At 56.4% G+C, this 115343-nt stretch carries 106 protein-coding genes (2 of these 106 running past the window's edge); 68 read left to right on the forward strand and 38 right to left on the reverse strand.

Features of this window, described 5'->3' with window-relative positions:
- The 3 genes in view from aceB to aceK are tightly spaced (at most 50 nt apart) and all read left to right on the forward strand, a layout consistent with a single transcriptional unit that may run on beyond the window.
- Positions 1–975, forward strand: partial view of a malate synthase A gene (gene aceB, locus G0034_RS01095; protein ID WP_014882084.1) — the 3' portion only. The gene continues 627 nt to the left of window position 1, outside the view; only the last 975 of its 1602 coding nucleotides appear in the window; its start codon lies beyond the left edge, outside the window; it ends in the stop codon at positions 973–975.
- 31 nt (positions 976–1006) lie between these two features.
- Positions 1007–2311, forward strand: coding sequence for an isocitrate lyase (gene aceA / locus G0034_RS01100; RefSeq protein ID WP_014882085.1), 1305 nt, complete (start codon positions 1007–1009; stop codon positions 2309–2311).
- Positions 2312–2361: 50 nt separating this feature from the next.
- Positions 2362–4125 carry a bifunctional isocitrate dehydrogenase kinase/phosphatase gene (gene aceK, locus G0034_RS01105; RefSeq protein ID WP_014882086.1) on the forward strand — a complete coding sequence of 588 codons (1764 nt, stop codon included), beginning with the start codon at positions 2362–2364 and terminating at the stop codon, positions 4123–4125.
- Here the strand turns inward: aceK and iclR are convergent.
- Positions 4079–4906: a glyoxylate bypass operon transcriptional repressor IclR gene (gene iclR / locus G0034_RS01110; protein ID WP_074165096.1), complete on the reverse strand. Its 828-nt coding sequence runs from the start codon at positions 4904–4906 to the stop codon at positions 4079–4081. The genes aceK and iclR overlap by 47 nt on opposite strands.
- A 193-nt stretch (positions 4907–5099) precedes the next feature.
- On the opposite strand from iclR, the gene metH reads away from it, so the two are divergent.
- The 5 genes from metH (at position 5100) to rluF (ending at position 12164) form a co-directional block, all read left to right on the forward strand.
- Positions 5100–8783 carry a methionine synthase gene (gene metH, locus G0034_RS01115; RefSeq protein ID WP_179120429.1) on the forward strand — a complete coding sequence of 1228 codons (3684 nt, stop codon included), beginning with the start codon at positions 5100–5102 and terminating at the stop codon, positions 8781–8783.
- Positions 8784–8899: 116 nt separating this feature from the next.
- Positions 8900–10531: a Na/Pi cotransporter family protein gene (locus tag G0034_RS01120; protein WP_014882089.1), complete on the forward strand. Its 1632-nt coding sequence runs from the start codon at positions 8900–8902 to the stop codon at positions 10529–10531.
- 95 nt (positions 10532–10626) lie between these two features.
- The gene (locus G0034_RS01125; protein ID WP_014830260.1) at positions 10627–10920 is read left to right on the forward strand and encodes a type II toxin-antitoxin system CcdA family antitoxin; all 294 of its coding nucleotides are present in this window, start codon (positions 10627–10629) and stop codon (positions 10918–10920) included.
- Positions 10920–11237, forward strand: coding sequence for a CcdB family protein (locus G0034_RS01130; RefSeq protein ID WP_029740630.1), 318 nt, complete (start codon positions 10920–10922; stop codon positions 11235–11237). Before G0034_RS01125 ends, G0034_RS01130 begins: the two co-directional genes overlap by 1 nt.
- A 54-nt stretch (positions 11238–11291) precedes the next feature.
- Complete coding sequence (rluF, locus tag G0034_RS01135; RefSeq protein WP_045268803.1) at positions 11292–12164, forward strand: 23S rRNA pseudouridine(2604) synthase RluF; 873 nt, start codon at positions 11292–11294, stop codon at positions 12162–12164.
- Here rluF and G0034_RS01140 read toward each other — a convergent pair whose 3' ends face one another.
- The 3 genes from G0034_RS01140 to lysC all read right to left on the reverse strand — a co-directional run bounded on the left by G0034_RS01140 (position 12165) and on the right by lysC (position 14866).
- Complete coding sequence (locus G0034_RS01140; RefSeq protein WP_014882093.1) at positions 12165–12437, reverse strand: YjbD family protein; 273 nt, start codon at positions 12435–12437, stop codon at positions 12165–12167.
- A 41-nt stretch (positions 12438–12478) separates the two neighbouring features.
- Positions 12479–13423, reverse strand: a complete 945-nt coding sequence (gene panS, locus G0034_RS01145; protein ID WP_045135510.1) for a ketopantoate/pantoate/pantothenate transporter PanS — start codon at positions 13421–13423, stop codon at positions 12479–12481.
- Between the two features lie 93 nt (positions 13424–13516).
- Positions 13517–14866 carry a lysine-sensitive aspartokinase 3 gene (gene lysC / locus G0034_RS01150; protein WP_023331779.1) on the reverse strand — a complete coding sequence of 450 codons (1350 nt, stop codon included), beginning with the start codon at positions 14864–14866 and terminating at the stop codon, positions 13517–13519.
- 373 nt (positions 14867–15239) lie between these two features.
- Here lysC and pgi point away from each other — a divergent pair, with 373 nt between their 5' ends.
- The 6 genes from pgi (at position 15240) to psiE (ending at position 21620) form a co-directional block, all read left to right on the forward strand.
- Positions 15240–16889: a glucose-6-phosphate isomerase gene (pgi, locus tag G0034_RS01155; RefSeq protein WP_014882096.1), complete on the forward strand. Its 1650-nt coding sequence runs from the start codon at positions 15240–15242 to the stop codon at positions 16887–16889.
- A 367-nt stretch (positions 16890–17256) separates the two neighbouring features.
- Entirely contained in the window at positions 17257–17499 is a 243-nt protein-coding gene (gene yjbE / locus G0034_RS01160) for an exopolysaccharide production protein YjbE (RefSeq protein ID WP_003860341.1), read from the forward strand.
- 63 nt (positions 17500–17562) lie between these two features.
- Positions 17563–18201 carry a YjbF family lipoprotein gene (locus G0034_RS01165; protein WP_232952426.1) on the forward strand — a complete coding sequence of 213 codons (639 nt, stop codon included), beginning with the start codon at positions 17563–17565 and terminating at the stop codon, positions 18199–18201.
- Positions 18198–18938 carry a capsule biosynthesis GfcC family protein gene (locus G0034_RS01170; RefSeq protein WP_014882098.1) on the forward strand — a complete coding sequence of 247 codons (741 nt, stop codon included), beginning with the start codon at positions 18198–18200 and terminating at the stop codon, positions 18936–18938. The genes G0034_RS01165 and G0034_RS01170 overlap by 4 nt, the downstream gene beginning before the upstream one ends.
- Positions 18935–21031 (forward strand): YjbH domain-containing protein, encoded by a 2097-nt coding sequence (locus tag G0034_RS01175; RefSeq protein WP_014882099.1) that lies wholly within the window; start codon positions 18935–18937, stop codon positions 21029–21031. Before G0034_RS01170 ends, G0034_RS01175 begins: the two co-directional genes overlap by 4 nt.
- Before the next feature lie 178 nt (positions 21032–21209).
- Positions 21210–21620, forward strand: coding sequence for a phosphate-starvation-inducible protein PsiE (gene psiE / locus G0034_RS01180; protein WP_000202963.1), 411 nt, complete (start codon positions 21210–21212; stop codon positions 21618–21620).
- Between the two features lie 96 nt (positions 21621–21716).
- On the opposite strand, the gene malG is transcribed toward psiE, so the two are convergent.
- From malG to malE, 3 genes are all read right to left on the reverse strand, one after another.
- Positions 21717–22607 carry a maltose ABC transporter permease MalG gene (gene malG / locus G0034_RS01185; protein ID WP_003860332.1) on the reverse strand — a complete coding sequence of 297 codons (891 nt, stop codon included), beginning with the start codon at positions 22605–22607 and terminating at the stop codon, positions 21717–21719.
- 14 nt (positions 22608–22621) lie between these two features.
- Positions 22622–24166, reverse strand: coding sequence for a maltose ABC transporter permease MalF (gene malF, locus G0034_RS01190; RefSeq protein ID WP_014882101.1), 1545 nt, complete (start codon positions 24164–24166; stop codon positions 22622–22624).
- A 120-nt stretch (positions 24167–24286) separates the two neighbouring features.
- Entirely contained in the window at positions 24287–25477 is a 1191-nt protein-coding gene (malE, locus tag G0034_RS01195) for a maltose/maltodextrin ABC transporter substrate-binding protein MalE (RefSeq protein WP_023331781.1), read from the reverse strand.
- 369 nt (positions 25478–25846) lie between these two features.
- On the opposite strand from malE, the gene malK reads away from it, so the two are divergent.
- From malK to ubiA, 5 genes are all read left to right on the forward strand, one after another.
- Complete coding sequence (gene malK / locus G0034_RS01200) at positions 25847–26956, forward strand: maltose/maltodextrin ABC transporter ATP-binding protein MalK (protein WP_023331782.1); 1110 nt, start codon at positions 25847–25849, stop codon at positions 26954–26956.
- 71 nt (positions 26957–27027) lie between these two features.
- Positions 27028–28338, forward strand: a complete 1311-nt coding sequence (locus G0034_RS01205; protein WP_014882103.1) for a maltoporin — start codon at positions 27028–27030, stop codon at positions 28336–28338.
- Between the two features lie 115 nt (positions 28339–28453).
- Complete coding sequence (gene malM / locus G0034_RS01210) at positions 28454–29398, forward strand: maltose operon protein MalM (RefSeq protein WP_014882104.1); 945 nt, start codon at positions 28454–28456, stop codon at positions 29396–29398.
- A gap of 180 nt (positions 29399–29578) precedes the next feature.
- Positions 29579–30076, forward strand: coding sequence for a chorismate lyase (gene ubiC, locus G0034_RS01215; protein WP_014882105.1), 498 nt, complete (start codon positions 29579–29581; stop codon positions 30074–30076).
- 12 nt (positions 30077–30088) lie between these two features.
- A complete protein-coding gene (gene ubiA, locus G0034_RS01220; RefSeq protein WP_014882106.1) occupies positions 30089–30958 on the forward strand; it encodes a 4-hydroxybenzoate octaprenyltransferase in 870 nt (289 codons plus the stop codon).
- 88 nt (positions 30959–31046) lie between these two features.
- Here ubiA and zntA read toward each other — a convergent pair whose 3' ends face one another.
- Positions 31047–33218, reverse strand: coding sequence for a Zn(II)/Cd(II)/Pb(II) translocating P-type ATPase ZntA (zntA, locus tag G0034_RS01225; RefSeq protein WP_179120431.1), 2172 nt, complete (start codon positions 33216–33218; stop codon positions 31047–31049).
- 76 nt (positions 33219–33294) lie between these two features.
- Positions 33295–33921: a lysoplasmalogenase gene (locus tag G0034_RS01230; protein ID WP_014882108.1), complete on the reverse strand. Its 627-nt coding sequence runs from the start codon at positions 33919–33921 to the stop codon at positions 33295–33297.
- 129 nt (positions 33922–34050) lie between these two features.
- Between G0034_RS01230 and G0034_RS01235 the strand changes: the two genes are divergently transcribed.
- Positions 34051–34407, forward strand: coding sequence for a DUF2500 domain-containing protein (locus G0034_RS01235; RefSeq protein ID WP_014882109.1), 357 nt, complete (start codon positions 34051–34053; stop codon positions 34405–34407).
- Positions 34408–34467: 60 nt separating this feature from the next.
- On the opposite strand, the gene G0034_RS01240 is transcribed toward G0034_RS01235, so the two are convergent.
- Positions 34468–34749, reverse strand: coding sequence for a DUF1145 family protein (locus G0034_RS01240; protein ID WP_014882110.1), 282 nt, complete (start codon positions 34747–34749; stop codon positions 34468–34470).
- Positions 34733–35335, reverse strand: a complete 603-nt coding sequence (gene rsmD / locus G0034_RS01245) for a 16S rRNA (guanine(966)-N(2))-methyltransferase (protein ID WP_045268810.1) — start codon at positions 35333–35335, stop codon at positions 34733–34735. The genes G0034_RS01240 and rsmD overlap by 17 nt, the downstream gene beginning before the upstream one ends.
- A gap of 127 nt (positions 35336–35462) precedes the next feature.
- Between rsmD and ftsY the strand changes: the two genes are divergently transcribed.
- The 6 genes from ftsY to livJ all read left to right on the forward strand — a co-directional run bounded on the left by ftsY (position 35463) and on the right by livJ (position 42453).
- Positions 35463–36929 (forward strand): signal recognition particle-docking protein FtsY, encoded by a 1467-nt coding sequence (gene ftsY / locus G0034_RS01250; protein WP_047027904.1) that lies wholly within the window; start codon positions 35463–35465, stop codon positions 36927–36929.
- A gap of 2 nt (positions 36930–36931) precedes the next feature.
- On the forward strand, positions 36932–37603 hold the full coding sequence (ftsE, locus tag G0034_RS01255) for a cell division ATP-binding protein FtsE (protein WP_014882113.1): 672 nt from the start codon (positions 36932–36934) through the stop codon (positions 37601–37603).
- Positions 37590–38645: a permease-like cell division protein FtsX gene (gene ftsX / locus G0034_RS01260; protein WP_014882114.1), complete on the forward strand. Its 1056-nt coding sequence runs from the start codon at positions 37590–37592 to the stop codon at positions 38643–38645. Before ftsE ends, ftsX begins: the two co-directional genes overlap by 14 nt.
- A gap of 251 nt (positions 38646–38896) precedes the next feature.
- The gene (gene rpoH / locus G0034_RS01265; RefSeq protein ID WP_014882115.1) at positions 38897–39754 is read left to right on the forward strand and encodes an RNA polymerase sigma factor RpoH; all 858 of its coding nucleotides are present in this window, start codon (positions 38897–38899) and stop codon (positions 39752–39754) included.
- A gap of 136 nt (positions 39755–39890) precedes the next feature.
- The gene (locus G0034_RS01270) at positions 39891–41156 is read left to right on the forward strand and encodes a 4-aminobutyrate--2-oxoglutarate transaminase (protein ID WP_179120432.1); all 1266 of its coding nucleotides are present in this window, start codon (positions 39891–39893) and stop codon (positions 41154–41156) included.
- A 196-nt stretch (positions 41157–41352) separates the two neighbouring features.
- On the forward strand, positions 41353–42453 hold the full coding sequence (livJ, locus tag G0034_RS01275) for a branched chain amino acid ABC transporter substrate-binding protein LivJ (RefSeq protein WP_014882117.1): 1101 nt from the start codon (positions 41353–41355) through the stop codon (positions 42451–42453).
- Positions 42454–42630: 177 nt separating this feature from the next.
- Here livJ and panM read toward each other — a convergent pair whose 3' ends face one another.
- Positions 42631–43014: an aspartate 1-decarboxylase autocleavage activator PanM gene (gene panM, locus G0034_RS01280; protein WP_014882118.1), complete on the reverse strand. Its 384-nt coding sequence runs from the start codon at positions 43012–43014 to the stop codon at positions 42631–42633.
- A 424-nt stretch (positions 43015–43438) separates the two neighbouring features.
- Here panM and livK point away from each other — a divergent pair, with 424 nt between their 5' ends.
- The 10 genes from livK (at position 43439) to ugpQ (ending at position 53509) form a co-directional block, all read left to right on the forward strand.
- Positions 43439–44548 (forward strand): high-affinity branched-chain amino acid ABC transporter substrate-binding protein LivK, encoded by a 1110-nt coding sequence (gene livK, locus G0034_RS01285; RefSeq protein WP_014882120.1) that lies wholly within the window; start codon positions 43439–43441, stop codon positions 44546–44548.
- 46 nt (positions 44549–44594) lie between these two features.
- Entirely contained in the window at positions 44595–45521 is a 927-nt protein-coding gene (gene livH / locus G0034_RS01290; protein WP_014882121.1) for a high-affinity branched-chain amino acid ABC transporter permease LivH, read from the forward strand.
- On the forward strand, positions 45518–46795 hold the full coding sequence (livM, locus tag G0034_RS01295) for a branched chain amino acid ABC transporter permease LivM (RefSeq protein ID WP_023331790.1): 1278 nt from the start codon (positions 45518–45520) through the stop codon (positions 46793–46795). The genes livH and livM overlap by 4 nt, the downstream gene beginning before the upstream one ends.
- Positions 46792–47559, forward strand: coding sequence for a high-affinity branched-chain amino acid ABC transporter ATP-binding protein LivG (livG, locus tag G0034_RS01300; protein ID WP_014882123.1), 768 nt, complete (start codon positions 46792–46794; stop codon positions 47557–47559). Before livM ends, livG begins: the two co-directional genes overlap by 4 nt.
- 1 nt (position 47560) lies before the next feature.
- On the forward strand, positions 47561–48274 hold the full coding sequence (gene livF, locus G0034_RS01305) for a high-affinity branched-chain amino acid ABC transporter ATP-binding protein LivF (RefSeq protein WP_006812273.1): 714 nt from the start codon (positions 47561–47563) through the stop codon (positions 48272–48274).
- A gap of 267 nt (positions 48275–48541) precedes the next feature.
- Positions 48542–49858: a sn-glycerol-3-phosphate ABC transporter substrate-binding protein UgpB gene (gene ugpB, locus G0034_RS01310; RefSeq protein WP_045135387.1), complete on the forward strand. Its 1317-nt coding sequence runs from the start codon at positions 48542–48544 to the stop codon at positions 49856–49858.
- A 106-nt stretch (positions 49859–49964) separates the two neighbouring features.
- Positions 49965–50852 carry a sn-glycerol-3-phosphate ABC transporter permease UgpA gene (gene ugpA / locus G0034_RS01315; RefSeq protein ID WP_023331792.1) on the forward strand — a complete coding sequence of 296 codons (888 nt, stop codon included), beginning with the start codon at positions 49965–49967 and terminating at the stop codon, positions 50850–50852.
- Complete coding sequence (ugpE, locus tag G0034_RS01320) at positions 50849–51694, forward strand: sn-glycerol-3-phosphate ABC transporter permease UgpE (protein WP_023331793.1); 846 nt, start codon at positions 50849–50851, stop codon at positions 51692–51694. The genes ugpA and ugpE overlap by 4 nt, the downstream gene beginning before the upstream one ends.
- A gap of 1 nt (position 51695) precedes the next feature.
- A complete protein-coding gene (locus G0034_RS01325; RefSeq protein WP_014882127.1) occupies positions 51696–52766 on the forward strand; it encodes a sn-glycerol-3-phosphate import ATP-binding protein UgpC in 1071 nt (356 codons plus the stop codon).
- Positions 52763–53509 carry a glycerophosphodiester phosphodiesterase gene (gene ugpQ / locus G0034_RS01330; RefSeq protein WP_179120433.1) on the forward strand — a complete coding sequence of 249 codons (747 nt, stop codon included), beginning with the start codon at positions 52763–52765 and terminating at the stop codon, positions 53507–53509. Before G0034_RS01325 ends, ugpQ begins: the two co-directional genes overlap by 4 nt.
- Here ugpQ and G0034_RS01335 read toward each other — a convergent pair.
- Positions 53493–53870 (reverse strand): DUF2756 family protein, encoded by a 378-nt coding sequence (locus G0034_RS01335; RefSeq protein WP_023331795.1) that lies wholly within the window; start codon positions 53868–53870, stop codon positions 53493–53495. The genes ugpQ and G0034_RS01335 overlap by 17 nt on opposite strands.
- Before the next feature lie 123 nt (positions 53871–53993).
- Here G0034_RS01335 and ggt point away from each other — a divergent pair, with 123 nt between their 5' ends.
- Entirely contained in the window at positions 53994–55739 is a 1746-nt protein-coding gene (ggt, locus tag G0034_RS01340) for a gamma-glutamyltransferase (RefSeq protein ID WP_023331796.1), read from the forward strand.
- Between the two features lie 87 nt (positions 55740–55826).
- On the opposite strand, the gene yhhY is transcribed toward ggt, so the two are convergent.
- On the reverse strand, positions 55827–56315 hold the full coding sequence (gene yhhY / locus G0034_RS01345; protein WP_014882131.1) for an N-acetyltransferase: 489 nt from the start codon (positions 56313–56315) through the stop codon (positions 55827–55829).
- Between the two features lie 256 nt (positions 56316–56571).
- Here yhhY and G0034_RS01350 point away from each other — a divergent pair, with 256 nt between their 5' ends.
- The 5 genes from G0034_RS01350 to gntU all read left to right on the forward strand — a co-directional run bounded on the left by G0034_RS01350 (position 56572) and on the right by gntU (position 61513).
- Positions 56572–57609, forward strand: coding sequence for an oxidoreductase (locus G0034_RS01350; RefSeq protein ID WP_179120434.1), 1038 nt, complete (start codon positions 56572–56574; stop codon positions 57607–57609).
- 123 nt (positions 57610–57732) lie between these two features.
- Positions 57733–58428, forward strand: a complete 696-nt coding sequence (locus G0034_RS01355) for a pirin family protein (RefSeq protein WP_000639796.1) — start codon at positions 57733–57735, stop codon at positions 58426–58428.
- 91 nt (positions 58429–58519) lie between these two features.
- Positions 58520–59515: a gluconate operon transcriptional repressor GntR gene (gntR, locus tag G0034_RS01360; protein WP_014882133.1), complete on the forward strand. Its 996-nt coding sequence runs from the start codon at positions 58520–58522 to the stop codon at positions 59513–59515.
- 126 nt (positions 59516–59641) lie between these two features.
- Positions 59642–60169, forward strand: a complete 528-nt coding sequence (gene gntK, locus G0034_RS01365; RefSeq protein WP_014882134.1) for a gluconokinase — start codon at positions 59642–59644, stop codon at positions 60167–60169.
- A 3-nt stretch (positions 60170–60172) separates the two neighbouring features.
- Positions 60173–61513 (forward strand): gluconate transporter, encoded by a 1341-nt coding sequence (gntU, locus tag G0034_RS01370; protein WP_179120435.1) that lies wholly within the window; start codon positions 60173–60175, stop codon positions 61511–61513.
- A gap of 126 nt (positions 61514–61639) precedes the next feature.
- Here gntU and plsB read toward each other — a convergent pair whose 3' ends face one another.
- Positions 61640–64060 carry a glycerol-3-phosphate 1-O-acyltransferase PlsB gene (gene plsB / locus G0034_RS01375; protein ID WP_179120436.1) on the reverse strand — a complete coding sequence of 807 codons (2421 nt, stop codon included), beginning with the start codon at positions 64058–64060 and terminating at the stop codon, positions 61640–61642.
- A 154-nt stretch (positions 64061–64214) separates the two neighbouring features.
- Here plsB and G0034_RS01380 point away from each other — a divergent pair, with 154 nt between their 5' ends.
- From G0034_RS01380 to G0034_RS01395, 4 genes are all read left to right on the forward strand, one after another.
- A complete protein-coding gene (locus G0034_RS01380) occupies positions 64215–64583 on the forward strand; it encodes a diacylglycerol kinase (protein ID WP_014882136.1) in 369 nt (122 codons plus the stop codon).
- 108 nt (positions 64584–64691) lie between these two features.
- The gene (gene lexA / locus G0034_RS01385; RefSeq protein ID WP_014882137.1) at positions 64692–65300 is read left to right on the forward strand and encodes a transcriptional repressor LexA; all 609 of its coding nucleotides are present in this window, start codon (positions 64692–64694) and stop codon (positions 65298–65300) included.
- A gap of 63 nt (positions 65301–65363) precedes the next feature.
- Positions 65364–66701, forward strand: a complete 1338-nt coding sequence (dinF, locus tag G0034_RS01390) for an MATE family efflux transporter DinF (protein ID WP_014882138.1) — start codon at positions 65364–65366, stop codon at positions 66699–66701.
- Between the two features lie 120 nt (positions 66702–66821).
- Positions 66822–67031 carry a CsbD family protein gene (locus G0034_RS01395; RefSeq protein WP_014882139.1) on the forward strand — a complete coding sequence of 70 codons (210 nt, stop codon included), beginning with the start codon at positions 66822–66824 and terminating at the stop codon, positions 67029–67031.
- Positions 67032–67080: 49 nt separating this feature from the next.
- On the opposite strand, the gene zur is transcribed toward G0034_RS01395, so the two are convergent.
- Positions 67081–67599, reverse strand: coding sequence for a zinc uptake transcriptional repressor Zur (gene zur / locus G0034_RS01400; protein ID WP_179120437.1), 519 nt, complete (start codon positions 67597–67599; stop codon positions 67081–67083).
- A gap of 115 nt (positions 67600–67714) precedes the next feature.
- On the opposite strand from zur, the gene G0034_RS01405 reads away from it, so the two are divergent.
- From G0034_RS01405 to pspG, 4 genes are all read left to right on the forward strand, one after another.
- Complete coding sequence (locus G0034_RS01405) at positions 67715–68203, forward strand: cupin domain-containing protein (RefSeq protein WP_014882141.1); 489 nt, start codon at positions 67715–67717, stop codon at positions 68201–68203.
- Between the two features lie 223 nt (positions 68204–68426).
- Entirely contained in the window at positions 68427–69686 is a 1260-nt protein-coding gene (locus G0034_RS01410) for a conjugal transfer protein TraF (RefSeq protein ID WP_176602214.1), read from the forward strand.
- 82 nt (positions 69687–69768) lie between these two features.
- Positions 69769–70764 (forward strand): tRNA dihydrouridine(20/20a) synthase DusA, encoded by a 996-nt coding sequence (dusA, locus tag G0034_RS01415; protein ID WP_014882143.1) that lies wholly within the window; start codon positions 69769–69771, stop codon positions 70762–70764.
- 136 nt (positions 70765–70900) lie between these two features.
- Positions 70901–71143, forward strand: coding sequence for an envelope stress response protein PspG (pspG, locus tag G0034_RS01420; RefSeq protein ID WP_045268817.1), 243 nt, complete (start codon positions 70901–70903; stop codon positions 71141–71143).
- A gap of 185 nt (positions 71144–71328) precedes the next feature.
- Here the strand turns inward: pspG and G0034_RS01425 are convergent, their stop codons facing one another.
- Complete coding sequence (locus tag G0034_RS01425; protein ID WP_014882145.1) at positions 71329–72312, reverse strand: quinone oxidoreductase; 984 nt, start codon at positions 72310–72312, stop codon at positions 71329–71331.
- A gap of 66 nt (positions 72313–72378) precedes the next feature.
- On the opposite strand from G0034_RS01425, the gene dnaB reads away from it, so the two are divergent.
- From dnaB to G0034_RS01455, 6 genes are all read left to right on the forward strand, one after another.
- Positions 72379–73791 carry a replicative DNA helicase gene (gene dnaB, locus G0034_RS01430; protein ID WP_008503375.1) on the forward strand — a complete coding sequence of 471 codons (1413 nt, stop codon included), beginning with the start codon at positions 72379–72381 and terminating at the stop codon, positions 73789–73791.
- Between the two features lie 16 nt (positions 73792–73807).
- The gene (gene alr / locus G0034_RS01435) at positions 73808–74887 is read left to right on the forward strand and encodes an alanine racemase (RefSeq protein ID WP_032637743.1); all 1080 of its coding nucleotides are present in this window, start codon (positions 73808–73810) and stop codon (positions 74885–74887) included.
- A gap of 119 nt (positions 74888–75006) precedes the next feature.
- Entirely contained in the window at positions 75007–76200 is a 1194-nt protein-coding gene (tyrB, locus tag G0034_RS01440; RefSeq protein ID WP_014882147.1) for an aromatic amino acid transaminase, read from the forward strand.
- Between the two features lie 308 nt (positions 76201–76508).
- A complete protein-coding gene (aphA, locus tag G0034_RS01445; RefSeq protein WP_014882148.1) occupies positions 76509–77222 on the forward strand; it encodes an acid phosphatase AphA in 714 nt (237 codons plus the stop codon).
- Positions 77223–77335: 113 nt separating this feature from the next.
- Positions 77336–77752: a secondary thiamine-phosphate synthase enzyme YjbQ gene (locus G0034_RS01450; RefSeq protein ID WP_032637741.1), complete on the forward strand. Its 417-nt coding sequence runs from the start codon at positions 77336–77338 to the stop codon at positions 77750–77752.
- A 2-nt stretch (positions 77753–77754) separates the two neighbouring features.
- Positions 77755–78108, forward strand: a complete 354-nt coding sequence (locus G0034_RS01455; RefSeq protein WP_014882150.1) for an MmcQ/YjbR family DNA-binding protein — start codon at positions 77755–77757, stop codon at positions 78106–78108.
- A gap of 2 nt (positions 78109–78110) precedes the next feature.
- On the opposite strand, the gene uvrA is transcribed toward G0034_RS01455, so the two are convergent.
- The gene (uvrA, locus tag G0034_RS01460) at positions 78111–80933 is read right to left on the reverse strand and encodes an excinuclease ABC subunit UvrA (RefSeq protein ID WP_179120438.1); all 2823 of its coding nucleotides are present in this window, start codon (positions 80931–80933) and stop codon (positions 78111–78113) included.
- A 251-nt stretch (positions 80934–81184) separates the two neighbouring features.
- On the opposite strand from uvrA, the gene ssb1 reads away from it, so the two are divergent.
- Positions 81185–81712 (forward strand): single-stranded DNA-binding protein SSB1, encoded by a 528-nt coding sequence (gene ssb1, locus G0034_RS01465; protein WP_014882152.1) that lies wholly within the window; start codon positions 81185–81187, stop codon positions 81710–81712.
- 59 nt (positions 81713–81771) lie between these two features.
- Here the strand turns inward: ssb1 and G0034_RS01470 are convergent, their stop codons facing one another.
- Positions 81772–82053, reverse strand: coding sequence for a YjcB family protein (locus G0034_RS01470; RefSeq protein ID WP_014882153.1), 282 nt, complete (start codon positions 82051–82053; stop codon positions 81772–81774).
- A gap of 526 nt (positions 82054–82579) precedes the next feature.
- Between G0034_RS01470 and pdeC the strand changes: the two genes are divergently transcribed.
- Entirely contained in the window at positions 82580–84145 is a 1566-nt protein-coding gene (pdeC, locus tag G0034_RS01475) for a cyclic di-3',5'-guanosine monophosphate phosphodiesterase PdeC (RefSeq protein ID WP_023336605.1), read from the forward strand.
- Between the two features lie 6 nt (positions 84146–84151).
- Here the strand turns inward: pdeC and soxS are convergent, their stop codons facing one another.
- Positions 84152–84478: a superoxide response transcriptional regulator SoxS gene (soxS, locus tag G0034_RS01480; RefSeq protein WP_008503387.1), complete on the reverse strand. Its 327-nt coding sequence runs from the start codon at positions 84476–84478 to the stop codon at positions 84152–84154.
- A 98-nt stretch (positions 84479–84576) separates the two neighbouring features.
- On the opposite strand from soxS, the gene soxR reads away from it, so the two are divergent.
- The 4 genes from soxR to G0034_RS01500 all read left to right on the forward strand — a co-directional run bounded on the left by soxR (position 84577) and on the right by G0034_RS01500 (position 89530).
- Positions 84577–85035, forward strand: coding sequence for a redox-sensitive transcriptional activator SoxR (gene soxR / locus G0034_RS01485; protein ID WP_014882155.1), 459 nt, complete (start codon positions 84577–84579; stop codon positions 85033–85035).
- A gap of 381 nt (positions 85036–85416) precedes the next feature.
- Entirely contained in the window at positions 85417–86088 is a 672-nt protein-coding gene (locus tag G0034_RS01490) for a glutathione S-transferase family protein (RefSeq protein ID WP_179120439.1), read from the forward strand.
- A 295-nt stretch (positions 86089–86383) separates the two neighbouring features.
- Positions 86384–87733, forward strand: coding sequence for a guanine/hypoxanthine transporter GhxP (ghxP, locus tag G0034_RS01495; protein ID WP_014882157.1), 1350 nt, complete (start codon positions 86384–86386; stop codon positions 87731–87733).
- Positions 87734–87883: 150 nt separating this feature from the next.
- A complete protein-coding gene (locus tag G0034_RS01500) occupies positions 87884–89530 on the forward strand; it encodes a Na+/H+ antiporter (protein WP_014882158.1) in 1647 nt (548 codons plus the stop codon).
- A gap of 79 nt (positions 89531–89609) precedes the next feature.
- On the opposite strand, the gene G0034_RS01505 is transcribed toward G0034_RS01500, so the two are convergent.
- The gene (locus tag G0034_RS01505; protein ID WP_014882159.1) at positions 89610–90497 is read right to left on the reverse strand and encodes a LysR family transcriptional regulator; all 888 of its coding nucleotides are present in this window, start codon (positions 90495–90497) and stop codon (positions 89610–89612) included.
- A gap of 102 nt (positions 90498–90599) precedes the next feature.
- Between G0034_RS01505 and G0034_RS01510 the strand changes: the two genes are divergently transcribed.
- The gene (locus tag G0034_RS01510; protein WP_014882160.1) at positions 90600–91010 is read left to right on the forward strand and encodes a CidA/LrgA family protein; all 411 of its coding nucleotides are present in this window, start codon (positions 90600–90602) and stop codon (positions 91008–91010) included.
- Positions 91003–91692 carry an LrgB family protein gene (locus G0034_RS01515; RefSeq protein ID WP_014882161.1) on the forward strand — a complete coding sequence of 230 codons (690 nt, stop codon included), beginning with the start codon at positions 91003–91005 and terminating at the stop codon, positions 91690–91692. Before G0034_RS01510 ends, G0034_RS01515 begins: the two co-directional genes overlap by 8 nt.
- Positions 91693–91724: 32 nt before the next feature.
- Here the strand turns inward: G0034_RS01515 and actP are convergent, their stop codons facing one another.
- The 3 genes from actP to acs all read right to left on the reverse strand — a co-directional run bounded on the left by actP (position 91725) and on the right by acs (position 95781).
- Positions 91725–93374 carry a cation/acetate symporter ActP gene (gene actP / locus G0034_RS01520; RefSeq protein ID WP_014882162.1) on the reverse strand — a complete coding sequence of 550 codons (1650 nt, stop codon included), beginning with the start codon at positions 93372–93374 and terminating at the stop codon, positions 91725–91727.
- Positions 93371–93685: a DUF485 domain-containing protein gene (locus G0034_RS01525; protein ID WP_014882163.1), complete on the reverse strand. Its 315-nt coding sequence runs from the start codon at positions 93683–93685 to the stop codon at positions 93371–93373. Before G0034_RS01525 ends, actP begins: the two co-directional genes overlap by 4 nt.
- 137 nt (positions 93686–93822) lie before the next feature.
- Positions 93823–95781: an acetate--CoA ligase gene (acs, locus tag G0034_RS01530; RefSeq protein WP_179120440.1), complete on the reverse strand. Its 1959-nt coding sequence runs from the start codon at positions 95779–95781 to the stop codon at positions 93823–93825.
- 423 nt (positions 95782–96204) lie between these two features.
- Between acs and gltP the strand changes: the two genes are divergently transcribed.
- On the forward strand, positions 96205–97518 hold the full coding sequence (gltP, locus tag G0034_RS01535; RefSeq protein WP_014882165.1) for a glutamate/aspartate:proton symporter GltP: 1314 nt from the start codon (positions 96205–96207) through the stop codon (positions 97516–97518).
- 80 nt (positions 97519–97598) lie between these two features.
- Here the strand turns inward: gltP and G0034_RS01540 are convergent, their stop codons facing one another.
- Entirely contained in the window at positions 97599–98273 is a 675-nt protein-coding gene (locus G0034_RS01540; RefSeq protein ID WP_023331811.1) for a tetratricopeptide repeat protein, read from the reverse strand.
- A 106-nt stretch (positions 98274–98379) separates the two neighbouring features.
- Positions 98380–100527 carry a formate dehydrogenase subunit alpha gene (gene fdhF / locus G0034_RS01545; RefSeq protein WP_078309985.1) on the reverse strand — a complete coding sequence of 716 codons (2148 nt, stop codon included), beginning with the start codon at positions 100525–100527 and terminating at the stop codon, positions 98380–98382.
- A gap of 257 nt (positions 100528–100784) precedes the next feature.
- Between fdhF and G0034_RS01550 the strand changes: the two genes are divergently transcribed.
- Positions 100785–101516 carry a response regulator gene (locus G0034_RS01550; protein WP_014882168.1) on the forward strand — a complete coding sequence of 244 codons (732 nt, stop codon included), beginning with the start codon at positions 100785–100787 and terminating at the stop codon, positions 101514–101516.
- 3 nt (positions 101517–101519) lie between these two features.
- On the opposite strand, the gene lpxO is transcribed toward G0034_RS01550, so the two are convergent.
- The 4 genes from lpxO to G0034_RS01570 all read right to left on the reverse strand — a co-directional run bounded on the left by lpxO (position 101520) and on the right by G0034_RS01570 (position 106148).
- Positions 101520–102428: a lipid A hydroxylase LpxO gene (gene lpxO / locus G0034_RS01555; protein ID WP_014882169.1), complete on the reverse strand. Its 909-nt coding sequence runs from the start codon at positions 102426–102428 to the stop codon at positions 101520–101522.
- A gap of 233 nt (positions 102429–102661) precedes the next feature.
- Positions 102662–103603, reverse strand: a complete 942-nt coding sequence (locus tag G0034_RS01560; protein ID WP_014882170.1) for an ABC transporter substrate-binding protein — start codon at positions 103601–103603, stop codon at positions 102662–102664.
- A 32-nt stretch (positions 103604–103635) separates the two neighbouring features.
- Entirely contained in the window at positions 103636–104631 is a 996-nt protein-coding gene (locus tag G0034_RS01565; RefSeq protein WP_014882171.1) for an ABC transporter permease subunit, read from the reverse strand.
- 2 nt (positions 104632–104633) lie between these two features.
- Positions 104634–106148 (reverse strand): sugar ABC transporter ATP-binding protein, encoded by a 1515-nt coding sequence (locus G0034_RS01570; protein WP_014882172.1) that lies wholly within the window; start codon positions 106146–106148, stop codon positions 104634–104636.
- A gap of 181 nt (positions 106149–106329) precedes the next feature.
- Here G0034_RS01570 and G0034_RS01575 point away from each other — a divergent pair, with 181 nt between their 5' ends.
- Complete coding sequence (locus G0034_RS01575) at positions 106330–108609, forward strand: hybrid sensor histidine kinase/response regulator (protein WP_050863260.1); 2280 nt, start codon at positions 106330–106332, stop codon at positions 108607–108609.
- Positions 108610–108678: 69 nt separating this feature from the next.
- Complete coding sequence (gene yjdP / locus G0034_RS01580; protein WP_014882174.1) at positions 108679–108999, forward strand: DDRRRQL repeat protein YjdP; 321 nt, start codon at positions 108679–108681, stop codon at positions 108997–108999.
- 47 nt (positions 109000–109046) lie between these two features.
- On the opposite strand, the gene phnP is transcribed toward yjdP, so the two are convergent.
- The 8 genes from phnP to G0034_RS01620 all read right to left on the reverse strand — a co-directional run.
- Positions 109047–109805, reverse strand: coding sequence for a phosphonate metabolism protein PhnP (gene phnP, locus G0034_RS01585; protein WP_179120441.1), 759 nt, complete (start codon positions 109803–109805; stop codon positions 109047–109049).
- A 9-nt stretch (positions 109806–109814) separates the two neighbouring features.
- Entirely contained in the window at positions 109815–110249 is a 435-nt protein-coding gene (gene phnO, locus G0034_RS01590) for an aminoalkylphosphonate N-acetyltransferase (RefSeq protein WP_063944075.1), read from the reverse strand.
- Positions 110242–110793 (reverse strand): ribose 1,5-bisphosphokinase, encoded by a 552-nt coding sequence (phnN, locus tag G0034_RS01595; protein WP_063944073.1) that lies wholly within the window; start codon positions 110791–110793, stop codon positions 110242–110244. The genes phnO and phnN overlap by 8 nt, the downstream gene beginning before the upstream one ends.
- A complete protein-coding gene (gene phnM, locus G0034_RS01600) occupies positions 110790–111926 on the reverse strand; it encodes an alpha-D-ribose 1-methylphosphonate 5-triphosphate diphosphatase (RefSeq protein WP_014882178.1) in 1137 nt (378 codons plus the stop codon). The genes phnN and phnM overlap by 4 nt, the downstream gene beginning before the upstream one ends.
- Entirely contained in the window at positions 111923–112603 is a 681-nt protein-coding gene (gene phnL / locus G0034_RS01605) for a phosphonate C-P lyase system protein PhnL (RefSeq protein WP_045268835.1), read from the reverse strand. The genes phnM and phnL overlap by 4 nt, the downstream gene beginning before the upstream one ends.
- A 106-nt stretch (positions 112604–112709) precedes the next feature.
- On the reverse strand, positions 112710–113465 hold the full coding sequence (phnK, locus tag G0034_RS01610) for a phosphonate C-P lyase system protein PhnK (protein ID WP_014882180.1): 756 nt from the start codon (positions 113463–113465) through the stop codon (positions 112710–112712).
- The gene (gene phnJ, locus G0034_RS01615) at positions 113462–114307 is read right to left on the reverse strand and encodes an alpha-D-ribose 1-methylphosphonate 5-phosphate C-P-lyase PhnJ (protein WP_063667355.1); all 846 of its coding nucleotides are present in this window, start codon (positions 114305–114307) and stop codon (positions 113462–113464) included. Before phnJ ends, phnK begins: the two co-directional genes overlap by 4 nt.
- A protein-coding gene (locus G0034_RS01620; RefSeq protein WP_023331819.1) for a carbon-phosphorus lyase complex subunit crosses the window boundary here: on the reverse strand, positions 114300–115343 show its 3' portion. Its footprint extends 21 nt past the window's final position; only the last 1044 of its 1065 coding nucleotides appear in the window; its start codon lies off the right edge, out of view; its stop codon occupies positions 114300–114302. The genes phnJ and G0034_RS01620 overlap by 8 nt, the downstream gene beginning before the upstream one ends.

The following is a 115343-nucleotide window of genomic DNA, read 5'->3' on the forward strand; positions in this document are numbered from 1 at the left end:
TATTTCTATCTGCCAAAAACGCAGGCCTGGCAGGAAGCGGCGTGGTGGAGTGACGTGTTCAGTTATGCAGAAGATCGTTTCAACCTGCCACGTGGCACCATCAAAGCCACCCTGTTGATTGAAACGCTGCCTGCGGTTTTCCAGATGAACGAAATTCTGCATGCCCTGCGTGACCACATCGTCGGCCTGAACTGTGGGCGTTGGGACTATATCTTCAGCTATATCAAAACCCTGAAAAATTATCCCGATCGTGTACTGCCCGATCGTCAGGTCGTCACTATGGATAAGCCGTTCCTGAGCGCCTACTCGCGCCTGCTGATCAAAACCTGCCACAAGCGCGGTGCCTTTGCGATGGGCGGCATGGCGGCATTTATTCCGAGCAAAGACGCGGAGCGTAACAATCAGGTGCTCAACAAAGTGAAGGCCGATAAAGAGCTTGAAGCGCGTAACGGTCATGACGGAACGTGGATCGCCCATCCGGGCCTCGCAGATACGGCAATGGAAGTCTTTAACCGCGTACTCGGTGACAATAAAAATCAGCTCTTTGTTACGCGCGAAGAGGATGCGCCAACGGCTGAAGAACAGCTGCTGGCACCGTGTGCAGGTGAACGTACGGAAGAGGGCATGCGCGCCAACATTCGCGTTGCGGTGCAGTACATCGAAGCCTGGATCTCCGGCAACGGCTGCGTGCCGATCTACGGCCTGATGGAAGATGCCGCCACGGCGGAAATCTCCCGCACCTCTATCTGGCAATGGATCCATCATCAAAAAACGCTCAGCAACGGCAAGCCGGTGACCAAAGCCCTGTTCCGCCAGATGCTGGCCGAAGAAATGCGGGTGATCCAGGACGAGTTGGGCGAACACCGCTTCAGCAGCGGACGTTTTGACGATGCTGCACGCCTGATGGAACAAATCACCACCTCTGATGACTTAATCGACTTCCTGACCCTGCCGGGCTACCGCTTCCTGGCGTAACTCACCACATAACAATATGGAGCATCTGCACATGAAAACCCGTACCCAACAAATCGAAGAACTGAAGAAAGAATGGACACAACCGCGCTGGGAAGGCATTCGTCGTCCGTACAGCGCGGAAGAAGTGGTGAAATTACGCGGCTCGGTCAATCCGGAATGCACGCTGGCGCAAAATGGCGCGGCGAAAATGTGGAAGCTGCTGCACGGTGGTTCCAAAAAGGGTTATATCAATAGCCTCGGGGCGTTGACCGGCGGTCAGGCACTGCAGCAGGCGAAGGCCGGTATTGAGGCTGTCTATCTTTCCGGCTGGCAGGTTGCGGCGGATGCCAACCTGGCATCCAGTATGTATCCGGATCAGTCCCTCTATCCGGCGAACTCCGTGCCGTCGGTGGTTGATCGAATCAACAACACCTTCCGCCGTGCGGATCAGATCCAGTGGGCGGCAGGCATCGAACCCAACGATCCGCGCTTTATTGACTACTTCCTGCCGATCGTCGCGGATGCGGAAGCGGGTTTCGGCGGCGTGCTGAACGCGTTCGAGCTGATGAAATCAATGATTGAGGCCGGTGCAGCGGCCGTTCACTTCGAAGATCAGCTGGCATCGGTGAAGAAGTGCGGACACATGGGCGGTAAGGTGCTGGTTCCGACCCAGGAAGCGATTCAGAAGCTGGTTGCCGCGCGTCTGGCGGCAGACGTGCTCGGCGTGCCGACGCTGGTCATTGCCCGTACCGATGCGGATGCGGCTGACCTGATCACCTCTGACTGCGATCCGTACGACAGCGAGTTCATCACCGGTGAGCGCACCAGTGAAGGGTTCTATCGTACCCATGCAGGCATCGAACAGGCGATCAGCCGTGGCCTGGCGTATGCCCCTTACGCCGACCTGGTCTGGTGTGAAACCTCCACGCCGGATCTGGCGCTGGCAAAACGTTTTGCCGATGCCATTCATGCGAAATATCCGGGCAAACTGCTGGCCTATAACTGCTCGCCGTCCTTCAACTGGCAGAAGAATCTGGATGATAAAACCATCGCCAGCTTCCAGCAGCAGCTTTCTGACATGGGCTACAAGTACCAGTTCATTACCCTGGCGGGTATCCACAGCATGTGGTTCAACATGTTTGACCTTGCACATGCTTATGCGCAGGGTGAAGGCATGAAGCACTACGTCGAGAAGGTTCAGCAGCCAGAATTCGCCGCCGGAAAAGAGGGTTATACCTTTGTTTCTCACCAGCAGGAAGTGGGTACGGGCTACTTCGACAACGTGACCACCATCATTCAGGGCGGTGCCTCCTCCGTCACCGCCTTAACGGGATCAACCGAAGAAGCACAGTTCTAATCGTTTCCCCCTCTCCCCCTCGGGGAGAGGGTTGGGGTGAGGGGGAATATATGTCGCGTGGCCTGGAATTACTGATTGCTCAAACTATTTTGCAGGGCTTCGATGCCCAGTATGGTCGTTTTCTTGAAGTGACATCCGGTGCGCAACAGCGCTTCGAACATGCGGACTGGCATGCGGTTCAGCAGGCCATGAAGCAGCGTATTCACCTTTATGACCACCACGTGGGTCTGGTGGTGGAGCAGTTGCGCTGTATTACCGATGGTAAAAGCCCGGATGCGGACTTTTTACTGCGCGTGAAAGAGCACTACACCCATTTATTACCTGACTACCCGCGCTTCGAGATTGCGGAGAGCTTTTTCAACTCCGTCTATTGCCGGTTATTTGACCACCGCTCATTATCTCCTGAGCGGTTATTTATCTTCAGCTCTCAGCCTGAACGACGATTTCGTGCTATCCCACGTCCGCTGGCGAAAGATTTCTTCCCGGAACGCGGGTGGGAGAAGCTTTTGCACCGTGTGCTAACCGATTTGCCGCTGCGTTTGCCCTGGGAGAATAAAACCCGGGATATAGGTTATATCCACACCCACCTGCGCGAAACCTTCGGCGAGGCGTTGCTCGGCCGCAGCCACTTGCAGGTTGCCAACGAGCTTTTCTATCGCAATAAAGCCGCCTGGCTGGTAGGAAAACTGGTCACGCCATCGGCCATCGTACCGTTTCTGCTCCCCATCCATCGCACAGATGACGGGGAACTGTTTGTCGATACCTGCCTGACCACCAGCGCCGAGGCCAGCATTGTATTTGGCTTCGCCCGCTCCTATTTCATGGTGTACGCACCGTTGCCTGCCGCGCTGGTGGAATGGCTGCGGGAGATCCTGCCGGGCAAAACCACCGCCGAGCTGTATATGGCGATTGGCTGTCAGAAGCACGCTAAAACGGAAAGCTATCGGGAATACCTGCGTTATGTCACCACCGCAGATGAACAGTTTATCGAAGCACCTGGCATTCGCGGCATGGTGATGCTGGTGTTTACGCTTCCGGGGTTCGACCGCGTATTTAAGGTCATTAAAGACCGGTTCGCGCCGCAGAAAGAGATGACCGCCGCGCACGTCCGCGCCTGCTATCAGCTGGTCAAAGAGCATGACCGTGTCGGACGTATGGCGGATACTCAGGAATTCGAAAACTTTGTGCTGGATAAGCAACAGATCGACCCGGCGCTGATGGCGCTTTTGCTCAAGGAAGCATCCGGGAAAATCACCGATCTTGGCGACAAAATCGTGATTAGCCATCTTTACATCGAGCGCCGCATGGTGCCGCTGAACATCTGGCTGGAGCAGTCCGAGGGTCAGGCGCTGCGCGATGCTATAGAAGAATACGGTAACGCGATTCGCCAGCTTGCCGCGGCCAATATTTTTCCGGGCGATATGCTGTTTAAAAACTTCGGCGTCACGCGCCACGGGCGAGTGGTGTTTTATGATTACGACGAGATTTGCTACATGACCGAAGTGAATTTCCGTGATATCCCGCCGCCCCGTTACCCGGAAGATGAACTGTCTGGTGAACCGTGGTACAGCGTTTCGCCGGGCGATGTCTTTCCCGAAGAGTTTCGCCACTGGCTGTGCGCCGATCCGCGCATCGGGCCGCTATTTGAAGAGATGCACGCCGACCTTTTTCGTGCCAGCTACTGGCGTGGGCTGCAAACGCGGATCAAAAACGGGCATGTGGAAGATGTGTACGCTTACCGCCGCAAGCAGCGGTTTTGCATCCGGTTTAACGAATCCCACCATACGCCAGCGTCACCTCTTTCGCCGCCTTAATCACCAGCGCACCTAACTCGGTAACGCGGTCGTCGGTCATGCGCGAAATCGGCCCGGAGATAGAGATGGCGGCAAACGGCTCGCGGTGCTCGTCAAAGATACAGGCCGCGATACAGCGCAGACCCAAAGCATGTTCTTCATCATCAAATGAATAGCCACGCTTGCGGGTTAACGCCAGATCCTCTTTCAGATGCACCGGCGAAACCAGCGTGGCATGGGTATAGGCGTGCAGCCCTTTACGATGCAGCAGCCCTGTCACCTGCTCTTCGCTGAGCTGAGACAGAAACGCTTTTCCTGCCCCGGACGCATGCATCGGCAGCTTACCGCCAATCGGCGCGGACATACGCATCAGCTGCGTGCACTGCACCTGATCGATAATGATTGCCTGATGATCGCTCTGGTCAAGCACCGCCAGGTTTACCGTCTCGCCGGAATCTTCCATCAGCTTGCGCAGAATCGGATGCACAATCGCCAGCAGATTGCGGCTTTGCAGGAAGCTGCTGCCAACGATAAAGGCATGTGCGCCCACCGCCCAGTGTCCCAGCTCGCCGACCTGGCGGACAAAGCCCAGCTGCTGCATAGTGGTCAGCAGGCGGTGCGTGGTGGAGTTCGGCAGGCCAGCCTGCTGGGCCAGCTCCGTCAGGGCCACGCTGCTGTGCGACTCGGCTATCCACTCCAGCAGCTTCAGACCGCGCGTGAGCGATTGAACCTGTCCGCTCGGTTGTGCAGCGGGGGTGGCAGCAGGTTTTCTGCCGCGTTTGGCGGGAACGGTCGCGACCATGACGATCTCCTTTTTCTGTATCGTGGAAATCATTTTCGTTTTATTTGGTGATTTTGCAACCGTTATCCTGACTGATCGGAGGAGTGATGGTGAACATGTCTCATGTTACCGCTGTGTGACTTTTCCACCCTGTGAGATTGTGCCAGTATGGAACGCAGCCTTTTGGCCTTGTTGAGCGTTGTCGGGAGCAAGTGTGAGCAGCAAAGTAGAGCAACTGCGTGCGCAGTTAAATGAACGAATTCTGGTGCTGGACGGCGGCATGGGCACGATGATCCAGGGCTATCGTCTGAGTGAAGACGATTTCCGCGGCGAACGCTTCGCTGACTGGCCTTGCGATCTGAAAGGTAACAACGACCTGCTGGTGCTCAGCAAGCCGTCCGTCATTAAGGGTATCCACAATGCCTACTTCGAGGCAGGGGCAGATATCGTTGAAACCAACACCTTTAACTCGACAACCATCGCCATGGCGGATTACCAGATGGAATCCCTGTCGGCGGAGATCAACTTTGAGGCGGCTAAACTGGCTCGTGCCTGCGCAGATGAATGGACTGCCCGCACGCCGGACAAACCGCGCTACGTTGCCGGGGTGCTTGGCCCAACCAACCGCACCGCATCAATCTCACCGGACGTCAACGACCCGGCATTTCGTAATATCACCTTTGACCAGCTGGTCGCTGCCTACCGTGAATCGACCAAAGCGCTGGTGGAAGGCGGTTCCGACCTGATCCTGATTGAAACGGTTTTCGACACCCTCAACGCCAAAGCCGCGATTTACGCGGTGAAAGAGGAGTTCGAGGCACTGGGCGTTGACCTGCCGATCATGATTTCCGGCACCATTACCGACGCCTCCGGCCGTACCCTGTCCGGCCAGACCACCGAAGCGTTTTATAACTCCCTGCGCCACGCGGAAGCGCTCTCCTTTGGCCTGAACTGTGCTCTGGGGCCAGATGAACTGCGCCAGTACGTGCAGGAGTTATCGCGCATCGCAGAATGCTATGTCACCACGCACCCGAACGCCGGTCTGCCCAATGCCTTTGGTGAATACGATCTGGATGCCGACACCATGGCGGCGCAAATCCGCGAGTGGGCTGAATCTGGCTTCCTGAACATTGTTGGCGGCTGCTGCGGCACCACGCCGGAACACATTGCCGCCATGAGCAACGCCGTGGCCGGGCTGCCGCCGCGTAAGCTGCCTGAGCTTCCCGTTGCCTGTCGTCTTTCTGGTCTCGAGCCGTTGACCATTGGCGACGACAGCCTGTTTGTGAACGTGGGGGAGCGGACTAACGTCACTGGTTCCGCGAAGTTCAAGCGCCTGATTAAAGAAGAGAAGTACAGCGAAGCGCTGGACGTCGCCCGCCAGCAGGTGGAAAGCGGCGCGCAGATTATTGATATCAACATGGACGAGGGGATGCTCGACGCCGAAGCGGCGATGGTGCGTTTCCTCAACCTGATTGCCGGCGAGCCGGACATTGCCCGCGTGCCGATCATGATCGACTCCTCCAAATGGGAAGTCATCGAAAAAGGGCTGAAGTGCATTCAGGGTAAAGGCATCGTCAACTCTATCTCGATGAAAGAGGGCGTTGATATCTTTATCCACCACGCGAAGATGGTCCGCCGCTACGGTGCTGCCGTGGTGGTCATGGCCTTCGACGAAGTGGGCCAGGCGGATACCCGCGAGCGTAAAATTGAGATATGCCGGCGCGCGTACAAGATTTTGACCGAAGAGGTGGGTTTCCCGCCGGAAGACATCATCTTTGACCCGAACATTTTCGCCGTCGCGACCGGGATTGAAGAGCATAACAACTATGCCCAGGACTTTATCGGCGCATGTGAAGACATTAAACGTGAATTGCCGCATGCGTTAATCTCCGGCGGCGTGTCGAACGTGTCGTTCTCGTTCCGCGGCAACGACCCGGTGCGTGAAGCGATCCACGCCGTGTTCCTCTACTACGCCATCCGCAACGGGATGGACATGGGGATCGTAAACGCCGGCCAGCTGGCGATTTACGATGACCTCCCTGCCGAGCTTCGCGACGCGGTAGAAGATGTTATCCTTAACCGTCGCGACGACGCCACCGAGCGCATGCTGGACCTCGCGGAGAAATACCGCGGCAGCAAAACGGATGAATCGGCCAACGTTCAGCAGGCCGAGTGGCGTTCCTGGGACGTGAAAAAGCGTCTGGAATATTCGCTGGTGAAAGGCATCACCGAGTTTATTGAGCAGGACACCGAAGAAGCGCGCCAGCAGGCAGCTCGCCCGATTGAGGTGATCGAAGGCCCGCTGATGGACGGCATGAACGTGGTCGGCGATTTGTTCGGCGAGGGAAAAATGTTCCTGCCGCAGGTGGTGAAATCTGCCCGCGTGATGAAGCAGGCCGTGGCCTATCTGGAGCCGTTTATCGAGGCCAGCAAAGAGAAAGGCTCCAGCAACGGCAAGATGGTCATCGCCACCGTGAAGGGCGACGTGCACGACATCGGCAAGAATATCGTCGGCGTGGTGCTGCAGTGCAATAACTACGAAATTATCGACCTCGGGGTAATGGTCCCGGCGGATAAAATCCTCAAAACCGCGCGTGAGGTGAATGCCGACCTGATTGGCCTTTCCGGGCTGATCACGCCGTCGCTGGACGAGATGGTCAACGTGGCGAAAGAGATGGAGCGTCAGGGCTTCACTATTCCGTTATTGATTGGCGGGGCAACCACGTCGAAAGCGCATACGGCGGTGAAAATCGAACAGAACTACAGCGGCCCGACGGTCTATGTGCAGAACGCCTCGCGCACCGTAGGCGTGGTGTCCGCGCTGCTCTCCGACACTCAGCGCGATGACTTCGTGGCGCGCACCCGCAAAGAGTACGAAACCGTCCGCATCCAGCACGGTCGTAAGAAACCGCGCACGCCGCCGGTTTCACTTCAGGCGGCGCGCGATAACGATCTGGCGTTTGACTGGTCGAGTTATACCCCGCCGGTTGCGCATCGTCTGGGCGTGCAGGACGTCACCGCCAGCATCGAAACGCTGCGTAACTACATCGACTGGACGCCGTTCTTCATGACATGGTCGCTGGCGGGCAAATATCCGCGCATCCTCGAGGATGAGGTGGTAGGTGAAGAGGCGAAGCGGTTGTTTAAAGATGCCAATGACATGCTCGACAAGCTGAGTGCAGAGAAATCCCTCAATCCGCGCGGCGTGGTGGGGCTGTTCCCGGCGAACCGCGTGGGTGACGATGTGGAAATCTACCGCGATGAAACCCGCACGCATGTGCTGACCGTGAGCCATCACCTGCGTCAGCAAACGGAGAAAGTGGGCTTCGCCAACTACTGTCTGGCGGATTTCGTCGCACCGAAACTGAGTGGCAAAGCCGACTATATCGGCGCCTTTGCGGTAACCGGCGGCCTGGAAGAAGATACGCTGGCGGAGGCATACGAAGCGCAGCATGATGATTACAACAAAATCATGGTCAAAGCGATTGCCGACCGCCTGGCGGAAGCCTTCGCTGAGTATCTGCATGAGCGCGTACGTAAGGTGTACTGGGGCTACGCGGCCAATGAAAACCTCAGCAACGAGGAGCTGATCCGCGAAAACTACCAGGGCATTCGCCCGGCGCCGGGCTATCCGGCCTGCCCGGAGCACACCGAAAAAGGCACCATCTGGAAACTTCTCGATGTTGAGGCCCATACGGGGATGAAACTCACCGAGTCGTTTGCCATGTGGCCAGGTGCCTCTGTTTCCGGCTGGTATTTCAGCCACCCGGACAGCAAGTACTTTGCCGTGGCGCAGCTACAGCGCGATCAGATCGAAGATTACGCCCTGCGCAAAGGCATGAGCGTGTCAGAAGTCGAGCGCTGGCTGGCGCCTAATCTCGGCTACGACGCCGACTAAAATCACTTTTCCTTACAACAAACAGGGCGCTCATGGGGCGCCCTGTCTCTTTCTTACGTTTAAACCCTTATACTGAACCTAAGGAAAATGAATAACGATAAGGAGGAAAACCTTCCGTGCTGACCCTGTTACATCTGCTCTCCGCAGTCGCACTGCTCGTTTGGGGGACCCATATCGTCCGTACCGGCGTGATGCGCGTCTTTGGTGCTCGTTTACGCACCGTTCTCAGCAGCAGCGTTGAGAAGAAGCCGCTCGCCTTTTGTGCGGGGATAGGCGTCACGGCGCTGGTTCAGAGCAGTAATGCCACCACCCTGCTTGTCACCTCCTTTGTGGCACAGGATCTGGTGGCGCTCGCGCCGGCACTGGTGATCGTGCTGGGGGCCGACGTGGGTACCGCGCTGATGGCGCGTATTCTGACGTTCGATCTCTCCTGGCTGTCGCCGCTGCTGATTTTCATTGGCGTCATCTTCTTCCTCGGGCGCAAACAGACGCGTGCCGGGCAGCTTGGGCGCGTGGGGATTGGCCTGGGGCTGATCCTGCTGGCGCTGGAGCTGATTGTGCAGGCGGTCACCCCCATCACCGAAGCCAACGGCGTTCAGGTCATCTTCGCCTCTCTGACCGGTGACATCATGCTGGACGCGCTGATTGGCGCGGTGTTTGCCATCGTCAGCTATTCAAGCCTGGCAGCCGTATTGCTGACGGCCACGCTCACCGCTGCCGGGGCGATCTCCTTCCCGGTGGCGCTATGTCTGGTGATTGGTGCGAATCTGGGGTCTGGCCTGCTGGCAATGCTCAACAACAGTGCCGCCAACGCTGCGGCTCGCCGTGTGGCGCTCGGCAGCCTGCTGTTTAAGCTGGTGGGTAGCCTGATTATCCTGCCGTTTGTGCACCCGCTGGCGAACCTGATGGATAACCTCTCGCTGCCGAAAGCGGAGCTGGTGATCTATTTCCACGTTTTCTATAACCTGGTGCGCTGCCTGGCGATGGTGCCTTTTGCGGGGCCGATGGCCCGCTTTTGCGAACGACTCATTCAGGATGAACCGGAGCTGGATGCGCGCCTGAAACCGAAGCATCTGGATACCTCCGCGCTGGATACCCCGGCGCTGGCGCTGGCGAATGCCGCCCGCGAGACGCTACGCATGGGTGATGCGATGGAAACCATGCTCGAAGGGCTGCAGAAGGTGATGCACGGAGAACCGCGTGAAGAGAAAGAGTTGCGCAGGCTGGCGGACGATATCAACGTGCTTTATACCGCCATTAAGCTCTATCTGGCGCGTATTCCGCAGGATGAACTGGCGGAAGAGGAGTCTCGCCGCTGGGCAGAAATCATCGAGATGTCGCTCAACCTGGAGCAAGCCTCCGATATCGTGGAGCGTATGGGGAGTGAGATTGCAGATAAGTCACTGGCAGCACGTCGGGCATTCTCCATTGAGGGCCTGAAGGAGCTGGAGGCGCTCCACGAACAGCTGTTGAGCAACCTGAAGCTGGCGATGCTGGTCTTCTTCTCCAGCGACGTGCCGAGCGCGCGCCGCCTGCGTCGTAACAAGCATCGCTTTCGCATCCTCAACCGTCGCTACTCGCACGCCCACGTTGAGCGTCTTCACCAGCAAAACGTGCAGAGTATCGAGACCAGCTCCCTGCACCTGGGGCTGCTGGGGGACATGAAGCGTCTTAACTCGTTGTTCTGCGCGGTGGCCTATAGCGTGATGGAACAGCCGGATGAAGATGACGAGCGGGACGAGTATTAATCTCTGAAAGCGCCTCGCAAAACCGTTTTGCGAGGCGTGACACCTTATGAAGCGCCATTTACGCTGCAGACCTTACATTTTTAAGGGAATAGAAAGTGCTCGTTTATTACGCTACACTTCGCCAATTCATGCGCATACCGATGGGGGTTCTCATGCGCACTACTCATGGCATCAAAAAATCAGTCAATGTGTCGTTAGCACCAGAAATCCTTGAAGAGGCGCGACGGCTTAAACTTAATCTCTCTGCTGTACTCACGGCTGCATTGCAGGAGCAGTTTCGTGCGCATCAGCGTGCAGAGTGGTTAGCAGAAAATAAAGCGTCTATCGAGGCTATTAACCAGTGGGTTGATGAAAACGGCTCCTTTAGTGACTTTCAGAGGTCGTTCTGATGGAGCAATATTTTGCTTATGAGAATGAAGGTAAGGGGAAAACTGCCTATCCCTGGCTAATCAATATGCAGCATCCCGTGGCCAATGTGATGAAGCATGTTCTGGTCGCCCCCGCAGTTGAGCTTAGCCACCTGGGAGGCATTCAGCCGCCTGCGAAAGTGTGCCCTGTCGTTGAGATAGCGGGTAAGCCCTGCGTGGTTATGATGCACATGATGGCAGGCATATCGCCAAAAGAGTTGGGCGAGCGTGTCGCCGATCTTACTCAAAACCGGGCCTCATTGCGGGATGCACTCGATTTTTTGATCAACGGTTACTAACACTTTTTTGTCAGCCGCAAGGTAAGGTATATTTCGCCCTTCACAGGAGAAACTATGCTGCCAACTCAATCAACCCGATTAAACAAATACATTAGCGAGAGCGGGATCTGCTCACGTCGCGAGGCTGACCGTTACATTGAACAAGGTAACGTGTTTCTTAACGGCAAACGCGCCACCATCGGCGATCAGGTGATGCCTGGCGACGTGGTCAAAGTGAATGGTCAGGTCATCGAACCGCGTGATGCAGAAGACCTGGTGTTTATCGCGTTGAATAAACCGGTTGGGATTGTCAGCACCACGGAAGACGGTGAGCGAGACAACATCGTTGATTTCGTGAACCACAGCAGCCGCATTTTCCCGATTGGCCGTCTGGATAAAGATTCGCAGGGGCTGATTTTCCTCACCAACCATGGCGATCTGGTGAACAAAATCCTGCGAGCCGGTAACGACCATGAGAAAGAGTACATCGTTACGGTAAACAAACTGGTAACGGACGAGTTTATCCGCGGGATGAGCGCAGGCGTGCCGATCCTGGGCACGGTGACGAAGAAGTGTAAGGTCAAGAAAGAAGCGCCTTTCGCGTTCCGTATTACTCTGGTACAGGGCCTAAACCGCCAGATCCGCCGCATGTGCGAGTACTTCGGTTATGAAGTGACGAAGCTTGAACGTACGCGCATCATGAACGTTAGCCTGTCCGGGATCCCGCTGGGCGAGTGGCGTGACTTGACGGATGACGAGCTGATTGAGTTGTTCAGGCTTATCGAAAACTCGTCGTCAGAAGCGAAGCCGAAGGCTAAGGCGAAGCCGAAAACCCAGGCGATTAAACGCCCGGTGGTGAAGGCGCCGCAGGCGGAAGAGAAAGGGCGAGGCAAGCCGGGTAACGGTAAGCGATTTACCCAGCCGGGTCGTAAAAAGAAAGGGCGCTGATTAGCGCCTTCCACGGGTTGACGTGCTGGCGGACCAGGAGAAGGTCGCCTCTGCATCCGGTTTATAAGCCTGCTCTTTTTTCAGTTTGCGGGCTTTCTTCGCCGCAGCGTCACGTTCCGCCATCAGCTTGTCGATGTACTCTTTTTTCACCTGATTGGTTTCGGCGTTCGTCAGCGTGCGGCCATGTGCAATGCGGGCGCGGTCGAGAAGCGTTTTCAGTTCGCGCTGCTCGGCTTCCGTCATGTCTTTCTGGGTCAAACGTGGTGTAGCCATTGCTGAAGCCTCCTGAGGGGGAGGCTTCAGTGTAAAGCAATTCAATCCTGTTTCACCGCTTCTTTTTTCGTTTGTGCATTAATCGGTTTGCCGGACCAGTAGCCCGCCAGCAGCGAACCTGAAAGATTGTGCCACACCGAGAACAGGGCACCCGGCAGGGCCGCCAGCGGCGAGAAGTAAATTTTGCCAAGCGCCGCCGCCAGACCGGAGTTCTGCATCCCGACTTCAATCGCCAGCGTGCGGCAGGTGGATTCGTCGAAACCAAACAGCTTCCCGCCCCAGTATCCTCCCAGCAGTCCGATGGTGTTATGCAGCACGACTGCGACGATCACCACAAAACCGACGGAAGCAATGTGCGAGGCAGAACCCGCCACCACTGCGCTGATGATGGCCAGAATGCAGACCATCGAAAACGCAGGCAGGTAGGGCTCAACGGCTTTCACCACGCGCGGGAACAGATGGTGAATGACCAGCCCCAGGGCAATCGGGATCACCACAATCTGCAGAATGCTGAGCAGCATCCCCATCACGTCCACCTGAATATGCGCGTCCACGTACAGGCGGGTTAACAGCGGCGTGGCAATAACGCCCACCAGCGTGGAAACGGATGAAATGGTAACGGAGAGGGCTACATCCCCTTTCGCCAGATAGATCATGACGTTAGACGCCGTGCCGCTGGCGACGCTGCCCACCAGCACCATTCCGGCAGAGAGATCCGGCGGCATCTTAAAGGCCATCGCCAGCAGCCACGCCGCGAGCGGCATCACCAGGTAATGCAGGAAGATACCCGCAGCAACCGGAGCCGGGCGCGACAGCACGCGTTTGAAATCGTCGATTTTTAAATGCACGCCCATGCCGAACATAATCAGCATCAGCAGCGTGGCGACCCATGGACCAATACCGGTGAACGTGGCGGGCGTGTAATACGCGAGGACAGAGAGCAGCAGCGCCCATAAGGGGAACAGCCGGGTGATAACGGATAACATAGTGAATTCCTTGCAGTATTGTCGTGTTGTTTTGTTATGAAAAAGCCGGGTCTGTGCCCGGCTTATCGATATTGTTTAACGTGCTAACGAATTTTATTCAAACAAATTCTGATGAAGTTTCTGCACGACCTGCTCAGCCTGATCCGCAGGGACCAGGAAACAAAGGTTGTAGCTGGAGGCACCGTAGCAAATCATGCGGATGTTGAACGGGTCGAGCACACCAAACACCTCTTTGCCCACGCCGCAGGCGCGCGACAGCTTGTTGCCAATGATGGCCACCAGCGCCAGGTTTTCTTCCACTTCCACGCGGCACAGCTCGGACAACTCAATCAGCAGCGACTGCGTCAGCAGGGTATCGCCGGTGGAGGTCGAGCCGGTGGTGTCCAGCGTCAGCGCAATACTCACTTCGGAGGTGGTGATGAGGTCTACGGAGATATTGTGACGCGCCAGAATGCCAAACACCTCTGCCAGGAAACCGCGGGAGTGGAGCATATTGTGGCTATGCAGCGTCACCAGCGTCTGGCGACGGCGCAGGGCCAGTGCACGGAACAGCGGTGGGTTTTCCGTTTTCTTGCAAACCAGCGTGCCGCCCGCTTTAGGATCTTTACTGGAGCCCACGAAGACCGGAATATCGCTGCGCACGGCAGGCAGCAGCGTTGCCGGGTGTAGCACCTTCGCGCCGAAGGTGGCCATTTCCGCCGCTTCTTCAAACGCGATCACATCAATACGTTTCGCCGCGGAAACCACGCGCGGGTCGGTGGTGTAGATACCCGGCACGTCAGTCCAGATATCCACACGGGTGGCATGCAGAGCTTCACCCAGCAGAGCCGCGGTATAGTCGCTGCCGCCACGGCCCAGCGTCGTCGTGCGACCTTTGGCTTCGCTGCCGATAAAGCCCTGGGTGACCACCATGCCTTCAGCCAGGCGCGGGGCCAGTTGCTGGTTGGTGAGCTCAGCCAGCATCTCAACGTCCGGTTCAGCGCGGCCAAAACGGTCACTGGTGCGCATAACTTTACGCACGTCAAACCACTGCGCCTGAACGTTACGTTCGCGCATGATTTCAACGAACAGCAGGGTAGACATCAATTCACCGTGGCTGACCAGTTCATCGGTCAGGGCGGTGGAGGTGGCCAGAGACGCTGCTTCTGCCAGGGTGGTGATATTTTCCAGCAGGCGTTCCACTTCTTCACGGATCACGTTTGGATTTTGCAGACGCTCAAGGATGTCGAACTGAATTTTGCGCAGTGCATCCAGCTTCACGAAACGTTCTGTCGCTTCCAGTCCTTCAGACAGAGAAACCAGCAGGTTCGTCACGCCAGCGGATGCGGAGAGCACCACCAGGCGGGTATTCGGATCGGCCAGCACCACATCGGCGCTGCGGTTCATGGCATCGTAGTCGGCCACACTGGTGCCGCCAAACTTGGCGACCACAAAACTCGTCATAACAACCTCGTGTCAGGGAATGAATAAGCGACCTTGGCACAAGAGTGAAACGAAAACAGGTGCAGGCGCAAAATACGGCCCTATAAATAAAATGCGGGGGAGGTCCTGTCAATGCTGGGATTATGCGGATTTTTTATGGGGGGGTACCCCTGAGAAACAGGACTTATAACAGGGCCATATTTTATGCTCCGTTTTACCCCCTTTTGACCGACAATTCGCCGCCCGGGAGGGCACTTCAGCAGCTATACTTTTCGGGTCTTTTCACCTGTGTTTGATGCAGGCCAGGGCAATGGCATAAAAACCATCACAATTTTTATTTGCAGGCGCTACAATCGACCGCAGTCACAATTCTCAAATCAGAAGAGTATTGCTAATGAAAAACATCAACCCAACGCAGACCGCTGCCTGGCAGGCACTCCAGAAACATTTTGATGAAATGAAAGACGTCACCATCGCGGATCTGTTCGCGAAAGATGCCGATCGTTTCGCTAAGTTCTCCGCGACCTTCGACGACCTGATGCTGGTGGATTTTTCCAAAAACCGCATTACCGAAGAGACGCTGGCAAAGCTGCAGGATCTGGCAAAAGAGACTCAGCTTGCCGACGCTATCAAGTCCATGTTCTCCGGCGAGAAAATCAACCGCACCGAAGACCGTGCCGTGCTGCATGTGGCGCTGCGTAACCGTAGCAATACGCCAATCATCGTTGATGGCAAAGATGTGATGCCGGAAGTGAACGCGGTGCTGGAAAAGATGAAAGCTTTCTCCGAAGCGATCATCTCCGGTAGCTGGAAAGGCTATACCGGTAAAGCGATCACCGACGTGGTAAACATCGGCATCGGCGGTTCTGATCTGGGTCCGTTCATGGTGACCGAAGCGCTGCGTCCGTACAAAAACCACCTCAACATGCATTTCGTGTCTAACGTCGATGGTACTCACATCGCTGAAGTGCTGAAGAACGTGAACCCGGAAACCACCCTGTTCCTGGTGGCGTCTAAAACCTTCACCACCCAGGAAACCATGACCAACGCCCACAGCGCGCGTGACTGGTTCCTGAAAACCGCGGGCGACAACAAGCACGTGGCGAAACACTTCGCGGCGCTGTCCACCAATGGTAAAGCGGTTGGCGAGTTCGGTATCGACACCGCGAACATGTTCGAGTTCTGGGACTGGGTTGGCGGCCGTTACTCTCTGTGGTCTGCCATCGGTTTGTCCATCATTCTGTCCGTAGGCTTCGATAACTTCGTAGAACTGCTCTCCGGCGCGCACGCGATGGATAAACACTTCTCCACCACCGCACCTGAGAAAAACCTGCCGGTGCTGCTGGCGCTGATTGGTATCTGGTACAACAACTTCTTTGGCGCTGAAACCGAAGCGATCCTGCCGTACGACCAGTACATGCACCGCTTTGCGGCCTACTTCCAGCAGGGCAATATGGAATCCAACGGTAAGTACGTTGACCGTAACGGCAACGCGGTGGATTACCAGACGGGTCCAATCATCTGGGGTGAGCCGGGCACTAACGGCCAGCACGCCTTCTACCAGCTGATCCACCAGGGAACCAAAATGGTACCGTGCGATTTCATCGCCCCGGCTATTACCCATAACCCGCTGTCTGACCACCATCCAAAACTGCTGTCTAACTTCTTCGCCCAGACTGAAGCGCTGGCGTTCGGTAAATCCCGCGAGGTGGTTGAGCAGGAGTATCGCGATCAGGGTAAAGATCCGGCCACGCTGGACCACGTTGTGCCGTTCAAAGTGTTCGAAGGCAACCGCCCAACCAACTCCATCCTGCTGCGTGAAATCACCCCGTTCAGCCTGGGTGCGCTGATTGCGCTGTACGAGCACAAGATCTTTACTCAGGGTGCCATCCTGAACATCTTCACCTTTGACCAGTGGGGCGTTGAACTGGGCAAACAGCTGGCAAACCGCATTCTGCCAGAGCTGGGTGACGATAAAGCGATCACCAGCCACGACAGCTCGACCAATGGTTTGATTAACCGCTATAAAGCCTGGCGCGCGTAATTAAAACATTATGAAAATGTGCCGGCGAAATGCCGGCATTTTTTTATCGGATAATTCCTGATGTCTGTTAGTTAACTCAAATTCTGGATGTGAGTTTAATCCGAAAAAGACGGTTAACTCGTTAATTGCTGCGGTTTATTTTAAGAAAATACGTAGAAGTAAGATAATGTGTTTATATTATAAATTATTGATTTTTAATATTTATATATTTTTTTTATTTGCTTTTCATTTCGATTTTATCCATTAGTCCGAAAACCCATTCCCTATTTCCCCTCACGGTAATCCCGCTGCTTTAGTTGTGTATACTCGATTCCGCCTGAATTTCTTTTCGGGCAAATCTCCATTCATTCATTGAAGGGAAATTGTTATGAAGAAAGTACTGTATGGCATTTTTGCCATATCTGCACTTGCGGCGACATCTGTCTATGCAGCTCCGGTCCAGGTCGGGGAAGCAGCAGGGTCGGCAGCGACGTCTGCGTCTGCGGGAAGCTCTACCGCAGCCAGCACCAGCGCCGTAAGTTCAGCCGTGGGTGTCGCGCTGGCGGCAACCGGTGGCGGTGATGGCTCCAATACCGGAACCACGACCACTACGACAACCAGCACCCAGTAAGACCGGGTGTTTTAATCATAACCACACTTCGGTGTGGTTATTTCGCCCCTTCGGAGAAGAGTCGTGAAGCGACCTGCAATCATTCTGATTTGCCTGCTGTTGCAGGCGTGCTCAGCCACCACCAAAGGGCTGGGTCATTCACTGTGGGACAGTCTGTTCGGTACGCCGGGCGTGCAATTGACCGATGACGAACTTCAGAACATGCCCTACGCCAGCCAGTACATGCAGCTTAATGATGGCCCGCAACTGTTTGTGGTGCTCGCTTTCGATGAAAACGGGCAGCAGAAATGGGTGACGCAGGATCAGGCCACCATCGTGACGCAGCATGGCCGTATCGTGAAAACCCTGCTCGGGGGCGACAACCTGCTTGAGGTGAACAATATCGCGGCCGATCCGCTGATCAAGCCGAACCAGATTACCGACGGCGCTGGCTGGACGCGCACGATGGGCTGGACTGAACACAAGCAGGTGCGTTACGCCACGGCGCATTCCACCTTCCGCTGGGATGGCACCGACAGCGTGAAAGTGGGGAGCGATGAAACCCAGGTACGCGTGCTGGATGAAGAGGTAACAACCGACCAGACCACCTGGCATAACCGCTTCTGGATCGACGAGGAAGGGCAAATCCGTCAGTCCCTGCAGTATCTCGGTGCCGGTTTCTTCCCGGTGAAAACCACGCTGATCAAGGCCGCAAAATCATGAAAACAATTATCCGCGTTGCGCTAATTGCGAGCCTTGCAACCCCTGCGGCATGGTCTGCAGGAACGGTGAAGGTCTACACGGCGGACAACGAGAAACCCAAAACGTTAACCAACGCTGAACATCTGCTCGATCTCGTCGGGCAGCCGAGGCTTGCCAACAGCTGGTGGCCGGGGGCGGTGATCGGCGAGCGTCAGGCAACGATTAAGGCAGAGCAAGAACATCTTGCACTGCTTGCCCGTCTGACCGGTCTGGCGGCGCAGGAAGACGGTGACGATGCCGCAGCAATCAATAGCATTCGCCAGCAGCTTCAGGCGCTGAAGGTGACTGGCCGCCAGAAGGTGAATCTTGATCCCGATGAAGTGCGCGTCACGGAAAAGGGCAACCCAACCCTTGAAGGGGAGTACACCCTCTGGCTGCCCGTAAAACCGACGACGGTGACCGTAATGGGGCTTGTCAGCAGCCCGGGTAAAAAGCCCTTTACGCCAGGTCGCGACGTGGTGAGCTATCTCGACGAGCAAAGCCTGCTGAGCGGTGCCGATAACAGCTACGCCTGGGTCGTTTACCCTGACGGGCACACGCAAAAAGCGCCGGTAGCTTACTGGAATAAACGCCATATCGAGCCCATGCCTGGCAGCATCATTTTTGTCGGTTTTGCCGACCATTTCTGGACGAAGGCATATGACGGGCTTAACGCCGATATCCTTCACTCCCTGACACAGCGGATACCGGAAGAATGAAAAAAACCTATCTCTACAGCATGCTGGCGCTCTGTGTAAGCGCCGCATGTCATGCAGAAACGTATCCGGCACCCATTGGCCCGTCTCAGTCAGACTTCGGCGGCGTCGGTTTACTGCAAACGCCCACCGCGCGCATGGCGCGTGAAGGGGAAATCAGTCTGAACTACCGCGATAACGACCAGTACCGCTACTATTCCGCCTCGGTACAGCTTTTCCCGTGGCTTGAAACCACGCTGCGCTACACCGATGTGCGAACGAAACAGTACAGCAGCGTCGAGGCGTTCTCTGGCGACCAGACTTACAAAGATAAAGCCTTCGACCTCAAGCTGCGCCTGTGGGAAGAGAGCTACTGGATGCCGCAGGTGTCCGTGGGGGCCAAAGATATCGGCGGGACCGGCCTGTTTGATGCGGAATACATTGTGGCCAGCAAGGCCTGGGGGCCGTTCGACTTCTCGCTTGGCCTGGGATGGGGCTATCTCGGTACCAGCGGTAACGTCAAAAACCCGTTCTGCACCTACAGCGATAAATATTGCTACCGCGATAACAGTTACCAGAAAGCGGGTTCCATCAACGGCGACCAGATGTTCCATGGCCCGGCCTCGCTGTTCGGTGGCGTGGAATACCAGACCCCCTGGCAGCCATTGCGCCTGAAGCTGGAGTACGAAGGAAACGACTACTCTCAGGATTTCGCCGGGAAGATTGAGCAGAAGAGCAAGTTTAACGTCGGCGCCATTTATCGCGTCACCGACTGGGCCGACGTTAACCTCAGCTACGAGCGCGGTAATACCGTGATGTTTGGTTTCACGCTGCGCACCAACTTTAACGACATGCGGCCGCACTACAATGATAACGCGCGGCCAGCCTACCAGCCGGAGCCGCAGGATGCGATTCTGCAGCACTCCGTGGTGGCAAATCAGCTGACGCTGCTGAAATACAATGCCGGTCTGGCGGATCCGAAGATTCAGACCAAGGGCGACACGCTTTACGTCACCGGCGAGCAGGTGAAATACCGCGACTCGCGGGAAGGGATCGAACGCGCCAACCGGATCGTCATGAACGATCTCCCGGACGGGATCCGCACGATCCGCGTGACCGAGAACCGCCTGAACCTGCCACAGGTGACGACGGAAACGGACGTTGCCAGCCTCAAGCGCCATCTCGAAGGCGAGCCGCTCGGGCATGAAACCGAGCTGGTGCAAAAACGCGTTGAGCCGGTCGTGCCAGACACCACCGAGCAAGGCTGGTATATCGACAAGTCGCGCTTTGATTTCCATATCGATCCGGTGCTGAACCAGTCCGTTGGCGGACCGGAAAACTTCTACATGTATCAGCTGGGCGCAATGGCGACGGCAGATCTGTGGGTCACCGACCATCTGCTGACTACCGGTAGCCTGTTCGGCAATATCGCCAACAACTACGACAAATTTAACTACACCAACCCGCCGAACGATTCAAAACTGCCGCGCGTAAGAACTCGCGTTCGTGAATACGTGCAGAACGATGTCTACGTGAATAACCTGCAGGCCAACTACTTCCAGTACTTCGGCAACGGTTTCTACGGCCAGGTGTACGGCGGATATCTGGAAACCATGTTCGGTGGCGCAGGGGCAGAGGTGCTTTACCGTCCTGTCGACAGCAACTGGGCATTTGGGATTGATGCTAACTACGTGAAACAGCGTGACTGGCGCAGCGCGCAGGACATGATGAAGTTCACCGACTACAGCGTCAAAACGGGCCATCTGACCGCCTACTGGACACCGTCATTCGCGCAGGACGTACTGGTGAAAGCCAGCGTCGGCCAGTATCTGGCGGGCGACAAGGGTGGCACGCTGGATATCTCCAAACACTTCGACAGCGGCGTCGTGGTGGGCGGTTATGCCACCATCACCAACGTCTCGCCGGACGAGTACGGGGAAGGGGACTTCACTAAAGGGGTCTATGTGTCGATTCCGCTGGATCTCTTCTCGTCAGGCCCAACCCGCAGCCGTGCGGCAGTGGGCTGGACACCGCTGACGCGCGACGGGGGCCAGCAGCTTGGGCGTAAGTTCCAGCTGTATGACATGACCAGCGATAAGAACGTTAACTTCCGTTGATGCTTGTTTGCCCGGTGGTGCTGCGCTTACCGGGCCTACGATATTGCTTTTGTAGGCCGGGCAAACGCAGTGCCGCCCGGCAAGAATGCTAATGCGGACAAAACATAAACAAAAAATATAGATCCCCGTCACATTTTTGCGTTATACAGGAACCTCGCCCTGGAGAATGAGGTGCTGTATGACATCCCTGACTCGCCCGCGCGTTGAGTTTATCTCAACGATCCTCCAGACCGTGCTAAATCTCGGTCTGCTAAGCCTTGGTCTGATTCTGGTCGTCTTCCTTGGCAAAGAGACGGTGCATCTGGCGGATGTGCTGTTCGCCCCTGAACAAACCAGCAAATATGCGCTGGTGGAAGGCCTGGTGGTCTACTTTCTCTACTTCGAGTTTATTGCCCTGATTGTGAAGTACTTTCAGTCGGGCTTTCACTTCCCGCTGCGCTATTTTGTCTACATTGGGATCACCGCGATTGTGCGGCTGATCATCGTCGATCATAAATCCCCCCTCGACGTGCTGATCTACTCGGCGGCGATCCTGCTGCTGGTGATCACCCTCTGGCTGTGTAACTCGAAGCGGCTGAAACGGGAATAAAAAAATGGCGCTCCGAAGAGCGCCTAACAACAGTCACAAGTTGGGTCAATACAATACGTCTAAAGTTGAGGGTTGCAGTGGCATAACAAATGAAACTTAACCTTTCACACCGCCCGCCGTCAGGCCGTTAACCAGCCAGCGCTGGGCCAGCAGGAACACCACGGTAATCGGGATGGCAGAGAGTACAGCCGCCGCAGCAAAGTCGCCCCACAGGTAGTTTTGCGGGTTGAGGTATTGCTGCATACCCACGGCCAGGGTGTAACTGTTCACGTCGCGCAGTAACAGAGAGGCGACCGGTACTTCGGTGATCGCAGCGATAAACGACAGGATAAACACCACCGCCAGGATAGGTACCGACAGCGGCAGCAGCACCAGACGGAAGGCCTGCCACGGAGTAGCGCCATCCAGCGCGGCCGCCTCTTCCAGCGAACCGTCGATGGTTTCGAAATACCCTTTAATGGTCCATACATGCAGGGCGATACCGCCAAGATAGGCGAAGATCACGCCGCCGTGGGTGTTCAGGCCGATAAACGGCACGTACTGACCCAGACGGTCAAACAGGGCATACAACGCGACCAGCGACAGCACGGCCGGGAACATCTGGAAAATGAGCATGCCTTTCAGCAGCGTCGCTTTGCCCGGGAAACGCATACGGGCGAAGGCGTAAGCACAGGTGGTGGAGAGCGTGACAATACCGATTGCGGTAATGGTCGCCACTTTCACCGAGTTCCACAGCCACAGCAGCACCGGGAACGGCGGAGGAGTCACGCGTCCATCCGCATGCTCCACGCTGAAGCCCAGCGCCAGCTTCCAGTGCTCCCAGGAGATTTCGTCCGGGATGAGACTCCCGGTCGCGAAGTTACCCGAACGCAGGGAGATAGCGATAACCATCAGCAGCGGGAACATGATTGCCGCGATGAAAATCAGCAGGCCTAAGTGTGTCGCCAGGAGGCGCAATTTCTGAGATTTGGGTTGTACCATAGCCATGATCGATGCCCTCCTTAGTCAAATTTCATACGTGTGGCTTTCAGGTTCACAATCGCCAGGGCACCAACCAGCAGGAAGATCAGGGTGGCAATGGCTGCTGCCAGACCGAAGTCCTGTCCGCCGCCGCCTTCGAAGGCGATACGGTAGGTGTAGCTCACAAGCAGGTCGGTATAGCCTGCCGGCGTAGTGGTGCCGAGACGGTCCGGGCCACCGTTGGTCAACAGCTGAATCAGCACGAAGTTGTTAAAGTTAAAGGCAAAGCTGGCGATCATCAGCGGGGTCAGCGGCTTAATGAGCAGCGGCAGCGTAATTTTAAAGAAGTTCTGGAACGGACCCGCACCGTCCATCGCTGAAGCTTCGTACAGATCGTCCGGGATAGCCTTCAGCAGGCCCATGCACAGGATCATCATGTACGGGTAGCCCAGCCAGGTGTTCACGATAATAATCATCGAGCGGGCGGTGGTTGGGTCGCTGAACCAGGCCGGTTTGATACCGAACAGCGCGCTCAGCATCATGTTGATTTCACCGAAGCTCTGGTTAAACAGTCCTTTGAAAATCAGAATCGAGATAAACGACGGCACGGCATACGGCAGAATCAGCAGCACGCGGTAAATCGCTTTGCCTTTCAGGGATTCCCACTGCACGAGACAGGCCAGCACCATGCCCACGGCCACGGTCAGGATCACGGTGAGCACCGAGAAAATCACCGTCCAGACGAAGATGGCGAAGAACGGTTTCTGGATGCCTTCGTCGGTGAACACGCGGGTAAAGTTATCCCAGCCGATGGTAACGGTATAACCCGGGCTGAGTTTGTCATCACCCCATTTGCCGTCGGCAGTAATGGACTGATAGAAACCAATGTCGTTGTTCGGGCGATACTTCACGCCGCTCTGATTGTTAGTCAGCGTGCCGTCTTTTGCCAGGGTATAGAGCGGCTGAGTGCCGGAGAACTGGCGCAGCGAGCTCATGGTCACTTTGCTTTCATCTGGCAGCACGGCGGTGAGCTGGGTCAACGCCTGGCGGTTCTGGGTAATGATCCGCAGGTTAGCACGTTCACCTTCCGGCAGGGCCGCAGCCTCTTTTAAGGCCAGCTTCTGCTCGCCGCCAAATTTAAACGCGTCGGAAATATAGTTTTTGCCGCTCTCACCGTCAGTGAGCGCTAACTTCCATTCGTCACCCGCAGGATACAGGCCGAAATTAAAGGTTTTTCCCGCCTGATAGGAACGGTCCAGAAGCACCTGTTGGGCGCGTTCCTGCGCAAGCTGGTTGGTGCTGCTGTAGTTGGTGAAAGCAATGGCGATGGTACAGATCAGTGGGAACAGGACAAACAGCCCCATCCCGGCCACGCCAGGGTAAACATAGCGCCAGGCATAGGCTTTACGGTTGGCGAAAATATACAGGCCAGCAGAGCTTAAGATCAGCGTCATGATGGCAAAGAGATATTCCCCTTGTACGTACATTAAAACAACAAGGTAACCCACCAGCAGACACAGCAGACCTATCACTGACCATTTCAGCGCGTCGCTTTGCCACCAGTGCTTCTTTTTAATGACATCCATGGGGTTCTTCCTCTACAACGGTGGAAACTTTTCGTCAGGTGGCGCGGCGCTTACCTGACCTACGGATCGTGCCGTAGTCGTAGGGCGGGTAAGCGCACGCGCCACCCGCCGTTTTTCTGCTTACTTAGTAATACGGCCCTGCGCATCCTTCAGCGCGGCATCAACAGTCTGACGACCGCTTGCTGCGTTGATGACTGCAGTACGGGTGGCGTACCAGAACGCTGCCATCTGTGGGATGTTCGGCATGATTTCGCCTTTCTGGGCGTTATCCATAGTGGCCGCGATGCGTGGATCTTTCGCCAGCTGATCCTGGAAGGATTTCAGCGCCACGGCGCCCAGCGGTTTATCCTTGTTCACTTCATCCAGACCCTGATCGGTCAGCAGGTAGTTTTCCAGGAACTCTTTCGCCAGCTCTTTGTTCGGGCTGGCGGCGTTGATACCCGCACTCAGCACGCCAACGAACGGTTTAGACGGCTTGCCGTTGAAGGTTGGCAGCAGCGTTACGCCGTAGTTGATTTTGCTCTTATCGATGTTGGTCCAGGCCCACGGACCGTTGATGGTCATCGCGGTTTCGCCTTTGTTGAACGCCGCTTCCGCGATGGAGTAATCGGTATCCGCGTTCATGTGTTTGTTCTTGATCAGGTCAACCAGGAAGGTCAGGCCTTTTTTCGCGCCTGCGTTATCCACGCCCACGTCTTTCACGTCATATTTGCCGTTTTCAAACTTGAACGCGTAACCGCCGTCGGCAGCAATCAGCGGCCAGGTGAAGTACGGCTCTTGCAGGTTGAACATCAGAGCGGATTTACCTTTCGCCTTCAGCTCTTTATCCAGTTTCGGGATCTCTTCCCAGGTTTTCGGTGGGTTTGGTACCAGGTCTTTGTTGTAAATCAGAGACAGGGCTTCAACTGCGATAGGGTAAGCGATCAGCTTGCCGTTGTAGCGAACGGCATCCCAGGTGAACGGGAAGAGTTTGTCCTGGAACGCTTTGTCTGGGGTGACTTCAGCCAGCAGGCCAGACTGCGCGTAGCCGCCGAAACGGTCATGCGCCCAGAAGATGATGTCCGGGCCGTCGCCGGTTGCTGCAACCTGCGGGAATTTCTCTTCCAGTTTGTCCGGATGTTCTACGGTAACTTTGATACCGGTGTCTTTCTCGAATTTTTTGCCCACTTCGGCCAGGCCGTTATAGCCTTTGTCGCCGTTAATCCAGATAACCAGCTTGCCTTCTTCAATTTTGGCGAGCGCCGGTGCGGAAACCATCATTGCTGCAAGGGCGGACAATGCGAAAACGCGTGCGCCAGTCTTGATATTCATATCTGCCATCCTTTTGGTGATGTCTCGTAGTATGACTTCAGTGGTTCAACGTGAATCAGTCTCCTTATTTGACATCCTCTTTCCATCCTCCCAACCCCTACGCCCCACCCCCTGTTTGTGTGATCTCCGTTGCATAAATTTAAGTTATGAGTGCTGGCGCACATAAAAACCCACCGAATTTTGCAGGCGGCTTCACGAATTTCGCCTCAGCCCCCCGGCTGCGGTCGCAGAGCCTGCTCTCTCATCCTCCCGCCTCCTCCCCCATAAAAAAGCCGGGGGGTGGAGGATTCGTGAAAGTTATGGATACCCCATAGTGAACTTATGTTGAATGTTTCTGTCGGTGACAGGTTGTAACGAAGGGAGAAGGGCATGGCGAGCGTACAGCTGCGTAATGTAACGAAAGCCTGGGGCGACGTAGTGGTGTCAAAAGACATCAATCTGGACATCACTGAAGGTGAGTTTGTGGTGTTTGTCGGCCCATCAGGCTGTGGTAAATCTACTCTGCTGCGTATGATTGCCGGTCTTGAAACCATCACCAGCGGCGACCTGCTGATCGGTGATACCCGAATGAACGACATTCCGCCTGCCGAACGTGGCGTCGGTATGGTGTTCCAGTCTTATGCACTTTATCCCCATCTTTCCGTTGCCGAGAACATGTCCTTTGGCCTGAAGCTGGCCGGCGCGAAGAAAGACGTGATTAACCAGCGCGTCACCCAGGTGGCGGAAGTATTACAGCTGGCGCACCTGCTGGAGCGTAAACCGAAAGCGCTTTCCGGCGGTCAGCGTCAGCGTGTGGCGATTGGCCGTACGCTGGTGGCCGAACCGCGCGTGTTCCTGCTCGACGAACCCCTTTCTAACCTGGATGCCGCCCTGCGCGTTCAGATGCGTATCGAAATCTCCCGTCTGCACAAACGTCTTGGCCGCACGATGATTTACGTCACCCACGATCAGGTCGAAGCGATGACGCTGGCCGACAAAATCGTGGTGCTGGATGCCGGTCGCGTGGCGCAGGTGGGCAAACCGCTGGAACTCTATCACTACCCGGCAGACCGCTTTGTTGCAGGCTTTATTGGCTCGCCAAAGATGAACTTCCTGCCGGTTAAAGTGACTGCAACGGCCATTGAACAGGTACAGGTGGAGCTACCAAACCGCCAACAAGTCTGGCTGCCGGTGGACAGCGCCAACGTACAGGTCGGGGCAAACATGTCCCTCGGTATCCGCCCTGAGCATCTCCTGCCGAGTCACATTGCCGATGTGACGCTGGAAGGTGAGGTTCAGGTCGTTGAACAGCTTGGTCACGAAACACAGATTCATATCCAGATCCCCGCCATTCGTCAGAACCTGGTTTACCGCCAGAATGACGTGGTGTTGGTAGAAGAGGGTGCCACATTCGCTATCGGCTTGCCGCCAGAGCGTTGCCATCTGTTCCGTGAGGATGGCACTGCATGTCGTCGGTTGCATAAAGAGCCAGGCGTTTAAGCAATCCCAAAAGAAGACACGAAACCGACAGGTGAAGTGTTCAAAGAAAAGCAATGATCTCAGGAGATAGAATGATGATTACTCTGCGCAAACAAGTCCCTCTGGCAATCGCCGTTGCGGCAGGCATCCTGTCTGCCCAGGCGGGTGCTGTGGACTTTAAAGGTTATGCTCGTTCCGGCATCGGCTGGACCGGGAGTGGCGGTGAACAACAATGTTTCCAGGCAACCGGTGCACAAAGTAAATACCGTCTTGGTAACGAATGTGAAACCTATGCCGAGCTGAAACTGGGCCAGGAAGTGTGGAAAGAGGGCGATAAGAGCTTCTACTTCGACACTAACGTTGCGTATTCCGTTTCTCAGCAGAATGACTGGGAATCCACCAGCCCGGCCTTCCGTGAAGCAAACGTGCAGGGTAAAAACCTGATTGAATGGCTGCCAGGTTCTACTATCTGGGCCGGTAAGCGTTTCTATCAGCGTCATGACGTCCACATGATCGACTTCTACTACTGGGATATTTCGGGTCCTGGTGCGGGTATCGAAAACATCGACCTGGGCTTCGGTAAGCTCTCTCTGGCTGCAACCCGTTCTTCTGAATCAGGCGGTTCTGCAACCTTCGCCGATCGTGATGCGAACGGCGATCGTATTTACGACAACGTTGTACCAAACGATGTCTTCGATGTTCGTTTAGCGGGTCTGGAAACCAACCCGGGCGGCACCCTGGAGTTAGGTGTCGACTACGGTCACACCAACATTCCTGACGACTACTACCTGCAGCCTGGCGCTTCTAAAGATGGCTGGCTGTTCACTGCTGAGCACACCCAGAGCATGTTGAAAGGTTTCAACAAGTTCGTACTGCAGTATGGTACGGACTCCATGACCTCCAACGGTAAAGGGATTCCACAGGGCGGCAGCGTTGATAACGACGGCTCCATGTGGCGTGTGCTGGACCACGGTGCAATTACCCTGGCAGACCGTTGGGACCTGATGTACGTCGGTATGTACCAGAACATCGATCGTGACAACAACAACGGTACCGAGTGGTGGACTGTGGGTGTTCGTCCGATGTTCAAATGGACGCCAATCATGAGCACCCTGCTGGAAGTGGGCTACGACAACGTCAAATCTCAGAAAACTGACGAGAAAAACAGTCAGTACAAAATCACCCTGGCACAGCAATGGCAGGCTGGCGACAGCATCTGGTCCCGTCCGGCTATCCGTGTCTTCGCAACATACGCGAAGTGGGATGAGAAATGGGGTTACGCAAACAACAGCGATACGGGTTACACCTCTGGTGTGGCTTACAGTGACACTTCTGCGAAAACCTTCAGCCGTGGCGACGACGACGAGTGGACCTTCGGTGCCCAGATGGAAATCTGGTGGTAATTCGTTAGACCTGACGTAATGACCTAAAAAAGAGGGGCGTAAGCCCCTCAATCCTTAGGGTGCTGCGCGCTATTGCCTGGCCACCGCAGTGCTCACGCTATTAGAGGTAATAACAATGAAAATGAAGAAAAGTTTCGTCGCGCTGTGCCTCTCTGCGGGGCTGCTGGCCTGCGTTCCGGCGGTCACCTTTGCAGATGTCAATTTTGTTCCTCAAAATACCAGTGCCGCGCCTGCAATTCCGCCGGCGGCGCTTCAGCAACTGGTGTGGACACCGGTCGATCAATCGAAAGTACAAACCACTCAGCTTTCCGCTGGCGGTCAATCTCTGAATGTTCCCGGCATCAGCGGTCCCGTTGCCGCTTTCAGCGTACCCGCTAATATCGGCGAGCTGACCCTGACGTTGACCAGCGAAGTTAATAAACAAACCAGCGTATTTGCGCCGAACGTGCTGATTCTCGATCAAAACATGACGCCATCAGCCTTCTTCCCGAGTGATTATTTTAGCTACCAGGAACCGGGCGTGATGAGTGCTGATCGGCTGCAGGGCGTTATGCGCCTGACGCCAGCTCTTGGCCAGCAGAAAATTTACGTCCTGGTCTTCACAACGGAAAAAGATCTGCAGCAGACGACGAAGTTGGTTGATCCAGCGAAAGCCTATGCGAAAGGCACCGGAAACTCTGTTCCGGATATTCCTGACCCGCTTGCTCGCCATACCACCGATGGCCTGGTCAAACTAAAAGTCTCCACCAATAGTGCTTCCAGCGTACTGGTTGGCCCACTGTTTGGTTCGTCTGGCCCGGGTCCGGTAACCGTGGGCAATACCGCTGCCCCAGTCTATGCAGCACCTGCAGCTCCTGCCGCAACTGCCGCTGCACCAGCACCGGCGAAGAAAGCCGAGCCGGTACTGAACGACACCGAAGAATACTTCAACAACGCCATTAAGCAGGCGGTGAAGCGCGGCGATGTCGATAAAGCGCTGAAACTGCTTGATGAAGCCGAACGTTTAGGTTCAACCACTGCCCGTTCCACCTTTATCAGCAGTGTAAAAGGCAAGGGGTAACCGTTTCCCCACAGTGCTGATTTGTCAGTAGTTTAGTGCGCCTGAGTGGGCGCACTTTTTTTCGTGTCCGCCAGGCTGTTGCATCCATGTTGCGATCGTGATCGTTAAATAACGTTTGGCCCCCCTCAATCCGTGTTTCTGCGATACAATGCCATTACGTTATGTATCGGAGAGTCTGGCATGTCACACCCCGCGCTAACGCAACTGCGTGCGCTGCGCTATTTCGACCAAATACCTGCGCTTGATCCGCAGCAACTGGACTGGTTGCTGCTGGAAGATTCCATGACGAAACGTTTTGAACAGCAAGGTAAAACGGTCACGGTGACCCTGATACAGGAAGGGTTTGTCTCCGGCGATGAGATCGCCAGCGAGCTGCCGCTGCTGCCGCAAGAGGAACGCTACTGGCTGCGCGAAATTTTGCTCTGTGCCGATGGTGAGCCCTGGCTTGCCGGACGGACGGTAGTGCCCGAGTCCACCCTTTCCGGGCCTGAGTTGGCGCTGCAGCGGCTGGGGAAAACCCCGCTGGGACGTTATCTTTTTACCTCATCTGAGCTGACCCGGGATTTTATTGAGATTGGGCGTGATGCCGAACTGTGGGGACGCCGTTCCCGCCTTCGCCTGAGCGGTAAGCCGTTAATCCTGACGGAACTTTTTTTACCGGCATCACCGTTGTACTAAGAGGAAGAAAAAATGGAGTGGAGCCTGACGCAGAATAAGCTGTTGGCGTATCACCGCTTAATGCGTACTGATAAACCTATTGGCGCGTTACTGCTGCTGTGGCCGACCTTATGGGCGCTGTGGGTTGCAACGCCGGGCGTACCGCCGCTATGGATCCTGGGCGTATTTGTCGCCGGTGTCTGGCTGATGCGCGCGGCGGGTTGCGTGGTGAATGACTATGCCGATCGTAAATTCGACGGCCATGTAAAGCGGACAGCCAACCGTCCGTTACCCAGCGGCCAGGTGACCGGAAAAGAAGCCCGCGTGCTGTTCCTCGTACTGGTGCTGCTCTCATTCCTGCTGGTGTTAACGCTGAACACCATGACAATTCTGCTTTCCGTCGCTGCGCTCGCGCTGGCCTGGGTTTATCCGTTCATGAAGCGCTATACCCATCTGCCTCAGGTTGTGTTGGGCGCGGCATTTGGCTGGTCGATTCCGATGGCGTTTGCGGCGGTGAGTGAATCCCTACCGCTCAGCTGCTGGCTGATGTTCCTGGCGAATATTCTCTGGGCCGTGGCGTATGACACGCAATACGCGATGGTAGACCGCGACGATGACCTGAAAATTGGTATTAAATCGACCGCCATTCTCTTTGGACGTCAGGACAAACTGATCATCGGCATTTTACAGGTCGCGGTACTGGCACTGATGGTCGCGATTGGCCGTCTGAACGGGCTGAACTGGGAGTTTTACTGGTCGGTGCTGGTGGCGGGATTGCTGTTTGCTTACCAGCAAAAGCTGATTGCCAAACGCGAACGTGAAGCCTGCTTTAAAGCGTTTTTGAATAATAACTATGTCGGGCTGGTGCTGTTTTTAGGCCTGGCGATGAGCTATTTCTTATAAAAAAGTCGGGTGGCGGCTTCGCCTTACCCGACCTACGATCTGGCAGAACATGTAGGCCCGGTAAGCGTTAGCGCCACCGGGCGTTTTTTTATCGACGACGCAACAGCCTGAGGGCGTTCGCCGTCACCAGCACCGTTGCCCCCGTATCCGCCAGCACTGCCAGCCACAGCCCGGTCATGCCGAGCAGCGTCGTCACCAGGAAAATCCCCTTCAGTCCGAGCGCAATCCCGATGTTCTGGCGGATATTGGCTCGCGTCGCCCGCGCCAGGCCGATCATCTCTGCCAGCCCGGTCAGACGGTTATGCGTCAGCGCCGCGTCTGCCGTCTCCAGCGCCACGTCGGTGCCGCTTCCCATCGCAATGCCTATGGTGGATGCTTTCATCGCGGGTGCATCGTTAATGCCGTCCCCGACCATCGCGAGCGGGGCGTGGCTGTTCAGTTCGGTTACCGCACTGACCTTATCGGCGGGCAGCAATCCAGCCTTAAATTCCAGTCCCAGTTCACCCGCAATGGCTGACGCCGCACGTGGGTTATCCCCGGTCAGGATCACGCCCTGCACGCCCAGCTGATGCAGCGCCGCTATGGCTTCCTTCGCGTCATCACGCAGGGTATCGCGCAGCGCCAGCATCCCTTTCGTCACGCCGTCCTGCATAACAACCACGACAGTTTGCCCGGCTTGCTCTAACGCCTGAACCTGTGCGGAAGGGGAGTGACCCGCCGCGACAATCAGGACCTTTTTACCGTCGACGTTGGCCTCAATCCCAGACCCGACCAGCGCCCGCTGGGCGGTGGCCGCCGGAATCGGTAATCCGCGAGCCTGCGCTTCCCGCACAATGGCCTGCGCCAGCGGGTGGGTGGAACCCTGTTCGACGGCGGCGGCTAAGGTAAGCAGTTCATCTTCAGCGATATCCTGCGGATAAATGCCGGTCACCTGGGGTTTGCCGACGGTTAACGTGCCGGTTTTGTCGAAGGCGATATGCTGAACCTGGCTCAGCTGCTCCAGCGCCGCGCCGCCTTTAATCAGCGCTCCGCGACGTGCCGCTGCCGCCAGACCGGAGGTGATCGCCGCTGGCGTGGAGATCACCAGCGCGCACGGGCAGCCAATCAGCAGCAGGGTCAGACCTTTATAAATCCAGCCCTCCCAGGGCGCGCCAAAGAACAGCGGTGGAACGAGCGTAACCAGCAGAGCAACCAGCATAATTGCGGGCGTGTAAATCCGGCTAAAGCGATCGATAAAACGCTCGACGGGGGCACGACGCTCTTCAGCTTCTTCAATCAGCTTCAGGATACGGTCGATGGCGCTGTCGCCGGGCCCGGAAAGCACCTCAAGCTGCACCAGGCGGTCAACGCTGGTGGCGCCTGCAGGCACTTTTTCTCCCGCGGCACGCTCAACCGGAATGGATTCCCCTGTCAGGGCGCTTTCATCAAAGCTTGCGGTGGCGCTAAGCAGTGCGCCATCGGCAGGCAAGCGCCCCCCTGCGGCGACTTCAATGACGTCGCCCGGGCGCAGCGTGCTGATGGCGACCGTTTCACGTTTGCCTTCGTTAACCCGCGTCGCGGTTTCCGGCTTCAGTGCCATCAACGCGCTCACCCCTTTACGCGCGCGGCTGGCGGCCCAGCCCTCAAGTCGTTCGCCGATCAGGAACAGCAGCAGAACCATCGCCGCCTCCGCCGTCGCGCCGATAAACAGCGCGCCGATCGCCGCCACGCTCATCAGCGTTTCGATGGCGAACCAGCTGCCGCTTCTCATCAGACGTAATGCCTGGCGGGCAATCGGAAACAGTCCGACCAGCGTGGTGGCGATAAACGCCAGGTTGCCAAACGGATGGTTGATCCGTTCCAGACCCCAGCTCAGGGCCATCATGATGATGAGGGTAATGAGCGGCAGATTTTCCTTCAGGGAGGCGGTCTTTTCGACAGGGGCTGTTTCGCTGCGCAGGGTGTATCCCGCCTTGCTGACGGCGGCTTCAACCTGCTTACTGACATCCTTGTCGGCGCTGACTAACAGCTTTTCGGTCGCAAAAAGCACCTGAACGTGGCTGACGCCCGGCACCTGTTTGACCGCATTTTCCACTTTACGTGCGCAGGCTGCGCAGTCCATACCGTTGACGGCCCAGCTGTAGCGATTACCGCTTTCGGGCAGCGCGTCGGCTTGCGTTTCGCAGCTCCCCTCGCAGCAGCAGTCCTCTTTTGGCGGAGCCGGGCTGAGCTTAAGTGCCGAAAATTGTGGGATTTTTTTAGGTGTTTCTGGAGTCGACATGGCAGTCTCCGGTAATGATAATTTTCTCATTAACCGCAGCATACACTCTGGAGTCGACTCCAGAGTCAAGCGTTATTTAGATATACAGCGAACGCACAATCAGGAAGTGCCCGGCAAAGTAGCAGGCGGAAGCAATCGCGTTGTCGGCGCGGAAGCGACGGCGATAGTGGCTGCCCAGCCAGACGATATTACCGAGTAAGAGCAGTGCTGCGCCGAAGAACGCAGACATCGCCTGAGACGTCGGGCGGAAGAACCAGAGCTCGCCAGCGAGCCACACCATCACCAGCGTCATGGCGATAAATGTACAGACCGGCAAACGCATCTCTTCCAGACGCGACCAGATCACCGCTATCAGCAGTGCGCCAATCACCAGCAGCACCAGCGGCAGCGGCCAGAAGAAGGAGAGCGTCATCTGGCTGGCGAAGTAGATGGTATACAGCAGATGCGACAGGAAAAACGCCCCAACGGCATACAGCAGACGCTGACGCGGGAGCAGAGTTAAGGCATCGCCAATCAGGGACGCGCACAGCCCGGCGAGAACCAGGTAGCTGATGGCGTTAAACATCGGCGCTTGCCAGGCAAGCAGCAGAAGGAGCAACAGCGTGACGGGTTTAAACAACCAGCGCTGCCAGGCTGGGCCACGGTAGGACGCATCAACATAAAGCCATGCGGAAAAACAGACAGCGATAAATGACCAAAGCATATTAACTCCCTGTAACTGTTAAGGCTGAATAATCAGTTTCTGATCCAGTGTAGTGACGCGGGCGGGCGTTTGGCAATGCCGGGGCAGGCGAGGTATCCTGAATTCCGCATAATCTGATGGGATGTTCCAATGAGCAAGATGCCGCTGTTTTTCATTATCGTGGTAGCGATTATCGTCATTGCCGCCTCGTTTCGCTTCGTGCAGCAGCGCCGGGAAAAGGCGGATAACGATGCCGCACCGCTGATGCAAAAGCGGGTGGTGGTGAGCAATAAGCGCGAAAAAGCCCTCAACGACCGACGCTCTCGCCAACAGCAGGTTACGCCTGCGGGCGCGACGATGCGCTATGAAGCCAGCTTTAAGCCGGAAACCGGCGGGCTTGAGATGACTTTCCGCCTGGAGGCGCAGCAGTACCACCAGTTGACGGTGGGTGAGAAAGGAATGCTGAGCTACAAAGGGTCGCGGTTTGAAGGTTTTAGGGCGGAATAATGCGCGATCGGTCCCCTCTCCCGGTGGGAGAGGGTTAGGGTGAGGGCATCAGGCCGCACCCTACTTCTTCACCTGCGCCTTAAACTTCTTCATCCACACCAGCAACTCAAACACGCCGAAAATAAATACCCGCAGTTGCTGCCAGCCGGTCATCGGCGGGCCATCTTTTGGCAGGCCGTTTTTCAGCATTACCATCTGCAGGGCGTGCATGAACGAGGTGAAAATCAGCGCCACGTTAACGAAGATGTTCAACGGGCGCGGGAACGGGTGCACCAGATTCAAAATCAAAAATGCCCAGACGCCCAGCATCAGCAAACGTCCCAGGTTAATCAGTACCGGCATCAGAGCCTCCTTGTACCTGACGGTGATAAAGACGATAAGCGACCTGACCGGCAACCTTTTCGCGGTGCAGATCCCAGTGCGCGGGCACCGGCGGAAGACCGTTTTCCACTTCGCTTTCAACGTAAATTAATGCGTCATCCGCCAGCCAGCCGTTTTGTTCCAGCAGGGATAACGTCTCTTCCAGCAGCCCCTTACGGAACGGCGGATCGACAAACACCACCTGATGCGGCGTGCCTCTCTGCGCGAGGAAGCTCAGGGTATTGGTGTTTACGACTTTGGCGTTACTCGCTTTGAGCGTCGCCAGATTTTGCTGCAGCGTCTGTGCCACGCCGCGCTCCATCTCCAGCAGCGTGGCGCTGGCGGCGTAGCGCGACAACGCTTCGAGCCCTAATGCACCGCTGCCGGCGAAGCAGTCCAGGCAGTGGGCATCTACCATTGACGGGGCGAGCCAGTTAAACAGCGTCTCGCGAACGCGGTCGGTTGTCGGGCGTAAACCGGGGCTGTCCGGCACCGGTAATTTCCGGCCTCGCCACTGACCGCCGATAATTCGAATTTGACCGGCCGGGGCGCGGGTGGGTTTCTTCATCTCTGGAAAGCTCTGTTAACCATTGCCCTGCGATTGCGGGCGGTGATGTCAATTAAGTAAAGTGTTAGACTATTTCATCATTTTTTTAGCTTCCCTGTATATAGCGCCGCGAGGAGTGTAGTCGCAGATGGCAAAACAAAAAAAACGTGGCTTCTTTTCCTGGTTGGGTTTCGGTGAAAAAGAGCAAGAAACAGAACAGAAAACCGAAGAACAACAGGTTGTAGAAGAGCAGTCACAGCCTGAAACGCCTGTAGAAACCGCTGCGGTTATCGAAGCGGAAGAACCTGTCCACAGCAAAGAAGAGATTGAATCGTTTGCTGAAGAGGTGGTTGAAGTCACTGAACAGGTTCAGGAGAGCGAGAAGCCAGAACCGGTTGTGCCCGAAGCCGTTACCGACGCACCGCAGGCCGTTATCGAACATGAAGAGCTGCCGCTGCCGGAAGAGGTTAAAGCCGAAGAGGTATCTGCAGAAGAGTGGCAGGCCGAAGCGGAAACCGTTGAAATTGTTGAGGCGGTGGAAGAAGAGGCGGCGCTTGAGCCAGAGCTGACCGACGACGAGCTGGAAGCCCAGGCGCTGGCGGCGGAAGCGGCTGAAGACGCGGTTATCGTCGTGCCGGTGGAAGAGCAGGAGCAGGCTGAAGAAGAGATCGTTCAGGAGCAGGAAAAACCGACCAAAGAAGGTTTCTTTGCCCGTCTGAAGCGCAGCCTGTTAAAAACCAAAGAAAATCTGGGTTCCGGATTTATCAGTCTGTTCCGCGGCAAGAAGATCGACGACGATCTCTTTGAAGAGCTGGAAGAGCAACTGCTGATCGCTGACGTGGGGGTGGAAACCACCCGTAAGATCATCGCCAGCCTGACCGAAGGGGCAAGCCGCAAACAGCTGCGCGATGCCGAGGCACTGTACGGCCTGCTGAAAGACGAGATGGGTGAAATTCTCGCAAAAGTTGATGAACCGCTTAATATTGAAGGCAAAACGCCATTTGTTATTCTGATGGTGGGTGTTAACGGCGTGGGTAAAACCACGACTATCGGCAAGCTGGCGCGTCAGTTCGAGCAGCAGGGCAAATCGGTGATGCTGGCGGCGGGCGATACCTTCCGTGCGGCGGCGGTTGAGCAGCTGCAGGTGTGGGGCCAGCGGAACAACATTCCGGTGATTGCCCAGCATACTGGCGCGGATTCCGCGTCCGTGATTTTTGATGCCATTCAGGCGGCGAAGTCCCGTAACGTGGACGTGCTGATTGCTGACACCGCAGGGCGTTTGCAGAACAAATCGCACCTGATGGAAGAGTTGAAGAAAATCGTCCGCGTCATGAAGAAGCTGGACGAAGATGCACCGCATGAAATTATGCTGACTATCGACGCCAGCACCGGACAGAACGCCGTTAGCCAGGCGAAGCTGTTCAATGAAGCGGTAGGATTGACCGGGATCGCGCTGACCAAGCTGGACGGCACCGCGAAAGGCGGGGTGATCTTCTCCGTAGCCGACCAGTTCGGCATTCCTATCCGCTACATCGGTGTGGGCGAGCGTATTGAGGATTTGCGTCCGTTTAAAGCGGACGACTTTATTGAGGCACTATTTGCCCGAGAGGACTAACAATGATTCGCTTTGAACACGTCAGCAAGGCCTATCTCGGTGGGAGACAAGCGCTGCAGGGAGTCACATTCCACCTGCAGCCAGGCGAGATGGCATTCCTGACCGGCCATTCCGGCGCGGGGAAAAGTACTCTGCTCAAGCTTATCTGTGGGATCGAACGGCCAAGCGCCGGGAAAATCTGGTTCAGCGGCCATGATATTAGCCGTCTTAAGAACCGTGAAGTGCCGTTCCTGCGTCGTCAGATCGGCATGATTTTCCAGGATCACCATCTGCTGATGGATCGCACCGTTTTCGATAACGTCGCTATCCCGCTGATTATTGCCGGTGCCAGCTATGATGATATCCGTCGTCGCGTCTCTGCGGCGCTGGATAAGGTTGGGCTGCTGGACAAAGCGAAGAACTTCCCGATCCAGCTCTCCGGCGGTGAACAACAGCGTGTGGGCATCGCCCGTGCGGTGGTGAACAAGCCGGCCGTACTGCTGGCGGATGAACCCACAGGTAACCTGGACGATGCGCTCTCCGAAGGGATTTTGCGTCTGTTTGAGGAATTCAACCGCGTTGGGGTCACAGTGTTGATGGCGACGCACGATATCGGGCTGATTTCCCGTCGTTCGTACCGCATGCTGACTCTGAGCGATGGACATTTGCACGGAGGCCATGGTGAACAAGCGTGATGCAATGAACCAGATTCGGCAGTTCGGGAACCGGTTTGACCGTTTCCGTAAGCCGCAGGGTGGCGGTGATGGCAATCGTAACGCACCCAAGCGCCAGAAAGCGGCGCCAAAGCCGGCTTCGCGCAAAACCAACGTGTTTAACGAGCAGGTGCGCTACGCTTTCCACGGCGCGTTGCAGGATCTGAAAAGCAAACCGCTGGCAACGTTCCTGACGGTGATGGTCATCGCCATCTCCCTGACGCTGCCAAGCGTCTGCTACATGGTTTATAAGAACGTGAACCAGGCGGCGTCCCAGTATTATCCGTCGCCGCAGATCACCGTTTATCTGGATAAAGCGCTCGACGATAACGCGGCGGCGCAGGTGGTCGGGCAAATCCAGGCCGAGCAGGGCGTGGAGAAGGTCAACTATCTTTCCCGTGAAGAAGCGCTGGGCGAGTTTCGCAACTGGTCCGGTTTTGGCGGCGCGCTGGATATGCTCGAAGAGAACCCGTTACCTGCGGTGGCGGTGGTGATCCCGAAGCTCGATTTCCAGGGGACCGATTCGCTAAATACGTTACGCGATCGCATCACCCGGATTAACGGAATTGATGAAGTGCGCATGGACGACAGCTGGTTTGCCCGTCTTGCCGCGCTGACCGGGCTGGTGGGACGTGTGTCGGCGATGATCGGCGTACTGATGGTGGCCGCGGTGTTCCTCGTCATTGGTAACAGCGTGCGCCTGAGCATTTTTGCTCGCCGCGATACCATTAACGTGCAGAAACTGATTGGCGCGACGGATGGCTTCATCCTTCGTCCGTTCCTCTATGGCGGCGCATTGCTCGGTTTTTCCGGCGCATTTCTTTCACTGATTTTGTCAGAAATTTTGGTGATGCGTTTGTCATCGGCCGTGACGGAAGTGGCGCAGGTTTTCGGAACTAAGTTTGATATCAGTGGCTTAGGGTTTGACGAGTGCCTGTTATTACTGCTGGTTTGCTCGATGATTGGTTGGGTGGCAGCCTGGCTGGCGACCGTTCAACATTTACGCCACTTTACTCCCGACTAATAAAAGCGTGATATAATCTTTCCCTGCACCGAGATGTTCGCTCTGCAGGGAAAGCGTCTCTGTTGTCTCTTCCCCTGTTATCATCTCCATGTCACATTTTGTGCGTAATTTATTCACTGTTGCACCTGGAACTTGTGGATAAAATCACTGTCTGATAAAAGAGTGAATGCTAATCTCGTTGCTCAAACGCTTTGGCATGGTTGTTGCCTGACGGGGACAACCTGGACCAGAAGAAACATTGAGAGGAATGAATGACCAAAGAAATGCAAACTTTAGCTTTAGCCCCTGTTGGTAACCTGGAATCTTACATCCGGGCTGCGAACACCTGGCCGATGTTAACGGCCGAGGAAGAAAAGGAGCTTGCTGAAAAGCTGCATTACCAGGGCGATCTGGAAGCAGCGAAAAAGCTGATCCTGTCTCACCTGCGCTTTGTTGTTCACATTGCTCGTAATTACGCGGGCTATGGCCTGCCGCAGGCGGACTTGATTCAGGAAGGTAACATCGGTCTGATGAAGGCTGTACGTCGCTTTAACCCGGAAGTGGGTGTGCGACTGGTCTCCTTCGCCGTACACTGGATCAAAGCAGAAATTCATGAATACGTGCTGCGCAACTGGCGTATCGTGAAAGTCGCCACGACAAAAGCGCAACGTAAACTGTTCTTCAACCTGCGTAAAACCAAGCAGCGTCTGGGCTGGTTCAATCAGGATGAAGTGGAAATGGTGGCGCGCGAGCTGGGTGTATCCAGCAAAGATGTGCGTGAGATGGAATCCCGTATGGCCGCGCAGGACATGACGTTTGATATGTCCTCCGACGACGACGGCTCTGACAGCCAGCCAATGGCCCCGGTTCTGTATCTGCAGGATAAAACCTCCAACTTTGCTGACGGCATTGAAGAGGATAACTGGGAAGATCAGGCCGCGAATAAGCTCACCCATGCGATGGAAGGCCTCGACGAACGTAGTCAGGATATTATCCGTGCCCGCTGGCTGGACGAAGACAACAAGTCCACGCTGCAGGAACTGGCCGACCGCTACGGCGTCTCCGCTGAACGTGTGCGTCAGCTTGAAAAGAACGCCATGAAAAAACTTCGCGCCGCTATCGAAGCGTAATTTCTGCGAAGTACACTGAGAACCCCTGGATGAGAGTCCGGGGGTTTTGTTTTTTTAGCGCCCGCTCTGGCGAATTCCTCCCCCCTGGCAAACACTTACTGATGCGCTAAGCAGGCGATTTTCTCAGGGGGACAGGGTGAAAAATAACGAACTGAACGACCGGCGTTTGCAGGCGACGCCGCGCGGTATCGGCGTCATGTGTAATTTCTATGCCGATAAAGCCGAAAACGCCACGGTGTGGGACGTAGAAGGCAACGAGTATATCGACTTCGCCGCCGGCATTGCGGTGCTGAATACCGGCCATCGCCATCCCAAAGTCATTTCCGCTATTGAAAAACAACTCCACGCCTTTACCCATACGGCGTACCAGATTGTGCCGTATGAAGGCTATGTGGCGCTGGCCGAGCGTATCAACCAGCGCGTGCCCATTGATGGCCCGGCCAAAACGGCCTTTTTCTCGACGGGCGCAGAAGCGGTTGAAAACGCGGTTAAAATAGCCCGCGCCTATACCCGACGTCCTGGCCTCATCACTTTCGGCGGCGCGTTCCACGGCCGTACTTTTATGACCATGGCGCTGACTGGCAAAGTTGCGCCGTACAAACTGGGCTTTGGTCCGTTCCCTGGCTCGGTGTATCACGCGCAGTATCCGAACGATCTGCACGGCGTTAGCACGAATGAGGCGTTAAAAAGCCTGAAGCGCATCTTTAAAGCGGATATCGCACCGGATCAGGTCGCGGCCATTATTCTCGAACCGGTTCAGGGGGAAGGCGGTTTCAATATTGCACCTGCCGATTTTATGCAGGCGCTGCGTGCCCTCTGTGATACCCACGGTATTTTGCTGATTGCCGACGAGGTACAAAGTGGTTTCGCCCGTACAGGCAAACTGTTCTCGATGGAACACCACTGCGTGAAGCCCGATTTGATCACCATGGCGAAAAGCCTCGCGGGTGGGATGCCGCTCTCTGCGGTATCGGGCCGTGCCGACGTGATGGACGCACCTGCGCCGGGCGGGCTGGGCGGTACTTACGCGGGGAACCCGCTGGCGATTGCCGCTGCGCATGCGGTGCTGGACGTGATTGATGAAGAGGATCTCTGTACACGTTCTGCGCATCTTGGTCATCACCTGGTAGAGGTGCTGAACAAAGCGAAGAAACACTGTCCGTATATCGCCGACATTCGCGCGCAAGGATCGATGGTGGCGGTAGAGTTTAATGACCCGCAAACGGGCCAGCCTTCGCCGGAATTCACCCGCAAGGTACAGGAACGCGCGCTGCAGGAAGGTCTGCTTCTGCTGAGCTGCGGCGTTTACGGCAACGTTATTCGTTTCCTTTATCCGCTGACAATCCCCGAAGTGCAGTTCCGTCAAGCGCTGGACATTATCTCCGCCTCGCTGACACGTTAAAGCCGCGCGCCCGGTGAAATCTTTGCCGGGCTTATCATATATTCATTTCAAATTAGCTATTCCAAAATCATAAAAATGGGGTATGTTTTAGCAGAGTATGCTGAAAAAGCGCGAACAGCACACCAATAACTGAAATAAAGCGCTGCACAACAACATCACAACAATCGTAATAACCATAATAATGGGGAATCTCAGGATGAACATGAAGGGTAAAGCGTTACTGGCAGGATGTATTGCGTTGGCATTCAGCACCATGGCACAGGCAGACATTAAGGTGGCTGTGGTTGGCGCAATGTCCGGTCCGGTAGCACAGTACGGCGACCAGGAATTTACGGGCGCTGAACAGGCGGTTGCAGACATTAATGCTAAGGGCGGTATTAAAGGCGAAAAACTGCAGATCGTAAAATATGATGATGCCTGTGACCCGAAACAAGCGGTAGCGGTTGCGAACAAAGTGGTGAACGACGGGATCAAATACGTTATCGGTCACCTGTGCTCTTCCTCAACTCAGCCTGCGTCTGACATCTACGAAGATGAAGGGATTCTGATGATCACCCCGGCGGCGACCGCACCGGAGCTGACCGCGCGCGGCTACAAACTGACCCTGCGCACCACGGGCCTGGACTCTGACCAGGGCCCAACGGCGGCGAAATACATTCTGGATAAAGTGAAGCCGAAGCGTATCGCGATTGTTCATGACAAACAGCAGTACGGTGAAGGTCTGGCGCGTGCGGTGCAGGATGGTCTGAAGAAAGGCAACGCCAATGTGGTCTTCTTCGATGGGATCACTGCCGGTGAGAAAGACTTCTCCACGCTGGTGGCGCGCCTGAAAAAAGAGAATATCGATTTCGTTTACTACGGCGGTTACCACCCGGAGATGGGCCAGATCCTGCGCCAGGCGCGTGCAGCCGGTCTGAAAACCCAGTTTATGGGACCTGAAGGCGTAGCGAACGTTTCCCTGTCTAACATCGCGGGTGAATCTGCGGAAGGCCTGCTGGTGACCAAGCCGAAGAACTACGACCAGGTCCCTGCGAACAAACCTATCGTAGATGCCATCAAGGCGAAGAAACAGGATCCAAGCGGCGCGTTCGTCTGGACCACCTACGCTGCGCTGCAGTCTCTGCAGGCGGGTCTGAACCAGTCAGCCGATCCGGCTGAGATTGCGACCTGGCTGAAAGCGAACACCGTCGAAACCGTGATGGGGCCGCTGTCCTGGGATGAGAAGGGCGACCTGAAAGGCTTTGAGTTCGGCGTGTTTGACTGGCATGCCAACGGTACGGCGACAGACGCCAAATAATTTTCCCGTCGCCTTTCGCGCCTCAGGTGCGTTGGCTGCGTTATTCAACCCCGGTCACTTACTTATGTAAGCTCCCGGGGATTTCATAACTTGCCGCCTTCCTGCAACACGAAATGCTTGGGAAAATACGGTGGAGAATGTAGGCCGGGTAAGGCGCAGCCGCCACCCGGCTTTCTTTTAGCGCTTCTCCCACCCACTCTCCTGCGCCGTAAACCCTAACGCCTGCATAAACGCCGCCATCACGCCGCGGTCTTCTACGCCTACGTCAGCCATCCACCATGAGGTCACGTTCGGGTTTTCGCGGATCACTTCTTCAATTAAATACTGCCCCACGCCGCGACGCCGGGTGACGTCACGTACACGCAGTGAGTCCAGCGCCCCTTCTGTACCGCTCAGGGTCACGCGAACCGCAGCCAGCAGGCGTTCGTTGAAACGCGCGGCATAAATGCGGTGAGTCTCGTCGACGCGTAGCGACGAAGGGGAATATTCCGGCCAGATCTTGCCCAGGTCGATATGATCCTGGTCGCTAAAGGTCACCAGACGCACGATAGTCAGTTTCATTAGCTACATGTCCAAATCAAATTGAGTAGGGGCAGTGTACTCAATTTATTCACTCAGCGGCTTCCTCTTTTTATTCTCATTAACCAGGTGATTAGTTTTTTGGTAACGCGCTGGGCAGTTTGAAAACACATGGATCGAAAAATAAGCAGAATTTTAACCTGAATGGTAGTGATTTATTCGGCGCTTTGTACCGTTATTTTATGCTGCAAACTGCACTTTTATTTGTTTATCTCTGCATGATTTCAGAATATTATCTTTGCTTAATCGCCTGAAAAATAGAGATTTTAGTCTGGTTTTTGGCAAAAAACTGCGCTAAACCATTAAAGGCACTGGTAAAAATAGCGTTGTGCATTAAAAGTACAGAATGCTTTTTAACCATAATAAAACAAAATATAAACACGACATCACGAATGGGGATTCTGAGATGAAAAGGAACGCGAAAACATTTATCGCGGGAATGGTTGCACTGGCGATCTCGCATGCAGCCATGGCGGAAGAGATCAAAGTTGCGGTCGTGGGCGCAATGTCCGGCCCTGTTGCCCAGTGGGGTGATATGGAGTTCAACGGCGCGCGCCAGGCCATCAAAGACATCAACGCCAAAGGCGGCATCAAAGGCGACAAGCTGGTGGGCGTGGAATATGACGACGCCTGCGATCCGAAACAGGCCGTCGCGGTCGCCAACAAAATCGTCAACGATGGCATCCAGTATGTGATTGGCCACCTGTGCTCATCGTCCACCCAGCCTGCGTCTGATATCTACGAAGACGAAGGTATTCTGATGATCACCCCCGGCGCCACTAACCCAGAACTGACCCAGCGCGGCTATCAGCACATTATGCGTACCGCCGGTCTCGATTCTTCCCAGGGACCCACCGCTGCCAAATTTATCCTCGAAACCGTAAAGCCAAAGCGCATTGCCATCATTCATGACAAGCAGCAGTACGGCGAAGGCCTGGCGCGTTCCGTTCAGGACGGCCTGAAAAAAGGTGGCGCGAACATCGTCTTCTTCGACGGCATCACTGCCGGTGAGAAAGACTTCTCCGCGCTGATTGCTCGTCTGCAAAAAGAGAACATCGACTTCGTTTACTACGGCGGCTACTACCCTGAAATGGGGCAGATGCTGCGTCAGGCACGCGCCACCGGTCTGAAAACCCAGTTTATGGGACCAGAGGGCGTGGGTAATGCCTCCCTGTCGAACATCGCGGGCGATTCTGCCGAAGGCATGCTGGTTACGATGCCAAAACGCTATGACCAGGATCCGGCGAACAAGGCTATCGTTGATGCGCTTAAGGCGCAGAAAAAGGACCCGAGTGGTCCGTATGTCTGGATCACCTACGCGGCCGTACAGTCTCTGGCGACGGCTCTGGAGCGTACCGGCAGCAAAGAGCCGTTGGATCTGGTGAAAGATTTAAAAGCACACGGGGCGAACACCGTGATTGGGCCGCTGAACTGGGATGAGAAAGGCGATCTGAAGGGATTTGAGTTTGGTGTCTTTAAGTGGCACGCCGACGGGTCTTCCTCGGCCGCCAAATAATTATCCCGCCGCCCGGACCGCCGGGCGGGAATAAAAAGGTTTGCATATGTCCGAGCAGTTTCTCTATTTCCTGCAGCAGATGTTTAACGGCGTCACGCTGGGAAGCACCTACGCGCTGATTGCCATCGGCTATACGATGGTTTACGGCATTATCGGCATGATCAACTTCGCCCACGGCGAGGTGTACATGATCGGTAGCTACATCTCCTTTATGATCATCGCCGCCCTGATGATGATGGGCATCGACAGCAGCTGGCTGCTGGTTGCCGCCGGGTTTGTCGGCGCCATTGTGATCGCCAGCGCCTATGGCTGGAGCATCGAGCGCGTGGCCTATCGGCCGGTGCGCAGCTCCAAGCGTCTGATTGCGCTCATCTCCGCCATCGGTATGTCGATCTTCCTGCAAAACTACGTCAGCCTGACCGAAGGGTCGCGCGACGTGGCGCTGCCAAGCCTGTTTAACGGCCAGTGGATCGTGGGGGCCAGCGAAAACTTCTCTGCCTCTATCACCACCATGCAGCTCGTCATCTGGGTCGTGACCTTTATTGCGATGCTCGCCCTGACGCTGTTCATCCGTTATTCCCGCATGGGGCGCGCCTGCCGTGCCTGCGCGGAAGACCTGAAGATGGCGAGCCTGCTTGGCATCAATACTGACCGCGTGATTGCCCTGACCTTCGTGATCGGTGCCGCGATGGCGGCAGTGGCGGGCGTGCTGCTCGGCCAGTTCTACGGCGTGATCAACCCGTACATCGGCTTTATGGCCGGAATGAAAGCCTTCACCGCGGCAGTACTTGGCGGTATCGGCAGTATTCCTGGCGCGATGATCGGCGGCCTGATCCTGGGCGTGGCGGAAGCGCTCTCCTCGGCGTACCTGAGCACCGAATATAAAGACGTGGTGTCGTTTGCCCTGCTGATTCTGGTTCTGCTGGTCATGCCTACCGGTATTCTGGGCCGTCCGGAGGTAGAGAAAGTATGAAACCGATGCATTTTGCAATGGCGCTGCTCTCTGCCGCCATGTTCTTCGTGCTGGCGGGCGTCTTTATGGGCGTCCAGCTGGAGCTGAGCGGCACCAAACTGGTGGTGGATACCGCACCTGACATCCGCTGGCAGTGGGTGTTTATTGGCACGGCGGTGGTGTTCCTGTTCCAGCTGCTGCGTCCGCTGTTCCAGAAGACGCTGAAAAACGTTTCTGGCCCGAAATTCGTCCTGCCGGCAATCGACGGTTCCACCGTGAAGCAAAAGCTGTTCCTCGTGGCGCTGCTGGTGGCGGCCGTGGCGTGGCCATTCGTGGTCTCGCGCGGCACGGTGGATATCGCTACCCTGACCATGATTTACGTGATTTTGGGTCTCGGCCTGAACGTGGTGGTGGGGCTCTCTGGCCTGCTGGTGCTGGGCTACGGTGGTTTTTACGCCATCGGTGCCTACACCTTCGCGCTGCTGAACCATTATTACGGCCTCGGCTTCTGGACCTGTCTGCCGCTGGCGGGCCTGGTTTCTGCCGCTGCGGGCTTCCTGCTGGGCTTCCCGGTGCTGCGCCTGCGCGGTGACTACCTGGCGATTGTGACCTTAGGCTTTGGCGAAATCGTCCGTATCCTGCTGCTGAATAACACCGAAATCACCGGTGGTCCGAACGGCATCAGCCAGATCCCGAAACCGACCTTCTTCGGGCTGGAGTTCAGCCGTACCGCCCGCGAAGGCGGCTGGGATACCTTCAGCAACTTCTTTGGCGTGAAGTATGACCCGTCCGACCGCGTGATTTGGCTCTACCTGGTTGCGCTGCTGCTGGTGGTGGTGACCCTTTTCGTGATTAACCGTCTGCTGCGCATGCCGCTGGGCCGCGCGTGGGAAGCGCTGCGTGAAGATGAGATCGCCTGCCGCTCCCTGGGCCTGAACCCGACCCGCATCAAGCTGACCGCGTTTACCATCAGCGCCGCGTTTGCCGGTTTCGCCGGGACGCTGTTTGCCGCGCGTCAGGGCTTCGTCAGCCCGGAATCGTTCACGTTTGCCGAATCGGCCTTTGTGCTGGCGATTGTGGTGCTCGGCGGGATGGGCTCGCAGTTTGCCGTCATTCTCGCGGCCATCCTGCTGGTGGTCTCGCGCGAGCTGATGCGTGACTTTAACGAATACAGCATGCTGATGCTGGGTGGTTTGATGGTGCTGATGATGATCTGGCGTCCGCAGGGCCTGCTGCCGATGACCCGTCCACAGCTGAAGCTGAAGAACGGGAAAGCGAAAGGAGAGCAGGCATGAGTCAGCCATTATTATCCGTTAACGGTCTGATGATGCGTTTTGGCGGCCTGCTGGCGGTCAACAACGTGAATCTGGATCTGCATAAGAAAGAGATCGTCTCCCTGATTGGCCCCAACGGCGCGGGAAAAACCACGGTGTTTAACTGCCTGACCGGTTTCTACAAGCCTACGGGCGGCACCATCATGCTGCGCGATAAGCACCTGGAAGGGCTGCCGGGCCAGCAAATTGCCCGCATGGGCGTGGTGCGTACCTTCCAGCACGTGCGCCTGTTCCGCGAGATGACGGTGATTGAGAACCTGCTGGTGGCACAGCATCAGCAGCTCAAAACCGGGCTGTTCTCCGGTCTGCTGAAGACTCCGGCCTTCCGCCGCGCCCAGGAGGAGGCCCTCGACCGCGCCGCCACCTGGCTCGACCGCATCGGCTTGCTGCAGCACGCCAACCGTCAGGCGAGCAACCTGGCCTACGGCGATCAGCGTCGTCTGGAGATTGTGCGCTGCATGGTGACGCAGCCGGAGATCCTGATGCTCGACGAACCGGCGGCGGGCCTCAACCCGAAAGAAACCAAAGAGCTGGACGAGCTGATTGCCGAGCTGCGCGATCACCACGACACCACCATCCTGCTGATTGAGCACGACATGAAGCTGGTGATGGGTATTTCGGACCGTATTTACGTGGTCAACCAGGGCACGCCGCTGGCAAACGGCACGCCGGAAGAGATCCGCAACAATCCGGACGTGATCCGCGCGTACCTTGGTGAGGCATAAGATGGAAAAAGCGATGTTAACGTTCGACAAGGTCAATGCGCACTACGGCAAGATCCAGGCGCTGCACGACGTCAGCCTGCACATCAATCAGGGTGAAATCGTCACCCTGATTGGCGCCAACGGCGCGGGCAAAACCACGCTGCTCGGTACCCTGTGCGGCGACCCGCGGGCTACCAGCGGGCGGATTGTGTTTGATGGCAAAGACATTACCGACTGGCAGACTGCAAAAATCATGCGTGAAGCGGTGGCGATTGTTCCGGAAGGGCGTCGCGTCTTCTCGCGCATGACGGTGGAAGAGAACCTGGCGATGGGCGGCTTCTTCGCTCACCGCGATGAATACCAGACCCGCATCAAGTGGGTATACGAACTCTTCCCGCGCCTGTGGGAGCGCCGTATTCAGCGTGCGGGCACCATGTCCGGCGGTGAGCAGCAGATGCTGGCGATTGGCCGCGCGCTGATGAGCCAGCCACGCCTGCTGCTGCTGGACGAACCGTCGCTCGGTCTGGCGCCGATCATTATCCAGCAGATCTTCGACACCATCGAGCAGCTGCGTAAAGAGGGGATGACCATCTTCCTCGTCGAGCAGAACGCCAACCAGGCGCTGAAGCTCGCCGACCGTGGCTACGTGCTGGAAAACGGCCGCGTGGTGCTTGAAGATACCGGCGATGCGCTGCTGGCGAACGAAGCGGTGCGGAGCGCGTATTTAGGCGGCTGAGTCGTCTTCATCGCCCGGTGGCGCTGCGCTTACCGGGCCTACATACCTTTCTCCCTCTCCCTGTGGGAGAGGGCCGGGGTGAGGGCATCAGACCGCACTCAATCACCCAACCCCCCAACCCCCTTCACACAACCATCATCCCCCTGACGCTTTGCTGTCACTTATCTGTAAACAAACAGTTATTTTTCTGTCATTCGAGCATGTCATGTTACCTCGCGAGCATAAAACGCGTGATATCGCGCATCCGGCACAATAAGAGAGATGACAATGACATCGTTACGACACACAGCTTTGGGTCTGGCACTGGGTCTGGCTTTTGCGACGAACGCAATGGCTGTCACCACCATTCCATTCTGGCATTCCATGGAAGGGGAGTTGGGTAAAGAAGTTGACTCCCTGGCGCAGCGTTTCAACGACACCCACCCGGATTACAAGATTGTGCCGGTGTACAAAGGCAACTACGAGCAGAGCCTGAGCGCGGGCATCGCCGCCTTCCGTACCGGTAACGCCCCTGCACTGTTACAGGTTTATGAAGTGGGTACCGCGACCATGATGGCCTCGAAAGCCATCAAGCCGGTCTATGAAGTCTTCAAAGAGGCGGGCATCAACTTCGACGAGTCGCAGTTCGTGCCAACCGTGGCGGGCTACTACACCGATTCCAAAACCGGTCACCTGCTGTCTCAGCCGTTTAACAGCTCCACGCCGGTCCTGTACTACAACAAAGATGCCTTCAGGAAAGCCGGTTTAGATCCGGAGCAGCCGCCAAAAACCTGGCAGGATCTGGCCGACTATACCGCGAAGCTGAAAGCTGCGGGGATGAAGTGCGGCTACGCCAGCGGCTGGCAGGGATGGATCCAGATTGAAAACTTCAGCGCCTGGCACGGCCTGCCGGTTGCCACCAAAAACAACGGCTTCGACGGCACTGACGCGGTACTGGAGTTCAACAAGCCGGAGCAGGTGAAGCACATTGCGCTGCTGGAAGCGCTCAACAAAAAGGGCGATTTCAGCTACTTCGGCCGTAAAGACGAATCCACTGAAAAGTTCTACAACGGTGACTGCGCTATTACCACCGCGTCTTCCGGTTCGCTGGCAGATATCCGTCACTACGCCAAATTCAACTACGGCGTGGGCATGATGCCGTACGACGCTGACGTGAAGGGCGCGCCGCAGAACGCCATCATCGGCGGGGCCAGCCTGTGGGTGATGCAGGGCAAAGACAAGGGCACCTACAAAGGCGTGGCCGAGTTCCTCGACTTCCTGGCGAAGCCAGAGATTGCCGCTGAGTGGCACCAGAAAACCGGCTACCTGCCGATCACCAAAGCCGCCTATGACCTGACCCGCGAGCAGGGCTTCTACAGCAAAAACCCGGGCGCGGATATCGCGACGCGACAGATGCTGAACAAGCCGCCGTTGCCGTTCACCAAAGGTCTGCGTCTGGGCAACATGCCGCAGATCCGCACCATCGTGGATGAAGAGCTGGAAAGCGTGTGGACCGGGAAGAAAACGCCTCAACAGGCGCTGGATTCAGCGGTAGAACGCGGGAATCAGCTGCTGCGCCGTTTTGAGCAGTCGACCAAATCGTAATCTGTGATTCGCCCGGTGGCGCTTCGCTTACCGGGCCTACGACGTGCCACATGTAGGCCGGGTAAGGCGTAGCCGCCACCCGGCATTGCTCAGGAACCCAATCTCAATGTCATCATCCCGTCCGGTGTTCCGCTCCCGCTGGCTGCCCTATCTTCTGGTCGCGCCGCAGCTGGTCATCACCGTTATCTTCTTTATCTGGCCTGCGGGCGAAGCGCTGTGGTACTCGGTACAAAGCGTCGACCCGTTCGGGCTGTCCAGCCAGTTTGTTGGCCTGGACAACTTCACCGCGCTGTTCCACGACAGCTACTATCTGGACTCCTTCTGGACGACGATGAAATTCAGCGCGCTGGTCACCGTCAGCGGTCTGGTCGCTTCGCTGTTCTTTGCCGCGCTGGTGGATTACGTGGTGCGCGGCAGCCGCCTGTATCAGACCCTGATGCTGCTGCCTTACGCCGTCGCGCCCGCCGTTGCGGCCGTGCTGTGGATCTTCCTGTTTAACCCGGGGCGCGGGCTGATTACCCATTTCCTGGCCGAATTGGGTTACGACTGGAACCACGCCCAGAACAGCGGTCAGGCGATGTTCCTGGTGGTGTTCGCCTCGGTGTGGAAGCAGATCAGCTATAACTTCCTGTTCTTCTTTGCCGCACTGCAGTCCATCCCGCGTTCGCTGGTGGAAGCCGCGGCGATTGACGGCGCAGGGCCGGTTCGCCGCTTCTTCAGATTATCGCTGCCGCTGATCGCCCCGGTGAGCTTCTTCCTGCTGGTGGTTAACCTTGTGTACGCCTTCTTCGACACTTTCCCGGTGATCGACGCGGCGACCGCGGGCGGCCCGGTGCAGGCGACCACGACGCTTATCTATAAGATCTACCGCGAAGGCTTTGCGGGGCTTGATCTCTCGGCCTCCGCCGCGCAGTCGGTGGTGCTGATGTTCCTCGTCATCATCCTCACGGTGGTGCAGTTCCGCTATGTTGAAAGTAAGGTGCGCTACCAATGATTGAGAACCGTCGCGGGCTGACGATTTTCAGCCATACCATGCTGATTTTAGGGATCATCGTCATCCTGTTTCCGCTGTACGTGGCGTTTGTCGCCGCCACGCTGGACACCAAAGCGGTGTTCGACACGCCGATGACGCTGATCCCAGGTTCGCATTTGTTTGAGAACATGAAGACCATCTGGACCCAGGGCGTGGGCGCGAACAGCGCGCCGTTCTGGCTGATGATGCTCAACAGCTTCATCATGGCGTTCGGCATCACCGTCGGCAAAATCACGGTGTCGATGCTCTCCGCCTTCGCCATCGTCTGGTTCCGTTTTCCGCTGCGCAACCTCTTCTTCTGGATGATCTTTATCACCCTGATGCTGCCGGTGGAAGTGCGTATCTTCCCGACGGTGGAAGTGATCGCCAACCTGAAGATGCTCGACAGCTATGCGGGCTTAACCCTGCCGCTGATGGCCTCGGCGACCGCCACCTTCCTGTTCCGCCAGTTCTTTATGACCCTGCCGGACGAGCTCATTGAAGCCGCGCGTATCGACGGCGCGTCACCTATGCGCTTCTTCCGCGATATCGTGCTGCCGCTGTCGAAAACCAATCTTGCGGCGCTGTTTGTGATCACCTTTATCTACGGCTGGAACCAGTACCTGTGGCCGCTGCTGATTATCCAGGACGTCAGCCTCGGCACCGCCGTCGCGGGCATCAAAGGCATGATTGCCACCGGCGAAGGCACCACCCTCTGGAACCAGGTGATGGCGGCGATGCTGCTCACCCTTATCCCACCCGTAGTCATTGTTTTAGCCATGCAGCGCGCGTTTGTCCGCGGCCTGGTCGATAGCGAGAAATAAGATGGCAGGTTTAAAACTTCAGGCAGTAACCAAAAGCTGGGACGGCAAAACCCAGGTCATTCAGCCGCTCACGCTCGACGTGGCGGACGGCGAGTTTATCGTGATGGTGGGCCCGTCCGGCTGCGGCAAATCCACCCTGCTGCGCATGGTGGCGGGGCTGGAGCGCGTGACCTCGGGCGATATCTGGATTGACCGCCAGCGCGTCACCGAGATGGAACCGAAGGATCGCGGTATTGCGATGGTGTTTCAGAACTACGCCCTCTATCCGCACATGAGCGTGGAAGAGAATATGGCGTGGGGGCTGAAAATCCGCGGCATGGGCAAAGGCCATATCGACGAGCGCGTCAAAGAAGCGGCACGCATTCTGGAACTGGACGGCCTGCTCAAGCGCCGCCCGCGCGAGCTCTCCGGTGGTCAGCGCCAGCGCGTGGCGATGGGGCGCGCCATCGTGCGCGACCCGGCGGTATTCCTGTTCGATGAACCGCTCTCCAACCTGGATGCCAAGCTGCGCGTGCAGATGCGTCTTGAGCTGCAACAGCTCCATCGCCGTCTGAAAACCACCTCTCTGTACGTGACCCACGATCAGGTCGAAGCTATGACCCTTGCCCAGCGCGTGATGGTGATGAACAAAGGCATCGCCGAGCAGATTGGTACGCCGGTGGATGTTTACGAGAAACCGGCCACCCGCTTTGTGGCGAGCTTTATCGGCAGCCCGGCAATGAACCTGCTGGAAGGGCGTATCAGCAATGCAGGCACGCACTTTGAGCTGGAAAGCGGGATGGCATTACCGATCAACTGGTACTATCGTGGCTACGCCGGGCGTAAGATGACGCTCGGGATCCGCCCCGAGCATATCGGTTTAACCTCTCAGGCGGACGGCGGCGTGCCGCTGGTGATGGACACGCTGGAGATGTTGGGGGCAGATAACCTGGCGCACGGGCGCTGGGGCGAGCAAAAAATGGTGGTGCGTCTGGCACATCAGGAGCGCCCGAAAGCAGGCAGCACGTTGTGGCTGCACCTGCCGGAAAATCATCTGCACCTCTTTGATGGTGAAACAGGACAACGAGTATGAGCAACTGGCCTTATCCCCACATCGTCGCCCACCGTGGCGGCGGTAAACTGGCGCCGGAAAATACCCTGGCGGCGATTGATGTTGGCGCGCGCTACGGTCACACGATGATCGAGTTTGACGCCAAGCTGTCGAAGGACGGCGAGATTTTCCTGCTGCATGACGACAACCTCGAACGCACCAGCAACGGCTGGGGCGTAGCGGGTGAACTGCCGTGGCGCGATCTGCTGAAAGTGGATGCCGGAAGCTGGTACAGCGGTGAATTCAAAGGCGAACCGCTGCCGCTGCTGGCGGAGGTGGCGGACCGCTGTCGTCAGCACGGCATGATGGCAAACATTGAAATCAAACCGACCACCGGCACCGGGACGCTGACGGGTAAAGTCATTGCGCTGGCCGCGCGTGAGCTATGGGAAGGGATGACGGCGCCGCTGCTCTCCTCGTTTGAAATTGACGCCCTGGAAGCGGCCCAGGCTGCCGTGCCTGAACTCCCGCGTGGGCTGCTGCTGGACGAGTGGCGTGAGGACTGGTGCGAGCTGACGACCCGCTTAGGCTGTGTCTCTATCCATCTCAATCACAGGCTGCTGGACGAGGCGCGGGTGAAGATGCTCAAAGACGCGGGTCTGCATATTCTGGTTTATACCGTGAATAAACCCCAGCGTGCAGCCGAACTGCTGCGCTGGGGCGTGGACAGCATCTGTACCGATGTCATAGACCTGATCGGCCCGAACTTTAGTTCTGCGGGTTAAGCATACTGCCATTCGACTGCGACGGCAGCATATGCTGCTGTCCGCTGCCTGACGACGTCATCCCACCTAACATCCCACCGTTTTTATTCGGCAGCGGCTGCTCACGCACCTGTCCCTGCTGTACGCGCTGGGTGTTGGCGTTCATCTGATTTTGCAGGCTCTGCTGCTGCATCTGGGTCTGTGTTTTCAACTGCTGGTTCAGCATCCCTTTTTGCTGTTGCTGCTGGCTCATCATCTCCGTCTGCATACGCTGCTGGCTCGGGATGACATAACCCTGCTGGTTCGGGTTGTTCATGGTGTTAAGTGGCTGTGCGAGCGCGGCAAACGGGATCAGCGCCGCAAGAATCAGTAAGCGTTTCATTGTCATTTCCTCCTGTTGAGGTCTCTCTTAAGTTTACCCTGATTTCACCATGACGATGATTTTTTAGGAGTTGTGAACCAGGCTTAAGCGGGGAATATGGATCCCTTCACCTGGAGAACAATAATGATGAAACCAACGTTTTTGCGCTGGGTCGCCATCGCCGCGCTGATGGCAGGCGGGACATTTAGCGTGGCGGCCAACCCGCCAGCGGCTCCGCCAGTATCGTATGGCGTGGAGGAAGATGTTTTTCATCCCGTGCGGGCAACCCACGGTATGGTGGCGTCCGTAGATGCGCTGGCAACCCATGTGGGCGTCGACATTCTCAAACAGGGCGGTAACGCGGTAGATGCGGCGGTCGCGGTGGGATATGCACTGGCGGTAACGCACCCGCAGGCGGGGAATCTGGGTGGCGGTGGCTTTATGATGCTGCGCACCAAAGACGGCAAAACGACCGCCATCGACTTCCGCGAAATGGCGCCTGCTCAGGCGTCCCGCGATATGTTCCTCGACGACCAGGGGAACCCGGACAGTAAAAAATCCCTGACTTCCCATCTCGCAAGCGGCACGCCGGGCACCGTGGCGGGCTTCTCGCTGGCGCTGGAGAAATACGGCACCATGCCGCTTAACAAGGTGGTGCAGCCAGCCATTAAACTGGCCCGGGACGGCTTTGTGGTGAATGACGCTCTGGCGGACGATCTCAAAACCTACGGCAGTGAAGTGATTCCCAATCACGAAAACAGTAAAGCCATCTTCTGGAAAGACGGCGAGCCGTTGAAGAAGGGCGATAAGCTGGTGCAGAAGAACCTCGCCAAAAGCCTTGAGCTGATAGCTGAAAACGGTCCGGACGCGTTCTACAAAGGGGCGATTGCTGACCAGATTGCTGAAGAGATGAAGAAAAACGGCGGGCTCATCACCAAAGCGGACCTGGCCGAGTATAAGGCGGTAGAGCGTGAGCCGATTAGCGGAACCTATCGCGGCTACGAAGTCTTCTCGATGCCACCGCCGTCCTCCGGCGGGATCCACATCGTGCAGATCCTCAATATTCTTGAAAACTTCGATATGCATAAGTTCGGCTTCGGCAGCGCGGATGCGATGCAGGTAATGGCGGAGGCCGAAAAACGCGCCTACGCCGACCGCTCGGAATACCTCGGTGACCCGGACTTCGTGAAGGTGCCGTGGCAGGCGTTGACCAACAAGGCATATGCCAAATCCATTGCTGATGAGATCGACATCAACAAGGCTAAACCGTCCAGCGAGATCCGCCCCGGCAAGCTGGCACCGTATGAAAGCAACCAGACCACCCACTTCTCGGTGGTGGATAAAGACGGTAACGCGGTGGCGGTGACCTATACGCTCAACACCACCTTTGGTACCGGGATTGTGGCGGGCAACAGCGGCATTCTGCTTAACAACGAGATGGATGATTTCTCTGCCAAGCCGGGCGTGCCGAACGTCTACGGTCTGGTCGGCGGCGATGCGAATGCGGTTGGGCCGAAGAAGCGACCGCTGTCATCCATGTCACCCACTATCGTGGTGAAAGACGGTAAAACCTGGCTGGTCACCGGCAGTCCTGGCGGAAGCCGGATTATCACTACGGTATTGCAGATGGTGGTCAACAGTATCGATTTTGGGATGAACGTCGCCGAAGCGACCAACGCGCCGCGTTTTCATCACCAGTGGCTGCCGGATGAACTGCGCGTTGAGAAGGGCTTTAGCCCGGACACCATCAAACTGCTGGAGCAACGTGGACAGAAGGTGGCGGTAAAAGAGGCGATGGGCAGCACCCAGAGCATTATGGTCGGGCCGGACGGCGCGCTGTTTGGGGCATCGGACCCGCGTTCGGTAGATGATTTGACGGCGGGGTACTGATTTTGTTGCCCGGTGGCGCTGCGCTTACCGGGCCTACAACGGCACGAATGTAGGCCGGGTAAGGCGAAGCCGCCACCCGGCAACAAATTACTTCATTCTCGCCATATAATACGCATCCACATACTCACCGTTGCGCAGGGCGTAGCGCTTGCCAGTACCTTCAATCTCGAATCCGTGTTTTTTGTACACGGCTATTGCCGGCTCGTTATCCACAAACACCGTTAATTCGATGCGGTCGACGCGCAGCCAGTTGTCGCACATGTCGATCATGGTGCGGATCAGCGCGCTGGCGACGCCGCGGTTGTGCCACTGTGCGCCTACGCAGATACCAAAATCGGCCACGTGGCTGCGGCGCGGGCGCTGGGCAACATCAATGGTGAGGTGCCCAACCACGATATCGTCAATACAGGCAACCAGTTGCTTAATACCGGGCTGGTCGCCTAGCCGCATCTGCCACATTTCCAGCGAAGGATGAGGAACCTGTAGCGTGTTGTGGTACACCTCCGGCTGGGCGTGGATCTGACGAATGGCGTCATAATCTTTCGGTTCCGCGTGGCGTATCACAATCTCACTCATCCCTTATTCCTCAGTCAGTTAAATGTCCCTCTCAACATCAATGACTTTAAAATTTGAGTCAACCGCTATTTTTTGCAAAAAGTATTGGACAAGTGCGAATGAGAATGATTATTATTGCTCTGCATTCAGGAAGACCCCTACGGGAACCTGAAAGCACGACATTGCTCACATTGCTTCCAGTATTACTTTAGCCAGCTTTTAGCTGGCTTTTTTTTTGTTATGGTTAGACTCAATAACCTTCCAAAAGGACTGAGCCATGACACTACATTGCGCATTTATTGGATTTGGTAAAAGTACGACCCGCTATCACCTGCCGTATGTTCTCAACCGTAAAGACAGCTGGCACGTCGCGCACATCTTCCGCCGCCGCGCGAAGCCGGAAGAGCAACTCCCGCAGTACTCCCATATTCATTTCACCAGCGATCTCAATGAGGTGCTTAACGACCCGCAGGTCAAGCTGGTGGTTGTCTGCACCCACGCCGACAGCCATTTTGACTATGCGAAACGCGCGCTGGAAGCGGGCAAAAACGTGCTGGTGGAAAAACCGTTCACCCCAACCCTTGCCGAAGCGAAAGCGCTGTTCGCGCTGGCAAAAAGCAAAGGGCTAACCGTGACGCCGTACCAGAATCGTCGCTTTGACAGCTGTTTCCTGACGGCGAAAAAAGCGATTGAAAGCGGTAAGCTCGGTGACATTGTGGAAATCGAAAGTCACTTTGATTACTACCGTCCGGTAGCGGAAACCCAACCCGGGCTGCCTCAGGATGGCTCTTTCTACGGGCTTGGCGTGCACACCATGGACCAGGTCATCTCCCTGTTTGGCCGGCCGGACCACGCTGCGTATGACATTCGCAGTCTGCGCAATAAAGCCAACCCGGACGATACTTTTGAAGCGCAGCTGTTTTACGGTGACCTGAAAGCCATCGTCAAAACCAGCCATTTGGTGAAAATCGACTATCCGAAATTTATCGTTCACGGCACCCGTGGCTCGTTCATCAAGTACGGTATCGACCAGCAGGAGACGAGTCTGAAGGCCAACATTATGCCGGGTGAACCGGGCTTTGCGGCGGATGATTCCGTGGGCGTACTGGAATATGTCAACGACGAAGGCGTAACGGTCAAAGAAGCGCTGAAGCCGGAAACCGGCGACTATGGTCGCGTCTACGATGCGCTGTTTGAAACGCTGACCCGCGGGGCACCCAATTACGTCAAGGAATCTGACGTTCTTACCAACCTCGAACTGCTCGAGCGGGCGTTCGAACAGGCTTCTCCTGCCACGATCACCCTCGCGAAATAAGCAAAAACGGCTCCTCTGCGCTTGTTCACAATTTTTGAACAGAGGAGTCAATTTTCACCCTCTATGATCCCAGGCCGTTTGCGTCCACACTTACTCCATCGAAACGAACTGAGGGTGAAAACAATGATCTATTTACGCAAAGCAAACGAACGTGGTCACGCGAATCATGGCTGGCTGGACTCATGGCATTCATTCTCGTTTGCCGACTACTACGACCCGAACTTCATGGGCTTCTCTGCACTGCGCGTCATTAACGACGACGTGATTGATGCAGGTCAGGGCTTCGGTACCCACCCGCACAAAGACATGGAAATCCTGACCTATGTGCTGGAAGGGGCGGTTGAGCACCAGGACAGCATGGGCAACAAAGAGCAGGTTCCGGCGGGCGAGTTCCAGATCATGAGCGCGGGTACCGGGGTGCGTCATTCCGAGTACAACCCGAGTAAAACGGAAAAACTGCACCTGTATCAAATCTGGATCATTCCAGAAGAGACCGGCATCACGCCGCGCTATGAGCAGCGCCGCTTCGACGCCAAACAGGGCAAACAGCTGGTGCTGTCCCCGGATGCGCGTGAAGGTTCCCTGAAAGTGCATCAGGACATGGAGCTGTACCGCTGGGCGCTGGCGAAAGATGAACAGTCTGTGCATCAGATTGCCGCTAACCGCCGCGTCTGGATCCAGGTAGTGAAAGGTGAGGTGTCCATCAACGGCACCAAAGCCACCACTGCCGATGGTCTGGCGATCTGGGATGAACAGGCACTCTCCGTGCATGCCGACAGCGAAAGTGAAATCCTGCTGTTTGACCTGCCGCCGGTCTAAATAATTTCTCAACCTTCCCTTTAAACGGGGAAGGTTGAGCTTTGTCCGTGATAAACTGAGCAAATCTCTCACTTCAAGATTTCTCAGGACGATGAAAAAGAAACGCCCCGTACTTCAGGATGTCGCCGATCGCGTCGGTGTGACCAAAATGACGGTCAGCCGCTTTTTACGTAACCCGGAACAGGTTTCCGTGGCGTTGCGTGGCAAGATTGCCGCAGCCCTTGATGAACTGGGTTATATCCCCAACCGCGCACCCGATATTCTTTCCAATGCGACCAGCCGTGCGGTGGGTGTCCTCCTGCCTTCCTTAACCAACCAGGTTTTCGCCGAGGTGCTTCGCGGCATTGAAAGCGTCACCGATGCGTTTGGTTACCAGACCATGCTCGCCCACTACGGGTACAAGCCGGAGCTGGAAGAAGAACGTCTTGAATCCATGCTTTCCTGGAACATCGACGGCCTGATTTTAACCGAACGTACGCACACCGCCCGCACGCTCAAAATGATTGAAGTGGCGGGTATTCCGGTGGTGGAGCTGATGGACAGCCAGTCGCCGTGCCTCGACATCGCCGTGGGTTTTGATAACTTCGAAGCGGCACGTCAGATGACGGCGGCCATCATCGCCCGGGGACATCGTCATATCGCCTATCTGGGCGCGCGTCTTGATGAACGTACTATCATCAAACAGAAGGGATACGAGCAGGCGATGCTCGACGCGAACTTAACCCCGTACAGCGTAATGGTTGAGCAGTCCTCTTCCTATACGTCGGGTATTGAGCTGATGCGTCAGGCGCGACGCGAGTATCCGCAACTGGACGGTATTTTCTGTACCAACGATGACCTTGCGGTCGGTGCAGCGTTCGAATGCCAGCGCCTGGGGCTGAAGATCCCGGAAGATATGGCGATTGCGGGTTTCCACGGCCATGACATCGGCCAGGTGATGGAGCCGCGTCTGGCGAGCGTGCTGACACCGCGTGAACGTATGGGCCGCATTGGCGCAGAACGCCTGCTGGCGCGCATTCGTGGCGAGACGGTTACGCCTAAGATGTTAGATTTAGGTTTCACCTTGTCACCGGGTGGATCTATTTGAGCTGACAAATTTGAACTAGCTCACACTTATTCACTTCGCGCACGTTTGGATATTGCTTCTCTTTTGCCCCGGCAGGACAATGTTACCGATAACTGTTACCCGTAACAATTGACTGAGGGACACCCTTTGAGCACGACTAATCATGATCACCACGTTTACGTCCTGATGGGCGTGTCCGGTAGCGGTAAATCTGCCGTGGCGAGCGAAGTGGCGCATCAACTCCAGGCTGCGTTTCTTGATGGTGACTTCCTCCATCCGCGCAGCAACATCATGAAAATGGCCTCCGGCGAGCCGCTGAACGACGACGATCGCAAACCGTGGCTGCAGGCGCTGAACGACGCCGCATTCGCCATGCAGCGTACCAACAAAGTTTCGCTGATCGTCTGCTCCGCGCTGAAAAAAACCTACCGCGATCTGCTGCGCGACGGCAACCCGAACCTCTCTTTCATCTACCTGAAAGGCGATTTCGAGGTGATTGAAAGCCGACTGAAGGCGCGTAAAGGTCACTTCTTCAAAACCCAGATGCTGGTGACGCAGTTCGACGCGCTCCAGGAGCCGGGTGAAGATGAGAAAGACGTCTTAGTGGTTGATATCGATCAGTCACTGGAGGGTGTTGTAGCCAGCACCATCGAGGTCATTAATAAAAGGCAGTAAGTTTTGAGTACATTAACGCTAGTTTTGACAGCAGTGGGTTCGGTATTGCTGCTGCTGTTTTTAGTGATGAAGGCGCGTATGCACGCCTTCGTTGCTTTGATGGTGGTTTCTATTGGTGCAGGTCTCTTTTCCGGTATGCCGCTCGACAAGATCGCTGCGACGATGGAAAAAGGGATGGGAGGCACGCTCGGCTTCCTGGCGATAGTGGTCGCGCTGGGCGCGATGTTTGGCAAGATTTTACATGAGACGGGCGCGGTCGATCAGATTGCCGTCAAGATGCTGAAATCCTTCGGCCACAGCCGCGCGCACTATGCGATTGGTCTGGCGGGTCTGATTTGCGCGCTGCCGCTGTTCTTCGAGGTGGCGGTTGTGCTGCTGATTAGCGTGGCATTCTCTATGGCGCGTCATACCGGTACCAACCTCGTGAAGCTGGTCATTCCGCTGTTTGCGGGCGTGGCGGCAGCGGCAGCGTTTCTGTTGCCTGGGCCCGCGCCGATGCTGCTGGCCTCCCAGATGCACGCTGACTTTGGCTGGATGATCCTGATTGGCCTGTGCGCCGCGATCCCGGGAATGATCATTGCCGGCCCGATGTGGGGCAACTTCATTAGCCGTTACGTTGAGCTGCACATTCCGGATGACATCACCGAGCCGCATCTGGGCGAAGGCAAAATGCCGTCCTTTGGCTTCAGTCTGTCACTGATCCTGCTCCCGCTGGTCCTCGTGGGTCTGAAAACCATCGCAGCGCGTTTTGTGCCGGTGGGCTCTACTGCCTACGAATGGTTTGAGTTCATTGGTCACCCGTTTACGGCGATCCTGGTGGCGTGTCTGGTGGCTATTTACGGCCTGGCGATGCGTCAGGGAATGCCGAAAGACCGCGTGATGGAGATCTGCGGTGCCGCGCTGCAGCCTGCGGGTATTATCCTGCTGGTGATTGGTGCCGGTGGCGTGTTCAAGCAGGTGCTGGTGGATTCTGGCGTGGGCCCGGCTCTGGGTGAAGCGCTGACCGGAATGGGCCTGCCGATTGCGGTAACCTGCTTCGTGCTGGCGGCGGCCGTGCGTATTATCCAGGGTTCCGCCACCGTGGCGTGTTTAACTGCGGTGGGTCTGGTAATGCCGGTGATTGAACAGCTGAACTACTCCGGTGCGCAGATGGCAGCGCTGTCTATCTGTATCGCGGGCGGTTCAATTGTGGTCTCTCACGTTAACGACGCTGGCTTCTGGCTGTTCGGTAAATTTACCGGCGCCACCGAAGCGCAAACCCTGAAAACCTGGACGCTGATGGAAACCATCCTCGGTACGACGGGTGCGATTGTCGGGATGATTGCCTTTACGTTGCTGAGCTGAATGCGGTGATTTAACCCGGCTCAAAAATAAGGCCCGGTAGCGTTAACGCTGACCGGGCCTTAATCTTTTCATCTTATGCAGAACATCAGGCCGGGAAAGGTGAAACCACCACCCGGCTTTTTTACATCATTCGCCCTGCGTCGCGCTCTCAATCGTCAAGCGCACATCTGACGTAATCAGCTCTGCCAGCATCTGGTAAACCTTCAGCGTCTCTTCTGGCTCGGCATCGCCCGTATCACTGATGAAGCCTTCATCACGCAGCGTCAGCACGAGGGAACTGAAGACCGCTTTGTCGAAGAATTCTGGTGCGTTAATGCCGTGCAGCACAGACAGGCGCTGTGCCAGCGTCCGGCTCTCTTTCTCCAGCGTACCGCGGTTGATCGACGGGTTCGCACTCAGCAGCCAGAACGTAATGGCGTAGCGCTGCAGCGTTTCGCGCGCACCGGCCGCCAGCAGCTGCAGGGTTCGGGAGCGTGACGGATTGATATGCAGCTCATCGTTGGCAACGGTGATCAGCCCCTGACGACGAAGTTCTTCCGTCAGTTTATCCAGCTCAACGGCCAGCTCATCTTTGCTCCAGCGCAGGAACAGCTCCGCTTTCAGCATCGGGTAGAGCGTATCAACGTGACGCAATAGCTCCTGACGTAAAATGTGGCGATGCTGGGTAATGATGGCCGCCATCAGCGACGGCAGCATCAGCATATGCGCGATGTTGTTGCGATAGTACGTCATCAACACGGCCTGTTCGCGCGGCAGAATGATGATGTCGCCGATCGTGTCCTTCTCGACTTCAAACTTGTTCATCTGCAACGCGTGATCGATGAGCTCGCTGGCAGTAGCCGCAGGAACCGTTGAATCAACCGAGTAAGGCACGTTGCGCATCATGTCCAGGTAGCAGTCCAGCTGCTCCGTGAGCTGTTCACGGGTCAGGGAGCGCTGACGAGAAGCCAGTAGCGCGGTACAGCACAGGTTCATGGCGTTAGCCGCCCCCGCGTTGTTAATACGCACCATCAGCTCGGATGCAATGCCGTTAACCGTTGGCGTCAGCCAGGCAGGACGAACCGCTTCGATAGGATCGATGGATTCGCGCCACTCCGGAACGTGATGATTCAGGTACGTCATCAGCGGCATTGGCTCGCCAAAGTTCACGTAGCCCTGACCCAGGTTGCGTAACTTGCTCAGGCCGCGCAACATCTGCGGCAGGCTCTCTTTCTCTTTGGTTGCGCCACGCAGTTCTTTGGCATACGTACCCACTTCCATGACGTGCTCATAACCAATGTAGATAGGCACCAGCGTGATCGGACGGGTTCCGCCGCGCAGCATCGCCTGAATGGTCATCGACAGCGTGCCGGTCTTCGGATCAAGCAGACGTCCGGTACGGGAGCGACCACCCTCCACGAAGTACTCCACGGAATAGCCGCGGCTGAACAGTTCGCCCAGATACTCGCGGAACACGGTGGAGTAGAGCTTATTGCCCTTGAAGGTACGACGGATAAAGAAGGCGCCCAGGCGGCGGAAGATCGGGCCCGCTGGCCAGAAATTCAGGTTAATACCGGCCGCGATGTGCGGTGGTACCAGCCCCTGGTGATAGAGCACGTAGGAGAGAAGCAGGTAGTCCATGTGGCTGCGGTGGCAGGGGACATAGACAATTTCATGGCCATCATGCGCCAGCTGGCGTACACGCTCAGCGTTATGAACGTTGATGCCCTGATACAGGCGGTTCCAGGTAAAGCCGAGAATACGATCGGAAAGGCGAATCATCTCGTAAGAGAAGTTCGCGGCAATCTCTTCCATCAGCGCAATGGCGTTCTGCTGGGCTTTCTCATGCGAAATCTTCTTGCTACGCGCTTCGTCTTCAACGGCGCGGGCGATCGCTTTGGAGGCCAACAGTTTGTTGAACAGGTCCTGACGCGCCGGGAGTCGTGGCCCGACGGCCGCGAGGCGCTGACGGGCGAAGTGCATACGTGCTACGCGCGCCAGCTTCTGCGCGATGATCTTGTCGGTACCGTGCTCATCTGCCATTCGACGCAGTGAAACGGAAGGGGAGAAGCGCACAAAGCTGTCGCGTCCCAGCCAGGAGACCGCGAAGAACTTCTGGATGCCGTTAAGCATACGCAGCGGCGGATTCTCTTCGCCTTTTTCACGGCCCGGACGGCGGCCAAACATCACCGATACCGGCACCATCTGCACATCCAAATCGGGATTGCTGCGGTGCAGGTCGAGATAGTCGTGGAACAGCTTAATGGACTCTTCTTTTGGCGTGTAATAGGTAAATACACGCGGCCCGCCGTGAATGAACACGTAGCGCGGCAGCAACGTGCCGTCGACTTCCAGCGGTTCAAGCGGGTCAGGTAAGTCATGCGCCAGACATTGGGCGCGAAGGGTCAGTAAGTCTGCCTTCGAGTTATAAGGCAAAACGTACATAATAGGACGCGACGTATCGAGCCCCAATTCCAGCGCGGGTTCTGCTGGGATAGACTTGCTTTTTACCAGGATGCTTAATGGTAAATTAAGTAATTTGTAGTAAATTCGTGGCCAGCCGGACATAAACGATGTAAAGCCTCTGGTTAATAATGCAATTGCGGCGCAAGGATAACAGAAAGCGCGCAAAATTTCTGTTGTTACCCGTCATACTTCAGGCTGTAGCGAAACGCGCTACAGTTCCTGTTACTGACGCTTTTTTTCATAAAAGGTTCTTTTAATGGCCAATAATACCACTGGGTTAACGCGTATCATCAAAGCCGCCGGCTATTCATGGAAAGGTTTCCGTGCCGCGTGGATCAACGAAGCCGCCTTTCGTCAGGAAGGTGTCGCCGCTATCATCGCGGTCATCATCGCCTGTTTCCTTGATGTCGATGCTATTACCCGCGTACTTCTCATCGGTTCCGTGCTTCTGGTGATGATAGTGGAAATTCTCAATAGCGCTATTGAGGCCGTTGTTGACCGTATTGGCTCAGAATTCCACGAGCTCTCCGGTCGCGCGAAAGACATGGGTTCTGCCGCTGTGCTGCTGGCGATTATCACTGCAGTCATTACCTGGGTCACGCTGCTTTGGTCACATTTCCGATGAGCCTCGAGGAATAATTAAGTCCCTGGTTTTTTGTGCAGTTTTTGGTTCCAAATTCACCTTTGACTGTATATACTCACAGCATAACTGTATATACACCCAGGGGGCGGAATGAAAGCATTAACGACCAGGCAGCAAGAGGTGTTTGATCTCATTCGGGATCATATCGGCCAGACGGGTATGCCACCCACGCGTGCGGAAATCGCTCAGCGTCTGGGCTTCCGTTCTCCGAATGCTGCCGAAGAACACCTGAAAGCGCTGGCACGTAAGGGCGTGATTGAAATTGTTTCAGGCGCGTCACGCGGTATCCGCCTGCTGGTGGAAGAAGAGACGGGCATTCCGCTGATAGGCCGTGTTGCTGCGGGTGAGCCGCTGCTGGCACAGCAGCATATCGAAGGCCACTACCAGGTTGATCCTGGTATGTTCAAGCCGAGCGCAGATTTTCTGCTGCGCGTAAGCGGCATGTCGATGAAAGATATCGGCATTCTCGACGGCGATCTGCTGGCGGTACACAAAACGCAGGATGTGCGGAACGGCCAGGTGGTGGTCGCGCGCATTGATGACGAAGTGACCGTTAAGCGTCTGAAAAAGCAGGGTAACACCGTTCAGTTGCTGCCCGAAAACAGCGAGTTCTCTCCTATTGTGGTCGATCTCCGCGAACAGAGCTTCTCTATCGAAGGTCTGGCGGTCGGTGTGATTCGCAACGGTGAATGGCTGTAATCTCTTCCTGACAGGCTACGGTTCCGCTGTAGCCTGCCTTATTGACCACTCCCGGTGTTTCTCATGTCACTGCTGACGGCATCCGATAAGGCATTGTGGCGTCTTGCACTGCCGATGATTTTCTCCAATATTACCGTGCCCTTGCTGGGTCTGGTCGACACGGCCGTTATTGGGCATCTCGATTCCCCTGTCTATCTTGGCGGCGTGGCGATTGGCGCGACGGCAACCAGCTTCCTCTTTATGCTGCTGCTCTTTTTGCGCATGAGCACCACCGGACTCACGGCACAGGCGTATGGTGCAAAAGATCCGTTACGTCTGGCACGGGCGCTGGTGCAGCCGCTGATTCTTGCGTTAGGCGCGGGCGCGTTAATCGTTTTACTCCGTGATCCCCTGATTGACCTTGCGCTCCATATCGTTGGCGGCAGTGAGGCGGTACTGGAGCAGGCGCGACGTTTTCTCGAAATCCGCTGGCTCAGTGCGCCCGCTTCGCTGGCAAATCTGGTTCTGCTGGGTTGGTTACTGGGCGTTCAGTATGCTCGTGCGCCAGTGATTCTGCTGGTCGTGGGAAACCTGCTCAACATCGTGCTGGATCTCTGGCTGGTGATGGGCCTCCATATGAACGTGCGGGGCGCGGCACTGGCGACGGCGATTGCTGAATACGGGACCTTTGTGATGGGGCTGTGGATGGTCTGGCGCGTGCTGGCGATGCGCGGGATCTCCCTCGCGCTGCTGAAAACCGCATGGCGCGGCAATATCCGTAAGCTGCTGGCGCTTAACCGTGACATCATGCTGCGCTCGCTGCTTCTGCAACTCTGCTTCGGCGCGCTGACGGTCTTCGGTGCACGGCTGGGGCCTGAAATCGTCGCGGTCAACGCGGTATTGATGACGCTGCTGACGTTTACCGCCTATGCGCTGGACGGCTTTGCCTACGCGGTTGAAGCACATTCGGGGCAGGCGTATGGCGCGCGTGAAAGCGGGCAGCTTCATGATGTCTGGCGGGCAGCCTGCCGTCAGTCAGGACTGGTAGCGCTGGTGTTTGCCGTGGTCTATGCCTGCTTCGGCGAACAGATTGTTGCTTTACTGACCTCTCTCCCTGCGCTGCGCGAACTGGCGAGCCACTATCTCATCTGGCAAGTCATCTTACCGGTGGTGGGTGTCTGGTGTTATCTGCTGGACGGCATGTTTATTGGTGCGACGCGCGGGGCGGAAATGCGTAACAGTATGGCCGTTGCGGCGGCGGGATTTGGCCTGACGCTGCTGACGCTTCCCTGGCTGGGTAATCACGGTTTGTGGTTGGCGCTTGCGGTCTTTCTCTCTCTGCGTGGCCTGTCGCTGGCTTTTATATGGCGCCGCCACTGGCAAAACAATACCTGGTTTCCTTCGCGTCACGATATATCGTGATGGTTAAAGATTCCGAATATGAAATCAACCGCCGAATCCTTAACTACAATAATTATCACGTCCAGCAGAAAAGAACGTAACGGACGTTACGACCCGACGCTTAACTAAGAGGACACGATGATGAATAAAGACGAAATCGGCGGCAACTGGAAGCAGTTCAAAGGTAAAGCGAAAGAACAGTGGGGTAAGCTGACAGATGACGATATGACCGTCATTGAAGGTAAGCGCGATCAGCTTGTCGGTAAAATTCAGGAACGTTACGGCTACGCGAAAGATCAGGCGGAAAACGAAGTCAAAGACTGGGAAACCCGCAATGATTACCGCTGGTAACGCTGAATAACCTACTGGGGCGGCTTCAGGCCGCCTTTTCTTTTGGCTGCTAACGCGGCTTTTTTTTCTTTTTCACCAGAATAGAGTGGTCATGCTGACACTCATCCTGATGTCGACACGCTTCCACCTCGACACACACTGAACACAGCCCGTGTGCTTCAATCACATTATGACGCAGGGCAAACCCCATTCTTGCCGCCAGCGTATGCATAATGTCTTCCACGCCTTCCGCAGCTTCTTCTTTCACTACGCCACAACGGTCGCAGATAAACATGGCCGACGTGTGGGTGGGCTGATCGAAAAGATGGCACAGTACATAGCTGTTTGTGGATTCCACTTTATGAACAAATCCTTGTTCCAGCAGGAAATCCAGCGCGCGATACACTGTTGGCGGTTTAGCCTGCGGCTCGCTTTCGCGGAGCAGGTCGAGCAGGTCATAGGCGCTGATGGCACCCTGTTGCAGGCTCATCAGACGTAAGACTTCAAGGCGCTGCGGAGTCAGGCGCACATTGCGTTGCGCGCACAGCTTTTCGGCCTGCGCTAACAGCTCTTTTGTGGACTTATCCATTGAGCACCTCGGATGTTCTGGGAAGTAAAACCCTCACTTTATCATGTTCTGGTAAAAACACCGATATCCGTCAGGCTGTGCTATACCTGACGCATCGCAAATCGGGAATATCATCATGAAAAAACCAGACTGTATTAAGCACTGGCGCGACATAGAAGGGCCGGATGACGCCACCTACCCCGACAGTAATGAGCTCTTTTCTATCGGTGCACCGCTGGCCCGCAGCCTTGGCCTCCGACGTATCGGCATTCATCATGAGCGTTTATTGCCCGGGCGTCGGACATCCTATCCCCATGCAGAGAGTGACGAAGAAGAGTTTATCTACGTGCTTGAGGGCTATCCTGAAGCCTGGATTAATGGCTATTTGTGGAAACTTGAACCCGGCGACAGCGTGGGCTTTCCTGCCGGAACCGGCGTCTGCCATACCTTTATCAACAACACGGATGAAGAGGTTCGATTACTGGTGGTGGGCGAGGCCAATAAGAAGCACAACCGCATCTACTATCCGCTCAATCCGGTCTATGCCGCCACGCGGGAGGATCGCTGGGTTGACCATCCTCCGCAGTTTTTTGGCCCGCATGATGGAAAACCTGTGAAAAAATAATTTCCTCTTCTATAAATATTGAAGGCCGTCACAAATTACAACAGGCCGTAAGGGAATTTCACTTAGGGAAAGAAATAGCGGGTCTTTTGCTTCTTATTCACAGCAATAGTTCGTTCCTGTTTGGGTGATAACAGACAGGGGTTATCTAATAACAAACTATTACGGGCATACTGTGAAAAAACATTTTAAATTTTCGGTGGTTAGCATTGTTGTTTCCCTGTTTATGGCAAATCAGGCGGGAGCAGCCAATACCTGGACAGAATCACGTAGCGACGCCATGGGCGGGACGGGCGTAGCCGCTGGCAGTTATGGCAGCGGAGCGTTAATCAACCCCGCGCTGCTGGCAAAGGCAAAACCGGACGATGATGTGACGGTCATTTTGCCATCCGTTGGGGTGCAGGTGACGGATGAAGACAATCTTCAGGATGAGATTGATACCATCAACGACAAAATCAATCACTATAAGGATGTGGTTGATAACCTTACGCCTATTGAAGTCATCACCAATCCGTTAGGTTCGATCAACCAGTTCCAGGGCGCGGCCAAAGATCTTGCCGATGAACTGGACTATCTCAAGGGTAAAACTGCACGTGCAACGGCAGGGGCAGGACTTGCCGTGAGTATCCCTAACGATGTGCTTTCCGTGGCCTTTATGGCCAAAGGTTATGCTCATGGTCGGGTTAGCTCATCTATCGACCAGCAAGATATTGATTATCTGCGCAGTATTCAACGAAGCGATGTGGTTGCGGCCGGTGTTGCTCTGGATGCAGCGCTGAATGGCACGGATCAGATTACCAAAAACCTCAACTCAACGGCGTCTGGCCGGGCGGCGATTGTGTCCGACTACGGTATTGCGGTTGCCCGTCAGTTCGATCTCGGGGGCATCCCGGTTTCTGTTGGCGTCACGCCAAAACTGCAAAAAACCTGGATCTATAACTACACCACTTCCATCTACGATTACGACAGTAATAAGTGGAACGATAGCCGCTACCGTACAGACGATACGGGCTTTAACGTTGATGCTGGTATTGCCGCTGATTTTGGCGAAAACTGGACGGTCGGCCTGAGCGGGCAAAACCTGATGTCACGCGATATCGACAGCAAGGATATCCGCATCCGCAACGGGCGTACGGGAGAAGTGGTGAGCTATAAAGACACCTACCAGATCCGTCCGCTGGTCACCGCGGGCGCCGCCTGGCACAACGATCTTGTTACGCTGACCGCTGATGGCGATCTGACCGAAACCAAAGGTTTCAAGAGCGAAGATACGTCGCAGTATGTTGGGGTAGGTGCTGAAGTAACCCCGCTGAGCTGGCTGGCGGTACGCGCAGGTTATCGCGCTGACGTGAAGGGTAACGACAGCAACGTCTTTACCGGTGGTGTCGGCTTCGCGCCGTTCAACACCGTGCATGTTGACCTGATGGGCCTCTACGGTGAAGACGAAACCTGGGGCGCAGGGGCACAGCTAAGCATGACGTTCTAAAGTGCACCGGAGGCGCTGCGCCTCCGGCTTTTCTTTGTGCTATAGTAGCGCCCCTTTTCCACCAGATGCTTAAAACTTCGCCATGTTGTCAGAATACCAGACCGCTTTCCCAGCACACCGTTTCTCCATTGCGCCAATGCTAGACTGGACGGACAGACACTGCCGCTTCTTCCTGCGTCAGCTCTCCCGCCATACGCTGCTGTACACCGAAATGGTGACCACCGGTGCAATCATTCACGGCAAGGGCGACTATCTGGCATACAGTGAAGAAGAGCATCCGGTTGCCTTGCAGCTGGGTGGCAGCGATCCGGCCGCGCTGGCGCAGTGTGCGAAGCTGGCGGAAGCGCGCGGCTATGACGAGATTAACCTCAACGTTGGCTGTCCTTCAGACCGTGTGCAAAACGGTATGTTCGGTGCGTGTCTGATGGGGAACGCGCAGCTGGTTGCCGACTGTATCAAGGCGATGCGTGATGTGGTCTCCATTCCCGTGACGGTCAAAACCCGTATCGGCATTGACGACCAGGACAGCTACGAATTCCTGTGCGATTTCATCAACACGGTGTCCGGCAAAGGCGAATGCGAGATGTTTATCATCCACGCCCGTAAAGCCTGGCTCTCCGGCCTGAGCCCGAAAGAGAACCGTGAGATCCCACCGCTGGACTATCCGCGCGTATATCAGCTTAAACGTGATTTCCCGCATCTGACGATGTCGATCAACGGCGGTATTAAGTCGCTTGAAGAAGCCAAAGCGCACCTTGAACATATGGACGGCGTGATGGTCGGACGCGAGGCGTATCAGAACCCGGGCATTTTGGCGACGGTCGACCGTGAAATCTTTGGCGTTGACGGCGCCGATACCGATCCGGTTGCCGTCGTGCGCGCCATGTATCCTTACATTGAGCGCGAGCTGAGCAACGGCACCTATCTCGGCCACATTACCCGCCATATGTTGGGCCTGTTCCAGGGCATACCGGGGGCGCGGCAGTGGCGTCGTTACCTCAGTGAGAACGCACATAAAGCTGGTGCGGATATCGAGGTGCTGGAACATGCGCTGCGACTGGTCGCAGATAAGCGATAATTTTCGCTAAAAGATCGTCAAATTCACCACGCCCTGCATATCATTGCGGGGCGTTTTTCTTTAAGAACAATGATTTAGTTTTGGCATGATTCTTGTAATACAAACTGTATTACTCGGGAACTCGTGGGAGAGCACCATGCTGGAACTACTTTTTGTCATTGGCTTTTTTGTCATGCTGTTAGCCACAGGCGTTTCGCTGCTTGGCATTCTCGCTGCGCTCGTCGTGGCGACGGTGGTGATGTTTATCGGCGGACTGTTTGCCCTGACCATCAAACTGCTGCCGTGGTTATTACTGGCCATTGTGGTGGTGTGGGCGATACGGGCGATTAAATCACCAAAACTGCCGACTTATCAGCGCAATAACCGCTTCCGTTACTAAGGTATTGAGGGGTTCGTCACATACTTGTAACTTTCCCGGCAGCATTACTTAGAACAGAATAGGATTTACTTATCGAATCTGTCACTATGGCTGCCGCTACAGAATTCATCGAGCTGTACCCTACATACAGCCGAACTAAAAAAAAGAAAGGGCTTCCCACGGGAAGCCCAATTTCTTTTTGGGGCTCAGGGAATGAGTAAACTTGAACCCTGTGTCGCCCGGCTTTCCAGCACCTCATGCGCACGCTGCGCATCGGTCAGCGGATATTTCTGCGCATCCGCCACGTCCACCTTAATCACGCCGCTGGCGATCAGCGAGAACAGCTCGTTGCTGGCTTCCTCCAGTTCTTCCCGGTTGGTGATATAGCCCTGCAGGGAAGGGCGGGTCACGTAGAGCGAGCCTTTCTGATTCAGGATGCCAAGATTGACGCCAGTGACAGCGCCTGACGCATTCCCGAAGCTCACCATCAGCCCGCGACGTTGCAGGCAGTCCAGCGACGCCTCCCAGGTGTCTTTGCCCACCGAGTCATACACCACGCGCACTTTTTTACCTCCAGTAATCTCTTTCAGGCGCTCGACGATGCTCTCTTCGCGATAGTTGATCACCTGCCACGCCCCCGCGTCCAGCGCACGCTGCGCTTTTTGGGCATTGCCCACGGTACCGATGAGTTTCGCGCCTAAGGCTTTCGCCCACTGGCAGGCAATCAGCCCCACGCCACCCGCTGCGGCATGAAAAAGAAACTGCTCGTCGGGTTTAATTTCATAGGTTTTGCGCAGCAGATAGTAAACCGTTAACCCCTTCAGGAACGAAGCGGCCGCCTGCTCGAAGGAGATAGCGCCAGGCAGCAGAGCGGCTTTATCCGCCGGAACGTTGTGGACGGAGCTGTAAGCGCCCAGCGCAGATTGCGCATACACCACGCGGTCGCCCTCTTTAATATGCTTAACCGCGCTGCCCACTTTAATGACGACACCGGCCGCCTCGGTGCCCAGACCACTCGGCATTGACGGAGGCGGGTAGAGACCGCCGCGAATATAGGTATCGATGTAGTTAATGCCGATAGCTTTGTTTTCAACCTGAATTTCGTTCTCGCCAGGCGCTGCGGGGGTAAACTCAACCGCTTTCAGTACGTCCGGACCGCCGTGTTTCTGGAACTCAATGCGCGTTGCCATGCTCCCTCCGTAAGAAAAATATGGTAATCTTTCGACCCACTCTTTATCTCGGTAACTCCATTCACTATGGCAGGAAACAAACCCTTCAACAAACAGACTGAACCTCGCGAGCGTGATTTCCAGGTCGCAGGGTTAAAAGTCCCGCCGCACTCGATTGAAGCGGAACAGTCGGTGTTGGGCGGTTTAATGCTGGATAACGAACGCTGGGACGACGTCGCTGAGCGCGTGGTGTCTGAGGATTTCTACACCCGTCCGCACCGTCATATCTTTACCGAAATGGCGCGCCTGCAGGAGTCGGGCAGCCCGATTGACCTGATTACGCTCGCGGAATCGCTTGAGCGTCAGGGTCAGCTGGACAGCGTCGGCGGGTTTGCCTACCTGGCAGAACTGTCAAAAAACACGCCAAGTGCGGCGAACATCAGCGCTTATGCCGATATCGTGCGGGAACGTGCCGTCGTCCGTGAGATGATATCGGTGGCGAACGAGATCGCCGAAGCCGGTTTTGATCCGCAGGGGCGCACCAGCGAAGACCTGCTCGACCTGGCGGAGTCCCGCGTCTTTAAAATCGCCGAAAGCCGTGCGAACAAAGACGAAGGGCCTAAAAACATTGCCGATGTGCTCGACGCGACCGTGGCGCGTATCGAGCAGTTGTTCCAGCAACCGCACGATGGTGTCACCGGGGTCAACACCGGTTATGACGACCTCAACAAAAAGACCGCCGGCCTGCAGCCGTCGGATCTGATTATCGTTGCGGCGCGTCCGTCGATGGGTAAAACGACATTTGCGATGAACCTCGTCGAAAACGCCGCAATGTTGCAGGATAAACCTGTACTCATCTTCAGTCTTGAGATGCCCTCCGAGCAGATTATGATGCGTTCTCTGGCATCGCTGTCGCGCGTGGACCAGACCCGTATCCGTACCGGCCAGCTCGATGACGAAGACTGGGCGCGTATCTCCGGCACGATGGGCATTCTGCTGGAAAAACGTAACATCTATATCGATGACTCCTCTGGCCTGACGCCGACGGAAGTGCGCTCCCGCGCGCGCCGTATCGCCCGCGAACACGGCGGCATCGGCCTCATCATGATCGACTACCTCCAGCTGATGCGCGTGCCGTCGCTCTCCGATAACCGTACGCTGGAAATTGCAGAGATTTCCCGCTCGCTCAAGGCGTTAGCCAAAGAGCTGCACGTGCCGGTGGTGGCGCTGTCGCAGCTGAACCGCTCCCTGGAACAACGTGCCGATAAACGCCCGGTCAACTCCGACCTGCGTGAATCCGGCTCCATCGAGCAGGATGCCGACTTAATCATGTTCATCTACCGTGATGAGGTTTATCACGAGAACAGCGACCTGAAAGGGATCGCCGAAATTATTATTGGTAAACAACGTAACGGCCCGATCGGGACGGTGCGTCTGACCTTTAACGGACAGTGGTCGCGTTTCGACAACTACGCCGGTCCTCAATATGATGATGAGTAATTTCTAAGGAATTCAAATGCAAGCGGCAACTGTAGTCATTAACCGCCGCGCTCTGCGACACAACCTGCAACGTTTGCGTGAACTGGCGCCCGCCAGCAAGCTCGTTGCAGTCGTGAAAGCGAACGCTTACGGACACGGTCTTCTTGAGACCGCGCGAACGCTCCCCGATGCCGACGCCTTTGGCGTCGCCCGTCTTGAAGAAGCTCTCCGCCTGCGTGCGGGGGGGATCACGCAACCCATTTTGCTGCTGGAAGGCTTTTTCGAAGCCACAGACTTGCCTACGATTGCTGACCAGCATCTGCACACGGCGGTACATAACGAAGAACAGCTGTCCGCGCTGGAAAACGCCGAGCTGAGTGAACCCGTTACCGTCTGGATGAAGCTCGACACGGGCATGCACCGTCTGGGCGTTCGCCCGGAAAATGCGGGGGCGTTTTATCAGCGTTTGTGCAGGTGCAAAAACGTGCGCCAGCCTGTGAACATCGTCAGCCATTTTGCGCGTGCCGATGAGCCTGAATGTGGGGCAACCGAGCAGCAGCTCGATATCTTTAACACCTTCTGCGAAGGCAAGCCGGGAATGCGCTCGATTGCGGCTTCCGGCGGGATCCTGCTGTGGCCGCAGTCGCACTTTGACTGGGCGCGCCCGGGCATTATTCTTTATGGCGTGTCGCCTCTGGAGAGCAAACCCTGGGGGCCGGACTTTGGCTTTAAGCCAGTGATGTCGCTGGTCTCGAATCTGATTGCCGTGCGTGAGCACAAAGCGGGCGAGCCGGTGGGCTATGGCGGCACCTGGATTAGCGAGCGCGACACGCGCCTTGGCGTGGTGGCGATGGGCTACGGAGATGGCTATCCGCGTGCTGCACCGACAGGTACACCGGTGCTGGTCAACGGTCGCGAGGTCAACATTGTCGGTCGCGTCGCGATGGACATGATTTGCGTGGACCTTGGACCCGACGCCCAGGATAAAGCAGGTGATGATGTTGTGATGTGGGGTGAGGGCCTGCCCGTTGAGCGCATTGCTGAAATCACGAAAGTGAGTGCTTACGAACTTATCACGCGCCTGACCTCCCGGGTGGCGATGAAATACCTTGACTGAACCGTCTGTGAAGTGAGGTTATTAACCTCACTTCAACTTTATTAACATCCTCTCGACCTTCTCCCACTTCCGGTTTATTGTTGAAACTCCTGCCTCATCGAATTCCGGAGAACCATCGCGTGTTTCAGAACGTTGACGCCTATGCCGGCGACCCTATTCTCTCCTTAATGGAGCGTTTCAAAGAAGATCCTCGCAGCGATAAAGTGAACCTCAGCATCGGTTTGTATTACAACGAAGAGGGTATTATTCCTCAGTTACAAGCCGTTGCCGAAGCCGAAGCGCGTCTGAATGCGGTCCCGCATGGAGCGTCGCTCTATCTGCCGATGGAAGGGCTCAATGCGTACCGCAATACCATCGCACCGCTGCTGTTTGGGGCCGATCATCCGGTACTTGCGCAAAAACGTGTGGCGACCATCCAGACGCTGGGTGGATCGGGCGCGCTGAAAGTCGGTGCTGATTTCCTGAAAAAATACTTCCCGGATTCCGGCGTGTGGGTCAGTGACCCGACGTGGGAAAACCACGTCGCAATTTTTGAGGGCGCAGGCTTTAATGTCGAGACTTATCCGTGGTTTGACAGCGAAACCAACGGCGTGCGCGTTGAAGCCCTGCTGGAAAAACTGAAAACGTTGCCGGCGCGCAGCATTGTGTTGCTGCATCCGTGCTGCCACAACCCAACGGGTGCGGACCTCACCAATGACCAGTGGGATGCCGTCATTGAGGTGCTCAAGGCTCGCAACCTGATTCCATTCCTCGACATCGCCTATCAGGGCTTTGGCGCCGGGATGGAAGACGATGCCTATGCTATCCGCGCCGTTGCGAGTGCCGGCCTGCCTGTGCTGGTGAGCAACTCTTTCTCGAAAATCTTCTCCCTGTATGGCGAACGCGTCGGCGGGCTGTCCGTGGTCTGCGAAGATGCCGAAGCTGCCAGCCGCGTGCTGGGCCAGCTTAAAGCTACGGTGCGCCGTATCTACTCCAGCCCCCCGAACTTTGGTGCGCAGGTTGTGGCGACGGTACTCGGCGACGAACAGCTGAAAGCTAGCTGGCTTGCCGAAGTGGAATCCATGCGTAAGCGCATTCTGTCGATGCGTCAGGAGCTGGTCAACGTGCTGAAAGAGGCGGTACCGGGGCATAACTTTGATTATCTGATCAGGCAGCGCGGGATGTTCAGCTACACCGGTTTGAGCGCCGCGCAGGTCGACCGTCTGCGCGACGAGTTCGGCGTCTACCTGATTGCCAGCGGCCGCATGTGCGTCGCGGGTCTCAATGCCAGCAACGTTCATCGCGTGGCACAGGCATTTGCTGCGGTAATGTAAGTACTCACTACTGTATTCTCCCTCTCCCTGTGGGAGAGGACATCAGGCCGCCGTGCAGTCTTATCGCCCGGTGGCGCTCCGCTTACCGGGCCTACGGGCAGGGTGTTCTCCCTCTCCCTGTGGGAGAGGGCCGGGGTGAGGGCATCAGGCTACTCAGGTCGATGTCTCGCTTTGTGATCGTCTTCTTTTTCTTCAGATTGATAATCAAAAACTCCTTTTCTTCACCTGCCGCTGGGGTTATGGTCGGATAGTTTTTTGACCATTCACTCAAAATAAAACGATAACGAACTGAATATTCAGGGGAAAATATGCGCAAGATCACCCTGGCGCTCAGCGCCGCCTGCTTATTGTTCTCACTTAATAGTGCCGTCGTCGCGCGCGCTTCTGCGCCAACGCCGCTTTACACCGGCACTACCGCTGCCATTCTTGCCGAACAGGCTCCTATTCACTGGGTATCCGTGGCCCAAATCGAAAACAGTCTGATGGGCCGCCCGCCCATGGCCGTTGGCTTTGATATTGACGACACCGTTCTGTTCTCCAGCCCGGGATTCTGGCGCGGCAAAAAAATGTATTCGCCGGACAGTGAAGCGTATCTGAAGAACCCGGCGTTCTGGGAAAAGATGAATAACGGCTGGGACGATTACAGTATCCCGAAAGAGGTCGCCCGGGCGGTCATTGCCATGCATGTGAAGCGCGGCGACAGCATTTACTTCGTCACCGGTCGTAGTCAGACCAAAACAGAAACCGTCTCCAGAACCCTGCAGGATGATTTCCAGATCCCGGCTGCCAACATGAACCCGGTCATTTTTGCGGGTGACAAAGAAGGGCAAAACACCAAAACCCAGTGGCTGGAGAAGAAAAACATCAAAGTGTTCTATGGTGATTCGGATAACGACATTACCGCGGCGCAGGATACAGGAGCCAGAGCGATCAGGGTGTTACGCGCCTCTAACTCGACCTATCGACCGCTGCCGATGGCCGGAAAATTTGGCGAAGAGGTGATTGTTAACTCGGAGTATTAAGCGTCTGGACGCGAGTTTGATTCTTTTTTAATCAAATCTCGCTGCGGCGGGTTTTACCTTTCGACTTCTTGCTGCACACTTAGAAAGGTTCATCTTTCTAAACGGAGCAGCACATGTGGTATCAACAGACCCTGATCTTAAGCGCTAAACCCCGCGGATTTCACCTGGTGACGGAGGAAGTCATCGGGCAAATCCGCGATTTGTCGCGCGTCAGAACGGGTTTACTGCATCTGCTGCTTCAACACACGTCAGCCTCCCTCACGCTTAATGAAAATTGCGATCCCACTGTCCGGTCTGATATGGAAAACCATTTTCTGAAGAGTGTCCCGGACAACGCCCCCTATGAGCACGATTATGAGGGCGCAGATGACATGCCTTCGCATATCAAATCTTCTCTGCTCGGGGTATCGCTGATGCTGCCGGTACACAACGGGCGGCTACTGCTGGGAACGTGGCAAGGGATCTGGCTGGGAGAACATCGCATTCACGGTGGTTCGCGTAAAATTATCGCAACGCTACAAGGGGAATAATGATGACAATTTCGGAGCTACTTCAGTACTGCATGAGTAAACCTGGCGCGGAGCAGAGCGTGCATAGCGACTGGAAAGCCACGCAGATAAAAGTGGGAGATGTGCTGTTTGCGATGGTGAAAGAGGTCGAAGGCCGCCCGGCCGCGTCGCTGAAAACCAGCCCGGAGCTGGCGGATTTGCTACGTCAGCAGCATGATGATGTGAGGCCGAGCAAACACCTGAATAAGGCGCACTGGAGCACGGTTTATCTGGATGGCTCCCTGCCCGGCTCGCAAATTTACTATCTGGTGGATGCGTCTTATAAACAGGCAGTAGAGCTGCTGCCGGAAGCGACCCGACAACAACTCTCCGTCTGACATTACAGCAACGGTTTAAGGAAGCGCGCGGTGTGCGAGGCTTCGCACTCTGCAACGGTCTCTGGCGTACCGGAGACGAGGATTTCACCGCCGCCGCTGCCGCCTTCCGGGCCGAGATCGACAATCCAGTCCGCGGTTTTAATCACGTCCAGATTATGTTCGATGACCACAATCGTGTTGCCCTGATCGCGCAGCTGATGCAGCACGTCGAGCAACTGCTGGATATCCGCAAAGTGCAGACCGGTGGTCGGCTCATCCAGAATATACAGCGTCTGACCGGTGCCGCGTTTGGAGAGCTCACGCGCCAGCTTCACGCGCTGGGCTTCACCGCCCGACAGCGTAGTGGCGGACTGCCCCAGACGAATGTAGGTCAGACCGACGTCCATCAGGGTCTGCAGCTTACGCGCCAGCGCAGGGACGGCGTCAAAGAACTCGCGCGCCTCTTCGATGGTCATGTCCAGCACTTCGTGGATGGTCTTGCCTTTGTACTTAATTTCCAGCGTTTCGCGGTTATAGCGTTTACCTTTGCACTGGTCGCACGGGACGTAGATGTCCGGCAGGAAGTGCATCTCAACTTTGATGACGCCATCGCCCTGGCACGCTTCACAGCGGCCGCCGCGCACGTTAAAGCTGAACCGTCCCGGCGTGTACCCGCGTGAACGCGCTTCCGGCACGCCGGCGAACAGTTCACGTACGGGCGTGAAGACGCCGGTATAGGTCGCCGGGTTCGAGCGAGGGGTTCGGCCAATCGGGCTCTGGTCAATGTCGATAACCTTATCGAAATGTTCCAGCCCCTGAATGTCTCGGTACGGCGCGGGCTCGGCCAGCGTCGCACCGTTCAGCGCCGTCTGCGCAATCGGGAACAGGGTATCGTTAATCAGCGTCGATTTACCGGAACCGGACACGCCAGTGATGCAGGTAAACAGGCCAACCGGTAGCGTCAGCGTCACATCTTTCAGGTTGTTGCCGCGCGCGCCGGTCAGCTTCAGCACTTTTTCCGGATCTGCCGCTACGCGCTGTTTTGGCACCTCAATCTTACGCTTGCCGCTCATGTACTGGCCGGTCAGCGACTCGGGTACCGCCATAATGTCTTTCAGCGTCCCTTCCGCGACCACCTGACCGCCGTGTACGCCCGCGCCAGGACCAATGTCGATCACGTGATCCGCAGCGCGAATCGCGTCTTCGTCGTGCTCCACCACAATCACCGTGTTACCGAGGTTGCGCAGGTGGACCAACGTGCCGAGCAGACGTTCGTTGTCGCGCTGGTGCAGGCCGATTGACGGCTCATCCAGCACGTACATCACGCCCACCAGGCCTGCGCCAATCTGGCTGGCCAGGCGGATACGCTGGGCCTCACCGCCGGACAGCGTTTCTGCCGAGCGGGAAAGCGTCAGGTAGTTCAGACCCACGTTCACCAGGAACTTGAGACGATCGCCAATCTCCTTCAGCACTTTTTCAGCGATTTTCGCGCGCTGACCGGAGAGCTTCAGGTTGTTGAAGAAGTCCATCGCGTGGCCGATGCTCATGTCTGAGATGGTCGGCAGCGCCGTGTTTTCGACAAAGACATGACGCGCTTCGCGACGCAGACGCGTGCCTTCACAGGTGGCACAGGAGCGGTTGCTGATGAACTTCGCCAGCTCCTCGCGTACCGCGCTGGATTCGGTCTCTTTGTAGCGGCGCTCCATATTGTGCAGCACCCCTTCGAACGGGTGGCGACGCACGGAGGTATCACCGCGATCGTTCATGTATTTGAACTCAATATTCTCTTTACCGGAACCGAACAGGATCACTTTGTGCACGTTCGGGCTCAGGCTGGCCCACGGCGCTTCCACGTCGAACTTATATTGCTCCGCCAGCGATTTCAGCATCTGGAAGTAGTAAAAGTTACGCTTATCCCAGCCGCGAATGGCGCCGCCTGCCAGCGACAGCTCAGGGTTCTGGATCACGCGGTCCGGGTCGAAATACTGCTGTACGCCCAGACCGTCGCAGGTTGGGCATGCGCCTGCCGGGTTGTTGAACGAGAACAGACGCGGTTCCAGCTCGCGCATGCTGTAGCCGCAAATCGGGCAGGCAAAGTTGGCGGAGAAGAGCAGCTCTTCCGCTTTCGGGTCGTCCATATCGGAAACAACGGCGGTACCACCGGAGAGTTCCAGCGCCGTTTCGAACGATTCCGCAAGACGCGTCGCGAGGTCTTCACGCACCTTAAAGCGATCGATCACCACCTCAATGGTGTGCTTTTTCTGCAGCTCCAGTTTTGGCGGATCCGACAGGTCGCACACTTCGCCGTCAATACGGGCGCGGATATAGCCCTGGCTTGCCAGGTTCTCCAGCGTTTTGGTGTGTTCGCCTTTACGCTCTTTAATAATTGGCGCCAGCAGCATCAGGCGTTTGCCTTCCGGCTGCGACAGCACGTTATCCACCATCTGGCTCACGGTCTGCGCCGCCAGCGGGACGTCGTGGTCCGGGCAGCGCGGCTCACCCACGCGCGCAAACAGCAGACGCAGGTAGTCGTGAATTTCAGTAATGGTACCGACCGTTGAACGCGGGTTATGCGAAGTCGACTTCTGCTCGATGGAGATCGCAGGCGATAACCCTTCAATATGATCGACATCCGGTTTTTCCATCAGCGACAGGAACTGACGCGCGTACGCGGAGAGAGATTCAACGTAACGACGCTGTCCTTCGGCATACAAGGTGTCGAAAGCCAGTGAGGATTTGCCAGACCCCGAAAGCCCGGTCACGACGATGAGTTTGTCGCGAGGGATTATGAGGTTGATATTTTTGAGATTGTGGGTGCGGGCGCCCCGAACTTCGATCTTATCCATTCACCTTTCCCGGTTGAAACACGGATTGCCTGGTTTGTTTGAAGGACAAACGGCTGTCAGAAACGGCTAATTATGACACAATTTAACCTGTTTGAATATACAGTATTGGAATGCATTTTCTGATTCGCTGTGTAACAATGTTCAGTTCGCGCGCGAACTCTGGAAGATACTACGCAACTATCAAAGTGGCGTCTGGAAATGGTACACTCGCGCGTTTACACTATTAAGAAACGTATTCAGGAGACACGAACATGGCCAGCAGAGGCGTAAACAAGGTGATTCTCGTCGGTAATCTGGGCCAGGACCCGGAAGTACGCTACATGCCGAGTGGTGGCGCAGTTGCCAACATTACGCTGGCTACTTCCGAATCCTGGCGTGATAAAGCGACCGGTGAGATGAAAGAGCAGACTGAATGGCACCGCGTGGTGCTGTTTGGCAAACTGGCAGAAGTTGCCGGTGAGTATCTGCGTAAAGGTTCTCAGGTCTATATCGAAGGCCAGCTGCGCACCCGTAAATGGACCGATCAGTCCGGCGCTGAGAAGTACACCACCGAAGTTGTGGTAAACGTTGGCGGTACCATGCAGATGCTGGGCGGCCGTCAGGGCGGTGGCGCGCCAGCAGGTGGCGGTCAGCAGCAGCAGGGCGGTTGGGGTCAGCCTCAGCAGCCACAGGGCGGCAACCAGTTCAGCGGCGGCGCGCAGTCTCGTCCGCAGCAGCAGTCTGCTCCGGCACCGTCTAACGAGCCACCAATGGACTTCGACGACGACATCCCGTTCTGATCAACGGATGCTCAAACAAAAAACCCAGACATCGTCTGGGTTTTTTGTTTATACAGGAATCAGGTAATCACCATTGGCCAGTCTGGTGGCTGGTGGCTCATTGCCTCTACCATCACGACTTTAATATTTTCCCAGACAGCGGCAATATCCAGCAGGGTGATGCCCAGCAGGCCCGTTGCGAACCAGCAAGCCGCGCCAAGCCCCAGCAGAGTGCTGATGACCGCAAGACCCGCGTAGTCAGATTTACGAAACTGAATGTTCAGCGTGCTGGCTAAAAACATCAGTACCGCGCTCAACAAAGGCCAGCGCAGGAGAACCATGCTGGTAGTAATGGTTGCCATAGAACCCATCCTCTACAAAACAGACGAACTGAATGAAACGGTGTTTCTCGTTACAGAATATGTGTGAACTATATCACATTTGTTGATTTATTCGCCAGCGTCTGAGCGTTCAAAATGGGGATTTTATTACGCAAAAAAGGCGATGGTGCCGGGTACCTGGGTCCCGATACCTGCTGAGCGGACACACGATGGGCCAGCCACGTTGTTTTTATAAGTGGCACGTTATTTTTTGCTCATCCTGAAAATAATGTGGTAATAGCCGGGCATTTATAAAACATCGATTCTCTGTTGTGTTATCTTCAAACCCCACATGTTCGCTGGATAATTATTTCCCTTAATTGAAACGGAACGAATACTTACAGTTTAGCTTACGGGAAAATATTATCGTCATAACGAAATTTAAGATTTTTAATACTAAAAGTCAGTTGCTAACTTCGCATGATTCATGCAACGTAATCACCTGTTTAACAAAGCATCCGGCCTTCATTACTACAGGCGTACAACATGCAGGGATATAGGGCGGGAAATGAATCGTAGCGCGCGGCGCAAAATGCTCAGGGTAGTAGGGATCATCATGGTAGTTATGCTGCCGGTGATGCTTGCCCTATGGTTTGCCCAGCTAAGAGCCGTGTCGGAAACAAGCGCTCAGCTCCGTACATTTGCTGAACTGGCTTTAGACAAAACAGAACTGGTTATTCAACAAGTTGATCTGGCCCGGGACGAGGCCGAAAAATATCAGGGTAAACTTTGTACACCGGAACATCGCCAATATATGTTGAACGTTGTGCGTGGCCGCCTGTTTGTCGCTGATTTAATTTATGCAGAAGGTCAGAATTTTCTTTGTTCAACCGTTTTTACACCGGACCAACCTTACGCGATCCCGATTGCCAATTACACCCGTAAACCTGACATCGCTATCTATTATTTTCGCGACACGCCATTTTATACTGGCTATAAAATGACATATATGCAGCGTGGAAATTATGTCGTGGTGGTCAATCCGCTTTCTTACAGCGAAGTGATGTCTACCGATCATTCTCTCTCCTGGGGAGTGTACGACACGGTAACCAATGCATTCTTTTCCGTTAGCCAGAAAGCTAATCCTTCTTTATTAAATTCGATGATTCAGGATAAGGAATCGGTATTTCAAAAAGATAACCGTTTCTATACCGTCGTGAAATCACCAAAACGGCCGATTGCCGCTATCGTGTCGACGTCAAATAAGCGTTTTTACGAAACGCTCTACCATCAGGCGACGTTGACGCTGCCGCTGGGGATGATCTGCAGCATTATTATTTTGCTGGTATGGTCGCGGACGCACCGCGAGCTTAATTCGCCAGGGCGGTTGCTGCATCGGGCGTTGCACAAACGACAGCTTTGCCTGCACTACCAGCCGATTATTGATATCAAGAACAACCAGTGCGTGGGGGCAGAGGCGTTGTTGCGCTGGCCGGGTTTCAACGGACAGGTGATGAGTCCGGCTGAGTTTATTCCGCTGGCTGAAAAAGAGGGAATGAGCGAGCGGATTACGGATTATGTCGTTGAGGAGGTATTCAGCGATCTGGGTCATTTCCTGGCTGAGCATCCGCATCTCTATATTTCAATTAACCTGTCGGCCACGGATTTCCACTCCTCACGGCTGATCGCCATGATTTCTGACAAGGCGCGCCACTATGCCGTCCGTGCTCAGCAAATCAAAATCGAAGTGACGGAACGTGGGTTCATTGATGTGCCAAAAACCACACCGGTGATTCAGGCTTTCCGGCAGGCGGGTTATGAAGTGGCGATCGATGATTTCGGGACCGGTTACTCGAACCTGCACAATCTCTATTCGCTGAACGTCGACATTCTGAAAATCGATAAATCGTTTATCGATACTCTAACGACCAACAGCACCAGCCATCTGATCGCCGAGCATATTATCGAGATGGCGCAAAGCCTGCGGCTTAAAACCATTGCGGAAGGGGTCGAAACGGCAGAGCAGGTGAGTTGGTTGCTGAAGCGCGGCGTCCAGTTCTGTCAGGGATGGCACTTCGCGAAAGCGATGCCGCCCCAGGAATTTATGACCTGGCAGCAGCAACCTTTGCACTAAGGGTGATTAATTCAACTGGTGGCGATAGTCGCTCGGCGTACGGTCAAACTCGCGGCGAAACACGCGGGAAAAGGTTTGTTGCGACACATAGCCAAGATCCATCGCGATATCAAAAATCGGTCGCTGCGTTGAGCGTAACGCCTGCGCCGCCAGCAGTAATCTGCGCTGACGAATGTACTCACCCAGGGTTTGATGCATAACCGTGCGGAACATTCTCTGTAAATACCATTTCGAATAGCCCGACTTTTTAGCGACCACATCGATGTTCAACGGTTGATCGATATGATCATCAATCCATTCAATAAGTGTCTGAATAATCTGCTGATGCGACATAAGGTTGCCCCTCTGTAGATACAACTTTCTTGGTTGATTCGTCGTTTTCTCTGCGGGGGAGTATAATTCCTCAAGTTAACTTGAGGTAAAGAGGTTTTATGGAAAAGAGATTGCCGCGTATTAAAGCGCTTTTAACCCCCGGCGAAGTGGCAAAGCGAAGCGGTGTTGCGGTATCGGCGCTCCACTTCTATGAAAGCAAAGGGTTAATTAAAAGCATCCGTAACGGCGGAAACCAGCGCCGCTATACCCGTGACGTTCTCCGTTATGTGGCGATTATCAAAATTGCGCAACGAATCGGCATTCCCCTGGCGACGATAGGTGAGGCGTTTGGGGTGTTGCCGGAGGGCCACACGCTGAGCCCGAAAGAGTGGAAAGAGCTCTCCTCCCAGTGGCGTGAAGAGCTGGACAGACGTATTCATACGCTGGTTGCGCTGCGCGATGAACTGGACGGTTGTATCGGCTGCGGCTGTCTGTCCCGCAGCGACTGCCCGTTGCGGAACCCTGGCGACAGGCTGGGCGAGCAGGGGACAGGGGCGCGGCTGCTGGAGGAGGAGTAAGTCTCTGCGGCCTGCGCGTCGGGTGGCGGCTGCGCCTTACCCGACCTACAAAAACCACATTCTCGAACGTAGGCCGGGTAAGGCGCAGCCGCCACCCGGCATACACACGCACCCTATAAAGAACTAAAGCGCCACTAAGGGCGCTTTAGTTTTTCCCGGTCTTTGTCTTTCTCTCTATCCCGCTGGTTCACGGGAGGGTTTCCCCCGACATCAGCACCCCTCGTGTCGAGCTGGTTGGTGAGGTTCCGGATTGTGCTGACACTTTAATTCTATGCAAGCCCCGTTTTTTCGCCAGCGTCGCTGACCGGTTTTTAGCCGAATTTTTTTCGCGGTGTTGTTCAATTTTCTATAGTTAAAAAGTATGAATCACAGGAGAAGACCATGCTCACGGTACATCACCTTAACCAGTCGCGCTCACATCGTGTGATCTGGGCGCTGGAAGAACTCGCCCTGCCTTATGAGATCGTTCACTACCAGCGCGAAAAGAACATGCTGGCGCCGGAGGCTCTCAAAAAGGTGCATCCGTTGGGCAAATCACCCATCATCGAAGATAACGGACTTATCCTCGCGGAATCGGGTGCCATTCTGGAGTACCTCCAGGAAACCTATGATGCCGAATCGCGCCTTAAGCCGTTAGATCCGGCGCATAAGGTGCAATACCGCTTCTGGCTGCATTACGCGGAAGGATCGCTGATGCCACTGCTGTTAATGAGGCTGGTTTTCAACAGCCTCGGCAAGCCGCCCGTGCCGCCAGGCATCCGACTCCTGGGCAAGGCGCTGGGTAAGGGGGTGCAGAAAGCGTATCTCAATCCCCAGCTGGAAACGCATGCGCGCTTTATTGATTCGCATCTCGCTCAAAACAGCTGGTTTGCCGGGGACGCGCTCAGCATGGCCGACATTCAGATGAGTTTCCCGATCTTTGCCCTGCTGGCGCGTGGGGGCATCGACAATCTGCCGCATATTGAGGCCTGGAAGCAAAAGGTCGATAACAGTCCCGGCTGGAGGCGAACCCTGGAACAGGGTGGGCCATTATCCATCCCGGGTGAGGATTAAATGTAAACAAATTGCGCATAGACGATAACGTTTGCGCATCCTCTGTTTATTTCTTCAGCGTCATAAGCGAATTTTAGCGAAAAACGATAAAGTTCAGTTGAAAAGGGCGGTGTTTAGGCTGGATAATCGTTTGCCTTAATTTGACCACCCGTTTTTAAGCGCGGAGCTAAACGTTTGCTTTTTTTGTGACGCCCTTTCGTCGCAAACGCAAAACAAGGATTTGACGTATTAGCTGGCAGTGGCGTCTCCACCACGCTTATGAACGTTCTATAAAAACTCTCAGGGGATGTTTTCTATGTCTACGCCATCTGCGCGTACCGGCGGTTCACTTGACGCCATGTTTAAAATTTCGGCTCGCGGCAGCACCGTGCGTCAGGAAGTTGTTGCCGGTCTGACAACGTTTCTGGCGATGGTTTACTCCGTCATCGTTGTGCCGGGCATGCTGGGTAAAGCGGGCTTCCCGCCAGCAGCTGTTTTTGTCGCGACCTGCCTGGTAGCCGGTGTGGGCTCCATTGTGATGGGGCTGTGGGCGAACCTGCCGCTGGCGATTGGTTGCGCCATCTCTTTGACCGCGTTCACCGCATTCAGCCTGGTGCTGGGTCAGCAGATCAGCGTACCGGTCGCACTCGGCGCCGTGTTCCTGATGGGTGTGCTGTTCACCGTTATCTCTGCTACCGGCATTCGTAGCTGGATTTTGCGCAACCTGCCGCAGGGCGTGGCGCACGGCACCGGTATCGGCATCGGTCTGTTCCTGCTGCTGATCGCCGCTAACGGCGTGGGCCTGGTGATCAAGAACCCGCTGGACGGCCTGCCGGTGGCGCTGGGGCATTTCGCGAGCTTCCCGGTGATCATGTCGCTGATCGGTCTGGCGGTGATTATCGGTCTGGAAAAACTGAAAGTGCCGGGCGGCATTCTGCTGACCATTATCGGTGTATCCATTGTCGGCCTGATTTTCGATCCGAACGTCCACTTCTCCGGTATTTTCGCCATGCCGTCGCTGAGCGATGACAAGGGCAATTCTCTGATTGGCAGCCTGGATATCGTCGGTGCGCTTAACCCGGTAATCCTGCCAAGCGTGCTGGCACTGGTGATGACCGCCGTGTTTGACGCAACCGGTACGATTCGCGCGGTGGCCGGTCAGGCTAACCTGCTGGATAAAGACGGTCAGATTATTGATGGCGGCAAAGCCCTGACGACTGACTCCCTGAGCAGCGTCTTCTCAGGGCTGGTGGGCGCAGCGCCTGCGGCAGTGTATATCGAGTCCGCAGCGGGCACGGCTGCAGGCGGTAAAACCGGCCTGACGGCCATCACCGTCGGCGTGCTGTTCCTGCTGATCCTGTTCCTCTCTCCGCTCTCTTATCTGGTACCGGCTTACGCGACCGCGCCAGCGCTGATGTATGTCGGCCTGCTGATGCTGAGCAACGTGGCGAAGATCGACTTTGCGGATTTCGTGGATGCCATGTCTGGCCTGATTACCGCCGTGTTTATCGTGCTGACCTGTAACATCGTGACCGGCATCATGATCGGTTTCGCGTCGCTGGTCATTGGTCGTCTGGTCTCTGGTGAATGGCGCAAGCTGAACATCGGCACCGTGGTGATCGCCGTTGCGCTGGTGGCATTCTACGCAGGCGGCTGGGCCATCTAAGTTGTCCATTGATGCGAAAACGGGTGGCTCAGGCCGCCCGTTTTTATTTTCAGAGCTCATCCCGTTGCCTTTTGCGTTACTCTGAAGAAGATAGAATAAAAGGCACGACGCCTTCCGTAGTACATAAGTAACACAGCAAACAGGGAACGCATGGAAATCTTCTTCACAATACTCATCATGACCCTTGTGGTCTCATTATCCGGGGTGGTTACACGCGTACTGCCCTTTCAGGTCCCCCTGCCATTAATGCAAATTGCCATCGGCGCGCTGCTGGCGTGGCCGACGTTTGGCCTGCACGTGGAATTTGACCCCGAACTGTTCCTCGTGCTGTTTATTCCGCCACTGCTGTTTGCTGATGGCTGGAAAACGCCCACGCGCGAATTCCTTGAGCACGGGCGAGAGATCTTCGGCCTGGCGCTGGCGCTGGTCGTCGTCACCGTCGTCGGGATTGGCTTCCTGATTTACTGGGCCGTACCGGGTATCCCGTTAATCCCCGCCTTTGCGCTGGCCGCCGTGCTCTCGCCAACCGATGCCGTGGCGCTTTCCGGCATTGTGGGTGAAGGTCGTATTCCGAAGAAAATCATGGGGATTTTGCAGGGCGAGGCGCTGATGAATGACGCCTCTGGTCTGGTCGCCCTGAAGTTTGCCGTGGCGGTTGCCATGGGGACGATGGTCTTTACCATTGGCGGCGCGACGCTGGAATTCTTCAAAGTGGCGATTGGCGGTATCCTCGCGGGCTTTGTGGTGAGCTGGCTGTATGGTCGCTCCCTGCGCTTCCTCAGCCGCTGGGGCGGTGATGAACCCGCCACGCAAATCGTACTGCTGTTCCTGCTGCCGTTTGCCTCCTACCTGATTGCCGAACATATTGGCGTATCGGGCATTCTGGCGGCGGTAGCGGCAGGGATGACCATTACCCGCTCCGGCGTGATGCGCCGCGCGCCGCTGGCAATGCGTCTGCGTGCCAACAGCACCTGGGCGATGCTGGAATTTGTGTTTAACGGCATGGTATTCCTGCTGTTGGGCCTGCAACTGCCGGGCATTATGGAGTCCTCGCTGATTGCGGCAGAGGCCGATCCGAACGTTGAAGTCTGGATGCTGTTTACCGACATCGTGCTGATCTACATGGCACTGATGCTGGTGCGTTTTGGCTGGCTCTGGACGATGAAGAAATTCAGCGTGCGCTTCCTGACGAAAAAGCCGATGGAGTTTGGCTCCTGGACCACACGCGAGCTGCTGATTGCCTCTTTCGCTGGAGTGCGTGGGGCGATCACCCTTGCCGGTGTGCTCTCTATTCCGCTGCTGCTGCCGACGGGCGATGTCTTCCCGGCGCGCTACGAGCTGGTGTTCCTGGCGGCAGGCGTGATCCTCTTCTCGCTGTTCGTGGGCGTGGTGATGCTGCCGATTTTACTGCAGCACATTGACGCCGGTGATTCGACCCAACAGCATAAAGAGGAGCGTATTGCGCGTGCGGCTACCGCCGAAGTGGCGATAGTCGCTATTCAGAAAATGGAAGAGCGTCTGGCGGCGGATACAGACGAGAACATCGATAACCAGCTGCTGACGGAAGTGAGTTCCCGCGTGATTGGTAACCTGCGCCGTCGGGCTGACGGACGTAATGACGTGGAAAGCTCGCTGCAGGAGGAAAACCTGGAACGCCGGTTCCGCCTGGCGGCGCTGCGTTCAGAGCGTGCCGAGCTGTACCATCTGCGTGCCACGCGGCAGATCAGCAACGAGACGCTGCAAAAGCTGCTGCACGATCTGGATTTGCTGGAAGCGTTGTTGATAGAGAATCAGTAGCGCTTTTGCCCGGTGGCGCTGCGCTTACCGGGCCTACATTCGAATCGTAGGCCGGGTAAGGCGAAGCCGCCACCCGGCACTATTCAGACTGCACCCAAAACCCCTTACAGCACTCCAGCCACGCCTGCGCGCTATGCGACAGATACACCCCTTCACGCCAGATCATCCCTAACTGCCAGTGCAGCTCGCTCTCCAGCGGGATCCAGCGCAGGGTGTTTTTATCCAGCCGCTCGCAAATTGGCTGCGGCAGAATGGCAATCCCCACGCCAGCCTGAACCATCGCGGCCAGAAAATCCCACTGACCGCTGCGCACCGCAATGCGTGGCTTCACATTATGTTGGTTAAACAGCGTCATCAGCTGGCGGCTTAAGGCGAAGTCTTCGTTGTAGATCAGCAACGGATGTTCGCCGAGCAGTTCGGGTTTCACCGAGTCAATTTTCAGCCAGTCACCGGAGCGCGGTACGAGCACGCACAGCGGATGGCTGAACAGCGGCAGCGTCGCCAGACCGCTCTCTTCCTCTACGGGGAGGGCCGTCATCGCCACATCCAGCTCGCCGTTCATCACGGCCTGCTGGACGGTCAGGCCGCCAAATTCAGAAATTTTTAGCTCAACGCCGGGGTAGCGCTGACGAAAGAGGCTAATCGGCCCGGCCATCATCATGCCGACCATCGGCGGAATGCCAAGACGTAATAGCCCTTTGGTAAGGTGGTTGATATCCGCAAGCTCAGCCTCAAGCTGGCGGAACTCAGCCAGAATCGCCAGCCCGCGCTCGAAGACCACGCGCCCGGTATCCGTCAGCAGCAGCTTGCGTCCGTCACGAAGCAGCAGGGTACAGTTCAGCTCGTCCTCAAGGTTTTTCAGCATCTTGCTGATGGTCGGCTGGGTAACGAACAACTTCTCCGCTGCGCGGGTAAAACTTTGCTGGCGAACCACCTCGACAAAATAGCGCAGCGTTCTTATGTCCATGATTATTCCTCGAAACTATACCTTCGATGATTTTAATTCATTTCTGTCCCTGACGTGCGCTCACTATACTGGCGCCTCGTCTCAATTTTGAGGAAAACCCCCATGGCCGTGGCGTTAAGTCGTGTTACGCCTGCCGTTGTGCAACGACTCCAGGTACCGGTTCAGGTACTGCTCTATGCCGGACTGTTTGTTTTCGCGGAATATCTTGTCGACTGGCTGCACCTGCCTTTACCCGCCAACCTGGTCGGGATGGTGCTAATGCTAACGCTGATCCTCTGTCGCGCGTTGCCCCTTAGCTGGGTGCGAGCCGGCGCGCGCTGGCTGCTGGCGGAGATGCTGCTGTTCTTCGTGCCTGCGGTGGTCGCGGTGGTGAACTATGCCCAGCTGCTGATGGTCGACGGCTGGCGCATCTTCGCGGTTATCGCCCTGAGTACGCTGATGGTATTGGGCGCCACTGCCTGGGTGGTGGATAAAGTCTATCGCTTTGAAATCAGCAGGCAGAAGCATGACTAACGTTCAGATAAGCGTGCTGTGTCTGATTGCGACCATCGTAATCTACTTTGCCAACAAGCGTTTGTACCGCCGCTTTCGCGCGCTGCCGCTCATGCCGCTGGTGTTCACCCCCATCCTGCTGGTGCTCATGCTGGTCTTCGGCCATATTTCCTGGCAGAACTACATTGGGGAATCCCACTGGCTGCTGTGGCTGCTCGGCCCGGCCACCATCGCCTTTGCCGTTCCCGTGTACGACAACCTGAATATTATTAAACGCCACTGGATGTCGCTTAGCGCAGGCGTTCTGACTGCCACGGTGGTGGCGGTGTGTAGCTCGGTCTGGCTGGCGCGGCTGTTTACGCTGCCCGATGAAATTCAGCGCAGCCTGGCCGTGCGTTCGGTGACGACGCCGTTTGCGCTGGCAGCGGCTAAACCGCTTGGCGGGCAGCCGGATCTGGTGGCGCTGTTTGTGGTCGTGACGGGCGTCTTTGGCATGGCGGTGGGCGATATGCTCTTTTTGCGGCTTTCTATTCGGGAGGGGATGGCGAAAGGGGCAGGGTTTGGCGCGGCGTCTCATGGCGCAGGTACGGCGCGTTCGTATGAGCTGGGTCAGCAGGAAGGCGTGGTGGCAAGTCTGGTGATGATGCTCTCTGGCGTGACGATGGTGCTAATCGCACCGCTGGTGGCATGGGTGATGTTTTAAACTCCCCGGCCTGAGAGACCGGGGAGAAAGGCTTAGTGTGCGCGGCCCTGTTCAACGCCCAGGCCGGTTTGGGAGCGAATAAACTGGGCGCGGAATTTCTCACGCTCCAGGTTACCTTCCGGCGAGTTGTCGGTGGCCGAGAAGACCCAGATACCAATAAACGCCACGGCAATCGAGAACAGCGCCGGATACTCATACGGGAAAATGGCGCTTTCGTGACCGAGGATCTGTACCCAGATGGTCGGGCCCAGAATCATCAGGATCACCGCCGTCAGCAGCCCCAGCCAGCCGCCAATCATCGCCCCACGGGTGGTCAGTTTTGACCAGTACATGGAGAGCAGAATGATCGGGAAGTTACAGCTCGCCGCAATCGAGAAGGCCAGCCCCACCATAAAGGCGATGTTCTGCTTCTCGAACAGAATACCGAGCAAAATGGCGACCACACCCAGCACCAGCACGGTGATCTTGGAGACTTTCAGCTCGTCACGTTCGCTTGCCCCTTTACGGAACACGTTGGCGTAGAGGTCGTGTGAGACCGCAGAGGCACCGGCCAGCGTCAGTCCCGCTACTACGGCAAGGATGGTGGCGAAGGCCACGGCAGAGATAAAGCCGAGGAACAGGTTACCGCCCACCGCGTCGGCCAGATGCACCGCCGCCATGTTGTTGCCGCCAATCAGCGCACCCGCCGCGTCTTTAAACGCCGGGTTTGCCCCTACCAGCATGATCGCGCCAAAGCCGATGATAAAGGTCAGGATGTAGAAATAACCCATAAAGCCGGTGGCGTAGAAGACGCTCTTACGCGCTTCACGCGCATCGCTCACGGTGAAGAAACGCATCAGAATGTGTGGCAGGCCCGCGGTACCGAACATCAGGCCGAGACCGAGGGAGAGAGCGGATATCGGATCTTTCACCAGCCCGCCCGGGCTCATGATTGCCTCTCCTTTTGGATGAACCGCCATCGCTTCGGTAAACAGGTTATTGAAGCTGAACCCGACGTGCTTCATCACCATAAAGGCCATAAAACTGGCGCCGAACAGCAGCAGGACCGCTTTGATAATCTGTACCCAGGTGGTCGCCAGCATGCCGCCGAACAGGACGTACATTACCATCAGGACGCCAACCAGTACCACGGCGATGTGGTAGTTCAGACCGAACAGCAGTTCGATCAATTTACCTGCCCCGACCATCTGCGCAATCAGGTATAGCGCAACCACCACCAGCGAACCGCAGGCGGAGAGGGTGCGAATGGGCCCCTGTTTCAGGCGATAGGAGGCCACGTCAGCGAAGGTATAGCGCCCGAGGTTGCGCAAGCGCTCGGCAATGAGGAACAGGATGATCGGCCAGCCGACGAGGAAGCCCAGGGAGTAGATCAGGCCGTCGTAGCCGGAGGTATAAACCAGCGCGGAGATCCCGAGGAACGAGGCGGCAGACATAAAGTCGCCCGCTATCGCCAGCCCGTTCTGAAAACCGGTAATGTTGCCGCCCGCGGTGTAATAATCATTACGAGAGCGCACGCGCTTCGACGCCCAGTAAGTGATGTACAGGGTCAGCAGGACGAAAATCAGGAACATCACAATCGCCTGCCAGTTAGTCGGCTGACGCTGAACGTCGCCGGTGATGGCATCCGCCGCGTGGGCGGCAAAAGGAAGTGTGGCGGCAAGCGCCGTCAGGATCCGCTTCATGATGCTTTTACCTCTTGCAGTACCGCTCTGTTGAGACGATCGAATTCACCGTTCGCGCGCCAGACGTACACGCCGGTCAGCAAGAAGGAGATCACAATCACGCCAATGCCAATAGGAATGCCGCGCGTGACGCTGGTGCCCGCGTGCAGCGGGGTGCCCAGCCAGTGCGGAGCAAAGGCGATCAGCATAATAAAGCCGACGTAGATAATCAGCATGATGATAGAAAGGATGAAGGCAAACCGTTGCCGTTTTTCGACGAGCTCCCTGTAGTGCGCACTATTCTCTATCTGCTGACAAATATGGTCATTCATCACAGAGTCTCCAAAGGTAAGGTTGGTTTGTTTTTAGTCCCCTCTCCCCTTTGGGGAGAGGGTTAGGGTGAGGGGAGAGGAAGGTGCGGTCTGATGCCCTCACCCCGGCCCTCTCCCACGGGGAGAGGGAGAAAAAACTAGGAAGGCATTGCGATGGACTGCTTCTCTTCGAGCAGTTTTTCCACCACGCCAGGATCCGCGAGCGTTGAGGTATCACCGAGGTTGCTGGTATCCCCCGCCGCGATTTTGCGCAGGATACGGCGCATAATCTTGCCGGAGCGGGTTTTCGGCAGCGAGTCGGTCCAGTGCAGCACGTCCGGCGTAGCAAGCGGGCCGATCTCCTTACGTACCCAGTTGCGCACCTCGGCGTACAGCTCGGGTGATGGCTCCTCGCCGTGGTTCAGCGTGACGTAAGCGTAAATCGCCTGGCCTTTGATGTTGTGCGGGATCCCGACAACGGCGGCTTCAGCAATTTTCGGATGCGACACCAGCGCCGATTCAATTTCAGCCGTCCCCAGACGGTGGCCAGAAACGTTGAGCACGTCATCCACGCGACCGGTGATCCAGTAATAACCGTCTTCATCACGGCGCGCGCCGTCGCCGCTGAAGTACATGTTTTTAAAGGTCGAGAAATAGGTCTGCTCAAAGCGTGCGTGGTCGCCGAACAGGGTACGCGCCTGGCCTGGCCACGAGTCGACGATCACCAGGTTGCCTTCGGTGGCCCCGTCCAGCGGGTTGCCCTCGTTATCCACCAGCGCAGGCTGTACGCCGAAGAATGGGCGCGTGGCAGAACCGGCCTTCAGCTGTGTGGCGCCAGGCATAGGGGTGATCATGAAGCCGCCGGTTTCGGTCTGCCACCAGGTGTCCATCACCGGGCATTTTTCATTGCCGATTTTCTTCCAGTACCACTCCCAGGCTTCGGGGTTAATGGGTTCACCCACGGAACCGAGGATGCGCAACGAAGAGCGGTCAGTGCCTTCGATGGCCTTATCGCCTTCCGCCATTAACGCGCGGATCGCCGTTGGCGCGGTGTAGAGAATGTTGACCTGGTGCTTGTCGACTACCTGACACATACGCGCCGGGGTCGGCCAGTTTGGCACGCCCTCAAACATCAACGTGGTGGCACCGCAGGCCAGCGGGCCGTAGAGCAGGTAGCTATGCCCGGTCACCCAGCCCACGTCGGCGGTACACCAGTAGATGTCGCCCGGGTGGTAGTCGAAAACATATTTAAAGGTCGTGGCCGCATAAACCAGATAACCGCCGGTGGTGTGCAGCACGCCTTTCGGTTTACCGGTTGAACCGGAGGTGTAAAGAATGAACAGCGGATCTTCAGCATTCATCTCTTCCGGCTGATGCTGGTCACTCGCTTTCTCGATCAGGTCACTCCACCACAGGTCACGTCCCTCGTTCCAGTCGATCTTGCCGCCGGTACGCTTCAGCACGATAACGTTACTGACCGTTTTGACATTCGGGTTTTTCAGCGCTTCATCGACGTTTTTCTTCAGCGGTATACCGCGTCCGGCGCGCACGCCTTCATCCGCGGTGATCACCAGTTTTGAACTGGAATCGACAATACGGCCGGCAACGGCTTCCGGTGAGAACCCGCCGAAGATAACCGAGTGAATTGCGCCGATACGCGCGCAGGCCAGCATAGCAACCGCGGCTTCCGGCACCATTGGCATATAGATAGCCACCACATCGCCCTTTTTAATGCCTTTTTCCAGCAGGACGTTGGCGAAACGGCAGACGTCGCGATGCAGTTCTTTATAGGTAATGTGTTTGCTCTGTGAGGCATCGTCGCCTTCCCAGATGATGGCGGTTTCATTCCCGCGTTCGGCAAGATGGCGATCCAGGCAGTTCGCCGCCAGGTTCAGCGTGCCATCTTCATACCATTTAATGGAGACGTTGCCGGGCGCAAAGGAGGTGTTTTTCACCTTCTGATAAGGTTTGATCCAGTCAAGGATGTGTCCCTGCTCGCCCCAGAAGGCGTCAGGGTGGGAAACTGATTTCTGATATTTCTCGTGGTACTGCTCCGGGTTGATCAGGCAACGGTCCGCAATGTTTGCGGGAATGTCGTGTTTATGTATTTGGCTCATGGCTTTTTTTCTCCTTGTAAGATGTTAATAATATGTCGCAAAAACGTTAATAGTAGGGGCTTTACAAGCTTTGTTTATTATTTGGGCTACAGATCACGCATTGTTTGAAGAGGTTGAAAAACGAGCGAATGAAACTTTGAAGGGAAATAATTCAGCCTGACGATTATTCGCATTTAGATTTAAAAAAGCGTTTTTATAACAAATGGTTATTTATCAGGATAATGACAAACTCGCGTTATACCGTCATTTTCCAGTGAAATGCGTCGTTCTTTAAGGCTTGCGCAACAGGTCGCGCAAATGATATTCATACGCCGCGTTAAAAAATCCCATAAACCAACGCAACACAATTCATACCCTTTCAGTATGTCTCCATATTCATGCAGTTTTGCTGGTGCGGAGATTTCATTGAGGAAGTCAGTTTCTATGAAAAACGTTAAAGTCAGCCTGGCCTGGCAGATCTTGCTAGCCCTTGTGCTGGGCATCTTGCTGGGCAGTTATCTCCACTATCATAGCGACAGCCGCGAATGGCTGATTGCCAACCTGCTCTCCCCGGCGGGCGATATCTTTATTCATTTGATCAAGATGATCGTGGTGCCGATTGTGATCTCGACGCTGGTGGTCGGCATTGCCGGGGTCGGTGACGCGAAACAGTTAGGCCGTATCGGTGCGAAAACCATTCTCTATTTCGAAGTGATCACTACGGTTGCGATTATTCTGGGGATTACCCTGGCAAACGTGTTCCAGCCAGGTTCCGGGATCGATATGTCGCAGCTGGCCACGGTGGATATTTCGAAATACCAAAGCACAACGGCGGAAGTGCAGAGCCATGCGCACGGCCTGATGGGCACGATCCTTTCACTGGTGCCGACCAATATCGTGGCGTCGATGGCGAAAGGCGAGATGTTGCCGATCATCTTCTTCTCGGTGCTGTTTGGCCTGGGGCTCTCCTCGCTGCCTGCCACGCACCGTGAACCGCTGGTCACCGTCTTCCGCTCCATCTCCGAAACCATGTTCAAAGTGACCCACATGGTGATGCGCTACGCGCCGGTTGGGGTGTTCGCATTGATTGCGGTGACCGTGGCAAACTTCGGCTTTGCCTCCCTGTGGCCGCTGGCGAAGCTGGTGATCCTGGTGCACTTCGCCATCCTGTTCTTTGCGCTGGTGGTGCTGGGCATTGTGGCGCGCCTGTGCGGGCTGAGCATCTGGATCCTGATCCGTATCCTGAAAGATGAGTTGATTCTGGCGTACTCCACGGCAAGCTCTGAGAGCGTGCTGCCGCGCATTATTGAGAAGATGGAGGCTTACGGTGCGCCTGCCTCTATCACCAGCTTCGTGGTGCCGACCGGCTACTCTTTCAACCTGGACGGTTCAACGCTGTACCAGAGTATCGCCGCTATCTTTATTGCGCAGCTGTATGGCATTGACCTGTCGCTGTGGCAGGAGATCGTGCTGGTGCTGACCCTGATGGTGACATCTAAAGGTATTGCAGGCGTACCGGGCGTTTCGTTCGTGGTGCTGCTCGCGACGCTGGGCAGCGTGGGTATTCCGCTGGAAGGTCTGGCGTTTATCGCCGGTGTCGACCGTATCCTCGATATGGCGCGTACGGCGCTGAACGTGGTGGGGAATGCCCTGGCGGTGCTGGTTATCGCCAAGTGGGAACACAAATTCGACCGTAAAAAAGCGCTGGCGTATGAACGCGAGGTGCTGGGGCGTTTTGATAAGACGGCCGATCGGTAATGTAAAAAGCCCGGTGGCGCTGCGCTTACCGGGCCTACGGGTTTTGTAGGCCGGGTAAGGCGAAGCCGCCACCCGGTGCTTTACTCCCCGCTCAACGCATCAAACTCTTCACATCCCGTATCAAACCCTTCCGTACAGCTCAGGTTCAACCAGTAAAGCGCTTTCTGCTTATTCGGCGTGATAAACCCTTTCTCGCCCTGTCTGAACAGCATCCCCGCCCAGTACTCCGCATAGCCCGTTCGCGACAGGGTAGAACTTCGCTTGAACCACGACGCGGCCCGCACGTCATCCTGAGCCACCTCAACGCCGTTGGCATAGATCAGCCCCAGCAGCAGCTGCGCGTCTACCGCCGAATCGTTGTCGATATCTTCAGTCGCCGTTTGCAGGAGCTTAATGGCCTGGGGATAGTCGGTTTGACCGGCCTGAGTGTTGACCAGCACGCGCGCCAGCATGATCGCGCCGCGTTTGCTGCCTGCAATGTTTGCCTGCTGCGCCAGAGCCTTGGCCTGCGCGTAATCCCCCTGCGTAAAGTGAATTTGCGACAACAGCGCCATGGCATCGACATCGCCACCTTTTGCGGCTTTTTCGGCCCACCGCGCGGCCTGTGTGCGGTCCCCCGAGCTGAAGTAGGTATCAGCAAGATAATACTGGGCGCGGGCATCGCCCGCTTCCGCCTGCTTCAGATACTGGCTGCCTATCTCATCCGCGCAGGCGAACGAGGTTATAAAGAATAACAACAGAAAAATGGCTTTCATGGATTCTTATCTTCTGGGTACACGCCGCGCAGTATAATCGCGGTGGCGGAAATAAAAAAAGGGAGTGAATATATCACTCCCTTTGTTCATTAATTAATTACCCGCTTCAACCCATTGCGCTTTCACGCAGTCGGGCTTTCAGCTTGTTATATTCGTCAATCACATACTGTTCGGCAGCGTGTTGATCCGCAATGGGCTCCACGTTGACGGCACAATATTTATACTCCGGCGTTTTGGTTATCGGGCTTAAGTTCTCCGTCACCAGTTCGTTACAGGCACCAATCCACCACTGGTAGGTCATATAGACCGCCCCTTTGTTGGGACGATCGCTCACCTGCGCACGGGTGATGATTCGCCCTTTGCGCGAGTTCACCCATACCAGCGCTTCATCCTCAATACCCAGGCGTTCCGCGTCAGCAGTGTTGATCTGCGCGTAGCCGGGTTCATCTGCCAGCGCGGCCAGCGCGGCGCAGTTCCCGGTCATTGAGCGACAGGAGTAGTGGCCTACTTCGCGCACGGTGGAGAGCACCATCGGATACTCGTCGGTGAGTTTATCTATAGGTGCGACCCAGTCGCAGGTGAAGAACTGCGCCAGCCCGTTCGGGGTGTCGAACGTCTCTTTGAAGAGGTATGACGTCCCCTGGTCGGCTTCCGACTCATCGCGGCATGGCCACTGGATATACCCCAGCTCACCCATTTTTTCATAGGTGGCACCGTAGAAGTCCGGGCACAGATGCCGCAACTCGTCCCAGATCTCCTGAGTGTTGTTGTAGTGCATCGGGTAGCCCATACGGGTGGCGATTTCGCTGATGATCTGCCAGTCGGTTTTCAGATCCCACTTCGGTTCGACCGCTTTGAAGAAGCGCTGGAAGCCGCGGTCCGCCGCCGTGTAGACGCCTTCATGCTCACCCCATGACGTCGACGGTAAAATCACATCCGCCGCCGCCGCGGTTTTGGTCATGAAGATATCCTGGACAATCACCAGTTCAAGATCCTCAAACCCTTTACGTACCGCAGAGAGTTCGGCATCGGTCTGGAGCGGATCTTCACCCATGATGTAGGCCGCACGCACTTCACCGTGCGCCGCGCGGTGCGGCAGCTCGCTGATGCGATAGCCGGTGTGTTCCGGCAGGCTTTCGACCCCCCAGGCTTTCGCGAATTTCTCGCGGTTTTCCGGGAATTTGACGTACTGATATCCTGGATAGGTATCCGGCAGCGCGCCCATATCGCAGGCCCCCTGGACGTTATTCTGGCCACGTACCGGGTTGACGCCGACGTGGGCCTTGCCCAGGTTACCCGTCAGCATGGCGAGGCTGGTCAACGAACGCACGGTTTCCACGCCCTGGTAGAACTGGGTCACGCCCATGCCCCACAGAATGGCGGCGGTTTTCGCCCCGGCGTACATGCGTGCGGCCTGGCGGATCTCCTGTGCGCTGACGCCGGTTATCGCTTCAACGGACTCTGGCGTATAGCCTTCGACAATTTTACGATACTCTTCAAAGCCCTCCGTGCGGCTGGCCACAAACGCCTGGTCGTACAGATTCTCCTCAATAATGACGTGCCCCATCGCATTCAACAGCGCGATGTTCGAGCCGTTTTTCAATGCGATGTGCATATCTGCAATGCGCGCGGTTTCAATTTTGCGCGGATCGCAGACGATGATTTTCGCCCCGTTCTGTTTGGCGCGAATAACATGGTTCGCGACGATAGGGTGAGAATCCGCCGGGTTATAGCCGAAAATAAACACCAGATCGGTGTTGTCTATCTCGTTGATGGCATTACTCATTGCGCCGTTACCGACCGACTGGTGCAGACCTGCAACCGATGGGCCGTGTCAGACGCGAGCGCAGCAGTCGACGTTATTGGTTCCAATAACGGCGCGTGCGAATTTTTGCATCACATAGTTGGTTTCATTCCCAGTCCCGCGTGAGGAACCGGTCGTCTGAATCGCATCCGGGCCGTACTTGGCCTTGATGGCGCTGAGGCGCGTGGCGACGTAATCGAGAGCCTCGTTCCAGCTGACGGCTTCCAGCTTGCCACCGCGCTCGCGGCGGATCATAGGGGTTTTCAGGCGCGGGGTGAGGATTTGGGTATCATTGATAAAATCCCAGCCGTAATACCCTTTCAGACACAGCGTGCCCTGGTTGGTTTTCCCCTGTGCGGCCTCCGCCCGGACGATTTTGCCGTTATCGACCACCAGGTGGATCTTGCAACCTGAGGCACAATAAGGGCAAACCGTGACGACTTTTTTCATCAGTCTGCTCCAGTTAATCGAATCTTTCGCACCGACTAATGCAGCTTCTATGCCATGTTTTTAGTAGGGGTAATGGCGCGTTTTACGGCGTATTCCTGCCGACAACCCTGACGAAAAGCAGACCATCGTCAAAATTGACGTGTCGAATGGGCAGGGTATGTGACATGGGTTGAATTTCCATCACGGAAAACGCCCTTTCACTGGAGCTGACGGCAGAATGGTTCAGACTTAACATAATCCCCTGACGGAAGCATATGATGAAACCGGCGATTCTGGTGGTTGATGACGATTTGGCAGTGTGCGAACTGCTGCAGGATGTGCTGAGTGAACACGTCTTTGACGTGCTTGTCTGCCATAACGGCCAGGATGTGCCAGGCCGGGTACAACAGACGCCGGAGATCGCCCTTGTCCTGCTGGATATGATGCTGCCGGATATCAATGGGTTACAGGTTTTGCTGCAGTTGCAAAAGCAGCGTCCGGCGCTACCGGTGATCATGTTAACCGGGTTGGGCAGTGAATCCGACGTGGTAGTGGGGCTGGAGATGGGAGCCGACGACTATATTGGCAAACCGTTTAATCCGCGCGTGGTGGTTGCCCGGGTTAAAGCGGTCCTGCGTCGGACCGGCGTGCTGGCCGCAGAAACGCCGATGCCACGCGTAGCGGGGATAACCTTCGATAACTGGACGCTGGATACCTCCCGATGTGAACTGATTGATCCGCAGCGTAACGTCGTGCCGTTGACCCAGGGGGAATATGGCCTGCTGCTGGCGCTTACGCAAAATGCCCGCCGGGTACTCAGCCGCGATCAACTGCTGGAACTCACCCACAGCGAAAGCACGGAGGTGTTTGACCGGACTATTGACGTGCTGATCATGCGTCTGCGCCGGAAAATCGAGGTCAACCCGCATCAGCCAGCCCTCATCAAAACCATTCGCGGGCTGGGCTACGTGTTTGCCACCGATGTTAGCCGCCCCGAACAGGCGGCATAAGGTCTATGTTATCGCCGGAATAAGAAGGGCGGCAAAAATGGCGCTGATGCACAGGTACTTGAGGGCATAATAGGCTTTACGATTTCGTTTTTTAAGACGCTGTCCGCGTTCGCGCCCCGCATGAACATATTTAAAAATGCGATTAATGCCGCCAGTGCGGTCATTCTCATCATTGGGTGAGCTGGCTGCAGACATCAGCGTCGTCCCTACCCAATGGTTAACTGCCTGTGCCCAGCCCCACTTCATCGGACGCTCGATATCACAGAAAAGAATAATGCGCGTTTGATCGGTTTTATTTTCTGCCCAGTGAACGTAAGTCTCATCAAAAATGACGGCCTCGCCATCGCGCCAGCTATGGCGCTGCTGGTCCACTTCAATAAAGCAGCGATCGTCATTCGGGGTAGATAAGCCCAGATGATAGCGAACCGAGCCCGCGTAGGGATCGCGATGCTTGCCCAGCTTTGCCCCCGCAGGCAGTTCGGCAAACATCGCCGCCTTTACGCAAGGAATTTGACTCACCAGTTGCGTGGTCACCGGGCAAAGCGCTTGCGCAGAAGGGTGAGCGTCGGCGTACCATTTCAGATAAAAACGTTTCCAGCCGCGTTTAAAAAAGGTGTTAAAGCCAGCGTCGTTATTATTTTGCGCCGCCTTTATATGATCCTGTAAACGCACAGCCTCTTCACGAATAACCTGCCAGTTTTCCGTCAGCGTTTTTAATTCAGGGAAACGCTCTGTCTCAAAGAAAGCCTGCCTGGCGGGCAGGGAAGAGAACGCCGTCATAAACATATTGATGGGTGCCATGAACGTCGAATGGTCGAACAACTGACGAGACAGCGTCTGTTTTTCTTTCCCGCGTGAATGCGCGTAAATAACGCTAATAATGAAAATACCGATGATGATGGCTGCGAACATTTTTCCCTTGTCCTCTTTCTATCTCATTTCGGAAAAGCGTGCGGACAGAGTGCTGCCCACGCCGAATATGCCAGATGGAGAGAGTGTAGTTCGGGAATGTAAAATTCATAGAACTGTAATGAAAAATCGCAATTATTGTTAAATTAATTGCCCTCGCGAATAAAAGCCTGCAGCCCGGCCAGCGTTTTTTGCCACCCACTCTCCCCAAAGGGGAGAGGGTTTAGGCTGAGGGGTTACTTAACCGTCCAGCCCTTATAGGTACCGACGTTCTTTTTATCGATCATCGTCACCGGGATCAGCACCGGTTCTTTCGGTGCCGGTTTGCCCTGGAGAATGTCGTAGCCGATCTCGACCGCTTTTGCCGCCATCACCTGCGGATCTTGTGCCGGGGTTGCCACAAACAGGGAGTTTTCCCGCTTCAGCGCTTCTTCACCATCCGGGCTGCCATCCACGCCCACAATGAAGAATTCATTGCGCTGCGCCTGTTTTGCCGCCAGATCGGCGCCGATCGCGGTAGGATCGTTAATCGCGAATACGCCGTCGATCTTCGGATTGGCCGCCAGAAGAGAGGTCATGACTTCCAGACCGCCTTCACGGCTGCCTTTGGCGTTCTGGTTATCCGAGAGCACCTTGATATCCGGATGTTTTTTGAATTCCATCTGGCAACCTTCCACACGGTTTTGCACCGCTGAGACCGGTGGTCCGTTGATGATCACCACATTGCCTTTGCCTTTCAGGCGGTCGGTAATGTACTTACAGGCCATTTCGCCCGCCTGGGTGTTATTGGAGGTGATGGTCGCATCGGCACCTTCCGCCGCCACGTCAACCGCCACGACCACGATCCCGGCATCCTTCGCGCGTTTCACCGCCGGGCCGATCCCTTTGGAATCCGCGGCGTTGAGGATGATCATGTCCACTTTCGCGGCGATAAAGTTATCGATCTGCGCCACCTGCTGACCGAGATCGTAACCGCTGGAGACCAGCGTCACTTTGACGTTATCGCCCGCCAGCTTGCGCGCTTCCAGCTCGGCACCTTTGGTGATCTGCACAAAGAACGGATTGGCCAGGTCACCCACCGTCACGCCGATGGACTTCAGATCTTTCGCCTGCGCAAACGGCGTTGCGGCAAGCAGCGCGCCAGCACAGAGCGCGGTCACTAACGGTTTTAAACGCATATTGTATTCCTCGAAGCTGTAGGGTTTTGTTGTTATGCACTTTGATGGTGTCGGGTACGGTATTTGTCGATCAGCACCGCAATGATGATCACCGCCCCTTTGATCACCAGTTGCCAGAAGTAGGAGACGCCCATCAGCGTCATGCCGTTGTTGAGGGTGGCGATAATCAATGCCCCCACCAGCGTGCCGGTGATCGTGCCGATCCCGCCGACGAAGCTGGTACCGCCGAGGATCACCGCCGCAATCGCATCCAGCTCATAGCCGGTACCGAGGTTGCCGTTGGCGCTGTAAAGGCGCGAGGCGCTCATCACGCCACCGAGGCCGGAGAGCAGCCCGCTCATGCCGTAGACAAACAGCAGTACCATCCAGACCTTGATGCCCGTCAGGCGCGCCGCCTGCATGTTGCCGCCCACGGCGTAGATGTGAACGCCCAGCGTAGTGCGGCGCAGGATAAACCAGCAGATAGCAATGACCGCCAAAGCAATGACCACCAGCCATGGCACGGGACCGAGGTAGTTATTGCCGATCCACTCGAAGTTGATGTTCGAGTTGATCACCGTGGTGCCGTCTGCCAGCAGGTAGGCCGCGCCGCGCAGCGCCGTATAGGTACCGAGCGTGACGATAAACGGCGGTAGCCCGGCAAAGGCCACCAGCGCGCCGTTGAACAGCCCCAGCACCATGCCGAGCATCAGCGCCGCCGGAATAGAAAGTCCGGCGAATTCCGGGATCAGCGACACCACCATTGCCGCAACGGCGGTAGTACCGAGAATCGACCCCACGGAGAGGTCAATCCCACCGGTTAAGATGATGAAAGTCATCCCCGCAGCCAGCACGATGTTGATTGACGCCTGACGGGTGATGTTGAGCAGGTTGCTCTCGGTGAAGAAGTTAGGGGCGATAAAGCCAAATACCGCCACGATCAGAATTAAAATAGGTAAAATGCCGATCGTTTGCATCAGATCGCTCATCAGCATTTTTTTGGCGGAGGCGGATTTCGCCACCTGCTGCGGATGGGTTGGAGTTGTCATAATTACACCGCCTGATGATGTGTGTCGTCCACGCCGGTTGCCAGCGTCATGATGTTTTCCTGAGAGATATCGCGCCCGTGGAGTTCACCCGCAATGCTGCCTTCGCGCATCACGTACACCCGGTCACTCATGCCCACCACTTCCGGCAGTTCGCTGGAGATCATCAAAATCGCCACGCCCTTACGCGCCATCTGGTTCATGATGCGGTAGATCTCGCTTTTCGCGCCAACGTCCACGCCGCGGGTGGGTTCGTCCAGAATCAGAATGCGCGGGCCTATCGCCACCCAGCGCGAGATCAGCAGTTTTTGCTGATTACCGCCGGACAGTCCGCCCGCGCGTACCTGTGAATGGGGCACACGAATGTTGAGCAGGGCGATAGCGTCATCGGAAATGGACTGGGCTTTTTTGCGGTTCAGCATGCCGAAGGTGGCATCGCGTTCCAGCGTCGCCATCGTGATGTTCTCCTGCGCCGCCAGCTCCAGAAACAGCCCCTGCTCCTTACGGTTCTCGGTGAGAAAACCGATCCCGTTTTCAATGGCCGCGCGCGGGGAGTGGATCACCACCGGCTCGCCGTCCACCTCAATCATGCCGCCCGTGGCTTTGCGCACGCCGAAAATCAGCTGCGCCAGCTCGGAGCGTCCGGCACCGACCAGCCCGGCCAGCCCGACGATTTCGCCGGAACGGACCTGTAAACTGCACGGCCGCACTTTTTTACCGTCGGTAAGGTGGTGGACGTTCAGGCGGGGGCTGCCGAGAGGGATATCGCGCTCTTTGTTGAACAGATCGCTTAAAGGGCGGCCCACCATCATTTTCACCAGCTCGGAGGCGTTGAGCTTGTCGCGCGTCAGGCTGCCGACGTACTGCCCGTCACGCAGAACGCTGACGCGGTCAGAGAGTTCATACACTTCCGCCATGCGGTGGCTGATATAGATAATCGCCATGCCTTCATCGCGCAGGCGCAGAATCAGTTCAAACAGGCGGTGGGTTTCGCGGGAAGAGAGGGCAGCGGTGGGTTCGTCCATCACCAGAATGCGGCTGTTGCGGTGCAGCGCGCGGGCAATTTCTACCTGCTGCTGTTCGGCGATGGTCAGCTTCATCACCCGATCGGTGGCGCTGAACTGGGCGCCGAGGCGATCGATCACCGCCTGCGCCTGGGCGGCCATCTCTTTACGCTGAACCAGCCCGCCGCGCGACAGTTCGCTGCCGAGGAAAATGTTTTCCGCCACGGTCAGATTGGGGGCGAGTTGCATCTCCTGGTAAATCAAGGTAATGCCTGCGGCCAGGGCATCTTTCGGCCCTTTGATGTGAAACGGCTGTCCGTCGATCAGGATCTCACCGCGGGTGGCAGTGTAGGCACCTGCGAGGATTTTCATCAGCGTGCTTTTGCCCGCGCCATTTTCGCCCATCAGCGCGTGGATCTCACCGGGGAAAACCGTCAAATCCACGCCCTTGAGCGCGTGGAAATTGCCAAAGGTTTTGGCTATGCCGCGCATCTCTAAAACCGGGGTTCTGCTCATGGCGGATCTCCTGTGAATGTCGATATCTGCACTTCATCACAGGTGCGTAAATGCAAAATGTCAGAAGCTGTTCATATTTGTCATAGTTATGAATAGTTAACCGCCGTCACATTTCTCTTTTCCCTCTCCCCGTGGGGGAGGGCCAGGGTGAGGGCATCAGACCGCTAAGGAGCCTAAAGAGATGTCATCACGCCCCCCGTTTTTTACCAGTGCCCGTGGCCGCCTGCTGATGTTCAATCTGCTGGTTGTTGCGGTCACGCTGATGGTCAGCGGCGTGGCGGTGCTTGGCTTCCGTCATGCCAGCCAGATCCAGGAGCAGGTGCAGCAGCAAACGCTGGATGACATGACCGGCAGCATGAACCTCGCTCGCGATACGGCTAACGTGGCGACGGCGGCGGTGCGGTTGTCGCAGGTAGTCGGATCGCTGGAGTACAAAGGCGAGGCGGAGCGGTTAAAGCAGATGCAAACGGCATTGCGCCGCTCGCTGGAGCAGCTGGCCGATGCGCCGCTGGCGCAGCAGGAGCCGGCGCTGGTGGCGCGGATTATTCAGAGAAGCAATGAATTACAGCAAGGCGTGACGGGGATGCTGGAGCGCGGGCAGCGACGCCATCTGGAGCGTAACGCGCTGCTCAGTTCGCTCTACCAGAGCCAGAGTTACCTGCGTCATCTGCAGGACATCAACCGCCGTACTGGCAGCGATGTTCCGGATGCGCAGCTGCTGATGGAAATGGACAGGCTGATCGCCGCCGCCATCGAAACCCCTTCACCACGCGCCACGATACAGCAGCTGGATACGGTGACGGCGATGTTGCCCCAGCGCGCGACGCAGCCTGCGGTCAACGTTGTGCTGCCCGACTTTAACGCCGAGCTGCGTAAGCTTGCCCCGCTGTCGACGCAGCTGGCAGAGAGCGATCTGGCAATAAGCTGGTATATGTTCCACATCAAGGCGCTGGTGGCGATACTGAATAGCGATATCAATCAGTACGTTGAACAGGTCGCGCAAGCCTCCCGGCTTCGCACGGCCCAGAGCCATCACGAGCTGCAATCCATTAGCGTTTTTATCAGCATTTTCGCCGTGCTGGCGCTGATCATCACCGGGTGCGCCTGCTGGTATATTTACCGTAACCTGGCCTCCAACCTGACGGCTATCTCCCGGGCCATGTCGCGCCTTGCCCGTGGCGAACAGGATGTCTCGGTGCCCGCATTGCAGCGGCGGGACGAGCTGGGCGAGCTGGCGCGCGCGTTTAACGTTTTTGCCCGCAACACTGCTTCACTTGAGCACACGACGCGTCTGCTGAAAGAGAAAACGACGCAGATGGAGATTGACCGCATCGAGCGTCAGGGACTGGAAGAAGCGTTGCTCCACAGCCAGAAGATGAAGGCTGTCGGACAGCTGACCGGCGGGCTGGCGCATGATTTTAATAATCTTCTGGCGGTGATCATCGGCAGTCTTGAGCTGACCGACCCCGAATCAAAAGACGCGCCGCGTATTACCCGGGCGCTGAAGGCGGCAGAACGCGGCGCCATGCTGACCCAGCGCCTGCTGGCATTTTCCCGCAAGCAATCCCTGACGCCGCATACCGTTGAGATGAAACCGCTGCTGGAGAACCTGCGGGAACTGATGCGCCACTCCTTGCCTGTCACCCTGACTCTGGAGATTGAAGCGCAAACCCCGGCATGGCCCGCATGGATAGACGTCGGCCAGCTGGAAAACGCGATTATCAACCTGGTGATGAACGCCCGCGATGCGATGGAAGGGCAAAGCGGCGTCATTAAAATTCGTACATGGAACCAGCGCGTGACCCGCAGCGACGGCCGCAGGCAGGATATGGTGGCGCTGGAGGTCATTGACCATGGTAGCGGTATGGCGCAGGAGGTGAAATCCCGGGTCTTTGAACCGTTCTTTACCACCAAACAGACCGGAAGTGGCAGCGGATTAGGGTTGTCGATGGTGTACGGTTTTGTGCGTCAGTCCGGGGGACGCGTGGAGATTGAAAGCGCGCCGGGGCAGGGCACCACCGTTCGGCTCCATCTGCCGCGCTCGACGTTTTCCACCGTGTCTGAAAGTGAGGCGCTCCCGGCTACCACCTCCCCGGATAGCGAGCGGCTGGTGCTGGTACTGGAAGATGAGGCGGATGTCCGCCAGACCCTGTGTGAGCAGCTGCATCAGCTAGGCTACCTGACACTCGAAGCGGAGAATGGCGAGCAGGCCCTGAGCATGCTGGAGGCATCGCCGGATATTGGCATGTTTATCAGCGACCTGATGCTGCCCGGAAGCCTCAGCGGAGCGGAGGTCATTAACCATGTGCGCAGTCATTATCCGCAGCTTCCGGTGCTGCTGATCAGCGGCCAGGATTTGCGGCCTACGCATAACCCTCAGCTGCCGGACGTTCAGTTACTGCGTAAGCCGTTTACCCGCGTACAGCTGGCACAGGCGCTGCGTAAGGTGATGGTAATTTGAGATTCCTCCGCTACTCCGGCACAGTCCCGTTGATTACCTTAACGCCAGTCCACCTGTGAGTCTGGCCTTATGAAACGTTACTTTTCCGCTCTGATATTGGGTCTGCTGTCACTCACCAGCCAGCTGGCCCACGCCGACGTGATTGATGATGCCATTGGCAACATTCAGCAGGCGATCAACGATGCTTATAACCCCGACAGCAGCCGTAATGACGACGACGATCGCTACGATCGCAGCCGTCAAAGCGACAGCCGTCAGTACGACGATCGCCGTCGGCAGCTCGAAGACAGACGCCGCCGTTTAGACGAGCGTCAACGTCAGTTAGATGACGACAGGCGTCGACTGGAAGAGGATGAACGGCGTTTAGAAGACGATTACGATCGCGGCTAAAGCCTGGTCCGTAGGCCGGGTAAGGCGCAGCCGCCACCCGGCAAAACTCAGTCGAGAACCAGCACCATGCCGTCATACCCCGCTTCGATACCGTTCGGCAGCGGGTTGTTCATCATCCACACGTCAAACTGATGGCTGATGTGCGTCAGGATCACCTGCGGACAGCCAATCACCTCGTTTAACGCAACCACGGTGTTCAAATCACAATGGTTACGCGGCGGCTCGTCACGCGGTTCATGACTGCAGTCGATGATTATCGCCTGCGGCTGATTGTTGAGCAGAAACTTCACCGTTTTTTCCGGTAATCCCGCCGTGTCTGAAAGCCACGCCACGCGGCTGTGGGCGGATTCCAGCAGATAGCCAAACGTCAGCTTCGAATGGTTGAGGGGCAGCGGCGTCACCCGCAGTCCCTGTAGCTCAAACATCACAAACGGTTCGACCGTATGACTGAAATCCAGGATCCCCGGATGTTTGAACAGGTCGTCACACCCCGCGTCGTCCGGTGGGCCGTAGACCGGAATCGTTGCACCCACGCCCCAGCGCAGGGGAAACAGCCCCTGAACGTGATCCATATGATAGTGAGTGAGTAAAAACTGCTGAAAACTGCCCGCGGGCCAGTCCTCCATCAGGTGTGGAATACCGGCGTCCAGCAACGTGACCGCATCGTTGTATTTGACCACCGCACTGCAGGGACGACGGCGATAATTTTCCTGCAAACGCGCGCGTCTACACGACGCGCAGTCGCAGCCAAAGACGGGCACCAGCTGGGCACCGCCGGTGCCGGTTAACGTTATGGTCAGACTCATCACTCACCTCTACAGCGGTTTGGTGAAGCGGAAATGGCTCTGCGTATACCCTTCACGAAGGTAGAAACGGTGGGCGTCCACGCGCTTCACGCTGGTGGAAAGTTCTGTCAACTCCGCGCCAGCCTGTCGTGCAACGTCCTCTGCCCAGGCGAGCAACTGGCTACCCACCTTTAACCCGCGCGCTTGCGGCATGACCACCAGCTCCTGGATCTCGCCGATCCAGCGGGCGTGATGGAGGTGAAACTGCATGTGCAGACCGATCATGCCGATGACTTCCCCGTTCAGCTCGGCAAGCTGGTAGCGCATATTGTGATCCTGCAGATTAGCCAGATAGCCGGCATGAAACGCCTGGTGATCGAACTCTGCTTGCTTAAGTTCGCAGATGAGGGCGTACACGCTCTGCGCATCATCAGCAGTGGCGGGGCGAAGCTGGCAGTCAGGCATGCTGTTTCTCCTTCTGACGGATAAGGGATAAAAAGATCTCGACTGACTGTAGCAAACTTCCGTCGTTATTGAGGACATGGCAGCCTGAAGGGGTGTAGCGCGCCGCGCGCGCCAGCCGCTGGTCAATCTCACGCGCGTTTTCGCGCCCCCGGTTTTGCAGCCTGCTGCGCAGAACGTCCGGGGAAACCTGCAGGCAGATCGGCAGCAGGGCCGCCTCATATCGGGCTTTTGCCTGCGGCAGATGGGCGCGTGAGCCGTTGACCAGCACATCAAAACCCGCGTGCAGCCAGAGGTCGATCTCAATGCCGACGCCATAGTAGAAACCGTTAGCGTGCCAGCTCAGTGCCAGCAGGTTTTGCCCGGCGCGGGTGAAAAACTCCTGCTCGCTCAGGGCGATATAGTTTTCACTTCCGGCGTTCGCCGCGCGGGTAATATAGCGGTGCGCCACCAGCAGCTGTGAATGTTCCCGCTGCCGCAGGGCAGACAGCAGGCTGTCCTTACCGGAGCCGGACGGCCCCATCAACCAGATAAGTCTTCCCATCAGAACACCCTTTTTCCCTGACGCCAGACGTGGTCGATATGAATATGCTCGCCTTTGCGGTGGGCAAGCACCAGATCTGCCCGTTTTCCTTCGGCAATCTCACCGCGATCCTGAAGATTGAGTGCGGCGGCCGGGTTTTTGGTCACCAGGCGAATGGCCTGCGGCAGCGTAAAACGGTTCTCCTCATCGTCCGCGACCCGGAATGCCGCATCCAGCAGGCTGGCGGGGTAGTAGTCAGACGAGAGGATATCCAGCAGGCCGAGCGAGGCGAGCTTGCTTGCCGCCACGTTGCCGGAGTGCGAGCCGCCGCGCACGATGTTCGGCGCGCCCATCAGCACGTTCATCCCGTGCTGACGTGACGCCTCTGCGGCTTCGAACGTAGTGGGAAATTCGGCGATCACGCTACCAAGCTGGTGGGATTCACGCACATGATCGTGCGTGGCATCGTCATGGCTTGCCAGCGCAATATTGCGGTCACGGCACATTGCGGCAATCCTGAGACGGTTCGGCTGCGACCACTGTGCCGCAAGCGCCAGCTGTTCTTCTTCGTAGCGCGCCATCTCGGCATCGTTGAGCGAGTATTTGCCCTGATAGTATTCACGATACTTCTCAATGTTGGCGAACTGACGCTGCCCCGGCGAGTGGTCCATCAGGGAGACCAGCGAGACAGGCTCGCGGCCCACCAGTTTTTCAAACAGCGGCAGGGTGGTGTGGTGCGGCAGCTCGCAGCGCAGGTGCAAACGGTGCTCGGCGCGGTTGAGGCCACGCTTTTGCGTCTCTTCCACGGCGTTAATCATCTTCTCCAGGTTTTCAAGCCTGTCGCCGCCGTCGCGCACGTCGCCAATCGCCACCGCGTCCAGCACCGTGGTAATACCGCTGGCGACCATCAGCGCGTCGTGGCTGCTCATCGCCGAATGGGCGGGCCAGTCCACCTTTGGGCGCGGGGTGAAGAATTTGTCGAGGTTGTCGGTATGCAGCTCAATGAGCCCCGGCAGCAGCCAGCCACCTTCGCCGTCCATCGCGTCAGGCGCGCGGCTCCGGGTTTCGGCAAACGCGCGGATGACGCCGTCCTGGATTTCAACCGAGCCATCCACGACCTCGTTTTCCAGCACCAGCCTGACGTTATTGATAATCATACGTTTGTCCCCATCGGGTGCAGTCTGTCCGCTACGCGCTCGCGCACGGCTTCATCGTGGAAGATCCCGACGATCGCCGCGCCGCGCGCTTTGGCCTGTTCGATCAGTTCCATCACCGCTGCGCTGTTTTTGCTGTCGAGCGAAGCGGTGGGTTCATCCAGGAGTAAAATCGGGTAGTCGACAATAAAGCCGCGTGCGATGTTGACCCGCTGCTGCTCGCCACCGGAAAAGGTCGATGGGGCAAGGTGCCACAGACGCTCCGGCACGTTGAGGCGCGTCAGCAGGCTGGCGGCTTTGGCGGCACAGGTATCACGCGGTACGCCGAGATCCAGCAGTGGCTGCATCACCACGTCCAGAGCGGAGATCCGCGGGATCACCCGCAGAAACTGGCTGACCCAGCCGATCGTTGAACGGCGCACTTCAAGTACCTTACGCGCGGGTGCCTGTACCAGATCCACCCACTCGTTGTAGTGGCGAATATGAATGTGGCCTTCGTCTGGCTGATAGTTGGCGTACAGGGAGCGCAGCAGGGTGGATTTTCCACTGCCGGAGTGGCCGTGCAGCACGACGCATTCGCCGTTGCCGACTTCTAACGACGCGTTTTGCAGGACGGGCAGCCGCACGCCGTTTTGCTGGTGGAGCACAAAGGTTTTACTGACGTTTTGTACGTGGATCATGTTGGCCTCGTGATTCGTTTTGCCGGGTGGCGGCTTCGCCTTACCCGGCCTACAGGTGCGGTGTTCGTAGGCCGGGTAAGCGTAGCGCCACCCGGCAACAGCAGCCTCAATTCTGCAATACGGACGACACCAGCAACTGGGTGTACGGATGATGGGGATCGTCGAGCACGCGGTCGGTCAGCCCACTTTCCACCACCTGACCCTGCTTCATCACCAGTAGACGGTCCGCCAGCAGGCGTGCGACGCCCAAATCGTGGGTGACAATCACCACCGCCAGGTTCAACTCCACCACCAGGCCGCGCAGCAGATCGAGCAGGCGCGCCTGAACCGAGACGTCCAGCCCGCCGGTGGGCTCATCCATAAACACCAGCTTCGGATGGGTGACCAGGTTGCGGGCGATCTGTAAACGCTGCTGCATGCCGCCGGAGAAAGTGGTGGGCAGGTCGTCGATACGCGAGGCGGGGATTTCAACCTCCTCCAGCCAGTGCTGCGCGGTGGCGCGGATGTGACCGTAGTGGCGCGCGCCGGTGGCCATCAGCCGTTCGCCGATGTTGCCTCCCGCTGAAACCTGGCGGCGCAGCCCGTCCATTGGGTGCTGATGCACTACGCCCCACTCGGTACGCAGCAGGCGACGGCGCTCGGCCTCGCTCATGCCATACAGCGACGTGCCCTCATATAAAATCTCACCGTTCTGCGGCGTCAGGCGCGCGGAGAGAGATTTGAGCAGCGTGGTTTTGCCGGAGCCGGACTCGCCGACAATCCCCAGCACTTCGCCCGGCCACAGCTCGAACGACACGTCGCTGAAGCCTTTGCCCGGCGCGTATAGGTGAGTCAGGTTATTAACCGAAAGCAGCGGTTTCATTGGCTGTTCGCCTCGCTCTGTTGGCGGCAGAAATCGGTGTCGGAGCAGACGAACATCCGTTTGCCCGTGTCATCCAGCACCACTTCATCCAGATAGCTATGTTGGGATCCGCAGATGGCGCATGGCTCGTCCCACGCCTGCACCGTAAACGGGTAGTCATCAAAATCGAGACTCTCCACACGGGTGTAAGGCGGTACGGCATAGATGCGTTTTTCACGCCCGGCGCCAAAGAGTTGCAGGGCTGGCATCATGTCCATCTTCGGGTTATCGAATTTCGGGATTGGCGACGGGTCCATCACATAACGCCCGTTGACCTTCACCGGGTAAGCGTAGGTGGTGGCGATATGGCCGAAGCGGGCGATGTCCTCGTACAGCTTCACCTGCATCACGCCGTACTCTTCCAGCGCGTGCATGGTGCGGGTTTCGGTTTCCCGCGGCTCGATAAAGCGCAGCGGCTCCGGGATCGGCACCTGGAAAATCAGAATCTGATCTTCAGTCAGCGGGGTTTCCGGAATGCGGTGGCGGGTCTGGATCAGCGTTGCGTCTTCGGTTTTTTCAGTGGTCGCTACGCCGGTCACGCGCTTGAAGAAGTTGCGGATCGAAACGGCGTTGGTGGTGTCGTCTGCCCCCTGGTCGATGACCTTAAGCACGTCGGCTTCCCCGATCACGCTGGCGGTCAATTGAATACCGCCGGTGCCCCAGCCGTAGGGCATTGGCATCTCGCGGCCGCCGAACGGTACCTGGTAGCCCGGAATGGCAACCGCTTTGAGGATGGCGCGGCGGATCATGCGTTTGGTTTGCTCATCCAGATAGGCAAAGTTGTAGCCGCTTAAGTTAGCCATTGGCGCGCTCCCGTTGCAGACGTTTCAGCAGTTCCAGTTCGGCCTGGAAATCGACGTAGTGCGGCAGCTTGAGGTGCGAGACGAAACCGGCGGCCTCAACGTTGTCTGCATGGGCCAGCACGAACTCCTCATCCTGCGCCGGGCCGGCGATGTGCTCGCCGTAGTCCGGTGCCTGCAGGGCGCGGTCGACCAGCGCCATCGCCATGGCTTTGCGTTCGCTCAGGCCAAACACTAGCCCGTAGCCGCGGGTAAAGTGCGGGTCTTCATTCTCTGGCGCGACAAAGCCGTTAACCATTTCGCATTCGGTCATCAGCAGTTCGCCGACGTTCACCGCAAAACCCAGCTCTTCCGGCACAATTTCGACGTCGATATAGCCGCTGCGAATTTCGGCCGCAAACGGGTGGTTACGCCCATAGCCGCGCTGGGTGGAGTAGGCCAGCGCCAGCAGATAGCCTTCGTCGCCGCGCATCAGCTGTTGCAGGCGCGAGGAGCGCGAGCACGGGAAAACTGGCGGCGTGCGGGTGATGTCATCCGGCGCGGTACCCGAATCTTCTTCCGCTTTCGCCAGCCCCTGGTTTGCCAGCAGGCTGAAGACGTGCGGAGACGGCTCCTGTTCGGCATCCGTGGTGCTGAGCCGTGGCGCTTCGCCATTTGCCAGCAGGGTAAAATCCAGCAGGCGATGGGTGTAATCGTAGGTGGGGCCAAGCCGCTGGCCGCCGGGGATGTCTTTATAAACGGCAGAAATACGGCGCTCCAGGCGCATCTGCGCCGTATTCACCGGCTCGCTCGCCGTGAAGCGGGGAACCGTGGTGCGCCAGGCGCGCAGCAGAAAGATGGCTTCGACGTTATCGCCGCTGGCCTGCTTCAGCGCCAGCGCCGCCAGCTCGCGATCGGCGACGCCGCCTTCGGTCATCACCCGGTCAACGGCCAGGTTCAGCTGCTGCTCAATCTGGGCGACGCTCAGTTCGGGCAGTTTTTCATCGCCCCGTCGTCTGTGTTCCTGCAAGGCATGGGCGGCGGCGATCGCCTTTTCGCC

Source organism: Enterobacter sp. T2 (assembly GCF_010692925.1).
GTDB classification, from domain to species: domain Bacteria; phylum Pseudomonadota; class Gammaproteobacteria; order Enterobacterales; family Enterobacteriaceae; genus Enterobacter; species Enterobacter kobei.

Coding starts and splice junctions, on each gene's coding strand:
- aceA (WP_014882085.1), top strand. CDS start 1,007: ATGAAAACCCGTACCCAACAAATCGAAGAACTGAAGAAAGAATGGACA.
- aceK (WP_014882086.1), top strand. CDS start 2,362: ATGTCGCGTGGCCTGGAATTACTGATTGCTCAAACTATTTTGCAGGGC.
- iclR (WP_074165096.1), bottom strand. CDS start 4,906: ATGGTCGCGACCGTTCCCGCCAAACGCGGCAGAAAACCTGCTGCCACC.
- G0034_RS01130 (WP_029740630.1), top strand. CDS start 10,920: ATGGAGCAATATTTTGCTTATGAGAATGAAGGTAAGGGGAAAACTGCC.
- rluF (WP_045268803.1), top strand. CDS start 11,292: ATGCTGCCAACTCAATCAACCCGATTAAACAAATACATTAGCGAGAGC.
- G0034_RS01140 (WP_014882093.1), bottom strand. CDS start 12,437: ATGGCTACACCACGTTTGACCCAGAAAGACATGACGGAAGCCGAGCAG.
- panS (WP_045135510.1), bottom strand. CDS start 13,423: ATGTTATCCGTTATCACCCGGCTGTTCCCCTTATGGGCGCTGCTGCTC.
- lysC (WP_023331779.1), bottom strand. CDS start 14,866: ATGACGAGTTTTGTGGTCGCCAAGTTTGGCGGCACCAGTGTGGCCGAC.
- pgi (WP_014882096.1), top strand. CDS start 15,240: ATGAAAAACATCAACCCAACGCAGACCGCTGCCTGGCAGGCACTCCAG.
- yjbE (WP_003860341.1), top strand. CDS start 17,257: ATGAAGAAAGTACTGTATGGCATTTTTGCCATATCTGCACTTGCGGCG.
- G0034_RS01170 (WP_014882098.1), top strand. CDS start 18,198: ATGAAAACAATTATCCGCGTTGCGCTAATTGCGAGCCTTGCAACCCCT.
- G0034_RS01175 (WP_014882099.1), top strand. CDS start 18,935: ATGAAAAAAACCTATCTCTACAGCATGCTGGCGCTCTGTGTAAGCGCC.
- psiE (WP_000202963.1), top strand. CDS start 21,210: ATGACATCCCTGACTCGCCCGCGCGTTGAGTTTATCTCAACGATCCTC.
- malG (WP_003860332.1), bottom strand. CDS start 22,607: ATGGCTATGGTACAACCCAAATCTCAGAAATTGCGCCTCCTGGCGACA.
- malF (WP_014882101.1), bottom strand. CDS start 24,166: ATGGATGTCATTAAAAAGAAGCACTGGTGGCAAAGCGACGCGCTGAAA.
- malE (WP_023331781.1), bottom strand. CDS start 25,477: ATGAATATCAAGACTGGCGCACGCGTTTTCGCATTGTCCGCCCTTGCA.
- malK (WP_023331782.1), top strand. CDS start 25,847: ATGGCGAGCGTACAGCTGCGTAATGTAACGAAAGCCTGGGGCGACGTA.
- G0034_RS01205 (WP_014882103.1), top strand. CDS start 27,028: ATGATGATTACTCTGCGCAAACAAGTCCCTCTGGCAATCGCCGTTGCG.
- malM (WP_014882104.1), top strand. CDS start 28,454: ATGAAAATGAAGAAAAGTTTCGTCGCGCTGTGCCTCTCTGCGGGGCTG.
- ubiC (WP_014882105.1), top strand. CDS start 29,579: ATGTCACACCCCGCGCTAACGCAACTGCGTGCGCTGCGCTATTTCGAC.
- ubiA (WP_014882106.1), top strand. CDS start 30,089: ATGGAGTGGAGCCTGACGCAGAATAAGCTGTTGGCGTATCACCGCTTA.
- zntA (WP_179120431.1), bottom strand. CDS start 33,218: ATGTCGACTCCAGAAACACCTAAAAAAATCCCACAATTTTCGGCACTT.
- G0034_RS01230 (WP_014882108.1), bottom strand. CDS start 33,921: ATGCTTTGGTCATTTATCGCTGTCTGTTTTTCCGCATGGCTTTATGTT.
- G0034_RS01235 (WP_014882109.1), top strand. CDS start 34,051: ATGAGCAAGATGCCGCTGTTTTTCATTATCGTGGTAGCGATTATCGTC.
- G0034_RS01240 (WP_014882110.1), bottom strand. CDS start 34,749: ATGCCGGTACTGATTAACCTGGGACGTTTGCTGATGCTGGGCGTCTGG.
- rsmD (WP_045268810.1), bottom strand. CDS start 35,335: ATGAAGAAACCCACCCGCGCCCCGGCCGGTCAAATTCGAATTATCGGC.
- ftsY (WP_047027904.1), top strand. CDS start 35,463: ATGGCAAAACAAAAAAAACGTGGCTTCTTTTCCTGGTTGGGTTTCGGT.
- ftsE (WP_014882113.1), top strand. CDS start 36,932: ATGATTCGCTTTGAACACGTCAGCAAGGCCTATCTCGGTGGGAGACAA.
- rpoH (WP_014882115.1), top strand. CDS start 38,897: ATGACCAAAGAAATGCAAACTTTAGCTTTAGCCCCTGTTGGTAACCTG.
- livJ (WP_014882117.1), top strand. CDS start 41,353: ATGAACATGAAGGGTAAAGCGTTACTGGCAGGATGTATTGCGTTGGCA.
- panM (WP_014882118.1), bottom strand. CDS start 43,014: ATGAAACTGACTATCGTGCGTCTGGTGACCTTTAGCGACCAGGATCAT.
- livK (WP_014882120.1), top strand. CDS start 43,439: ATGAAAAGGAACGCGAAAACATTTATCGCGGGAATGGTTGCACTGGCG.
- livH (WP_014882121.1), top strand. CDS start 44,595: ATGTCCGAGCAGTTTCTCTATTTCCTGCAGCAGATGTTTAACGGCGTC.
- livM (WP_023331790.1), top strand. CDS start 45,518: ATGAAACCGATGCATTTTGCAATGGCGCTGCTCTCTGCCGCCATGTTC.
- livG (WP_014882123.1), top strand. CDS start 46,792: ATGAGTCAGCCATTATTATCCGTTAACGGTCTGATGATGCGTTTTGGC.
- livF (WP_006812273.1), top strand. CDS start 47,561: ATGGAAAAAGCGATGTTAACGTTCGACAAGGTCAATGCGCACTACGGC.
- ugpB (WP_045135387.1), top strand. CDS start 48,542: ATGACATCGTTACGACACACAGCTTTGGGTCTGGCACTGGGTCTGGCT.
- ugpA (WP_023331792.1), top strand. CDS start 49,965: ATGTCATCATCCCGTCCGGTGTTCCGCTCCCGCTGGCTGCCCTATCTT.
- ugpE (WP_023331793.1), top strand. CDS start 50,849: ATGATTGAGAACCGTCGCGGGCTGACGATTTTCAGCCATACCATGCTG.
- G0034_RS01325 (WP_014882127.1), top strand. CDS start 51,696: ATGGCAGGTTTAAAACTTCAGGCAGTAACCAAAAGCTGGGACGGCAAA.
- ugpQ (WP_179120433.1), top strand. CDS start 52,763: ATGAGCAACTGGCCTTATCCCCACATCGTCGCCCACCGTGGCGGCGGT.
- G0034_RS01335 (WP_023331795.1), bottom strand. CDS start 53,870: ATGAAACGCTTACTGATTCTTGCGGCGCTGATCCCGTTTGCCGCGCTC.
- ggt (WP_023331796.1), top strand. CDS start 53,994: ATGATGAAACCAACGTTTTTGCGCTGGGTCGCCATCGCCGCGCTGATG.
- yhhY (WP_014882131.1), bottom strand. CDS start 56,315: ATGAGTGAGATTGTGATACGCCACGCGGAACCGAAAGATTATGACGCC.
- G0034_RS01350 (WP_179120434.1), top strand. CDS start 56,572: ATGACACTACATTGCGCATTTATTGGATTTGGTAAAAGTACGACCCGC.
- G0034_RS01355 (WP_000639796.1), top strand. CDS start 57,733: ATGATCTATTTACGCAAAGCAAACGAACGTGGTCACGCGAATCATGGC.
- gntR (WP_014882133.1), top strand. CDS start 58,520: ATGAAAAAGAAACGCCCCGTACTTCAGGATGTCGCCGATCGCGTCGGT.
- plsB (WP_179120436.1), bottom strand. CDS start 64,060: ATGTCCGGCTGGCCACGAATTTACTACAAATTACTTAATTTACCATTA.
- G0034_RS01380 (WP_014882136.1), top strand. CDS start 64,215: ATGGCCAATAATACCACTGGGTTAACGCGTATCATCAAAGCCGCCGGC.
- lexA (WP_014882137.1), top strand. CDS start 64,692: ATGAAAGCATTAACGACCAGGCAGCAAGAGGTGTTTGATCTCATTCGG.
- dinF (WP_014882138.1), top strand. CDS start 65,364: ATGTCACTGCTGACGGCATCCGATAAGGCATTGTGGCGTCTTGCACTG.
- G0034_RS01395 (WP_014882139.1), top strand. CDS start 66,822: ATGAATAAAGACGAAATCGGCGGCAACTGGAAGCAGTTCAAAGGTAAA.
- zur (WP_179120437.1), bottom strand. CDS start 67,599: ATGGATAAGTCCACAAAAGAGCTGTTAGCGCAGGCCGAAAAGCTGTGC.
- G0034_RS01405 (WP_014882141.1), top strand. CDS start 67,715: ATGAAAAAACCAGACTGTATTAAGCACTGGCGCGACATAGAAGGGCCG.
- G0034_RS01410 (WP_176602214.1), top strand. CDS start 68,427: ATGGCAAATCAGGCGGGAGCAGCCAATACCTGGACAGAATCACGTAGC.
- dusA (WP_014882143.1), top strand. CDS start 69,769: ATGTTGTCAGAATACCAGACCGCTTTCCCAGCACACCGTTTCTCCATT.
- pspG (WP_045268817.1), top strand. CDS start 70,901: ATGCTGGAACTACTTTTTGTCATTGGCTTTTTTGTCATGCTGTTAGCC.
- G0034_RS01425 (WP_014882145.1), bottom strand. CDS start 72,312: ATGGCAACGCGCATTGAGTTCCAGAAACACGGCGGTCCGGACGTACTG.
- dnaB (WP_008503375.1), top strand. CDS start 72,379: ATGGCAGGAAACAAACCCTTCAACAAACAGACTGAACCTCGCGAGCGT.
- alr (WP_032637743.1), top strand. CDS start 73,808: ATGCAAGCGGCAACTGTAGTCATTAACCGCCGCGCTCTGCGACACAAC.
- aphA (WP_014882148.1), top strand. CDS start 76,509: ATGCGCAAGATCACCCTGGCGCTCAGCGCCGCCTGCTTATTGTTCTCA.
- G0034_RS01450 (WP_032637741.1), top strand. CDS start 77,336: ATGTGGTATCAACAGACCCTGATCTTAAGCGCTAAACCCCGCGGATTT.
- G0034_RS01455 (WP_014882150.1), top strand. CDS start 77,755: ATGACAATTTCGGAGCTACTTCAGTACTGCATGAGTAAACCTGGCGCG.
- uvrA (WP_179120438.1), bottom strand. CDS start 80,933: ATGGATAAGATCGAAGTTCGGGGCGCCCGCACCCACAATCTCAAAAAT.
- ssb1 (WP_014882152.1), top strand. CDS start 81,185: ATGGCCAGCAGAGGCGTAAACAAGGTGATTCTCGTCGGTAATCTGGGC.
- G0034_RS01470 (WP_014882153.1), bottom strand. CDS start 82,053: ATGGCAACCATTACTACCAGCATGGTTCTCCTGCGCTGGCCTTTGTTG.
- pdeC (WP_023336605.1), top strand. CDS start 82,580: ATGAATCGTAGCGCGCGGCGCAAAATGCTCAGGGTAGTAGGGATCATC.
- soxS (WP_008503387.1), bottom strand. CDS start 84,478: ATGTCGCATCAGCAGATTATTCAGACACTTATTGAATGGATTGATGAT.
- soxR (WP_014882155.1), top strand. CDS start 84,577: ATGGAAAAGAGATTGCCGCGTATTAAAGCGCTTTTAACCCCCGGCGAA.
- G0034_RS01490 (WP_179120439.1), top strand. CDS start 85,417: ATGCTCACGGTACATCACCTTAACCAGTCGCGCTCACATCGTGTGATC.
- ghxP (WP_014882157.1), top strand. CDS start 86,384: ATGTCTACGCCATCTGCGCGTACCGGCGGTTCACTTGACGCCATGTTT.
- G0034_RS01500 (WP_014882158.1), top strand. CDS start 87,884: ATGGAAATCTTCTTCACAATACTCATCATGACCCTTGTGGTCTCATTA.
- G0034_RS01505 (WP_014882159.1), bottom strand. CDS start 90,497: ATGGACATAAGAACGCTGCGCTATTTTGTCGAGGTGGTTCGCCAGCAA.
- G0034_RS01510 (WP_014882160.1), top strand. CDS start 90,600: ATGGCCGTGGCGTTAAGTCGTGTTACGCCTGCCGTTGTGCAACGACTC.
- G0034_RS01515 (WP_014882161.1), top strand. CDS start 91,003: ATGACTAACGTTCAGATAAGCGTGCTGTGTCTGATTGCGACCATCGTA.
- actP (WP_014882162.1), bottom strand. CDS start 93,374: ATGAAGCGGATCCTGACGGCGCTTGCCGCCACACTTCCTTTTGCCGCC.
- G0034_RS01525 (WP_014882163.1), bottom strand. CDS start 93,685: ATGAATGACCATATTTGTCAGCAGATAGAGAATAGTGCGCACTACAGG.
- acs (WP_179120440.1), bottom strand. CDS start 95,781: ATGAGCCAAATACATAAACACGACATTCCCGCAAACATTGCGGACCGT.
- gltP (WP_014882165.1), top strand. CDS start 96,205: ATGAAAAACGTTAAAGTCAGCCTGGCCTGGCAGATCTTGCTAGCCCTT.
- G0034_RS01540 (WP_023331811.1), bottom strand. CDS start 98,273: ATGAAAGCCATTTTTCTGTTGTTATTCTTTATAACCTCGTTCGCCTGC.
- G0034_RS01550 (WP_014882168.1), top strand. CDS start 100,785: ATGAAACCGGCGATTCTGGTGGTTGATGACGATTTGGCAGTGTGCGAA.
- lpxO (WP_014882169.1), bottom strand. CDS start 102,428: ATGTTCGCAGCCATCATCATCGGTATTTTCATTATTAGCGTTATTTAC.
- G0034_RS01560 (WP_014882170.1), bottom strand. CDS start 103,603: ATGCGTTTAAAACCGTTAGTGACCGCGCTCTGTGCTGGCGCGCTGCTT.
- G0034_RS01565 (WP_014882171.1), bottom strand. CDS start 104,631: ATGACAACTCCAACCCATCCGCAGCAGGTGGCGAAATCCGCCTCCGCC.
- G0034_RS01570 (WP_014882172.1), bottom strand. CDS start 106,148: ATGAGCAGAACCCCGGTTTTAGAGATGCGCGGCATAGCCAAAACCTTT.
- G0034_RS01575 (WP_050863260.1), top strand. CDS start 106,330: ATGTCATCACGCCCCCCGTTTTTTACCAGTGCCCGTGGCCGCCTGCTG.
- yjdP (WP_014882174.1), top strand. CDS start 108,679: ATGAAACGTTACTTTTCCGCTCTGATATTGGGTCTGCTGTCACTCACC.
- phnP (WP_179120441.1), bottom strand. CDS start 109,805: ATGAGTCTGACCATAACGTTAACCGGCACCGGCGGTGCCCAGCTGGTG.
- phnO (WP_063944075.1), bottom strand. CDS start 110,249: ATGCCTGACTGCCAGCTTCGCCCCGCCACTGCTGATGATGCGCAGAGC.
- phnM (WP_014882178.1), bottom strand. CDS start 111,926: ATGATTATCAATAACGTCAGGCTGGTGCTGGAAAACGAGGTCGTGGAT.
- phnL (WP_045268835.1), bottom strand. CDS start 112,603: ATGATCCACGTACAAAACGTCAGTAAAACCTTTGTGCTCCACCAGCAA.
- phnK (WP_014882180.1), bottom strand. CDS start 113,465: ATGAAACCGCTGCTTTCGGTTAATAACCTGACTCACCTATACGCGCCG.
- phnJ (WP_063667355.1), bottom strand. CDS start 114,307: ATGGCTAACTTAAGCGGCTACAACTTTGCCTATCTGGATGAGCAAACC.